The sequence below is a fragment of the Streptomyces sp. A0958 genome (genome assembly GCF_004795035.1).
GTDB lineage: Bacteria > Actinomycetota > Actinomycetes > Streptomycetales > Streptomycetaceae > Streptomyces.
This window is the reverse complement of sequence record NZ_SSBK01000002.1, coordinates 286087-387000: the sequence shown is the minus strand read 5'-3', so window position 1 is coordinate 387000 and position 100914 is coordinate 286087. Positions and strand designations below refer to the sequence as shown.

At 71.7% G+C, this 100914-nt stretch carries 73 protein-coding genes, 1 tRNA gene, 1 rRNA gene, 1 other RNA gene and 4 pseudogenes (1 of these 80 only partly in view); 51 read left to right on the top strand and 29 right to left on the bottom strand.

Annotated features, from left to right (window positions below; all coding sequences use genetic code 11):
* Positions 1 to 255 precede the first annotated feature (255 nt).
* A 5S ribosomal RNA gene (gene rrf, locus E6P78_RS03770) occupies positions 256 to 372 on the top strand.
* 100 nt (positions 373 to 472) lie between these two features.
* Here rrf and E6P78_RS03765 read toward each other — a convergent pair.
* The 5 genes and pseudogenes from E6P78_RS03765 to E6P78_RS03745 form a co-directional block, all read right to left on the bottom strand.
* Positions 473 to 1803, bottom strand: a pseudogene (locus E6P78_RS03765) (DUF58 domain-containing protein).
* Positions 1764 to 2815: pseudogene (locus E6P78_RS03760) on the bottom strand (MoxR family ATPase). The pseudogenes E6P78_RS03765 and E6P78_RS03760 overlap by 40 nt, the downstream one beginning before the upstream one ends.
* Positions 2812 to 4035, bottom strand: a pseudogene (locus E6P78_RS03755) (DUF4350 domain-containing protein). The pseudogenes E6P78_RS03760 and E6P78_RS03755 overlap by 4 nt, the downstream one beginning before the upstream one ends.
* Positions 4032 to 4661 (bottom strand): annotated as a pseudogene (locus tag E6P78_RS03750) (DUF4129 domain-containing protein). Before E6P78_RS03750 ends, E6P78_RS03755 begins: the two co-directional pseudogenes overlap by 4 nt.
* 64 nt (positions 4662 to 4725) lie before the next feature.
* Positions 4726 to 5928, bottom strand: a complete 1203-nt coding sequence (locus E6P78_RS03745) for a hypothetical protein (RefSeq protein ID WP_136202027.1) — start codon at positions 5926 to 5928, stop codon at positions 4726 to 4728.
* A gap of 140 nt (positions 5929 to 6068) precedes the next feature.
* On the opposite strand from E6P78_RS03745, the gene mtnA reads away from it, so the two are divergent.
* The 7 genes from mtnA (at position 6069) to E6P78_RS03710 (ending at position 14597) form a co-directional block, all read left to right on the top strand.
* Positions 6069 to 7214, top strand: coding sequence for an S-methyl-5-thioribose-1-phosphate isomerase (gene mtnA, locus E6P78_RS03740; RefSeq protein WP_136202026.1), 1146 nt, complete (start codon positions 6069 to 6071; stop codon positions 7212 to 7214).
* 4 nt (positions 7215 to 7218) lie between these two features.
* A complete protein-coding gene (gene mtrA, locus E6P78_RS03735; RefSeq protein ID WP_187283109.1) occupies positions 7219 to 7908 on the top strand; it encodes a two-component system response regulator MtrA in 690 nt (229 codons plus the stop codon).
* 1 nt (position 7909) lies between these two features.
* Positions 7910 to 9937: an MtrAB system histidine kinase MtrB gene (gene mtrB / locus E6P78_RS03730; RefSeq protein ID WP_206307712.1), complete on the top strand. Its 2028-nt coding sequence runs from the start codon at positions 7910 to 7912 to the stop codon at positions 9935 to 9937.
* A gap of 34 nt (positions 9938 to 9971) precedes the next feature.
* Complete coding sequence (locus tag E6P78_RS03725) at positions 9972 to 11792, top strand: LpqB family beta-propeller domain-containing protein (protein ID WP_136202065.1); 1821 nt, start codon at positions 9972 to 9974, stop codon at positions 11790 to 11792.
* Positions 11793 to 11893: 101 nt separating this feature from the next.
* Positions 11894 to 12640, top strand: coding sequence for a ComF family protein (locus E6P78_RS03720; RefSeq protein WP_136202025.1), 747 nt, complete (start codon positions 11894 to 11896; stop codon positions 12638 to 12640).
* A gap of 325 nt (positions 12641 to 12965) precedes the next feature.
* Entirely contained in the window at positions 12966 to 13655 is a 690-nt protein-coding gene (gene raiA / locus E6P78_RS03715) for a ribosome-associated translation inhibitor RaiA (protein WP_136202024.1), read from the top strand.
* A gap of 186 nt (positions 13656 to 13841) precedes the next feature.
* Positions 13842 to 14597: a response regulator transcription factor gene (locus tag E6P78_RS03710; RefSeq protein WP_136202023.1), complete on the top strand. Its 756-nt coding sequence runs from the start codon at positions 13842 to 13844 to the stop codon at positions 14595 to 14597.
* Between the two features lie 68 nt (positions 14598 to 14665).
* Here E6P78_RS03710 and E6P78_RS03705 read toward each other — a convergent pair whose 3' ends face one another.
* Together E6P78_RS03705 and E6P78_RS03700 are read right to left on the bottom strand one after the other, a co-directional pair.
* On the bottom strand, positions 14666 to 15841 hold the full coding sequence (locus E6P78_RS03705) for a crosslink repair DNA glycosylase YcaQ family protein (protein ID WP_136202022.1): 1176 nt from the start codon (positions 15839 to 15841) through the stop codon (positions 14666 to 14668).
* A gap of 10 nt (positions 15842 to 15851) precedes the next feature.
* Positions 15852 to 16442, bottom strand: coding sequence for a GNAT family protein (locus E6P78_RS03700; RefSeq protein ID WP_136202021.1), 591 nt, complete (start codon positions 16440 to 16442; stop codon positions 15852 to 15854).
* Positions 16443 to 16683: 241 nt separating this feature from the next.
* Here E6P78_RS03700 and secA point away from each other — a divergent pair, with 241 nt between their 5' ends.
* Positions 16684 to 19506: a preprotein translocase subunit SecA gene (gene secA / locus E6P78_RS03695; protein ID WP_136202020.1), complete on the top strand. Its 2823-nt coding sequence runs from the start codon at positions 16684 to 16686 to the stop codon at positions 19504 to 19506.
* A gap of 554 nt (positions 19507 to 20060) precedes the next feature.
* Here the strand turns inward: secA and E6P78_RS03685 are convergent.
* Positions 20061 to 20480 carry an Rv3235 family protein gene (locus E6P78_RS03685; protein ID WP_136202018.1) on the bottom strand — a complete coding sequence of 140 codons (420 nt, stop codon included), beginning with the start codon at positions 20478 to 20480 and terminating at the stop codon, positions 20061 to 20063.
* A 289-nt stretch (positions 20481 to 20769) separates the two neighbouring features.
* Between E6P78_RS03685 and E6P78_RS03680 the strand changes: the two genes are divergently transcribed.
* From E6P78_RS03680 to E6P78_RS03670, 3 genes are all read left to right on the top strand, one after another.
* A complete protein-coding gene (locus tag E6P78_RS03680; RefSeq protein WP_136202017.1) occupies positions 20770 to 21276 on the top strand; it encodes a hypothetical protein in 507 nt (168 codons plus the stop codon).
* A gap of 38 nt (positions 21277 to 21314) precedes the next feature.
* Positions 21315 to 21989: an HAD family hydrolase gene (locus tag E6P78_RS03675; protein ID WP_136202016.1), complete on the top strand. Its 675-nt coding sequence runs from the start codon at positions 21315 to 21317 to the stop codon at positions 21987 to 21989.
* A 446-nt stretch (positions 21990 to 22435) separates the two neighbouring features.
* Entirely contained in the window at positions 22436 to 27469 is a 5034-nt protein-coding gene (locus tag E6P78_RS03670; RefSeq protein WP_136202015.1) for an NAD-glutamate dehydrogenase, read from the top strand.
* Positions 27470 to 27712: 243 nt separating this feature from the next.
* Here E6P78_RS03670 and E6P78_RS03665 read toward each other — a convergent pair whose 3' ends face one another.
* Positions 27713 to 28504 (bottom strand): ABC transporter ATP-binding protein, encoded by a 792-nt coding sequence (locus E6P78_RS03665; protein WP_136202014.1) that lies wholly within the window; start codon positions 28502 to 28504, stop codon positions 27713 to 27715.
* Positions 28497 to 29375, bottom strand: a complete 879-nt coding sequence (locus E6P78_RS03660; protein ID WP_240799029.1) for an ABC transporter permease — start codon at positions 29373 to 29375, stop codon at positions 28497 to 28499. The genes E6P78_RS03665 and E6P78_RS03660 overlap by 8 nt, the downstream gene beginning before the upstream one ends.
* A 323-nt stretch (positions 29376 to 29698) precedes the next feature.
* Here E6P78_RS03660 and E6P78_RS03655 point away from each other — a divergent pair, with 323 nt between their 5' ends.
* The 5 genes from E6P78_RS03655 (at position 29699) to E6P78_RS03635 (ending at position 37422) form a co-directional block, all read left to right on the top strand.
* Positions 29699 to 30322, top strand: a complete 624-nt coding sequence (locus E6P78_RS03655; RefSeq protein ID WP_136202012.1) for a TetR/AcrR family transcriptional regulator — start codon at positions 29699 to 29701, stop codon at positions 30320 to 30322.
* A 241-nt stretch (positions 30323 to 30563) separates the two neighbouring features.
* Positions 30564 to 34109 carry a bifunctional glycosyltransferase family 2 protein/CDP-glycerol:glycerophosphate glycerophosphotransferase gene (locus tag E6P78_RS03650; RefSeq protein WP_136202011.1) on the top strand — a complete coding sequence of 1182 codons (3546 nt, stop codon included), beginning with the start codon at positions 30564 to 30566 and terminating at the stop codon, positions 34107 to 34109.
* Between the two features lie 145 nt (positions 34110 to 34254).
* A complete protein-coding gene (locus E6P78_RS03645; protein WP_240799026.1) occupies positions 34255 to 35466 on the top strand; it encodes a glycosyltransferase family 39 protein in 1212 nt (403 codons plus the stop codon).
* Positions 35463 to 36977, top strand: coding sequence for a bifunctional glycosyltransferase/class I SAM-dependent methyltransferase (locus E6P78_RS03640; RefSeq protein ID WP_136202010.1), 1515 nt, complete (start codon positions 35463 to 35465; stop codon positions 36975 to 36977). The genes E6P78_RS03645 and E6P78_RS03640 overlap by 4 nt, the downstream gene beginning before the upstream one ends.
* 70 nt (positions 36978 to 37047) lie before the next feature.
* Positions 37048 to 37422 (top strand): hypothetical protein, encoded by a 375-nt coding sequence (locus E6P78_RS03635; RefSeq protein ID WP_240799025.1) that lies wholly within the window; start codon positions 37048 to 37050, stop codon positions 37420 to 37422.
* A gap of 79 nt (positions 37423 to 37501) precedes the next feature.
* Here E6P78_RS03635 and E6P78_RS03630 read toward each other — a convergent pair whose 3' ends face one another.
* The 5 genes from E6P78_RS03630 to E6P78_RS03610 all read right to left on the bottom strand — a co-directional run bounded on the left by E6P78_RS03630 (position 37502) and on the right by E6P78_RS03610 (position 47443).
* Complete coding sequence (locus tag E6P78_RS03630) at positions 37502 to 39676, bottom strand: bifunctional glycosyltransferase family 2 protein/CDP-glycerol:glycerophosphate glycerophosphotransferase (RefSeq protein WP_136202009.1); 2175 nt, start codon at positions 39674 to 39676, stop codon at positions 37502 to 37504.
* 309 nt (positions 39677 to 39985) lie between these two features.
* Positions 39986 to 40909: a carbohydrate ABC transporter permease gene (locus E6P78_RS03625; protein ID WP_136202008.1), complete on the bottom strand. Its 924-nt coding sequence runs from the start codon at positions 40907 to 40909 to the stop codon at positions 39986 to 39988.
* Positions 40906 to 42330 carry a sugar ABC transporter permease gene (locus E6P78_RS03620; RefSeq protein ID WP_136202007.1) on the bottom strand — a complete coding sequence of 475 codons (1425 nt, stop codon included), beginning with the start codon at positions 42328 to 42330 and terminating at the stop codon, positions 40906 to 40908. The genes E6P78_RS03625 and E6P78_RS03620 overlap by 4 nt, the downstream gene beginning before the upstream one ends.
* A 4-nt stretch (positions 42331 to 42334) precedes the next feature.
* Positions 42335 to 43705, bottom strand: a complete 1371-nt coding sequence (locus tag E6P78_RS03615) for an ABC transporter substrate-binding protein (RefSeq protein WP_206307711.1) — start codon at positions 43703 to 43705, stop codon at positions 42335 to 42337.
* A gap of 306 nt (positions 43706 to 44011) precedes the next feature.
* Positions 44012 to 47443 (bottom strand): FHA domain-containing protein, encoded by a 3432-nt coding sequence (locus tag E6P78_RS03610; protein WP_136202006.1) that lies wholly within the window; start codon positions 47441 to 47443, stop codon positions 44012 to 44014.
* Positions 47444 to 47930: 487 nt separating this feature from the next.
* On the opposite strand from E6P78_RS03610, the gene E6P78_RS03600 reads away from it, so the two are divergent.
* From E6P78_RS03600 to E6P78_RS03585, 4 genes are all read left to right on the top strand, one after another.
* The gene (locus E6P78_RS03600) at positions 47931 to 49619 is read left to right on the top strand and encodes a serine/threonine-protein kinase (protein ID WP_136202005.1); all 1689 of its coding nucleotides are present in this window, start codon (positions 47931 to 47933) and stop codon (positions 49617 to 49619) included.
* A gap of 207 nt (positions 49620 to 49826) precedes the next feature.
* Positions 49827 to 51068 (top strand): protein kinase, encoded by a 1242-nt coding sequence (locus E6P78_RS03595; protein ID WP_136202004.1) that lies wholly within the window; start codon positions 49827 to 49829, stop codon positions 51066 to 51068.
* Between the two features lie 91 nt (positions 51069 to 51159).
* A complete protein-coding gene (gene prfB / locus E6P78_RS03590) occupies positions 51160 to 52266 on the top strand; it encodes a peptide chain release factor 2 (RefSeq protein WP_136202003.1) in 1107 nt (368 codons plus the stop codon).
* 303 nt (positions 52267 to 52569) lie between these two features.
* The gene (locus E6P78_RS03585) at positions 52570 to 53271 is read left to right on the top strand and encodes an LPXTG cell wall anchor domain-containing protein (RefSeq protein ID WP_136202002.1); all 702 of its coding nucleotides are present in this window, start codon (positions 52570 to 52572) and stop codon (positions 53269 to 53271) included.
* 96 nt (positions 53272 to 53367) lie between these two features.
* On the opposite strand, the gene E6P78_RS03580 is transcribed toward E6P78_RS03585, so the two are convergent.
* Positions 53368 to 53565 (bottom strand): hypothetical protein, encoded by a 198-nt coding sequence (locus E6P78_RS03580; protein ID WP_136202001.1) that lies wholly within the window; start codon positions 53563 to 53565, stop codon positions 53368 to 53370.
* Between the two features lie 269 nt (positions 53566 to 53834).
* Here E6P78_RS03580 and ftsE point away from each other — a divergent pair, with 269 nt between their 5' ends.
* The 9 genes from ftsE to E6P78_RS03535 all read left to right on the top strand — a co-directional run bounded on the left by ftsE (position 53835) and on the right by E6P78_RS03535 (position 63850).
* The gene (ftsE, locus tag E6P78_RS03575; RefSeq protein ID WP_026242629.1) at positions 53835 to 54524 is read left to right on the top strand and encodes a cell division ATP-binding protein FtsE; all 690 of its coding nucleotides are present in this window, start codon (positions 53835 to 53837) and stop codon (positions 54522 to 54524) included.
* A gap of 23 nt (positions 54525 to 54547) precedes the next feature.
* Positions 54548 to 55465, top strand: coding sequence for a permease-like cell division protein FtsX (gene ftsX / locus E6P78_RS03570; RefSeq protein ID WP_136202000.1), 918 nt, complete (start codon positions 54548 to 54550; stop codon positions 55463 to 55465).
* 123 nt (positions 55466 to 55588) lie between these two features.
* Positions 55589 to 56776 (top strand): S41 family peptidase, encoded by a 1188-nt coding sequence (locus tag E6P78_RS03565; RefSeq protein ID WP_136201999.1) that lies wholly within the window; start codon positions 55589 to 55591, stop codon positions 56774 to 56776.
* Positions 56777 to 56794: 18 nt separating this feature from the next.
* Positions 56795 to 57283, top strand: coding sequence for an SsrA-binding protein SmpB (gene smpB, locus E6P78_RS03560; protein ID WP_136201998.1), 489 nt, complete (start codon positions 56795 to 56797; stop codon positions 57281 to 57283).
* Between the two features lie 122 nt (positions 57284 to 57405).
* Positions 57406 to 57792, top strand: a transfer-messenger RNA (tmRNA) gene (gene ssrA, locus E6P78_RS03555).
* Between the two features lie 365 nt (positions 57793 to 58157).
* Positions 58158 to 58835, top strand: coding sequence for a hypothetical protein (locus E6P78_RS03550; protein ID WP_136201997.1), 678 nt, complete (start codon positions 58158 to 58160; stop codon positions 58833 to 58835).
* Positions 58836 to 61034, top strand: coding sequence for a glycosyltransferase (locus tag E6P78_RS03545; RefSeq protein WP_136201996.1), 2199 nt, complete (start codon positions 58836 to 58838; stop codon positions 61032 to 61034). It abuts the gene before it with no gap.
* Positions 61031 to 62449 (top strand): acyltransferase family protein, encoded by a 1419-nt coding sequence (locus E6P78_RS03540; RefSeq protein ID WP_136201995.1) that lies wholly within the window; start codon positions 61031 to 61033, stop codon positions 62447 to 62449. The genes E6P78_RS03545 and E6P78_RS03540 overlap by 4 nt, the downstream gene beginning before the upstream one ends.
* 246 nt (positions 62450 to 62695) lie before the next feature.
* A complete protein-coding gene (locus E6P78_RS03535; RefSeq protein ID WP_136202060.1) occupies positions 62696 to 63850 on the top strand; it encodes a uroporphyrinogen-III synthase in 1155 nt (384 codons plus the stop codon).
* Here the strand turns inward: E6P78_RS03535 and E6P78_RS03530 are convergent.
* Entirely contained in the window at positions 63799 to 64368 is a 570-nt protein-coding gene (locus tag E6P78_RS03530) for an anthrone oxygenase family protein (RefSeq protein WP_136201994.1), read from the bottom strand. The two genes, E6P78_RS03535 and E6P78_RS03530, sit on opposite strands and share 52 nt — an antisense overlap.
* Positions 64369 to 64468: 100 nt before the next feature.
* Between E6P78_RS03530 and E6P78_RS03525 the strand changes: the two genes are divergently transcribed.
* Positions 64469 to 65041 carry a GNAT family protein gene (locus E6P78_RS03525; protein ID WP_136201993.1) on the top strand — a complete coding sequence of 191 codons (573 nt, stop codon included), beginning with the start codon at positions 64469 to 64471 and terminating at the stop codon, positions 65039 to 65041.
* Between the two features lie 6 nt (positions 65042 to 65047).
* On the opposite strand, the gene E6P78_RS03520 is transcribed toward E6P78_RS03525, so the two are convergent.
* Positions 65048 to 65587, bottom strand: a complete 540-nt coding sequence (locus E6P78_RS03520; protein ID WP_136201992.1) for a GNAT family N-acetyltransferase — start codon at positions 65585 to 65587, stop codon at positions 65048 to 65050.
* 176 nt (positions 65588 to 65763) lie between these two features.
* On the opposite strand from E6P78_RS03520, the gene E6P78_RS03515 reads away from it, so the two are divergent.
* The 3 genes from E6P78_RS03515 (at position 65764) to E6P78_RS03505 (ending at position 70668) form a co-directional block, all read left to right on the top strand.
* Entirely contained in the window at positions 65764 to 68145 is a 2382-nt protein-coding gene (locus E6P78_RS03515; protein ID WP_136201991.1) for a UvrD-helicase domain-containing protein, read from the top strand.
* Between the two features lie 456 nt (positions 68146 to 68601).
* Positions 68602 to 70035, top strand: coding sequence for an NAD-dependent malic enzyme (locus tag E6P78_RS03510; RefSeq protein WP_136201990.1), 1434 nt, complete (start codon positions 68602 to 68604; stop codon positions 70033 to 70035).
* 351 nt (positions 70036 to 70386) lie between these two features.
* Positions 70387 to 70668 (top strand): HU family DNA-binding protein, encoded by a 282-nt coding sequence (locus tag E6P78_RS03505; RefSeq protein ID WP_003968811.1) that lies wholly within the window; start codon positions 70387 to 70389, stop codon positions 70666 to 70668.
* Positions 70669 to 70814: 146 nt separating this feature from the next.
* Here the strand turns inward: E6P78_RS03505 and murA are convergent, their stop codons facing one another.
* Positions 70815 to 72155: a UDP-N-acetylglucosamine 1-carboxyvinyltransferase gene (gene murA / locus E6P78_RS03500; RefSeq protein WP_136201989.1), complete on the bottom strand. Its 1341-nt coding sequence runs from the start codon at positions 72153 to 72155 to the stop codon at positions 70815 to 70817.
* A 275-nt stretch (positions 72156 to 72430) separates the two neighbouring features.
* On the opposite strand from murA, the gene E6P78_RS03495 reads away from it, so the two are divergent.
* From E6P78_RS03495 to E6P78_RS03455, 9 genes are all read left to right on the top strand, one after another.
* Complete coding sequence (locus E6P78_RS03495) at positions 72431 to 72991, top strand: YqgE/AlgH family protein (protein ID WP_136201988.1); 561 nt, start codon at positions 72431 to 72433, stop codon at positions 72989 to 72991.
* Between the two features lie 29 nt (positions 72992 to 73020).
* A complete protein-coding gene (locus tag E6P78_RS03490; RefSeq protein ID WP_072484142.1) occupies positions 73021 to 73314 on the top strand; it encodes a DUF3039 domain-containing protein in 294 nt (97 codons plus the stop codon).
* Between the two features lie 275 nt (positions 73315 to 73589).
* Positions 73590 to 74894: an extracellular solute-binding protein gene (locus E6P78_RS03485; RefSeq protein ID WP_136201987.1), complete on the top strand. Its 1305-nt coding sequence runs from the start codon at positions 73590 to 73592 to the stop codon at positions 74892 to 74894.
* A gap of 2 nt (positions 74895 to 74896) precedes the next feature.
* On the top strand, positions 74897 to 75865 hold the full coding sequence (locus tag E6P78_RS03480; protein ID WP_136201986.1) for a sugar ABC transporter permease: 969 nt from the start codon (positions 74897 to 74899) through the stop codon (positions 75863 to 75865).
* Positions 75862 to 76710: a carbohydrate ABC transporter permease gene (locus tag E6P78_RS03475; protein WP_136201985.1), complete on the top strand. Its 849-nt coding sequence runs from the start codon at positions 75862 to 75864 to the stop codon at positions 76708 to 76710. The genes E6P78_RS03480 and E6P78_RS03475 overlap by 4 nt, the downstream gene beginning before the upstream one ends.
* A gap of 4 nt (positions 76711 to 76714) precedes the next feature.
* Positions 76715 to 78349 (top strand): beta-N-acetylhexosaminidase, encoded by a 1635-nt coding sequence (locus tag E6P78_RS03470; protein WP_136201984.1) that lies wholly within the window; start codon positions 76715 to 76717, stop codon positions 78347 to 78349.
* 318 nt (positions 78350 to 78667) lie between these two features.
* Positions 78668 to 79564: an FAD binding domain-containing protein gene (locus E6P78_RS03465; protein WP_168712548.1), complete on the top strand. Its 897-nt coding sequence runs from the start codon at positions 78668 to 78670 to the stop codon at positions 79562 to 79564.
* Positions 79561 to 81078, top strand: a complete 1518-nt coding sequence (locus tag E6P78_RS03460) for a (2Fe-2S)-binding protein (RefSeq protein ID WP_136201983.1) — start codon at positions 79561 to 79563, stop codon at positions 81076 to 81078. Before E6P78_RS03465 ends, E6P78_RS03460 begins: the two co-directional genes overlap by 4 nt.
* Complete coding sequence (locus E6P78_RS03455) at positions 81075 to 83420, top strand: xanthine dehydrogenase family protein molybdopterin-binding subunit (protein ID WP_136201982.1); 2346 nt, start codon at positions 81075 to 81077, stop codon at positions 83418 to 83420. Before E6P78_RS03460 ends, E6P78_RS03455 begins: the two co-directional genes overlap by 4 nt.
* A 62-nt stretch (positions 83421 to 83482) precedes the next feature.
* Here E6P78_RS03455 and E6P78_RS03450 read toward each other — a convergent pair.
* Positions 83483 to 83557, bottom strand: a tRNA-Cys gene (locus tag E6P78_RS03450).
* 184 nt (positions 83558 to 83741) lie between these two features.
* Here E6P78_RS03450 and E6P78_RS03445 point away from each other — a divergent pair.
* The 4 genes from E6P78_RS03445 (at position 83742) to E6P78_RS03430 (ending at position 87777) form a co-directional block, all read left to right on the top strand.
* On the top strand, positions 83742 to 85217 hold the full coding sequence (locus E6P78_RS03445) for an MFS transporter (RefSeq protein WP_136201981.1): 1476 nt from the start codon (positions 83742 to 83744) through the stop codon (positions 85215 to 85217).
* Between the two features lie 40 nt (positions 85218 to 85257).
* A complete protein-coding gene (locus tag E6P78_RS03440) occupies positions 85258 to 85458 on the top strand; it encodes a ribbon-helix-helix protein, CopG family (RefSeq protein WP_136201980.1) in 201 nt (66 codons plus the stop codon).
* On the top strand, positions 85455 to 85844 hold the full coding sequence (locus E6P78_RS03435; RefSeq protein WP_136201979.1) for a type II toxin-antitoxin system death-on-curing family toxin: 390 nt from the start codon (positions 85455 to 85457) through the stop codon (positions 85842 to 85844). Before E6P78_RS03440 ends, E6P78_RS03435 begins: the two co-directional genes overlap by 4 nt.
* 151 nt (positions 85845 to 85995) lie before the next feature.
* Complete coding sequence (locus tag E6P78_RS03430; protein ID WP_136201978.1) at positions 85996 to 87777, top strand: DEAD/DEAH box helicase; 1782 nt, start codon at positions 85996 to 85998, stop codon at positions 87775 to 87777.
* A gap of 79 nt (positions 87778 to 87856) precedes the next feature.
* Here the strand turns inward: E6P78_RS03430 and E6P78_RS03425 are convergent, their stop codons facing one another.
* Complete coding sequence (locus E6P78_RS03425) at positions 87857 to 88414, bottom strand: hypothetical protein (RefSeq protein ID WP_240799024.1); 558 nt, start codon at positions 88412 to 88414, stop codon at positions 87857 to 87859.
* A 312-nt stretch (positions 88415 to 88726) separates the two neighbouring features.
* Here E6P78_RS03425 and E6P78_RS03420 point away from each other — a divergent pair, with 312 nt between their 5' ends.
* The 4 genes from E6P78_RS03420 to E6P78_RS03405 all read left to right on the top strand — a co-directional run bounded on the left by E6P78_RS03420 (position 88727) and on the right by E6P78_RS03405 (position 94555).
* On the top strand, positions 88727 to 90349 hold the full coding sequence (locus E6P78_RS03420; RefSeq protein WP_136201977.1) for a hypothetical protein: 1623 nt from the start codon (positions 88727 to 88729) through the stop codon (positions 90347 to 90349).
* Between the two features lie 133 nt (positions 90350 to 90482).
* Positions 90483 to 92498, top strand: a complete 2016-nt coding sequence (locus tag E6P78_RS03415; protein WP_136201976.1) for a hypothetical protein — start codon at positions 90483 to 90485, stop codon at positions 92496 to 92498.
* A gap of 335 nt (positions 92499 to 92833) precedes the next feature.
* Complete coding sequence (locus E6P78_RS03410) at positions 92834 to 93475, top strand: helix-turn-helix domain-containing protein (protein ID WP_136201975.1); 642 nt, start codon at positions 92834 to 92836, stop codon at positions 93473 to 93475.
* 288 nt (positions 93476 to 93763) lie between these two features.
* Complete coding sequence (locus E6P78_RS03405) at positions 93764 to 94555, top strand: S16 family serine protease (protein WP_136201974.1); 792 nt, start codon at positions 93764 to 93766, stop codon at positions 94553 to 94555.
* Here E6P78_RS03405 and E6P78_RS03400 read toward each other — a convergent pair.
* From E6P78_RS03400 to E6P78_RS03365, 8 genes are all read right to left on the bottom strand, one after another.
* Positions 94545 to 95891, bottom strand: a complete 1347-nt coding sequence (locus E6P78_RS03400; RefSeq protein WP_136201973.1) for an MFS transporter — start codon at positions 95889 to 95891, stop codon at positions 94545 to 94547. The genes E6P78_RS03405 and E6P78_RS03400 overlap by 11 nt on opposite strands.
* A gap of 4 nt (positions 95892 to 95895) precedes the next feature.
* Positions 95896 to 96090: a hypothetical protein gene (locus E6P78_RS03395; RefSeq protein ID WP_136201972.1), complete on the bottom strand. Its 195-nt coding sequence runs from the start codon at positions 96088 to 96090 to the stop codon at positions 95896 to 95898.
* A 13-nt stretch (positions 96091 to 96103) separates the two neighbouring features.
* Positions 96104 to 96715, bottom strand: coding sequence for a winged helix-turn-helix domain-containing protein (locus E6P78_RS03390; protein WP_136201971.1), 612 nt, complete (start codon positions 96713 to 96715; stop codon positions 96104 to 96106).
* 117 nt (positions 96716 to 96832) lie between these two features.
* Positions 96833 to 97813, bottom strand: a complete 981-nt coding sequence (locus tag E6P78_RS03385) for a glycine betaine ABC transporter substrate-binding protein (RefSeq protein WP_136201970.1) — start codon at positions 97811 to 97813, stop codon at positions 96833 to 96835.
* Positions 97810 to 98682 (bottom strand): ABC transporter permease, encoded by an 873-nt coding sequence (locus tag E6P78_RS03380; RefSeq protein WP_136201969.1) that lies wholly within the window; start codon positions 98680 to 98682, stop codon positions 97810 to 97812. Before E6P78_RS03380 ends, E6P78_RS03385 begins: the two co-directional genes overlap by 4 nt.
* Positions 98679 to 99941: a betaine/proline/choline family ABC transporter ATP-binding protein gene (locus E6P78_RS03375; protein WP_136201968.1), complete on the bottom strand. Its 1263-nt coding sequence runs from the start codon at positions 99939 to 99941 to the stop codon at positions 98679 to 98681. The genes E6P78_RS03380 and E6P78_RS03375 overlap by 4 nt, the downstream gene beginning before the upstream one ends.
* Positions 99934 to 100581: an ABC transporter permease gene (locus tag E6P78_RS03370; protein ID WP_018555907.1), complete on the bottom strand. Its 648-nt coding sequence runs from the start codon at positions 100579 to 100581 to the stop codon at positions 99934 to 99936. The genes E6P78_RS03375 and E6P78_RS03370 overlap by 8 nt, the downstream gene beginning before the upstream one ends.
* A 15-nt stretch (positions 100582 to 100596) precedes the next feature.
* On the bottom strand, positions 100597 to 100914 hold the 3' portion of the coding sequence (locus E6P78_RS03365; RefSeq protein WP_136201967.1) for an Lrp/AsnC family transcriptional regulator. Its footprint extends 156 nt past the window's final position; only the last 318 of its 474 coding nucleotides appear in the window; its start codon lies beyond the right edge, outside the window — the gene reads right to left on this strand; the stop codon is at positions 100597 to 100599.

Sequence of the window (100914 nt, the reverse complement as noted above, 5' to 3'; positions counted from 1 at the left end):
ACGTTCGGAAAGGATAACCGCTGAAAGCATCTAAGCGGGAAGCCTGCTTCGAGATGAGTATTCCCACCAACTTGATTGGTTAAGGCTCCCAGTAGACGACTGGGTTGATAGGCCAGATGTGGAAGCCCGGTAACGGGTGGAGCTGACTGGTACTAATAGGCCGAGGGCTTGTCCTCAGTTGCTCGCGTCCACTGTGTTAGTTCTGAAATAACGAACGGCCGTGTTTTGATCCGGTGTTGGTTAATTTCATAGTGTTTCGGTGGTCATTGCGTTAGGGAAACGCCCGGTTACATTCCGAACCCGGAAGCTAAGCCTTTCAGCGCCGATGGTACTGCAGGGGGGACCCTGTGGGAGAGTAGGACGCCGCCGAACTCCTTTTAGGAAGAGCCCCGTGCCCTTGTGGCACGGGGCTCTTCTGCGTTTCCGGACCGGTTTGCGCCAGCTCGGCTCCCCTTTCCCGGCAGCATGCCCGCTATGGCCGTCCCGCTGCTTTGAGAGCCAGATAGGCGTCGGCAAGGGCGGGTGCGAGATTGTCCGGTGGTGCGTCGACGACGACCACTCCGTGACGCCTGAGCTGTTCGGCGGTGCGACGGCCTCGGGCCTGGGCTTCGGCGCCGGCAGCAGCCTCGTATATTGCGTCCACTGTGCCTCGTGCCTGGGCCATTTCCTCGACGTGCCGGTCACTCACGGCAGCCAGCAGCACGGTATGGCGCTGGGTGAACTGGGACAGTACGGGCAACAGCCCCTCCTCCACAGGAACCGCGTCGAGACTGGTCAGAAGGACGACCAGCGAACGGCGAGGGGCGTCTGCCAGAGCTTCGGCAACGAGACCTCGCGCATCGGTCCCCACGAACTCCGGTTCAAGCAGCGCCAGCGCATCGACCACGGCAGGCAGGACCTCCCCGGCCGTGCGGCCCTGAACCCTCGCCCGGACACGACGGCTATAGGCGAGCAGCGCGACACGGTCGTCGGCACGGGTCGCGAAAGCGGTGAAGAGCAACGTCGCGTCCATCGCGGCGTCGAGGCGTGGGACGTCGCCGACCCGGCCCGCCGAAGTGCGACCCGTATCCAGGACCACGAGGATGCGCCGATCGCGCTCGGGGCGTCAGGTCCGGTCCGCACAGCGACTGCGGACTGGCGGGCGGTGGCCCGCCAGTCGGTCGAGCGGACATCGTCACCGGGGACGTAGGCGCGCAAGCTGTCGAACTCCGTGCCCTCGCCACGGGTGAGCAGGCTGGTGCGGCCGTCCAGCTTTCGCAGCCTGGCGAGCCGGGACGGAAGATGCCGGGACGGAAGATGCTTGCGGCTCGTGAAGGGCGGGAGGACCCGGACCGTCCACGGCACCTGGTGGCTGCCCTGGCGCGCAGCCAGTCCCAAGGGCCGGTACGAGCGGACGGTGATCTGTTCGGCTCGGCGATCACCTTGGCGTGTGGGGCGCAGGAAGGCGGTCAGGCGCCGTCGTTCGCTGGGCGGAGCGGTCAGCGTGTGGCGGGAGGCGGACGGCTCCGTGCCGGGCAGCCAGCTGCTGGGAGGCCACGCGACGCGGAGGTGTGCCCGCAGACGCCGACGGGAAGGGTTGGTTACGGTGAGTTGTACTTCTGCCCCGTCACCGAGTCGAACGGTTGTATCACCGGATCGGGTGAACTGAAGCGAACGCACTGGCGCTGCCAGGGCATAGTCGCACAGAATTGCCAGTGAGAGCGGGGCGTTGACCGCGAGCATTCCCGTCCAGCTCGGGGCCACGACGCCTACAGGGAGTGATCTTAGGGCGGCCAGCAAGGCGGCGCGTCCGGTGAGGGCCACAGTTCATCGCCCCATCGGGGTACGGGGACATGGGCGAGTACAGCGGGGATGACGGAGTCGGGGGAGACCACTTCCATCTGTGCCTCGAGGCGCAGTTGGATGCGGTGGCGGAGTGTGGGCAGGGCCAAGGCCTTCACGTCGTCCGGGGCTACATAGTCGTGGCCGGTGAGCCAGGCCCAGGCTCGGACGGTGGACAGCAGTGCGGTGGCTCCTCGGGGCGAGACACCGAGCGAGATTGAGGGGGATCACGCGTGGCACGACAGATATCCACTACGTAGCCGAAGAGTTCGGGGGAGACGGTTGTCCTGGCGACCGCGTGGCGGCTGGCTTCGAGATCGACCGGGCCGGCGACGACCGGTTGTATGCCTGCGGCCTTCAGATCCCGAGGATCGAAACTGTCGGCATGGCGGGTGAGGACGTTGATCTCGTTCTCGCGGGCGGGAAGCGGAACCGTCAGCCTCAGCAGAAACCGGCCCAGTTGGGCTTCGGGCAGCGGGCAGGTGCCCTCGTACCCGACGGGGTTCTGCGTCGCGGCAACAAGGAAGGGGTCCGGCAGGGAGCGGGGTGTTCCGTCGACGGTGACTGGCGTTCCTCCACCGCTTCCAGAAGGGATGACTGGGTTTTGGGGGCGTCCGGTAGATCTCGTCGGCGAGGAGGAGGTTGGTGAATACGGGGCCCGGCTGGAAGGGGAACTCGGCGGTGCGGGCGTCGTAGACGAGCGACCGGTGACGTCGCTGGGCATCAGGCCGGGCGTGAACTGCACGCGTTTCGTGTTGTGTTCGAGTGATACGGCAAGGGCTCGGACCAGCAAGGTCTTGGCCACGCCAGGGACGCCTACGAGCAGGACGTGCCCTCGGCAGAGGAGGGCGACGACCCGCCCGGTCACGGCAGGGTCCTGGCCGACCACGGCCATCGCGATCTGGGAGCGCAGCGCTTCCAGGGAGGTGCGGGCTGCGTCGTCACCGCTGACGGTCCTGGTTGTGCCGACGGACACGGGTGGCGGGGCGCTCATGAGGTTCGGACCTCTCTTTCGGGGGAGTCGAGTTGGTCTGCCAGAAGTACGAACGTGGCCTCCTCGGAGGGGGCCGGGCCGAAGAGCAGTTCGCTGATGGAGCCATGGGCAGGGCCGAGGTGTGCCGACAGAGCGAGGGGGGAGCACTGAGCGGGAGTGGGCGTCCCGGGGGGAGACGCCTATGAGGGGTGCCACGCGGGTGCGGGCGGCGCGGCGGAGTGATGAGGCGGCCCGGTCACAAGCGTTGGCCTTGCGGTTGAGCCGGGCCCGGCCCTCGGTGGACTCGGACGCTCGGATGGCCACCGGCAGGTGCTCGGTGACGAGGGGGCCCAGGCGCCGGGCCCACCAGATCGCGGCGAGCACTGCGGCGAGTGCGGGTTGCAGCGTGCCCCACAGCAGCCGGACGGGATCAGCTCGATGAAGCTGCTCACCCTGTCCACCGTGTCGCCGTTCGTAGTGCCGTCGTTGCCCGGGGCGCCGCCGGCGGAGGAATCAGTGAGGGAGGGGAGGTACCAGACCAGATGTGGGCGGGAACCGAGGAGTTGGAGAGCCAGGGATGCGTTCCCCTGGTGGGCCAGGCGCTCGTTGTACAGGAAGTCGGGGGAGCCGAGAAGGACGGTGTCACCGGCTGCGGGTCGGCGCAGAAGGAGCGCGGAGGGCAGGCCGGGGGCTGGGTAGCAGGCGGTGGCGTCGAGGCCGTCCGATGCGTAGCGGATGCCGCCCGTCTCGACGGCTCCGGCTCTTCGGGCCGCTGCCATGGATCAGCCGGGGGGACGTGGGGCCACGGAGGTGGAGGGCTCGGCGTGGACCCCCGGGGCCAGCGTGCCCACGGACGCGCAGCCGGCACCGAGGAGGACGGTGCGGCCGGCCGTGGCGGTGGTGGCTGCACGCAGGGTGGTCTGCTGGTGGGGCATCAGCAGGTTGGGAGCGGTGACGAGGAGCGTCGCGTCGGTTCCGGTTACGGAGGCAGCGTCCTTGAGCGTGGTCACGACGCGGACGGATACGCCGTGGTCCTTGAGGAGCTCGGCGACGGCCCTGCTGCCGTAGCGGTTCGCCGAGCGGGGGCCGAGGCGGCCGTGCTGGTCCCCGGAGCGGGCAGAGGCCAGGGCTATCGCGGCGATGACGAGCAGCCGGAAGGCCAGCGGCACCCCGCGGGCGCGGAGCCAGACCTGGGGAGGGGCGACGGAGGAGGAGGTGGGAAGGGTGGCTACCGCGGTCATTCGGCAGCCCCCTCGCGCGTGTCGGTCAGGTGGGGTTCGGCGGATTCGAGGTCGAGGTCCAGGTCGAGCAGGGCCAGGTATGACGACTGGTCGGCGATGCGGCCGCCGTACGTGACGTCGTCGAACGCACGGGCCGCCGCCCGCAGGCGGGTGTCGTGCGCGGGGAGGGCGCGCCCTGCTTCCGAGGCCGCTTCGTCGGCGGTCCGTCCGGGGCGGGAATCCAGTAGGGCTCGCTCCTCGATGGAGTGGACGATCGCGCGCATCCGTTCCTGGACGGCTTGGTTCCAGCGGCCGGCGGCGGCGTGGACCTCGGCGGCGGCGCGGTGGTCCGCGGTACTGCGGGGGCCGTCCTCGAAGAGTGAGCCGGAGGGCCGGGCGCCGCGCTGCGAGGTGTCGAGCCTCCACCGGAGTGCGGCGGCCAGGGCAATGACGGTCAGGAGGAGAACGATCAGGCCGGCCGGCCCGCCGGGGTCCACGCCACCGCCGGCCGCTGGGATGAGGTCGCCGAACCAGGTTCACACATGGTCGAGAGCGCGTTGGAGGAGGTTCGGATCGTTCTTGTGGTACGCGCCCTTGGACAGTTCGCGTCTCGCCGCTTTCCGGGCCGGGAGGCGCCCGGTGTCCACGGGGGTGCCGCCGCTGGCCCGTATCAGCAGCGGCGCTGCTGTCCCGCCCGCCCCCGACACGGTGTCAGCTCCTGTTGTCGTAGCCCGGCAGCCCCGCTGCCCTGGCAAGGTCGAGGTCGAGTGCCTCGCGGCGGATTCGCTGGTCCACGTAGAGCAGAGCCATGACGCCGGAGTAGAGGGGGTAGGCGATCGTCGCGATGATCACGTCGCCGATGGCGGAGGTGATCAGGTACGGCCAGCCGAAACCGGTGGTGCTCTTGTCGACGAAGGAGCTCAGAGTGCCGCCGTCGGCAATGATCGCGATATAGCCGAAGGGGATGCTGACCATCACGGCCACGATGAATGTCAGGGCCATGGTCAGGGCGAGGATGCCGAACGTCCGCCACCAGGCGTCGCGGACCAGCTTGGCGGAACGTCGCATGGACGCGGTGATCGACTGCCGTTCCAGCATCAGTGCCGGGGAGGCGAGGCTGAAACGGACCATCAGCCAGAGGAAGACTCCCGTTGCCGCGAGCAGGCCGAGAAACGCGAGGCCGACTCCCGCGGTGTCGCCGATCAGGAATACCGGGAGGACACCTGCTGCCATGACCGCCCCGCCGAGGACGGGAAGCAGGAGCGTCAGGCCCAGCAGGGGGAGGAGCCTGGGCCGGGCCTCGGTCCAGGCATCGGACAGGGTGACCGGGCGGCCCAGCACCGAGCGGCTGATCACCACGGTGAGTACCGCCGTGGTGAAGATCAGGGCCAGCATGGAGATGAGCATGGACGGGGCGTTGTCGAGCAGGCTGAAGCGGAGCGAGTCCGCGGTCTGGCGCAGGGCCTCCGGGCCGGTGGCGTTCCGGTCGAACGACGGGGGGTCGGGCTGCAGGTACCGCTGGACGAAGAGGATGGCGGTCTGGGCGATCACGGAGACGGTGAGCGAGACGCCGAGGACCGTGCGCCAGTGGGCACGCATGGCAGAGACGGCGCCGTCCAGGATCTCGCCGACGCCGAGTGGTCGGAGCGGGATGACGCCGGGCTTCGCCGCGTCCGGCAGTCGGCCCCAGCCCGGCCCCTGCGGGGAGGCGCCCCAGCCGGGGCGGGGAGGCGGGGTGCCGTGGCCGGTCGCGGTGTGGCTCGGCGGGGACCACTGCCCGGCGGGCGGCTGCGTGGAAGCCCAGGCTCCCGCGGGTGCGCTGCCGTCGACGGGTTCGGAAGGCCGGGGGACGCCCGTCTCCTGACCGTCGGAGGGGGCAGATCCGGGCGAGGCCCAGCCCGGAGTGTCGTTCATTCTTGCTCCTTCACGGTCCTGTCCGCGCATCGGGGCGTCAGGTTGGCAGCCATCGTGCCACGCGTTGCGCAGGTGCGGGCCTGGCCTTGTGTCTCCTCGGTCCCTTCATGTCCGGGCGAGTCACCGGGCAGACTGGGCGGATGGCTGATCAGGACACACAATCGCCGGTGGGCAGCGAGTCCGCCGGGCTATCCGTACTTCGCTGGGACGAACCTCCGGAGGGCCCCGTACTGGTGCTACTCGACCAGACGCGGTTGCCGGCCGAGGAAACGGAGCTGGTGTGCACCGACGTGCCGGCACTGGTGGGCGCGATCAGGGCGCTCGCGGTTCGGGGCGCCCCCCTGCTGGGCATCGCCGGGGCCTACGGGGTGGCTCTGGCCGCGGTGCGGGGCTATGACGTGGCGGAGGCCGCCGGGCTGCTGGAGCAGGCGCGGCCCACCGCGGTGAACCTCGGGTACGGCGTGCGGCGGGCTGCCGCGGCGTACTGGGCGGCTCTCGACAAGGGGGCCGGGCAGGAGCAGGCGGGGGCGGCCGCGCTGGCGGAGGCCAGGGCGTTGCACCGGGAGGACGCCGAGGCCAGTGGGCGCATGGCCCGGTTCGGGCTCGACCTGCTGGACGAGCTGGTTCCGGGCGGGAGTCATCGGCTGCTGACCCACTGCAATACCGGGGCGCTCGTCTCCGGGGGCGAGGGGACCGCCTTCGCGGTGGCGCTCGGCGCGCACCGGGAGGGCCGGTTGCGGCGGCTGTGGGTGGACGAGACCCGTCCGCTGCTGCAGGGCGCCCGGCTGACCGCGTACGAGGCGGCGCGCAGCGGCATGCCGTACAGCCTGCTCACGGACAATGCGGCCGGTTCGCTGTTCGCCGCGGGGGAGGTGGATGCCGTGCTGATCGGGGCGGACCGCATCGCCGCGGACGGTTCCGTGGCCAACAAGGTGGGGAGCTATCCGCTGGCGGTGCTCGCCAAGTACCACCACGTACCGTTCATAGTGGTGGCGCCGACGACGACCGTGGATCTGCTCACCGCGGACGGGGCGTCGATCACCGTGGAGCAGCGATCCGGGCGGGAAGTGACGGAGCTCACATTCTCGCCTCGCGGGGCTGGGGACGAGGAGGTGAGCGGGGTGCTCGTGGCCCCGGTGGGAACCCAGTCGTACAACCCCGCCTTCGATATCACGCCGCCGGAGCTGGTCACGGCGATCGTCACGGAGGAGGGCGTAATCTCGCCGGTCACGGGGGCCGGGCTGGCAGAGCTGTGTGCCAGATCATCGCAGGTAACGATTAGCTAATGGGATGATGTCGTTTATGAAGGGACGCGTCCTTGTCGTCGACGACGACACCGCACTGGCCGAGATGCTCGGGATTGTGCTGCGTGGTGAGGGTTTCGAGCCGTCGTTCGTAGCGGACGGCGACAAGGCACTTGCTGCATTTCGAGAGGCGAAGCCGGACCTGGTCCTGCTCGACCTCATGCTGCCCGGCAGGGACGGCATCGAGGTCTGCAGGCTGATCAGGGCCGAGTCGGGTGTGCCGATCGTCATGCTCACTGCCAAGAGCGACACGGTTGACGTGGTGGTGGGCCTGGAGTCCGGGGCCGACGACTACATCGTCAAGCCGTTCAAACCGAAGGAGTTGGTCGCCCGCATCAGGGCACGTCTGCGCAGGTCCGAAGAGCCGGCCCCGGAGCAGTTGGCCATCGGGGACCTGGTCATAGACGTCGCCGGGCACTCGGTGAAGCGGGACGGGCAGTCCATCGCCCTGACGCCGCTGGAGTTCGACCTGCTGGTCGCGCTCGCCCGCAAGCCGTGGCAGGTCTTCACCCGTGAGGTCCTCCTGGAGCAGGTGTGGGGTTACCGCCATGCCGCGGACACCCGCTTGGTCAACGTGCATGTTCAGCGGCTCCGCTCCAAGGTCGAGAAGGACCCGGAGCGGCCGGAGATCGTGGTGACCGTCCGAGGTGTCGGTTACAAGGCCGGACCGAGCTGACATGTCCCTGGGTAGCACTGCTCCGAAGCCCGGGGAGCCGGGAGTCCGTGCGGAGCGGGCTGCCGGTTCAGGGCACACGTCGTCTCCCGTCGAGCGCTTCCTGCAGGGCGGCCGGTTGTTCCAGGACCGGGCGCCCGGCGGGCCGGTGCCGCGGTTGCTGATGCGCTGGGTGCGGCGTCCGCTGCTGCCCGCCGTACGGCTGTGGCGGCGCAACCTCCAGCTGCGGGTCGTCGCCGGCACGCTGCTGATGTCACTCGGAGTGGTGCTGCTGCTCGGCCTCGTCGTGATCGGTCAGGTGCGCAACGGCCTGCTGGACGCGAAGGGCAAGGCCGCCCAGACACAGGCCGCGGGCGGGTTCGCGGCCGCCCAGGAGAAGGCCAACGCGCCTCTCACCCCCGCCGCCGGCCAGGGCGACGACGCCGTGGACGGCACGACGGCCAACAACTCATGGCGCACCGAGCTCGTCGACCAGCTCGCCAGTGGCGGGAAGAACGCCTTCAACGTGGTGGCGCTCAGCGCCGACGAGGGCTCCCGTGCGCCACGCGGCTCAGGAAGCGTCGAGGCCGCGAGCATTCCGCAGAGCCTGCGCGATTCGGTGAACAAGGGCCCCGGAGCCTTCCAGACGTACTCCCTGATCCAGTACGCGAACGGGCAGGAGTCGCAGCCCGGTCTCATCGTCGGCAAGCGCCTCTACGACATCGACCGCAATCCGTACCAGCTGTACTACGTCTTCCCGCTGACGCAGGAGGAGAAGTCCCTGACGCTGGTCAAGGGCACGCTGGCGACCGCGGGCCTGTTCGTCGTCGTGCTGCTGGGGGCCATCGCCTGGTTCGTGGTCCGCCAGGTCGTCACCCCCGTACGCATGGCCGCGGGGATCGCCGAACGGCTCTCCGCGGGCCGGCTCCAGGAACGGATGAAGGTCACCGGCGAGGACGACATCGCCCGGCTCGGTGAGGCCTTCAACAAGATGGCGCAGAACCTCCAGCTGAAGATCCAGCAGTTGGAGGAGCTCTCCCGGATGCAGCGGCGTTTCGTCTCGGACGTCTCGCACGAGCTGCGCACACCCCTGACGACGGTGCGGATGGCCGCCGACGTCATCCACGAGGCGCGCGTCGACTTCGATCCGGTCACGGCCCGGTCCGCGGAGCTGCTGGGGGACCAGCTCGACCGCTTCGAGTCGCTGCTGTCCGACCTGCTGGAGATCAGCCGCTTCGACGCCGGCGCGGCCGCGCTGGAGGCGGAGCCGATAGACCTGCGGCAGGTCGTGCGCAGGGTGATAGGCGGCGCCGAGCCGCTGGCCGAGCGCAAGGGCACCCGCATCCGGGTGGTCGGGGACGAGCAGCCGGTGATCGCCGAGGCCGACGCGCGGCGGGTCGAGCGGGTCCTGCGCAACCTGGTCGTCAACGCCGTCGAGCACGGCGAGGGACGCGATGTCGTGGTGCGGATGGGTGCGGCGGGCGGAGCGGTCGCCGTCGCCGTCCGGGACTACGGCGTGGGGCTGAAGCCCGGCGAGGCGACCCGGGTCTTCAACCGCTTCTGGCGGGCGGACCCGGCCCGTGCGCGGACGACCGGCGGCACCGGCCTCGGCCTGTCCATCGCCGTCGAGGACGCACGGCTGCACGGCGGCTGGCTGCAGGCCTGGGGCGAGCCGGGCGGCGGTTCGCAGTTCCGGCTGACGCTGCCGCGTACGGCGGACGAGCCGCTGCGGGGCTCGCCGATACCGCTGGAGCCCGAGGACTCGCGGCGCAACCGGGAGAACCGGGACCGGGCCGCGGACCCCTCGGCCACCGGCAGCGAGCGCCGGCTGCTGGCGGTGCCCTCGCAGCACGCCACCGCGGGCCGCTCGCCGCTGCCCGTTCCGTCCCGGGCCCCCATGCGGGCCAGGACCGCGCCTGCCTCGGTGCATCCGGCGGCCTTGCCGGGCAACGGGGCGCGCGTGGTGCCGCGCACCGCCGAGGGGCGGCCGGCCGGACCCAACGACTCTCCGGGGGCGATACCGGGGCGGGAGGACACGACTCGTGAGCACTGACCGTCTGCAGGGCGGCCGTGGGCGTGCGGCGGGGATGACCGTGCTGATCGGGTGCGGCGCGCTGCTGCTGTCCGCGTGCGGCTCGATGCCCGTCACCGGGGACGTCAAGGCCGTCGACGCCTCGCAGCCCGGCGACTCCCAGGTGCAGGTGTACGCGGTGGCCCCGCGGGACGGCGCGACTCCCAACGAGGTGGTCGACGGCTTCCTGGAGTCGATGACCAGCGACGACTCCGACTTCCGGACGACGCGCAAGTACCTCACCAAGGAGGCGTCGCGCCGCTGGAAGCCGAGTGCGGAGACCACCGTGCTGGCCAAGGCGCCGAACCGGAGCGACCGGCCGGTGCACGAGGGCGACCACAGCACCACCGAGGTCACCTACACCCTGACCGGGGAGAAGGTGGCGACGGTCGACGAGCAGAACGCGTACCAGCCGCTCGCCCCGTCCGACTACTCGCGCACGCTCCACCTGGTGCGGGAGAAGGGGCCGGACGGCAAGGAGTGGCGCATCGACCTCGTGCCGGACGGGCTGGTGCTCGGGCAGTCGGACTTCAAGCGGCTCTACCGCTCCGTCAACAAGTTCTACTTCGCGACCGGCCGGTCCGACGCGCAGGCCACCCTCGTCGCCGACCCCGTCTACCTCCGGAACCGGACGGACCCCGCCACCGGGACGGACACGGTGACGCAGGCGGTCCGCAGCCTTCTGCGGGGCCCGACCGACTGGCTGCGGCCGGTGGTCGAGTCGCGCTTCCCCGCCGGGACCGGGCTGAAGAAGGGCGTCGCCTCCCTGACGCCCGACGACCGCAACGTTCTGAAGGTGCCGCTCGACAAGAAGGCCGACGGGACCGGGCAGCGTTCCTGCCGGATGATGGCCTCGCAGGTCCTCTTCACCCTCCGCGACCTGACCTCCGCGCGGGTCGAACAGGTGGAGTTGCAGCGTTCGGACGGTTCGCCGCTGTGTGTGCTCGACGCGGACCAGGCCGAGGAGTACGCCCCCGACCGTTCCTCGGGCGGACCCGACAGCCAGTACTTCGTGGACGCCAAGGGGCGCGTGGAGCGCATCCCCGGCAGCACCCGGGGCAGCGGCGAGCCGGAGCCGGTGCCCGGTCCCTTCGGCAGCGGTGCGCTGCGGGTCAGCGCGGTCGGCGTGGCCCGGGACGAGCAGTCGGCGGCGGCGCTCTCCCAGCACAACGACGCGCTCTACGTCACGTCGATAGCCGTGGACGGCGAGCTGCCCGTACCCGCCGTGACGAGCAAGGCGGGCAACTCCGAGGACCGGCTGACGGCGCCCAGCTGGGACGGTCGGGGCGATCTCTGGGTCGCCGACCGCGACCCGAAGAACTCCAGGCTCCTGCGCCTGCCCCAGGGCAAGGGCAAGCCGCAGGAGGTCACCGTGCCGAGCCTCGACGGCAGCCGGATCACGGCGCTGCGGCTGTCCTCGGACGGGGTGCGCATAGCGCTGCTGCTGACCAAGGACGACCACACGACGCTGAAGATCGGCCGGATCGAGCGGCAGGGACCGCAGGACGACGCGCAGGTGTCCGTAGTGGACCTGCGGCAGGCGGCGCCGCAGCTCGCGGACGTGACGGCGATGTCCTGGTCCGGCCGCAGCCGCCTCGTCGTGGTCGGCAAGGAGCAGGGTGGCGTGCAGCAGGTCCGTTACGTGCAGGCGGACGGCTCCACGCCCTCCTCGGGGGTGCTGCCCGGGGTCAACCAGGTGCTCGCCATCGCCGCCGCGGACGACGAGCAGCTGCCGCTGATGGCGGACACGTTCGGCGACGGGATAGTGAAGCTGCTGCCGGGTGACAACTGGCAGACCGTCCTCAAGGAGGGCTCCGCGCTCGTCTACCCCGGCTGAGACCGGCTGAGACCGGCGGCCGGAGACCGGCGGAGACCGGCTGAGACCGGTGGTTGTCCACAGGGGTGGCCCGGCTGCCCCGGTGGGGGCACAGTTGAGTCATGCGCGGGTGGTGGCGGGAGATCACCGGACTCGTTCTGCCGGTCTCCTGTGGCGGCTGCGGCAGGGCACGAACGGAGCTGTGCGACGCCTGTGGCGCGCAGCTGCACGGCGGAGCGCCGCGCCGGGTGCGGCCCGCGCCCGAGCCGCCCGCCCTGCCCGCGGTGCATGCCGCCGCCGGATACGAGAACGCGGTACGGGCGGTGCTGCTGGCCCACAAGGAGCGCGGCGTGCTCGCCCTCGCGCGGCCGCTCGGCAAGGCGCTGGCGGTCGCGGTAAGGGCCGGGACGGGGCAGGTGCCGGACGGGCGACCACTGCTGCTCGTACCCGTGCCGTCCGCGCGGTCGGCGGTGGCGGCGCGCGGGCATGATCCGGGGCGGCGGATCGCGTTGGCGGCGGCCGCGCACCTGCGGCGTGCGGGTACGCCGGCGACGGTCGCCGCGGTGCTGCGGCAGCGGCGTGCGGTGGTGGACCAGGCGGGTCTCACGGCGCGGGACCGCCAGGCCAATCTGGCGGGTGCGCTGAGGGTGGTGACCGGGGGCGGACGGCTGCTCGCCACCGGTCGGGTGGTGCTGGTGGACGACCTGCTGACGACGGGGGCCACGCTGGCCGAGGCGGCACGTGCGCTCGCCTGCGCCCAGGGGCCTGCCGGCACCGGCGCGGTGGTGCGTGACGCGGCCGTCGTCGCGGCGTCCCCCGCGGCCTTCGACGCAGCATGTCCCGCTGCCCGCGAAATAAACCGGAACTGAAACTGAACTTGCATCGTTGCAGGTAGTGAGTGGGTAAATAGACCTGAACGGAGGTACGCGCGAGTAGCGGGTGCCGACATCCGTCCGAGCAGGCTATGTTCGGTTGTGAGGAATGGTGAATGCCGGGCCTCGACGAATGCACCACCAGGTTTCGGGCAGGCGACCCACCAGTAGGGAAACCGGAAATTCGGTGGGGTGGAGACCTTGCCGACGGGGGAGGAGGAGGTGGAAGTCACCGAGTCCGCGGCTCCGGTCGTCACCGGAGCCAGGTGCAAAAGGGAGATGCTCCGCCACTGAGCGGGGCGATCCGGGAACGGAGTTCTGCGTGGACATCGTCGTCAAGGGCCGCAAGACCGAGGTGCCCGAGCGGTTCCGCAAGCACGTGGCCGAGAAGCTGAAGCTGGACAAGATCCAGAAGTTCGACGGCAAGGTGATCAGCCTCGACGTGGAGGTGTCCAAGGAGCCGAACCCCCGTCAGGCAGACCGCTGCGACCGGGTGGAGATCACTCTCCGCTCGCGCGGACCGGTCATCAGGGCGGAAGCGGCCGCAGGCGACCCGTACGCAGCGCTGGACCTGGCCACCGGCAAGCTGGAGGCCCGGCTGCGCAAGCAGCACGACAAGCGCTACAGCCGCCGGGGCACGGGGCGTATCCCCGCTGCGGAGGTCGGCGAGATGGTGCCGGACGCGGCATCGTTCAACGGCGACGGCGAACTGATCATCGACGAGACGGCACAGCCCGAACCCACCACCAGGGTCGGCTCGCTGGAGGTACAGGGCGAGGGGCCGCTGGTGATGCGCGAGAAGACGCACGTCGCGGCGCCCATGTCGCTCGACCAGGCGCTCTACGAGATGGAGTTGGTCGGACACGACTTCTATCTGTTCGTCGACAACGAGACGAAGGAGCCCAGTGTCGTCTACCGGCGGCATGCCTACGACTACGGTGTCATCCACCTGAGGACCGACCCGCTGGCCGCCGATGAGGCGGGCGGCGCCGGCGGTGCGCTCGGCGGCTGACGCCACCACTGTGTGGTGCCCCTGGAGCGCCTGTGCGCCCCCAGGGGCACCCGTGTGCCACCGAGGGATCACCGCGCCGGGCGTCCCGGCATGAAATCATGGCGGCTCAAGCCAAACGGTGCTCTGTGAACTGCCGTTGGCGGACAGTTCGTGAACTTCAGGCCGTGGCCTTCAGGGGGAGGAACGATGGCGGACACCTTCGGGCCCGTGCGCGACGCGAGGGGCTCCGACGACGCGGCGGGCGTCCTGGCCGGCGAGTACCGGGACAACGGCTACCGCAAGGAGCCGATCCGGGTCCTGGTGGTCGACGACCACGCCCTCTTCCGCAGAGGCCTGGAGATCGTCCTCGCGCACGAGGAGGACATCGAGGTCGTCGGCGAGGCGGGCGACGGGGCGGAGGCGGTCGACAAGGCGGCCGACCTGCTCCCGGACATCGTGCTGATGGATGTGCGGATGCCCAGGCGGGGCGGCATCGAGGCCTGTACGTCCATCAAGGAGGTGGCCCCCAGCGCGAAGATCATCATGCTGACGATCAGCGACGAGGAGGCCGACCTCTACGACGCCATCAAGGCCGGCGCCACGGGCTATCTCCTCAAGGAGATCTCCACGGACGAGGTGTCCACCGCGATCCGCGCGGTCGCCGACGGGCAGTCCCAGATCAGCCCGTCCATGGCGTCCAAACTGCTCACCGAGTTCAAATCGATGATCCAGCGGACCGATGAACGCCGGCTGGTACCGGCGCCCCGGCTCACCGAGCGTGAACTCGAAGTCCTCAAACTGGTCGCCACCGGCATGAACAATCGCGATATCGCCAAGGAACTGTTCATTTCCGAGAACACCGTGAAGAACCACGTGCGCAATATTCTGGAGAAGCTCCAGCTGCACTCCCGCATGGAAGCGGTGGTCTATGCCATGCGGGAGAAGATCCTCGAGATCAGGTGACCGGTGCGCACGACGCGGTGACCGGCGGCGCGACCGGTCCGGTCATCCCAGGAGGCGGGCGAGCCCGGTCATGCCAGGAGGCGGGCGATTTCCGCCGTGAGCGGCCCCCGCAGCTCCGGCGCCTCCACCCGCTCCAGCCGGACGTCCGTGCAGCCGACCCAGGAGGCCGCCTCCACCAGAGCCTCCGCCATCGGCGCCACGGCCTTCGCGCCCGCCAGGGACACCTGCCGGGCGATCAGCGTGGTGCCGTCACGGGCCGGGTCGACCCGGCCCTGAAGCCTGCCGCCGGCCAGCAGCGGCATCGCGAAGTAGCCGTGCATCCGCTTCGGCTTGGGCACGTACGCCTCCAGCCGGTGCGTGAATCCGAAGATCCGCTCGGTGCGCGCACGCTCCCAGACCAGTGAGTCGAAGGGCGACAGCAGCGTCGTGCGGTGCCGCCCGCGCGGTTCGACGGCCAGCGCCGCCGGGTCCGCCCAGGCCGGCTTCGCCCAGCCCTGCACGGACACCGGCACCAGACCGGAATCCGCCACCACCGCGTCGAACTGCTCCCCCCTGAGACGGTGGTAGTCCGCGATGTCCGACCGGGTGCCCACGCCCAGCGACTGCCCCGCGAGCGCCACCAGCCGGCGCAGGCACTCCGCGTCGTCCAGATCGTCGTGCAGCACGGCGTCGGGCAGGGCGCGCTCCGCGAGGTCGTAGACCCGCTTCCAGCCGCGCCGCTCGGTGCACACCACCTCGCCGTACATCAGGGCACGCTCGACGGCCACCTTCGACGCCGACCAGTCCCACCACTCCCCGCCGTTCTTCGCGCCGCCCAGCTCCGTCGCCGTCAGCGGGCCCTCGGCGGTCAGCTGCTTGATGACGGTGTCGTACGCGCCGTCCGGCAGGTCGTGGTGCCACTGCGCCCGCGAGCGGTAGGCGCGGCGGCGGAACGCGAAGTGCGGCCACTCCTCGACGGGCAGGATGCACGCGGCGTGCGACCAGTACTCGAAGGCGCGTCCGCCCGACCAGTACGCCTCCTCGACCGTGCGCCGGCCGATCGCGCCCAGGCGCGCGTACGGGATCAGTTCGTGCGAACGCGCCAGTACCGAGATCGTGTCCAGCTGTACGGCGCCGAGGTGCCGCAGCACTCCGGGCACCCCGGCCCGGCGGTCCGGCGCGCCCAGGAAACCCTGCGCGCGCAGGGCGATCCTGCGCGCCTGGTCGGCGGAGAGTTCGACTGCGGGTGGCTGCACAGACGTCATGCTCCGCACTTTAGGGGGCGCCACTGACATCGCCCGCCGGGACGTACGCCTGGGTACCGGCCAGGCCGAGGTCGGAGGGGAGCAGCGCGCCGACCCACGTATCGCGGCGCACCCCCTTGTTGAGCAGCCCCGAGCGCTGGGCGCCCTCCAGCCGGAAGCCCGCCTTCAGCGCGACGGCCCGTGACGGGACGTTGCCGGTCTCGGCCTTCCACTCCAGCCGGTCGCAGCCGAGCGAGGCGAAGCTCCAGCGGGCGGCGCACAGGACCGCCTCGGTCATGTAGCCGCGGCCCCGGTGCTCCTTCGCGGTCCAGAAGCCGACCTCGTACGTGCCCGGGCCGGTCCGCCTGTTGATGCCGAGCGCGCCTATGAGGGCCCCGCCGGCCCGCGGCACCACGGCGAAGTTGTACATCGAGTCGTCCTGCCAGCCGCCCGGACAGAGCCGGGCGGTGAAGAACTCCGCGTCGGGGCGGCCGTAGGGCGAGGGGACCACCGTCCAGCGCTGGATGTCCGGGTCCTGGCAGGCGTCGTACACCGCGTCCGTGTCGGCCTGGACGAAGGGGCGCAACAGCAGGCGGTCGGTGGTGAGGGTGATCGGTTCCATGAAGGGATTCTTGGTGAGGCAGCGGCGGGGAAGCGAGGACTTTTCACGTTTCCCGGCACCTTCCGCACCCTTCGTCCGTTGACTCGGAAGGGCACTGCGGGGACAACGCGGTGGCAGCCCTCCCGGCGCGGCGGGGTCCTCGCTTACGATGGCCGTTGCGGTGGGGCCCACCTGCCGTGCCCGCGCCAGAGTCCATTACACGACCCAGTGCCAGGCCCGACCGGCAAGGAGACCAGCCTCAGTGTCCGTCTTCAACAAGCTCATGCGTGCAGGCGAAGGCAAGATCCTGCGCAAACTGCACCGCATCGCGGACCAGGTCAGCTCCATCGAAGAGGACTTCGTCAACCTCTCCGACGCCGAGCTGCGGGCGCTCACCGACGAGTACAAGGAACGGTACGCGGACGGCGAGAGCCTGGACGACCTGCTTCCCGAGGCGTTCGCGACCGTCCGCGAGGCGGCCAAGCGCGTCCTCGGCCAGCGCCACTACGACGTCCAGATCATGGGTGGCGCCGCGCTGCACCTGGGCTACGTGGCGGAGATGAAGACCGGTGAGGGCAAGACCCTCGTCGGCACGCTGCCCGCGTATCTCAACGCCCTGTCCGGCAAGGGCGTGCACCTGATCACGGTGAACGACTACCTCGCCTCGCGTGACTCCGAGATGATGGGCCGGGTCCACAAGTTCCTCGGCCTCGACGTCGGCTGCATCATCGCGAACATGACTCCGGCCCAGCGCCGTGAGCAGTACGCCTGCGACATCACGTACGGCACGAACAACGAGTTCGGCTTCGACTACCTCCGCGACAACATGGCGTGGTCGAAGGAGGAGCTGGTCCAGCGCGGCCACAACTTCGCGATCGTCGACGAGGTCGACTCGATCCTGGTCGACGAGGCCCGTACGCCGCTGATCATCTCCGGCCCCGCCGACCAGGCCACCAAGTGGTACGGCGACTTCGCCAAGCTGGTCACGCGCCTGTCCAAGGGCGAGGCGGGCAACCCGCTCAAGGGCATCGAGGAGACCGGCGACTACGAGGTCGACGAGAAGAAGCGGACCGTCGCGATCCACGAGCCCGGCGTCTCGAAGGTCGAGGACTGGCTCGGCATCGACAACCTCTACGAGTCGGTGAACACCCCCCTCGTCGGGTACCTCAACAACGCCATCAAGGCCAAGGAACTCTTCAAGAAGGACAAGGACTACGTCGTCATCGACGGCGAAGTCATGATCGTCGACGAGCACACCGGCCGTATCCTCGCCGGCCGCCGCTACAACGAGGGCATGCACCAGGCGATCGAGGCGAAGGAAGGGGTGGACATCAAGGACGAGAACCAGACGCTCGCCACGATCACCCTGCAGAACTTCTTCCGCCTCTACGGCAAGCTCTCCGGCATGACCGGTACGGCGATGACCGAGGCCGCCGAGTTCCACCAGATCTACAAGCTGGGCGTCGTGCCGATCCCGACGAACCGGCCGATGCAGCGCGCCGACCAGTCGGACCTCATCTACCGCACCGAGGTCGCCAAGTTCGCCGCGGTCGTGGACGACATCGCCGAGAAGCACGAGAAGGGGCAGCCGATCCTGGTCGGCACGACCTCCGTCGAGAAGTCCGAGTACCTCTCGCAGCAGCTCTCCAAGCGTGGTGTCCAGCACGAGGTGCTCAACGCCAAGCAGCACGACCGGGAGGCGACGATCGTCGCCCAGGCCGGCCGCAAGGGTGCGGTGACCGTCGCGACGAACATGGCCGGACGAGGCACCGACATCAAGCTCGGCGGCAACCCGGACGACCTCGCCGAGGCCGAGCTGCGGCAGCGGGGGCTCGACCCCGTCGAGCACGTCGAGGAGTGGGCGGCCGCCCTTCCCGCCGCGCTGGAGAAGGCCGAGGAGGCCGTGCGAGCGGAGTTCGAGGAGGTCAAGGAGCTGGGCGGGCTCTACGTCCTGGGCACCGAGCGGCACGAGTCGCGCCGTATCGACAACCAGCTGCGCGGTCGTTCCGGCCGTCAGGGCGACCCGGGCGAGTCCCGCTTCTACCTGTCGCTCGGCGACGACCTGATGCGGCTGTTCAAGGCGCAGATGGTCGAGCGCGTCATGTCGATGGCCAACGTGCCGGACGACGTGCCGATCGAGAACAAGATGGTGACACGGGCGATCGCGTCGGCGCAGTCGCAGGTCGAGCAGCAGAACTTCGAGACGCGTAAGAACGTCCTGAAGTACGACGAGGTGCTCAACCGGCAGCGTGAGGTCATCTACGGCGAGCGGCGCCGGGTCCTGGAGGGCGAGGACCTGCAGGAGCAGATCCGCCACTTCATGGACGACACGATCGACGACTACATCCGCCAGGAGACGGCGGAGGGCTTCGCCGAGGAGTGGGACCTGGACCGGCTGTGGGGCGCGTTCAAGCAGCTCTACCCGGTGAAGGTCACGGTCGCCGAGCTGGAGGACGCGGCGGGGGACCTGGCCGGGGTCACCGCGGAGTTCATCGCCGAGTCGGTCAAGGACGACATCCACGAGCAGTACGACGAGCGGGAGAAGACGCTCGGCTCCGAGATCATGCGTGAACTGGAGCGGCGCGTGGTGCTGTCGGTCCTGGACCGCAAGTGGCGCGAGCACCTCTACGAGATGGACTACCTCCAGGAGGGCATCGGCCTGCGGGCCATGGCGCAGAAGGACCCGCTGGTCGAGTACCAGCGCGAGGGCTTCGACATGTTCAACGCCATGATGGAGGGCATCAAGGAGGAGTCCGTCGGCTACCTGTTCAACCTGGAGGTCCAGGTCGAGCAGCAGGTCGAGGAGGTTCCTGTCCAGGACGCGGCGACGTCGCTGTCCAAGGAGGACGCGGTGCCGGCCGCGCGGCCGGAGATCCGCGCCAAGGGGCTGGAGGCTCCGCAGCGGCCCGACCGGCTGCACTTCTCCGCTCCCACGGTGGACGGGGAGGGCGGGGTGGTCGAGGGCGACTTCTCCAGCGGGGATGGTGCCGGTGCCGGGTCGGAGTCGGAGTCGGATGGGCTTACTCGGGCGGAGCGGCGTAAGGCGCAGAAGAGTGGGGGCGGGGGGCGGCGGCGCAAGAAGTAGCTTGCGCTGACGTTGGGGTTTGTAGCCGGGCCGGGCACCGTTCTGGGGTGTCCGGCCCGGTTGTTTTGTGTGGGGGTGGGGGCCGTGGGGGCCGTGGGAGCGGGTGCGGGTGCGGTGCGCTTGTGGTGTGCGGTGCGTGTGCGTGTGCGTGTGCGCCTGCGGCGGGCCTGTTCCCCTACCCGCCCCTTCCCGAAACCGGGGCGCTGTCCCGGGCCCCGTTCCTCAAGCGCCGGAGGGGCCGGGAGGAAAAGCGCCGGAGGGGCTGGGAGGAAAAGCGCCGGAGGGGCCGGGACTGTGGGGCTCCGCCCCGGGCCCCGCGCCTCAAATGCCGGCGAGGCTGGGAACAACGCCGGAGGGGCTTGAAGGGGTGCAATGCGCGGGGGTGCTTGGGCGGTGCGGCTCGGGGTGGGCGTTTTGAGGGGTTCTGGTGGGGCGCTGAGGGCTTGGGACGGGGTTTTGGGGCTCGGGGGCCCGGGCCCTGTCTGGGGTGGCTGTGGGGCGTGAGGGGCCCCTCCGGGGGTCTGGTGGGGCGCGGGGGTGTGGTGTTCGGCGGCTCATCGGTTTCGCATCGGGGTGTTGCCCAGTTCCACTGCCGCGCAGCGCCAGCGGAGGTCGGAGCCCTGTTCCAGGCGGAAGGCCATGGCGCGAACCTCTTCGCCTGCGGCGATGCTTGCGCAGGCTTCCACTACGCCGGGGGCCGGCTGGGCGCCTCGGCACATGCGGATGACCGGGCGGGTGCCCCGGGTTCTGAGGGGGGTGCTGGGGGCGAGTTCGGCCAGTTGGTCGTAGGCCTCGCCGATGGTGTGGCCGAGCATCCAGTGGACCGGGCGCTGGCCGCTCAGGACCGCCAGCAGGCGTTCCGCGAACCAGTGGTGGGGGCGCATGCGCCGAGGGGTCCGGTGGCGTTGGGCGGGTACGGCTTCGGGCCTGCGTGCGTCGTGCCGTCCTGCGGGCCGGGTCCTGTTCGTGGTCATCGCTGTCGCCCCCGTGCTCCAGAGGCCCGGCGGATACCGGGCGGTAACTTCTGCTGGTGATCTTTTACGGGGGTGCGGAGGCCGCCGCAAGCGTCGGTGGGGTCGCTCGGGGCGGGCCCGGAATTCACCTATCCGGGTGGTCGACCCCGTCCGGTGCGGGTGCCGGGGGCGGGCCGGGCCGGGTGAGCGGTCGTCGCCGGGTGGACGGGGCCGGGCCCGTACGCGTAACCCCAAAGGGGGACGCCGCACGTATCCTGAGGGCGTCTCCGACTACGAAAGCGGCCCAGCCATGCGCGTGTACGTCCCCCTGACCCTCGCCGGTCTCGCAGCGGCGCACCGGGCCGGCGAACTGGGCCCCGGTCCGCTCACCGCCTACGCGGTGACCCCCGCGCTGCGTGAGTGGTACGTCTCCGACGACATCGAGGAGCTGGAGTACGCGGCGCTCAACCGGGCCGCGTCCGCCTCGCTGCGGCTGATCGCCGGGGACCCGCAGGCCGCCCGGCGCCGGGTCGTCGTCGCCGTCGACGTTCCGGACGGTGCCGCGGTCGCCGACCCGGACCACGTCCTCGACGCCTCCTCGCTCGGCGAGGTCACGATCGCCGCCGCCGTGCGGCTGACCGAGGCCGCCGCGGTCCACGTCGACTCCGGCGACGCGGACAAGGACGTCACGGCGGCCGCCGCCGCGCTCGGGGCGGCGGACCTCGGGGACGACGACGCGCAGTTCACCGTCGACGGCGCCGAGGACCACGAACTGCTCTGGTTCGGGGTGCAGGAGATTCCCCACCTGATCGGGTAGCCGGCCGGTTGTCAGTGGGGGCGAGTATTTTTCTGGGCATGGGGACTGCACCGGGACACCACCGCACGCATCTGGTCTGGGACTGGAACGGCACGCTGCTCGACGACAACACCGCCGTCGTCGGCGCGACCAATGCCGCGTTCGGCGAGATCGGCCTGTCGCCGATCACCGTGGAGCAGTACCGGGAGATGTACTGCATCCCGATACCCCGTTTCTACGAGCGGCTGATGGGCCGGCTCCCCACCGACGCCGAGTGGGAGCGCATGGACGGCGTCTTCCACCGCCACTACACCCAGCAGCGGGACGCCTGCGGGCTGACCGCGGGCGCCGCCGAGCTGCTCGCCCAGTGGCAGCTGACGGGCCGCAGCCAGTCCCTCATGAGCATGTACCAGCACGAGGAGCTGGTCCCCGTCGTGCGCGGGTACGGCATCGAGCGGCACTTCGTGCGCGTCGACGGGCGCACCGGGCCGTCCGGCGGCAGCAAGGCGCAGTACATGGAGCGGCATCTCGTGGCCCTGGACGGGATATCCCCGCGGCACACGGTCGTCATAGGTGACGCGGTGGACGACGCCGTGGCCGCCGCCCATGTCGGTGCCAAGGCGGTCCTCTACACGGGCGGCTCGCACAGCCGGGCCAGTCTGGAGGCGGCCGGGGTGCCGGTCGTGGACACCCTGGCCGAAGCCACGGCACTCGCCGAGCGGCTGGTGGGGTAGGCCGTACCTCGTCCCGTGGGCCGTTCCTCGTCCCGTGGGCCGTTCCTCGTCCGGCGGGCCTCGCTCCGGTCGGTCGGGGCCGGTCGGGGCGGGGTGGGTCGGGGCGGGGCCACGGCGCCTGTCCAAAGTGTCTAAATTCGCGGCCTTCTTTTGTACACATCCGGATCGTGACGGTGACGGGCGCGGGCGAGATAGCCTGGACCCCGTGATCAGCGCGATATGTCTCGGGGGCAGCGAAGCCCCCGGCCGGCGCCCGGAGTGCCACAGTGCCCGGGCCGTCCCGACTGATCCCTCTCGCCCGGGCCGACCGCCGAAAACGGCCAATAAGGTCCCGGGGATCTCTCACCGCGGCATAGCGTCGACCCAGACCGGAAACCCCGCGTCGTGGCGTTGTGCCGACCCTTTCACCTACGTCACGCAACGGCGCGCGACAGGAGCCAGAGGACATGCAGACCAAGCTGGACGAAGCCAAGGCCGAACTGCTCGCACGGGCCGCCGAGGTAGCTGACAACAGCCCGGGCGGTGGTGCCGGCGGGCCGGGCGGTGCCCCCCGGCTGCACGTCGCGGCCACCGCGGCCGACGGCGGCACGGGGGCCGAGCAGGAGGGTTCCCGCCAGGACGTCCTGCTCTCCTATCTCCAGCGCTACTACCTCCACACCGCTCCGGAGGACATCGCGGGCCGGGACCCGATCGACGTCTTCGGCGCCGCCTCCTCGCACTACCGGCTGGCCGAGGAGCGCCCCCAGGGCAAGGCGAACGTCCGGGTGCACACCCCGACCGTCGAGGAGAACGGCTGGACCTGCAGCCACTCCGTGGTCGAGGTGGTCACCGACGACATGCCGTTCCTGGTCGACTCCGTCACCAACGAGCTCTCCCGCCAGGGGCGCGGCATCCACGTCGTGATCCACCCGCAGGTCATCGTCCGGCGCGATCTGACCGGCAAGCTGGTCGAGGTCCTCACCAAGGGCGCAGGCATCGCCACCGGCCCCCAGGCCGGCCGCGAGAACGCCAAGGGGGCCAAGGACGCCAAGGCCGGGCTGCCGCACGACGCGGTCGTCGAGTCCTGGATTCACGTCGAGATCGACCGCGAGACCGACCGCGCCGACCTCAAGCAGATCCAGAGCGACCTGCTGCGGGTCCTGTCCGACGTACGGGAGACCGTCGAGGACTGGGAGAAGATGCGGGACGCGGCGCTGCGCATCGCCGACGACCTGCCCGGCGAACCGCTGGACGACCTCGCCGACGACGAGGTCAACGAGGCCAGGGAACTGCTGCGCTGGCTCGTCGCCGACCACTTCACCTTCCTCGGCTACCGCGAGTACGAGCTGAAGGACTCCGACGCGCTGGCCGCCGTCCCCGGCACCGGCCTCGGCATCCTGCGCTCCGACCCGCACCACACCGAGGACGAGGCGCACCCGGTCAGCCCCTCCTTCGACCGGCTGCCCGCCGACGCCCGCGCCAAGGCCCGCGAGCACAAGCTCCTCGTCCTCACCAAGGCCAACAGCCGGGCGACCGTGCACCGCCCCAGCTACCTCGACTACGTCGGCGTGAAGAAGTTCGACGCCGACGGCAACGTCATCGGCGAGCGCCGCTTCCTCGGCCTGTTCTCGTCCGCCGCCTACACCGAGTCCGTGCGCCGGGTCCCCGTCATCCGCCGCAAGGTCGCCGAGGTGCTGGAGGGCGCGGGCTTCACGCCCCACAGCCACGACGGCCGCGACCTGCTCCAGATCCTGGAGACCTACCCGCGCGACGAGCTGTTCCAGACGCCCGTCGACCAGCTGCGCTCGATCGTCACCTCTGTGCTCTACCTCCAGGAGCGGCGCCGGCTGCGCCTCTACCTGCGCCAGGACGAGTACGGCCGCTACTACTCCGCGATCGTCTACCTGCCGCGCGACCGCTACACCACCGGTGTGCGCCTCCGGCTGATCGACATCCTCAAGGAGGAACTGAACGGCACCAGCGTCGACTTCACCGCCTGGAACACCGAGTCGATCCTGTCCCGGCTGCACTTCGTCGTCCGGGTCGCCCCCGGCAGCGAGCTGCCGAGCCTCACCGACGCCGAGGCCGACCGCATCGAGGCCCGCCTGGTCGAGGCCGCCCGCTCCTGGGCCGACGGCTTCCAGGAGGCGCTGAACGCCGAGTGCGGCGAGGAGCGCGCCGCCGAACTGCTGCGCAAGTACGGGCACTCGTTCCCCGAGGGCTACAAGGCCGACCACTCGGCGCGCGCCGCCGTCGCCGACCTGGTCCACCTCGAAGCCCTCAACCAGGACGAGCGGGACTTCTCCCTCAGCCTGTACGAGCCGGTCGGCGCCGCCCCCGGTGAGCGCCGCTTCAAGATCTACCGCACCGGCGAGCAGGTCTCGCTGTCCGCCGTCCTGCCTGCCCTCCAGCGGCTCGGCGTCGAGGTCGTGGACGAGCGCCCGTACGAGCTGCGCTGCGCGGACCGTACGCAGGCCTGGATCTACGACTTCGGGCTGCGGATGCCGCAGACCACCGCCAACGGCGGTTACCTGGCCGACGGGGCGCGCGAGCGGTTCCAGGACGCCTTCGCCGCGGTGTGGACCGGCGAGGCGGAGAACGACGGCTTCAACGCGCTGGTGCTGAGCGCCGGTCTCGACTGGCGGCAGGCCATGGTGCTGCGCGCCTACGCGAAGTACCTGCGCCAGGCCAGTTCGACGTTCAGCCAGGACTACATGGAGTCCACCCTCCAGAACAACGTCCACACCACCCGGCTGCTGGTCTCGCTCTTCGAGGCCCGGATGTCGCCGGACCGCCAGAGCGCGGGCACCGAGCTGATCGACGGGCTCCTCGAAGAGCTCGACGGGGCCCTCGACCAGGTCGCCTCGCTCGACGAGGACCGCATCCTGCGGTCCTTCCTCACCGTCATCAAGGCCACCCTGCGCACCAACTTCTTCCAGCACGCGGACAGCGGCGAGCCGCACGCGTACGTGTCGATGAAGTTCGACCCGCAGTCCATCCCGGACCTGCCCGCGCCCCGCCCGGCGTTCGAGATCTGGGTCTACTCGCCGCGCGTGGAGGGCGTCCACCTGCGCTTCGGCAAGGTCGCCCGCGGTGGTCTGCGCTGGTCGGACCGGCGCGAGGACTTCCGTACCGAAATCCTCGGCCTGGTCAAGGCGCAGATGGTGAAGAACACCGTCATCGTGCCGGTCGGCGCCAAGGGCGGCTTCGTCGCCAAGCAGCTTCCCGACCCCTCGGTGGACCGGGACGCCTGGATGGCAGAGGGCGTCGCCGCCTACCGCACCTTCATCTCGGCGCTCCTCGACATCACGGACAACATGGTGGCCGGCGAGGTCGTGCCGCCCAAGGACGTCGTCCGGCACGACGAGGACGACACCTACCTCGTCGTCGCCGCCGACAAGGGCACCGCGAAGTTCTCCGACATCGCCAACGAGGTCGCCGTCGCCTACGGCTTCTGGCTCGGTGACGCGTTCGCCTCCGGCGGGTCGGCGGGCTACGACCACAAGGGCATGGGCATCACCGCCCGCGGCGCCTGGGAGTCCGTCAAGCGGCACTTCCGGGAGCTCGGACACGACACCCAGACCGAGGACTTCACCGTCGTCGGTGTCGGTGACATGTCGGGCGACGTCTTCGGCAACGGGATGCTGCTCTCCGAGCACATCCGGCTCGTCGCCGCCTTCGACCACCGGCACATCTTCATCGACCCGAACCCGGACGCCGCCACCTCCTACGCCGAGCGGCGCCGCCTCTTCGACCTGCCGCGCAGCTCCTGGGCCGACTACGAGAAGGGGCTGATCTCCGCGGGCGGCGGCGTCCACCCGCGCAGCGCCAAGTCCATCCCGGTCAACGCCCACATGCGCGAGGCGCTCGGCATCGAGCCCGGGGTCGCCAAGATGACGCCCGCCGAGCTGATGCAGGCCATCCTCAAGGCCCCCGTCGACCTGGTGTGGAACGGCGGCATCGGTACGTACATCAAGTCCTCCGCCGAGTCGAACGCGGACGTCGGCGACAAGGCCAACGACGCGATCCGCGTCAACGGCGCGGACCTGCGCGCCAAGGTCGTCGGCGAGGGCGGCAACCTCGGCGCCACCCAGCTCGGCCGGATCGAGTTCGCCCGGGACGGCGGCCGGATCAACACCGACGCGATCGACAACAGCGCCGGTGTGGACACCTCCGACCACGAGGTGAACATCAAGATCCTGCTCAACAGCCTGGTCCGGGACGGCGACATGACCGTCAAGCAGCGCAACGCGCTGCTCGCCGAGATGACCGACGAGATCGGCCACCTGGTGCTGCGCAACAACTACGCGCAGAACACCGCCCTGTCCAACGCGGTCGCGCAGGCGCCCTCCCTGCTCCACGCCCACCAGCGGTTCATGCGCCGGCTGGGCCGCGACGGGCACCTCGACCGGGCGCTGGAGTTCCTGCCCAGCGACCGGCAGATCCGCGAGCTGCTGAGCGCGGGCAAGGGGCTCAGCCAGCCCGAGCTGGCCGTGCTGCTCGCGTACACGAAGATCACGGCGGCGCAGGAGCTGATCGGGACCAGCCTGCCGGACGACCCGCACCTGCAGAAGCTGCTGCACGCCTACTTCCCGCGGCAGCTGCGCGAGCACTACTCCGAGGCGGTCGACGCCCACGCGCTGCGGCGCGAGATCATCGTCACGGTCCTGGTCAACGACACGGTCAACAGCGGTGGTTCGACCTTCCTGCACCGGCTGCGGGAGGAGACCGGCGCGTCGATCGAGGAGATCGTGCGGGCGCAGTTCGCGGCCCGCGAGATCTTCGGGCTCAGCCAGGTGTGGGACGCCGTCGAGGCCCTCGACAACGCGGTCGCCGCCGATGTGCAGACCCGCATCCGGCTGCACTCGCGCCGGCTCGTCGAGCGCGGTTCGCGCTGGCTGCTCGGCAACCGGCCGCAGCCGCTGGCGATCTCGGAGACGGTCGACTTCTTCCGCGACGGCGTCGAGCAGGTCTGGGCCGAGCTGCCCAAGATGCTGAAGGGCGCCGACCAGGAGTGGTACCAGGGCATCCTGAACGAGCTCACCGAGGCGGGCGTCCCGGACGAGCTGGCGCAGCGCGTCGCCGGCTTCTCCTCCGCCTTCCCGGCGCTCGACATCGTGGCGATCGCCGACCGCACGGGCAAGGAGCCGCTGGCCGTCGCCGAGGTGTACTACGACCTCGCGGACCGGCTGGGGATCACCCAGCTGATGGACCGGATCATCGAGCTGCCGCGGGCCGACCGCTGGCAGTCCATGGCCCGTGCCTCCATCCGCGAGGACCTGTACGCGGCGCACGCGGCGCTCACCGGCGATGTGCTGAGCGTGGGCAACGGGTCCTCCTCGCCGCAGGAGCGGTTCGAGGCGTGGGAGGCGAAGAACGCGGCGATCCTGGCCCGGTCGCGCTCCACGCTGGAGGAGATCCAGGGGTCGGACGCGTTCGACCTGGCGAACCTGTCGGTGGCGATGCGGACGATGCGGACGTTGCTGCGTACGCACGTGTAGGCGTGCGGGTGGGGTGAGGGCGAGGCGGCTGCCGGGTGCGTCCCGGTGGCCGTTTCGTCCTCAAGCGCCGGACGGGCTCGAAAGGTGTCCTCAAGCGCCGGACGGGCTCGGAAGGTGTCCTCAAGCGCCGGACGGGCTGGAGGTGCCGGACGGGTTGGAGGGGGCGAAACGGTTGGAGGGGGCGGGCCGCGGGCCCCAGGGGGCGGCTGGGTCCGAGGGGGCGGCTGGGTCCGGAAGGTGTTTTCAGGCGCCGGGGCGGGTGGAGCGGGTGGACCTTTCGTAGGCTGCGACGACTTCCTCCGCCGGGCCGTCCATGCGTAGCGTGCCGGCCTCCAGCCAGAGGGCGCGGTCGCAGGTTTCGGTGATCGACTTGTTGTTGTGGCTGACCAGGAAGACCGTGCCGGCCCGGCGGCGCAGTTCGATGATCCGGTCCTTGCTGCGGCGCTGGAACCTCGCGTCGCCCGTCGACAGGGCCTCGTCGATCAGCAGGACGTCGTGGTCCTTCGCGGCGGCGATCGAGAAGCGCAGCCGGGCGCCCATGCCGGAGGAGTACGTGCGCATGGGCAGCGTGATGAAGTCGCCCTTCTCGTTGATGCCGGAGAAGTCGACGATCTCCTGGTAGCGCTCGCGGATCTCCGCTCGGGTCATGCCCATCGCGAGGCCGCCGAGCACGACGTTGCGTTCGCCGGTCAGGTCGCTCATCAGCGCCGCGTTCACCCCGAGCAGCGAGGGCTGCCCATGGGTGTGGACGCGGCCCCTGGTGGCGGGCAGCAGGCCGGCGATGGCCTTCAGCAGGGTGGACTTGCCCGAGCCGTTGGAGCCGATCAGGCCGATCGCCTCCCCCTTGTACGCGGCGAAGCTGACACCTTTCACGGCGTGCACCTCGCGCACCCCCGGGGCCTGCCGGCGCGAGGCGATCCGGCTCAGCGCCGAGGTGGCGCTGCCCCTGCCGGTGCGGGCGCCGTTGACCTTGTACGTGATGTGGACGTCGTCGACGACGACCGTCGGCACCGCGGAACCCGTGTGCTCAGCCACGTCCGTAACTCTCCTCGGCCTTCCAGAAGTAGATGAAGCCGCCCACGCCGCACACCAGCGCCCAGCCGGCGGCTACCGCCCATACGTGCGGGGGCAGTTGGTTCGCGCCGAAGCTGTCGATGAGCGCGAACCGCATGAGGTCGATGAAGACGGCCGCCGGGTTGAGCTCCAGGGCCAGCTTCACCAGGTGCGGGACGCGGTCACCCCGCAGCATCGTGTCCATGCTCCACATCACGCCCGACGCGTACATCCAGGTGCGCAGGATGAACGGGGTGAGCTGGGCGATGTCCGGGGTGCGCGCGGCGAGGCGGGCCACGACCATCGAGACGCCGGTGTTGAAGACGGCCTGGAGGGCCAGGGCCGGCACCGCGAGCAGCCAGGACGGGCGCGGGTACTGGCCGAAGGCCAGCAGGATCAGGGTCAGCGCGCCCAGCGAGAAGAGCAGCTGCTGGAGCTGTTGCAGGGCGAGCGCGATGGGCAGTGAGGCGCGCGGGAAGTGCAGTGCCCGTACGAGCCCGATGTTGCCGCTGATGGCGCGGGTGCCGGCGGTGATCGAGGAGCTGGTGAAGGTCCAGATGAAGACGCCCGTGACCAGGAACGGGACGTAGTCCGGCACGCCGTGCTTGGTCTTCATCAGGATGCCGAAGATGAAGTAGTAGACCGTCGCGTTGAGCAGCGGGGTCATGATCTGCCAGATCTGGCCGAGCTTCGCCTGGCTGTACTGGGCGGTGAGCTTGGCGGTGGCGAACGCCGTGATGAAGTGCCGCCGCCCCCACAGCTGCCGTACGTACGCCGGCAGGGACGGCCGCGCCCCGCTCACGGTCAGGCCGTGCTGTGCGGCGAGGGCCGCCAGCTCGCCCGATCCGTACACGGGCGGTCCGTAGCCGGGCGGGGAGAGGGGCGGCGGGGTGTCCGCCGGGGCCTGGGCTGTTGTCTGGCTCACCACGATCGCTTTCGACGGGAGGCGGGCAGGCGGGGAAACGAGCGCGCGGCGACGGGAAACCGACCGCGTGGCGACAGGCGCCAACCGCGCGGCGACCGGAAACCGACCGCGTGGCGACAGGGGGCCAACCGCGCGGCGACGGGAAAACGGCCGCGTGGCGACGGGACGGGTCCGTATCGTCGCTACGCCGAGAGTAGGACGCCATGACGCCGGAACGCAACCGTTTCGTCGTCGCGGACTATGATTCGGCCATGACCACCGACCCCGGAAGCCGCCGCCGCGCCCCGGCGGGAGCCGCCGTCCTGCGCGAGGACGTGACCGACGCCATCCGCAGCGCGGTGTTCGCGGAGCTGGCCGCGGTCGGCTTCGCGCGGATGTCCATCGAGGGCATCGCCCGGCGGGCGGGCGTCGGCAAGACCGCCGTCTACCGGCGCTGGAAGTCCAAGCTGCACCTGGTCCTGGACCTGGTCTCCGCCGTCGCCGCGCAGGGCATGCCCGCCCCGGCCACCGGCTCGCTGTACGGGGACGTGCGCGCCGTGCTCGAACTGGCCGCGTACGCCCTGCGCCACCCGCTGGCCTCCCAGGTCATCCCGGACCTGCTGGTCGAGGCGGCCCGGAACCCGGAGATCTCCGACACCATCAAAGCCGCCCTGCTCGACCCGCAGCAGGGCGTCGCCGCGGTGGTCGTCCGGGACGCCGTCGCACGCGGTGAGCTGCCGACGGACAGCGACCCCGACCGCGCCCTCGACCTGATCGTCGGCCCGCTCTACTGGCGGCTCGCGGTGGTCCGGGGAGAGCTGCCGCCCGGGTATCTGGACGACCTCGCCGCCTCGGCCGTGGCCGCCCTCACGCACCGGGCGGACTCCACCGGGTGACGCCTCGATCATGTGTCCAAGCGTGCTTGTAGGGGTCACCCTTCCATCGGTTAGTCTGGTGGACGGGCCGCCCACCGGGCCTTCCGGAGCACGCGTTCACCGTGCACCAGGACCGCCCGGGCGAAGCCCCGGGCAGGCGAGCACGGTGCAGGCGTAGTCACTCGTTCGGGACCGCAACCGGTGACCCCCGACCGTCCATACGGTTGAGCCCTACGGATAGCCAGGCCCTTGATGAACGGACGTGCTCAACATGCCGCCACGGCTCAGTGTCGTTGTCCCCGTCTACAACGTGGAACTCTTCCTGACGGACTGCCTGAAGTCCCTCGCGGAGCAGACCATGACCGACCTCGAGGTGGTGATGGTCGACGACGGGTCCACCGACGGCAGTGCCGCTCTGGCCGCCGAATTCGCCGCGCAGGACGACCGCTTCAAGCTGGTCAGCCAGAAGAACGGCGGACTGGGGCACGCCCGTAACACCGGTGTCCGCAACTGCGACCCGGAGAGCCGCTACCTGGCCTTCGTCGACAGCGACGACGTCATCCCGCCGAACGCGTACGAACTCCTCGTCGGCGCACTGGAGGAGACCGGCTCGGACATCGCGTCCGGCAACGTGCTGCGCCTGCGGGCCGGCGGCAGGCTCCAGCAGTCGCCGATGTTCCGCAAGCCGATGGCCACCACCCGGATGCGCACCCACATCTCGCGCGACTGGTCCCTGCTGAGCGACCGGATCGCCTGCAACAAGGTCTTCCGCCGCTCCTTCTGGGACAAGAACGAGTTCGCCTTCCCGGTCGGCACGCTGTACGAGGACGCCCCCGTCGTGCTGCCCGCCCACTTCCTGGCCGAGTCGGTCGACGTCGTCAAGGACCCCGTCTACCACTGGCGCGACCGGCCCGGCTCGATCACCGCCAGCCGGGCCGTCGTCCGCGGCGTCCGCGACCGCGTCACGCACGTGCAGGGCGTCTCGACGTTCCTGGCGGAGAACCGCCGCGCCGAGGACAAGAACCACTACGACGCGTACGCCCTGGCCAACGACCTCTGGTACTTCATGGAGGTCCTGCCGGACGGCGACGAGGACTACCGGACCGCCTTCCTCACGCACACCAACCAGTACATCGACCAGATCGACCCGTCGGTGCTCGACGGCCTTCCGCTGCGCCTGCGCGTGATGTGGTACCTGGTGCGCGAGCACCGCATGGAGGAACTGCTGGCGCTGCTCGACCAGGACAAGCGCGAGCCCGGCGCCTTCGAGGTCCGCGGCGTGCGCCGCCGCCAGGCCGACTACCCCGTCCTCACCCGGCCCGTGCCCGCCCCGGTCCTGCGCGTCGCCGACCGCGACCTGCCGCTCGCCGCCCGGCTGCGCGACGCCCAGTGGCGCGACGGCAAGCTGCACCTCAAGGGCTACGCGTACGTCCGCAACCTGCCCGTCACCTCCGGGCCCAGCGAGTTCCGGATCGGCTGGCTGCGCGCCGGGCGGCGCAACGTCGTCCCGCTGCGTCTGCGCCGGGTCGACGAGCCCGAGGCCACCGCCCGCGCCCGCCAGAGCCTGCACGACTACCACCGGTCCGGTTTCGAGACCTCCGTCGACGCCTCCAAGCTCCGCATCCAAGCCGACGGCGGCCCCAAGCAGCTCACCTGGCAGTTCGAGGTCGGCATCGCCAGGAACGGCCTGCTGCGCCGCGCCTTCCCGTCCGTCCGCGAGGCATCCGTCGCGCCGCCCGTCCACCGCCCCGACGGCGACCACCGCATCGTGCCCGCCTTCGACGGCGACAAGCTGGTGCTGCACGCCGAGCGCGTCGACGCCCGGTTCGAGACCCACGGCGCGGGCGAGGCGGCCGGTACCGTCCGGGTCACCGGCGTGGTCCGATCCCGCCTCGTCAAGGGCGAACTGACGCTGCGTCTGACGCACGGCGCCACCAAGACCACGTACGAGGTCCCCGCCACCGTGAGCGAGGGCGCCGACGCCACCGCCGCCGGCTGGCGCCGCTTCACCGCCGAACTCCCGCTCGCCGCCATCGAGGAGGCCCGCCCCACCGGGGACGAGGCGCCCAAGAACATGGCGTACAGCGTCCACCTGACCGGCCCCAAGGGCCTCAAGGCCTCGCTCGACGCCCCGGGCGCGGTGCCGCCCGGCCGCTACCCGCTCGCCGACCGCGCCGAAAACGGGCACAGCGAGCTGGCCTTCGTCGCCAGCACGCGCGGCAACCTGGTGATCAGCGACCGCCCCGTGCAGCCCGCCGTCGAGCTGGCGAGCTGGACGGAGGACGGCCGGCTGTTCCTGGAGGGCACGTTCCCCGAGGACCCGGAGCACCCGGTCGAGCTGGTGGCGCAGAACAGCAGCCACCGCGAGGAGCAGGTCTTCCCGGTCGAGTTCACCGGACCCGAGGACGCACGCCGCTTCCGCGCCGAGCTGCGGCCCGACGCCGTCGAGGGCCCGGGCGGCGCACTGCCGCTGGGCGAGGGCAACTGGTACTTCTTCTTCCGGGACAAGGGCGCCGCCGACGAGAGCGGTGACCGCGCCCTGCGCATCCCCGCCTCGGCCTTCCACACCCTGCCCGTCACCCGCCACCTCTCCGGGCGCGACTACACCCTGGAGCGCCGCTTCGGGGACCAGCTCCTCGTCGTCTCCGCCTCCGTGCTCACCGCCGCCGAGCGCGGCCCGCGCGCCAAGCGGCTGCTGAGCGAGGCGTACGCGGCACAGCGCACCGAACCGGTGCGCGCCGCCGCCCTCTACAGCACCTTCGACGGCCGCCAGTTCTCCGACTCGCCACGCGCCGTCTACGAGGAGCTGGTGCGCCGGGGCACCGAGGTGGAGCACCTGTGGGTCGTCCGCGACCAGCAGGCCATCGTCCCCGAGGGCGCCACGGCCGTCGAGCACGGCTCGGTCGCCTGGCACGAGGCGCTGGCCCGCAGCCGCTACATCGTCACCAACACGCAGCTGCCCGAGTGGTTCGTGCGGCGCGAGGACCAGACCGTCGTCCAGACCTGGCACGGCACCCCGCTCAAGCGCATCGGCCTCGAACTCGCAGGCACGGCCCAGGCGAACGCCGCCTACATCGCCACCCTCGCCGACCGGGCCAAGCAGTGGAACTTCCTGGTCTCGCCGAACACGTACTCCACCCCCGTCCTGCGCCGCGCGTTCGGCTTCGAGGGCGAGGTCCTGGAGTGCGGTTACCCGCGCAACGACATCTTCCACGCCCCCGACCGCGCCAAGGTCGCCGCGGCGGTACGGGAGAAGCTCGGCATCCCGGCCGGCAAGCGGGTCGTCCTGTACGCGCCGACGTGGCGCGAGGACCAGCGCCTGGGCGGCGGCCGCTACTCGCTGGGCCTCCAGCTCGACCTGGCCGCCGCCGAACGCGAACTCGGCGACGACACCGTCCTGCTGGTGCGCCGTCACTACATGGTCACCGACCGGCTCCCGGACAGCGGCACCGGCTTCGTCCGCGACGTCTCGCGCTACCCCGACGTCGGCGAACTCATGCTCATCAGCGACGCCCTGGTCACCGACTACTCCTCGCTGATGTTCGACTTCGCCCAGACCGGGCGGCCGATGCTCTTCCACACCTACGACCTGGAGCACTACCGCGACACGCTCCGCGGCTTCAGCTTCGACTTCGAGTCGCGGGCGCCCGGCCCCCTGATCCCGGGCTCCGACGACCTCATCGAGGCGCTGCGCGACCCGGAGCGCGCCATCGCGGGACACGCCAAGGCGTACGAGCAGTTCCGGCACGACTTCTGCGACCTCGACGACGGCCGGGCGACGGCCAGGGTGGTCGACCGCATGCTGTAGTCGACGCCCCTGGGTTCAACGCCCCTGCCCGTGCCCGGCCGGTACCGCCACCGGCCGGGCACGGGTGCGTCGGGGGCAGGGGTTTACGCGACGGTGACGGTTCGGTGCGTTGCTTAGCGTCGCCTCCTTGCTACGTTCTGCTTTCATGGGTATCCGAATGTGGGGCGAAACAGACGTGCGGCGGGCCCGAACCGCCGTGCTCGTCGCGGCGACCGTCGGCCTCCTCGTCCGCATGACCATCGCGGCCAACTCACCCGGCCCGGCCGACGTGCGCATCTTCCGGGGATTCGCCAAGGCCATCACCGTGTACGGCCCCGTCCGCATCTACGAGCACCCGCTTCCCGGCCTGCCCGTCTACAACCACCCGCCGTTGGCCGGCTGGATGCTCATGGGGCTGAACAGCCTCACCGACCTCGGGTTCTCCTTCGCCACGCTGATCAGAATCCCCGCCTCGGCCGCCGACTTCTGCTGCGCGCTCCTCGTGTTCGAGATCGTGCGCCGCCGCGCCGCCCCGCGCACGGCGATGCTCTGCGGCATCGGCGTCGCCGCCAGCCCGGTGCTCATCGCCACCTCCGGCTACCACGGCAACACCGACGCGGTCGCGATCGCCTTCGCCCTGGCCGCCGCCCATCTGCTGGCCGACCGGAAGTCGCCACTGGCGGCGGGCGTGGCCGCGGCGCTCTCGATCAGCGTCAAATTCATCCCGGTGGTGGTGATCCCCGCCCTGTTCGTGGCCGCGCTGCGCGGCGGGCGCCCGGTCCTGGTCCGCTTCGCCGCGGGCTTCGCGGGCCTGGGCGCGCTCGTGTGGGGACCGGCCCTGGTGACCGTGCCGCTGGACCTGGAACGCAACGTCCTGGAGTACGCGGGCGGCAGCTACCGGCTGTGGGGCCTCGTGCGGTTCGCGGACGCCCTCGGACTGCCCGATTCCGTCATCACCTCCATGCAGGGCGGCGGCCACTTCCTCTTCGTGCTGGTCTGCGTGGCCGCCGGCATCCGGCTCGCCTGGCTGCGCCCCGCCCAGCTGCCCGGTGTCGTCGCCTTCACCCTGGGCCTGCTGCTGCTCCTGTCCACCGCCTCCGGCCTCCAGTACCTGACCTGGGCGGCCGCCGGCATGTTCGTCCTCGGACCGGTGGAAGGGCTCGCGTACAGCGCGGTCGTCGGCCTGCTCGCCGTACTCGGCTACAGCGGGCGCTCCGCCGTGCGCTGGAGCGAACCCGTGCTGTACCTGGGCGCCGCGGGCTGGCTCGTACTGGCGGCCGGGCTCGCCACCGGCGTACGCCGGATTCTCGCGGCCCCCGGACCTGTTCATCCGTCGACTGAACCCGCACCCCGAGCACAACTGGAGAACGCCCCGTGAAGGAAAGCCCGAGTCCCAGGATCGGCATCCTGGTGGTCGCGTACAACGCGGAGACAACGCTGGAGAAGACCCTCGACCGGATTCCGGAGGACTTCCGGTCCCGGATCGACGAGGTCCTCATTCTCGACGACGCGAGTCACGACGCGACCTTCACCGCGGGCTGCCGCTGGTCGCAGGCCGAGGGAATGCCGCGGACCGTGGTGATGCGGCACACCAAGAACCTCGGCTACGGCGGCAACCAGAAGGCCGGATACGCGCTGGCCGCCGACCACGGACTGGACATCGTCGTGCTGCTGCACGGCGACGGACAGTACGCCCCCGAACTGCTCCCGGAGATGGTCGCCCCCATCGAACGCGGCGAATGCGAAGCCGTGTTCGGGTCACGCATGATGACGTCCGGCAGCGCACTCAAGGGCGGCATGCCGATGTACAAGTGGCTCGGCAACCGCATCCTCACCCGGCTGGAGAACGGCCTGCTCGGCTCCGAGCTGACCGAGTTCCACTCCGGTTACCGCGCCTACAGCGTCGACGCCCTGAAGAAGCTGCCGATCGACCGGAACACCGACGCCTTCGACTTCGACACCCAGATCATCGTCCAGCTGCTGGACGCGGGCATGCGGATCAAGGAGATCCCGGTGCCCACGTACTACGGCGACGAGATCTGCTACGTCAACGGCATGAAGTACGCCAAGGACGTCGTCAAGGACGTCCTCGAATACCGGCTGGCCGTCAAGGGGTTCGGGACCTGCCCCTGGATTCCCAAGCCCGTCGAATACGCCTTCAAGGAGGGCGACGGCTCCTCGCACGCCGTCATCCTGGAGAAGATGCGGAAGCTGCCGCCCGGCCGGGTCCTCGACCTCGGCTGCTCCGGCGGCCTGTTCGCCGAGCGCCTGGAGTCCCTGGGCCACGAGGTGACCGGCGTGGACTACGTCGAGGTGCCGGGCGTCCGCGAGAAGTGCACCCACTTCCACCTCGCCAACCTGGAGGAGGGGTTGCCCGCCGGGGTCGGCACCGGTTTCGACTACGTCGTGGCCGGTGACGTCATCGAGCACCTCTCCCGCCCCGAACGCGTCCTCGCCGAGGTCGCGGGCGTGCTGCGGCCCGGCGGCCGGGTGCTGCTGTCCGTACCCAACTTCAGCCACTGGTACTCCCGGCTGCGGGTCGCCGTCGGGGCCTTCGGCTACGACCGCCGCGGCATCCTCGACGAAACGCATCTGCGCTTCTTCACCCGCGCCAGCCTGCGCCGCACCGTGCGCGCCGCCGGGTACGACGTCCTGGACCTCGCGTCCACCGGGGCGCCGTTCTGGTCGCTGCTCGGCCGGGGCCCGCTCGCCGCGGTGCTCGGCGGGATGTCGCGGCTGCTGACCCGCATCCGGCCGACGCTGTTCGGCTATCAGCACGTCGCACTGCTCACCCCGCATGCGGCCGAGACGATCATCGCTGGAGAGCACGTCGATGTACAGGACATCCTCAACCGACAGTACGTCCCCGCCGACCGGGTCGGTGTCTGAGGCGCCCCCTCCCGGGCCCGCAGCCGCCCCGGCGCCCGAGCCCCCCGCCCCCGCAGTCAGGAGCAAGGTCTTGACCCTCCCCAGTGTGCTGCTGCTCCTGTTCGCCGTGTTCTCGTCGGCGGGCGGCCAGATCATGCTCAAGCACGGGATGAAGGGCGCCGCGGCCGCCGCCGGTCGGGACGGCGGCTCCGTCGCGCTGCGCGCCGCCGGCAGCCCCTGGGTCGTGCTCGGCCTGGTGATCTTCGCGGTGTCCGCGATCGCCTGGATGACGACGCTGGCCAAGGTGCCGCTCTCCGTCGCTTACCCCTTCAACGCGCTCGGCTACCTGCTGATCGTGCTCGCCGGGGCGACCGTGCTGCACGAGCGGACCTCGCTGTGGACGTGGGGCGGCTCGCTGCTCGTGGTGGTCGGCCTCATCACGGTCATGGCCGGCCAGCAGGGCTGAGCCGGCACAGCCTTCACAGCGCGAAGGGCCCGCCACCGGACACGTACCGGTGGCGGGCCCTTCGTCAGGTGCTAGCGGGTCAGACGGTCCCGGCGGCGGGCGGCTCCTCGCCCAGCAGGACCCGGCGCACCACGCGCTCGGCGGCGCGGCCGTCGTCGTACGGGCAGAACCGCTCCTTGAAGGCCTTCAGCAGCGCCTCGTTCTCCGGGCTGTCCCAGCTGCCGTCGGTGAAGATCGCCGCCAGCTCCTCGGTGGTCGTGGCGACGGCGCCCGGGGTCTCGCCCGGCTTGCCGGACAGCAGGTCGAAGACGACACCGCGGACGGTGCGGTACGTCTCCCAGTCCGGGGCGTGGATCACGATCGGGCGGCTCAGGTGGGCGTAGTCGAACATCACCGAGGAGTAGTCCGTGATCAGCGCGTCCGCCGCCAGGCACAGGTCCTCGATGCGGGGGTAGGTGGAGACGTCGATGATCGACGCGCTCTCGGGCAGCCCCGCCCCGCCGTAGAAGTAGTGCGCGCGCACCATGACCACGGTGTCCGGGCCGACCTCCGCGCAGAACCTGTCCAGGTCCAGGCGGCTGGTGAAGCCGGACTCGTAGTCGCGGTGGGTCGGCGCGTACAGCAGGGCCCGCTGGCCGGGGCGGATGCCGAGGTCCTCGCGGATCTCGGCGATCTGCTCCTCGGTCGCCGTCGCGAAGACGTCGTTGCGCGGGTAGCCCGTCTCCAGCGAACGCGCGGCGCTCGGGAAGGCGCGGGACCACACCTCGGTGGAGTGCGGGTTGGCGGAGACGCTCCAGTCCCAGCGGTCGACGCGCTTGAGCAGCCGGTCGAAGTTGAGTCCCTGGGCGGCCGCCGGGTAGTTCTGCTGGTCCATGCCCATGATCTTCAGCGGGGTGCCGTGATGGGTCATCACATGGATCTGGCCGGGGCGCTTGACCAGGTGGTCGGGGAAGTTGACGTTGTTGAAGAAGTACGTGGCGCGGGCCAGCACCGACCAGTAGCGGCGGGTCCCGGGCACCACGTAGTCGATGCCCTTGGGCATCGAGTCCACCTGGTTCTTCGACACCACCCACACCCCGTGGATGTCGGGGGCCAGCTCCCTCGCCTTGCGGTAGATCGCCTCGGGGTTGCAGCTGACGCCGCGGTTCCAGTAGGCGGCGTAGACGGCGAGCTTGGGGTCGAGCGGGAGCTTGCGCTGCGCCTTGTAGTAGCGCGCGGTGAACGACTTCTTCGCCTTGGCCCGGGCCGTGGTGGGCGCGGAGCGCAGGCTGCGGCGGGTGGCGAGCGCGGTGTCCAGGGCGCCGAGCGCGGCGTACTTGCCGCCGCCCATCAGCTGCGGGCGCAGGCCCTTGGCGCCGCCGGGGAACTTGAAGCCGTCCGGGCGGTGGGCGCCGTGGAAGGCGGCGACCGCGCTGACGTACTGCCGGCGGCGCTTGGTCACCGTCGGGTAGGCGGACAGCAGCTCCTGCACGGCCCGGTCGAAGAGGAGGCCGCGCACCCCCTTCAGGGCCGGGCGCGCCTCCACGAAGGTCATCAGGGCGTCGTACGCGTCGACGAGCTCCAGCGGCGTCGAGCCGCCCGACGGCTCGGCGTCGTCCACGAGGCCGGGCAGGTGGCGCTGCGTGCGGTGCTCGACGCAGGCCGTGTCCAGGGTGGCGACGGAAGCGGCGACGGCGACGACCTCCAGCGCGTACATCCGCTCGCCGTGCGGGCCGGGGCCGAAGGCCAGGCTCTCGCGCTCGGCGAGGGTGCGGCGGACCGCCCGGTTCCAGGACACCGGGGCGATGTCCAGGAGATCGGGGCGCTCGGCGAGGGTGAGCGGTCCTGCGGGCATCGCGCTCAGCTTCTCCAGCGAGCGGGTCGTCCGGGTCTTGCCGCGGAACGGGCGCTTGCGGTGGCCGAACAGCAGCACGTCCGGGTCGCCGGTGGACTCCAGCCGGTCGGCGACGGCCTGCAGCGCGCCGGGCAGGTGGATGTAGTGGCCCTCCAGGAAGAGGAGGTAGTCCCCGGTCGCCCGCTCGGCGCCGGCGTTGCGCCGTCCGTGCGCGCCGACGCCCGGCGCCAGGTGCACGGCCTGTACGCGGCTGTCGCGCGCGGCGAACTCGTCCAGGACCAGGCCCGAGCCGTCCGGGGCACCGTCGTCGACCCCGATGACCTCGATGTCCGTGAACGACTGGGAGAGCACCGACTCCAGGCACTCGCGCAGACTGCCTCGGGCGCGGCGGACGGGGATGATGACACTCAGCCGGGGCATACGGACTCTTTCTCGGACTGTGCGTACTGGAAGGCACACAGCGTACTGGGGGTGCACTCCGCAGGACGGTCAGGGGGCGGGCAGACGTACGAGGGTCGAAGAGACGGGCGCGTCGGGCCCGGATGACTGGTCGACCGCGCGGCTGATAAAGGCCCCACTTATCATACTACCTGGGACAGTAAGTGGACCTTGGGCAATTAGGGGCGCACGGGTAGATGCCGGGCGCCCCGGCCCGTGCGCAGCGGTGCGGGGCGGCCCGCGCCTGCCGGACCGCCCCGCCCTGTCACGTATCCACGCGCATCCGGCCGGCTATTTGACCGCCCCCGCCATCACGCCCGAGACGAACTGGCGCTGGAAGGCGAAGAAGACCGCCAGCGGAATCACCATCGAGATGAAGGCGCCGGGCGCCAGCACGTCGATGTTGTTGCCGAACTGCCGCACCTGCTGCTGGAGCGCCACCGTGATCGGCGGCGACCCGGAGTCCGCGAAGATCAGCGCGACCAGCATGTCGTTCCAGACCCAGAGGAACTGGAAGATTCCGAGCGAGGCGATCGCCGGCCCGCCCAGCGGCATCACGACCCGGGTGAAGAGACGGATCTCGCCCGCCCCGTCCAGCCGTGCCGCCTCCAGCAGCTCCCGGGGGATCTCCGCGAAGAAGTTGCGCAGCAGGAAGATCGCGAAGGGCAGGCCGAAGGCCGTGTGGAAGAGGATCACCCCGAGCGTCGTCTCGAAGATCCCGATCTCGCCGAAGAGCTTCGAGACGGGGATCAGCGCGACCTGCACCGGGACCACCAGCAGCCCCACGACCAGCAGGAACCACCAGTCCCGGCCGGGGAAGTCCATCCAGGCGAACGCGTACCCGGCGAGCGAGCCGATCACCACGACCAGGGCCGTGGAGGGAACGGTGATCAGGATGGTGCTGAACAGCGAGTGGGTGAACGTCGAATTGTCCAGCAGCCGGGAGTAGTTGTCGAAGGTCAGCTCGGACGGGGCGGTGAAGATCTTCCACCAGCCGGTCGACGCGATCCGTTCCGGGCTGCGCAGCGAGGACAGCAGCAGCCCGATGGTCGGCATCAGCCAGAACAGGCCCACCAGGATCAGGAAGACCCGCATCACGCCGCCGCCCGCACGCGCCGCGACCCGTGCGCCCAGCGACCGCCGGGCCTTCACCGCGCCGGTGTCCGGGGCGCCGCCCGGCCCGGCGGGGGCGGTGGTGGCCGAGGGAGTCGTCATCGGCGCCCCTCCTTCCGTATCCGCCTGATGTTGAAGAGCATCACCGGGATCACCAGCAGCAGCAGGAGTACGGCGATGGCGCTGCCGACCCCCAGGTCCGCGTCCGTGCCGAACGAGGACCGGTAGAGCTGGAGCGCCAGCACGTTCGCGTCGTCCTGGGACGAGCCCGGCGCGATGATGAACACCAGGTCGAAGATCTTGAGCACGTTGATCATCAGCGTGACCAGCACCACCGCGAGGACCGGGGCGAGCATCGGCACGGTGATCCGGCGGAACACCTGCCACTCGTTGGCCCCGTCCACCCGGGCCGCTTCGAGGAGTTCACGCGGCAGACCGGCGAGGCCCGCCGCGATCAGCACCATGGCGAAGCCCGCCCACATCCAGACGTAGCTCCCGATGATGCCGGGCGTCACGAGGGTCGGGCCGAGCCAGTCCACGCCGTTGTACGGCTCCTTGAAGTTGGACGCCGGGAGGCGGAGTTCGGCGCCGTCCGCGGAGGCGGGCAGCGTGAACGTACCGTCGTCGCCGGCGGTGGCCGACGCGACCACCTCGCCGTCCTTGACCGCCTCCACCTTGATGCCGGCGAGCCCCAGCTCCTTGGCGTCGATGACGTTGGGCTTGCCCCCGCCGCCCTTGGTGAAGTCCAGCCACGCGGTGCCGGTGATCTCTCCGTCGGTCCCCGGCCCGGGGGCCCCGGCCGGCTTCGCGTCACTCGGCATCTTCGTGGGAACCACGCCGACCAGGGGCAGTTGGACCGGCTGCCCGGCCCGTACCGGCGTCTTCGTCACGAAGGCCCCGCCGCCCGCCGCCTTCAGCGGGTGGACGGGCAGCGGGTGCGCCTTGGGGAAGCCCGCCGACTCGGCGAACGTGTCGTGCACGCCCACCCACACGGCGTTGGCCACCCCGCGCTCCGGCGCCTGGTCGTACACCAGCCGGAAGATGATGCCCGCGGCGAGCATCGAGATCGCCATCGGCATGAAGACGACCAGCTTGAACGCCGTGCCCCAGCGGATGCGCTCGGTCAGCACCGCGAAGATCAGCCCGAGCGCGGTGGCGACCGTCGGCGCGAACACGACCCAGATCGCGTTGTTCTTGACCGCCGTACGGATGGTGTCGTCCGTGAACAGCGCCTTGTAGTTGTCGATGCCGGCGAAGCCCGTACCCGCCTGGTCGAAGAACGACCGGTAGACGGAGTACACGATCGGGTACACCACCAGCGCCCCGAGCAGCACCAGCGCGGGCAGCAGGAAGAGCGCCGCGATCACCCTGCGGGTGCCGGTCACGCTCCGCCGGCCGCGCACGCCGGGGGAGCCGGAGGGCGCGGGCCCGCCCTTCCTGGGGGCGGGTACCGAAGTCCCGCCGGGGGGTTGCCTGTCGGCGGGGCGCGCCTCGTCGGCGCCCCCCGCTGCCGCTGTCGTCATCCCGTCAGCTCTTGTACGCCTTGGCCGCCGCGGACTCCAGCTCGGCTTGAGTCCCCGCGATGTCCTTCGGGTTCTTCAGGAAGTCCTGGAGGATCTTCCACTCGCCCTTGCCGGGCGTCCCGCCGAACGACTGCGGGGCCTGGTCGGACATGTCGAACCGGACGGCGTCACCGGCCGCGATCAGCGCCTTCGCCATCGTGCGCTGCACCTCGTTGGGGTACGCGCCCGGGTCCAGCTCCTTGTTCGGCGAGATGAACCCGCCCTGCTCGGCGGCGATCTTCGCCGCGTCGGTGGAGGCCAGCCAGGTCAGCAGCGCCTGGGCACCCTTGCCGTCCTTCAGCGCCACCGCCGCGTCGCCCCCGGTCACCACGGGCGACTCGGCGCCGACCGCGGGGAACGGGAAGACCTTCGCGTCCGTACCGATCTTCGCCTTGGTCTGGGCGATGTTGACGCCGACGAAGTCGCCCTCGTAGACCATGGCGGCCTTGGGCTGGTCGCCGCCGGTAAAGGTCTGGGTGACCGACGCCGGGAACTCGGTCTGCAGCGCGCCGTCGGCACCACCCGCGATCAGGGACGGCTTGCCGAACAGCTGGGCCAGCGTGGTCAGCGCGTCCTTGACGGACGGGTCCGTCCACTTGATCTTGTGCTGGGCCAGCTGGTCGTACTTCTCCGGGCCCGCCTGGGAGAGGTAGACGTTCTCGAACCAGTCGGTGAGCGTCCAGCCGTCCGCGCCGCCGACCGAGACCGGGGTGATGCCCGACGCCGACACCGTCTCGGCCGTCGCCAGGAAGTCCTTCCAGGTCTTCGGCTCGGACGCGCCGGCGTCCTCGAACACCTGGGTGTTGTACCAGACCAGCGACTTGTTGGCGGCCTTGTAGTAGACGCCGTACTGGGTGCCGTCCACCGCGCCGAGGTCCTGCCAGACCTGGGCGTAGTTCTTGGTGAGCTGGGCCTTCGCCTCGTCACCGACCGGCTTCGCCCACTTCTTCGCCACGGCCTGCTGGATCGCCCCGACCTGCGGGATCACCGCGACGTCCGGCGGCTGCCCGCCCGCGATCTTCGTACCGAGGAAGTTGACGATCGGGTCCTGCGCCGGGACGAACGTCACCTTCGCGCCGGTGCGCTTCTCGAACTCCTTGAGGACCTTGACGAAGTTGGCCTGTTCGGGACCCGTCCAGACCGCGGCGACAGAGAGCTTCTCACCGTCCAGTTTCGGTAAAACGACGCTCGGCGTGGAGCCCTTGCCCGTCGTGGAGCCGCCTTCGTCCGTCTTCTTGTCTCCGCCGTCACCGTCGTCGCCGCAACCGGTGAGGGCCATTGCGCCGATGGCGGCGAACACCACGGCCGCCCTGCGCATCCGAAGGGTTGTGCCCATTCCTGCCCCGTCTCTCTGTGCGCGTGCGCCGAACCGGCGCCGGTCCTGAAAGCCGGTGCTGCCGGTCCCGCGTCACGTCGTCGTGTGCGCACAGTCCTACGCCCGGCTTCCGGGCGCCGCAATACCGTCTCCGGGCCCAAGTCCTTGATCGTGATGGGCTCGTGACGTCGCCTCAGTACGCGTACCCGGCCATGTGGGGGCGAGGGGCCCGCCGCGCTCCGGCGCCGCTGGGGGACGGCCGCGGCACGACTCCGGGAACACACGGGTGCCCGTAGGGGCGGCCCGTGCGCGATGTGCGGGGTTTCGTCAGACGTGCAGGGGGGTGAGCGGTTCCGCGTTCACCGAGCGGGCCGCCCTCTCCAGGGCGCTGGCGAGCAGCGCCAGGTCCGTCGGCCCGTTGCCGAGCTCGCGGACCGGGCGGCGGGTCGGCGGGTCGCCCATCCGCTCCCACTCCAGCGGGACGACCGTCGGCCGCAGCGTCGCCGTACGCGGGATGCGGCCCGTCACCCGGCCGCCCTGGAACGGCGTCACCCGCCCGTCCGGATGCCCGAGCCGGCCCCGGCCCGGCGCCGGTTCGTCCGGCGAGGGCGGGACCGCCGGCGGGTCGAGCACGATGCGCAGCCGCGCCCCACGGGCCAGCTCGGTGTCCTCCGTACGGTCGGGGCGGGCCGAGGCAGCGACCAGGTGGATGCCCAGCCGGCCGCCGTCCCTGGCCACCGCCTCCAGCGCCCGCACCACCGAACCGGCGGCGGGCCGGCCCGGGCTGCCGAGCGCCGGGGCTATGAGCGCGTCGAAGTCGTCCACGAGCACGACCAGCCGGGGCAGCGGCGAGGGCCCCGGGTCCACGGTCCGGCCGGCGGCCGGGCGCAGCCGCAGGGTGCCGCTCAGCGGCGCCTCGATGTCGCCCCGCTGCTCGGACGCACTGGGAGAGCGCTGCCCGACCAGCCGCTGGGCCGCCTCGGGGGCCGGGGCCGTCTGCTGCGCCGGGATCGGCGCCGCAGCCTGCCCCGCCTCGTGCCGGCTGTGCCACTCGGCGAAGTCCAGCCCGCCCAGGAGCTCGGCGCGCCGCTTCACCTCGCCGCCCAGCGCCTGGGCGAACTCCCGCATCCTGACCGGGTCGGAGGCCACCAGGTGCGTGAACGCGTGCGGCAGCTCGGTGCAGGGACGCAGGCTCTCGCCGCGCTCCCCGCCCGCCCCGTCGACCAGCACGATGCCCAGGCGGTCCGGCCGGGCCGCCGCAGCCAGTGACGCGGCGACGGCCCGCAGCAGCTCGGTACGCCCGCTGCCGCCGGGCCCCTCGATGAGCAGGTGCGGCCCCTCGTCGGCGAGATCCACACTCACCGGTCCCCGGGGCCCGGCCCCGAGCACGACGACCGGACGCCCGGCGTAGACGGCGGGGCGCGGCACGGGGGTGGCGGTGCGGGTCTCGGTGCCGGTGCGGGCGGTGCCGGTGCGGGCGGTGCCGCTGTGCGTCTCGGTGCCGGTACGGGCGGCGCTCGGATACGGGGTGCGGCCGGAGCCGCCGGTGGTGGGGCCCGGGTACCGGGAACGCCCCGACCCGGGGGAGTCCAGGGCCTCCGCCGACGTCCGCTGCGCGCCCACGCGCGGGGCCGCCGTACGGGCCTCGCTGCCCGCTCCCCGTACCGTCGCCCCCGGCTGGTCGTCCGCCGTCGACGCCCAGCGGGCCATCAGGGACGCCGGGGTGGCGCGGGCCAGGCCCAGCTCGTCCAAGAGGCGCGCGGACGGCGGGAGCGCCACCGGGGCCTGGCGGGCCGGCAGCGCGGCCGAGCCCTCCGCGCGCAGCGGGGCCAGCGCCCGGCCGAACCGCTGCGCCCAGTGCGCCGAGACGGCGTCCACCGCCGCGACCGTGCCGTGGCCCGCCGCGCGCCCGCCCGTCGTGCGCAGCAGCCGCAGCGCCGTCGCCACGTCGCCGCTCAGCATCCCCACCGCCCCGCACTCGCGGAAGGCGATCGACGCGTGGCACGCCGCCTCGTACGTCGCGGCGACCGGGGAGGTGGGCGTGGCGGCCGAGGTCTCCGCCAGACAGATCAGATGGATGCCCGCCGCCGCACCGGCCGCGGCCAGCCGGGCCGTGTTCTCCCGGAGCACCGCCGCGCCCGGATCGCCGTCCAGGATCACCACGGTGAACGGGCCCTCGTACTGCCGGGCCGCCTCGGCGACCGTGTCGGGGTCCACGCTCGCCCAGCCGGGGCCCAGCGGCCCGTCGTCCAGCCGGCGCACCAGCTCCGCCGTCCTGGCGAGCGCCTGGTCGCGGTCGTACGCCAGCAGCAGCCGGCAGTCCTGGCCGTGCATCGGCCGCAGGTGGGGCAGCCAGCCCAGCCACGCCCACTCGCGGCGCCGCTCCTCCGTGGTCCGGGCCCGGTCCGTGCTGATCAGCACGATCTCCAGATCGGTGGGGGAGTGCAGCGCGGCCAGCTGCGCCACGGCGGACCGGGCGAGTCCGGACAGCCGCTCCCGGGGCCCGGCGAGCCCCAGCGAACCGGCCTCCCGCAGCCCGACGGTCACCGGCACGGCGGGCAGGTCGGCCCGGTCGGTCGTGCCCAGCCGGACCACCAGCGCCTCCGGGTGCGCGGGCTCGCGCTCCCACAGCCGGGGGCCCGGGCCGAGGGCGGTCAGCAGGACGGACGCCGGATCGGGCCAGGTGCCCTCCGGGGCGGTGGGCAGCGGGGTGAACGTGGCGGCGGGGGCGGGCGGGGCGGCCGCCTCGGGGGCGCTCGTGGGCACGGGCTCGGTCCTGCCGCCCTTGAGGCGGCGGGCCCAGGCGCCTATGCCGCCGCGCCGGGGCGCCTCCTGCTCCGGGAAGCGGCCGGGATGCCCGGCCGAGGAGCCCGGCCGGAACCCGGTGTCGGCGTCGGGTGCGGGACGGTCGTGGCCGGATGCCGGGCGGTCGTGGTCGGGCCGGTGGCCTCCTGCGGGGCCGGGGCCGGGGCCGGGGCCGGGGCCAGTGCCGAGGCCGGCGTAGGCGGCGGGGGCGTCCGGGCCGTCGTACGCGGGGTCGGAGCCGTCCCCGTCCCCGTCCCCGTCCCCGGCCCCGTCGCCGTGGCCGAGGTCGGGGGCGGGGACGCCCGGGGCCTTGGCCACGCGCAGGTGGCCCTCGCCGTCCGGGGCCGTCCGCAGCGTCGGCGTACGCGCGCCGGAGGTGAGCTTCAGCGTCGATTCGCCGAGCCGCAGCAGCGCGCCGGGCTTGAGCAGGACCGGGCGGTCGCGGACCTCCGCCCCGTCCAGCGAGGTGCCGTTGGTGGAGCCCAGGTCGGCCACCGTGACCCGGCCGTCGTCGGAGACCGTGACCTCGCAGTGCAGCCGGGACACATCGGGGTCGTCCAGCGGGACATCGGCCTCGGCCGAGCGGCCGATCCGGATCGTGCCGCCGTGCAGCAGATGGACCCCGCCCGCGTCCGGACCGGCGACCACCCGCAGCTGGGCGGGGACGGCGTCGTCCGCCGTCTCGTCCTCGCCCGGCGCCTGGAGCGAGAGCACCGCCCCGTCCACCAGGGGCGGCTCACCGAGCGCGCACCGCTGTGCGTCCAGCCGCTCCCGCCCGGCGAAGAGCACCACCGCGCCGCTGCCGAGGGAGCCGTCGGGACCGGCGACGGCCATGGCCAGGCCGGACGCGACGGCGGCCAGCGCCGTCCCCGCGGGGGCGGTGACCAGCACATCGCAGGCGCGCGCCGGGGTCTGGCCGCTGGGCGGCGCGAGGACGGTCAGCCGGATCTGCATCGCCGTCAGCGGTCCCTTCTGCGCGCGGTGCCCGGCAGGGGGAACGCCCTGTGATTCCCCCCACCCGGCACGGACGCGTCGTCCGGTACAGGTTCGTCACGGACCGCGGGGCTCCCGACCCCACAGTCGTGCTGGAGGCATCCTCGCACCTGCCACTGACAACACGCCCGAGGGTGACCAGTAAGTGATCTTGAAAGGTCTGCTGTGGCCCCAAAAGTGCCGCATGACCGGTTCGCCCGGCGCCCGCGTCCGGCCCCGCCCGGCGCCCGCGTCCGGCCCCGCCCGGCAACCATCCGGTCCGCGCCGACGTCTTCCCCCGCGACCGGTGCGCGCGGGGGAGCGGATACCGCACATCAGGAGATAGCAGACAAACGGGTAACCTTCCCGACCCGGCCGACCTCAGTGCGACAGCCTCTAGAGTGGGCCGGAAACTCCGGAGGGACATCCGGGGACCGCAAAGCACCACGATCAGCAGGGAGCGCATGACGTGCGGCCGGTAGGCAGCAAGTACCTGCTCGAGGAGCCGCTGGGACGCGGCGCCACGGGCACCGTCTGGCGCGCCCGCCAGCGCGAGGAGGCGGGCGCCGAGGCGGCCGTGGCCGGCCGGCCGGGCGAGGCCGTGGCGATCAAGGTCCTCAAGGAGGAGCTGGCCAACGACGCGGACGTCGTGATGCGGTTCCTGCGGGAACGCTCCGTCCTGTTGCGGCTGACCCACCCCAACATCGTGCGCACCCGCGACCTCGTCGTCGAGGGCGACCTCCTAGCCCTCGTGATGGACCTGATCGACGGCCCCGACCTGCACCGCTACCTCCGCGACAACGGCCCGCTCACTCCGGTCGCCGCCGCCCTGCTCACCGCGCAGATCGCCGACGCGCTCGCCGCCAGCCACGCCGACGGCGTCGTCCACCGCGACCTGAAGCCCGCCAACGTGCTGCTGTCCGAGCCCGACGGCGAGATGCGCCCGATGCTCACCGACTTCGGCATCGCCCGCCTCGCCGACTCCCCGGGCCTGACCAGGACCCACGAGTTCGTCGGCACCCCGGCGTACGTGGCGCCGGAGTCGGCCGAGGGCCGCCCGCAGACCTCCGCCGTCGACATCTACGGCGCCGGCATCCTGCTGTACGAGCTGCTCACCGGCCGTCCGCCGTTCGCCGGCGGCACCGCGCTCGAAGTCCTGCACCGGCACCTCAGCGAGGAGCCCCGCCGCCCCGGCACCGTCCCGGCGCCGCTGTGGACGGTCGTCGAGTGCTGCCTGAGCAAGGACCCGGACCGCCGGCCGAGCGCCGAGAGCCTGGCCCGTGCCCTGCGTACCGTCGCCGCCGGCATCGGCGTCCACGCGAACGCCGAGCAGATCGCGGCCGCCGACGGCGTCGGGGCCCTCCTCGCGCCCGACCCGGCGCCCACCGCCGTCCCGGAGGTCCCCGGAGCGGCCGACCCGACCCAGGTGCTGCCGAGCAACGCGGGCGCGTACGACCCGAACGCGGCCACCGGCATCCTGCCGCCCAGCGGCGGACCGGGCGACGGCCCCCAGGCCGATCCGACCGCAGTCCTGCCGCCCGTGCCGCCGGGCCCCGACAGCGCCCCGCGCCCCGACGAGCCGCACCCCTGGCAGTCCCAGCTCCAGGCCGCCCGCGACCGCAACGAGCAGACGCAGGTCCAGTACCTCGACCCGAGTCAGGACCCGCTGCGCCGCCGTCCGCAGCGCCAGCAGCCCCAGCCGCAAGAGCCGCAGCGCCGCCAGCAGCAGTACCCCCCGCAGCAACAGCCGCAGCAGTACCCGCAGCGCCAGCAACGGCAGCAGCAGTACCAACCGCAGCCGCAACAGCAGTACCCCCCGCAGCAACAGCAGTACCAACCGCAGCCGCAACAGCGGTACCAGCCCCAGCCCCAGCCGTACGCGCCGCCGCAGCAGCCCCAGCAGCCCCAGCAGCCCGCGCAGCGTCCGCCCCGGGAGCCGAGGCAGCGCAGCGCCAACCCGATGAAGATCCCCGGGCTCGGCTGCCTCAAGGGCTGCCTGTTCACGCTCGTCCTGCTCTTCGTGGCGAGCTGGCTGATCTGGGAACTGACCCCGCTCAAGGACTGGATCGGCGAGGGCCAGAGCTACTGGCACGCGATCACCGACGCCGTCTCCACGGTGAAGGACTGGATCTCCGAGCTGGGCGGCAGCGGAGCCTGACCGGGGCGCCACCGGGCGGCCGGAAAACCCTGGCCGGCCGCACAACTCTGTAGCTATATCGACTTCCGCGGACCAATTCCGCGGCAATTCGCCCGCAGAAGTGAAGGTTGGCGCCAACCACGGCGCACAGGCCCCCGATCGCCGCGTAACTTTGTCGACCGGGGGTTGTTGAGCGAGGGTCCATCGCCAGCCGCTGAGGGAGCAGTCTTGGCACGGAAAATCGGCAGCCGGTACACCGCCCACCAGATACTGGGGCGCGGCAGCGCCGGCACGGTGTGGCTCGGGGACGGCCCCGAGGGGCCCGTGGCCATCAAACTGCTCCGCGAGGACCTGGCGTCCGACCAGGAGCTCGTCGGCCGCTTCGTCCAGGAGCGCACCGCGCTGCTCGGCCTCGACCATCCGCACGTCGTCGCCGTCCGCGACCTCGTGGTCGACGGCAACGACCTGGCCCTCGTCATGGACCTGGTCCGGGGCACCGACCTGCGCACCCGGCTCGACCGCGAACGCCGGCTGGCCCCCGAGGCCGCCGTCGCCATCGTCGCGGACGTCGCCGACGGCCTCGCCGCCGCGCACGCCGCCGGGATCGTCCACCGCGACGTCAAGCCCGAGAACATCCTGCTCGACATGGAGGGGCCGCTCGGCCCCGGCAACGCGCACCCCGCACTGCTCACCGACTTCGGCGTCGCCAAGCTCATCGACACCCCGCGCCGCACCAAGACCACCAAGATCATCGGCACCCCGGACTACCTGGCCCCCGAGATCGTCGAGGGCCTGCCGCCGCGCGCCGCCGTCGACATCTACGCGCTGGCCACCGTGTTGTACGAGCTCCTCGCGGGCTTCACGCCGTTCGGCGGCGGCCACCCCGGCGCGGTCCTGCGCCGCCATGTCACCGAGACCGTCGTCCCGCTCCCCGGCATCCCCGACGAGCTGTGGCAGCTGCTCGTCCAGTGCCTCGCCAAGGCCCCGGCCTCCCGGCTGCGCGCCTCCGAGCTGGCCGCCCGCCTCCGCGAGCAGCTGCCCCACCTGGCCGGCATACCGCCCCTGGACGTGGACGAGCCGGACGACGAGCCGGAGGAACCCCAGGGCTACGACGAGCAGCAGTACACCCCGGGCGGCGACGAGCCCCGCAGGCGCGGCGCCGTACCGCTGGTCCCGGGCTCGTCCCCGGACTCCAACCGGGACACCCACACGAGCATGCGCGTCCCGGCTCCCGACGAGCTGTCCGGCGGCCCCCGGGGCACCGCCCGCGCCCCGCGCGCCCCCGGCCGGCCCCGCCCCGGCTCGGCCCGCAACAAGTCGGCGGCCATCCGCAAGCGCCGGCTGACGCTGGGCGCGGCCGCGCTCGTGCTGGTGGCCGGGATCGGCGTGGGCGGCTGGTTCGCGCTGAGTGGCGACGACGCCGGCGACGGCCCGCAGGACACCGGGAACTCGGCCCCGGCGGTTCCCTGAGGCCCCCTGGACCCCGTGTCCCGGGCGGGCCGGCGGGCGGTGATCGGGCGGCCCGAGGAACGTACGCGTCGACAGCCGTTACGCTGGACCCGTGGCAGTCGTCGATATTTCCGAAGAGCTGAAGTCCCTCTCCTCGACCATGGGGTCGATCGAGGCCGTCCTGGACCTGGATGCGCTGAGGGGGGACATCGCCGTGCTCGAGGAGCAGGCGGCCGCCCCGTCCCTGTGGGACGACCCGGAGGCGGCGCAGAAGATCACCAGCAAGCTTTCGCACCTCCAGGCCGAGGTCCGCAAGGCCGAGGCCCTGCGCGGCCGGATCAACGACCTCGAAGTCCTCTTCGAGCTCGCCGAGGACGAGGGCGACGCCGACGCGCAGGCCGAGGCCGAGACCGAGCTGGAGGCCGTCCGCAAGGCGCTGGACGAGATGGAGGTCCGCACACTCCTGTCCGGCGAGTACGACGCGCGCGAGGCCCTGGTCACCATCCGGGCCGAGGCCGGCGGTGTCGACGCCGCGGACTTCGCCGAGCGGCTCCAGCGGATGTACCTGCGCTGGGCCGAGCGGCACAACTACAAGACCGAGGTCTACGAGACGGCGTACGCCGAGGAGGCCGGCATCAAGTCGACCACCTTCGCCGTCGAGGTGCCGTACGCCTACGGCACGCTCTCCGTCGAGCAGGGCACCCACCGCCTCGTCCGCGTCTCCCCGTTCGACAACCAGGGCCGCCGCCAGACCTCCTTCGCGGGTGTCGAGGTGCTGCCCGTGGTCGAGCAGACGGACCACGTCGAGATCGACGAGTCCGACCTGCGCGTCGACGTCTACCGCTCCTCCGGCCCCGGCGGCCAGGGCGTCAACACCACGGACTCCGCGGTGCGCCTGACCCACCTGCCGACCGGCATCGTCGTCTCCTGCCAGAACGAGCGCTCGCAGATCCAGAACAAGGCGTCCGCGATGAACGTCCTCCAGGCGAAGCTCCTCGAGCGCCGCCGCCAGGAGGAGCAGGCGAAGATGAACGCCCTCAAGGGCGACGGCGGCAACTCCTGGGGCAACCAGATGCGTTCCTACGTCCTGCACCCGTACCAGATGGTCAAGGACCTGCGTACGGAGTTCGAGATGGGCAACCCGGAAGCGGTCTTCAACGGCGAGATCGACGGCTTCATCGAGGCCGGTATCCGCTGGCGCAAGCAGAGCGAGAAGTAACCGGCAGGCTGCTTCCCGCGGGCCGGATTGCGGAGAAGGTGTGGCGGGTGCGTCACAGTACTGGCCCTGAAAGGCCGTCAACTCCCCATGAAACCGGGCATACAGCCCCGGAACGGCCTTGACGTTCTCCTTAACTCTGGAAAGGGTGCTGGGGCAGCGTGTGTATGTCTGGACGGTTGTGAGCGGGGGCGGGCGGCATGGCCACGGCACCACGTGGGCCGGCGCTCGGAGCGAACCCCGCCGGACGACCACCCCGTACACCGCTGCTCCACTGACGAGAACGGCTACTGGGGGTAGCAGTACATGACGAAGAAGACGCGCGTACGCGTCGCGCGGATAGCGGCCTGCGCGGTCATCGCCGCGGGTGCCTCGCTGACCGCCGCGGGTGCGGCGCAGGCGGCCGGCATCGGCGTCAAGGTCGCGGGCGTGGAGATCGGCGTCCAGTCGTCGGCCGACGACCCGGGCGACGACGGCGACCCGTGCAGCCCGCTCGACCCGCGATGCGAGCCGACGGACCCGCCGACCGATCCGACCGACCCGAGTGACCCGCCGACCGACCCGACGGACCCCTCGGACCCGCCTACGGACCCGACGGACCCCTCGGACCCGCCGACCGATCCGACCGACCCGCCTACGGACCCGACCGACCCCACCACGGACCCGACCGACCCGACGGACCCCACCACGGACCCGACGGACCCGACGGACCCGACAACGGACCCGACGACGGACCCGACCGGATCGACCGACCCGACCACGGACCCGACGACCCCCGGTGACGGCAGCGCCACCGCCGGTCAGACCGGCACGTCCGGCGGCGGCGGCAACACCGACACTGACTCGGTCGGCAACCAGCCGGTCGAGCAGGGCAAGGGCAAGGACGAGCTCGCCGAGACCGGTGCGGCCGAGACCACGTTCCTGCTGGTCGGCGCCGCGACGATGATCGCCGGAGGCATCGGCTTCCGCTTCCTGCCGCGCCTGGTGAACAGCCGCACGGCCGCCTGAGGCCGCTGACGCGGAGCTACGAGAGGGGCCCGGACCGCCATCGGCGCGCCATCGGCGGTCCGGGCCCCTCCCGCGTGGGCCGGTGGCAGGTGTCGGTTACACGGTCTGGTGGGCCAGCAGGGCCAGGGCGCCCAGGAACACCACCAGCAGGGCGGCCAGCATCACGGGGCTGAGCCCGGCGAACGGGCCCTGTCCCTGCTCCCGCATCCGCTCGCGGCTCGCCCGGCACACGGGGCAGCGGCCCTCGGTCACGGGCGCCGCGCAGTTCGCGCACACCAGTCGGTCATAGGTCATGCGCTTTCCTCCTCCCGCGCGGCGGAGCCGCACAAGCAATCTCTCCGCACAACGCTCACGGAAACGCAACCGTTCCCCTACCACTGTGCCAGCTCGCGGGCGTTTCGGCCCGTCCCGCCGGGCACGCCCCGGCCGGCTTCCCCGCCGCACCGCCCCGGAATCGGGGCCGTTTCACCGTAAAACACCCATCCCGGTACGCGTGCCTGCACGCGTCAGCCCGGTTCGCGTATGGTCACGCTCACCTACTCCCGGCCGACCGTGGTGCATCCGTGATCCGATTCGACAACGTCTCCAAGACCTACCCGAAGCAGAGCCGTCCCGCTCTCCGGGATGTGTCTCTCGATATCGAGAAGGGCGAGTTCGTCTTCCTGGTGGGCTCATCCGGCTCCGGCAAGTCCACCTTCATGCGACTCATCCTGCGCGAGGAACGCGCCAGTACGGGGGCGGTCCACGTCCTGGGCAAGGACCTCGCGCGCATGTCCAACTGGAAGGTGCCGCACATGCGCCGCCAGCTGGGCACCGTCTTCCAGGACTTCCGGCTGCTGCCGAACAAGACCGTCGCCCAGAACGTGGCGTTCGCCCAGGAAGTGATCGGCAAGCCGCGCGGCGAGATCCGCAAGGCCGTGCCGCAGGTCCTCGACCTCGTCGGACTCGGCGGCAAGGAGGACCGGATGCCCGGCGAGCTCTCCGGTGGTGAGCAGCAGCGCGTGGCGATCGCGCGGGCCTTCGTCAACCGGCCCATGCTGCTGATCGCGGACGAGCCGACCGGCAACCTCGACCCGCAGACCTCGGTCGGCATCATGAAGCTGCTGGACCGGATCAACCGGACCGGCACCACCGTGATCATGGCGACCCACGACCAGAACATCGTCGACCAGATGCGCAAACGCGTCATCGAGCTCGAAAAGGGCCGTCTCGTACGCGACCAGGCGCGCGGCGTCTACGGCTACCAGCACTGAGCACCCAGCACTGAAAGGACGCCATGCGCGCCCAGTTCGTCCTGTCGGAGATCGGCGTCGGCCTCCGTCGCAACCTCACGATGACCTTCGCCGTCGTCGTCTCCGTCGCCCTCTCGCTCGCCCTGTTCGGTGGCGCGCTGCTCATGCGCGAGCAGGTCAGCACGATGAAGGACTACTGGTACGACAAGGTCAACGTCTCCATCTACCTCTGCGGCAAGGGCGACGCGGAGACGGTGGTCCAGTGCGCCAAGGGTGCGGTCACCAAGCAGCAGAAGAACGAGATCGAAGCCGATCTCAAGAAGATGGACGTCGTCGAGAAGGTGCTCTACGAGTCCTCCGACGAGGCGTACAAGCACTACCAGGAGGAGTTCGGCGACTCCCCGATGGCGGGCAACATCACGCCGGACCAGATGCCGGAGTCCTTCCGCGTCAAGCTGCACGACCCGACCAAGTACAAGGTGGTCGCCACCGCCTTCGCCGGGCGGGACGGGGTGCAGTCGGTCCAGGACCAGAGAAGCATCCTGGACAACCTCTTCGGCCTGATGAACGGCATGAACGTCGCCGCGCTGTTCGTGATGGCGCTGATGCTCGTCATCGCGCTGATGCTGATCGTCAACACCGTCCGCGTCTCCGCGTTCAGCCGGCGCCGGGAGACCGGCATCATGCGGCTCGTCGGCGCCTCCGGCTTCTACATCCAGGCGCCGTTCATCATGGAGGCCGCGTTCGCCGGGCTGATCGGCGGCGTGCTGGCGTGCGTCATGCTGCTGGCCGGGCGTTACTTCCTGATCGACGGCGGACTCGCCCTCCAGGACAAGCTGAATCTGATCGACTTCATCGGCTGGGACGCGGTCCTCACCAAGCTGCCGCTGGTGCTGGCGATCGGCCTTCTGATGCCCGCAGTCGCCGCTCTCTTCGCGCTGCGCAAGTACCTGAAGGTGTGACGTGCGCCCCCTGAGGCGCGCACCCAACACGCCATGCGCCCCCAGGACGTTGTCCCAGGGGTGTCCCGTCGATCAGGGCCGGGTCCGCCCCTGATCGACGGGACACCCCCTAGAATCAGCGCCATGTCGGACCCCGGTTGTCGCGTCGGGCCCCGCGGTCTGCGCCGCGGGGCGGCCCTGACGTTGGTCTTCGCGAGCGTCCTCGCCGCTGGGGCCGCGACCGGTGCGCTGCCCTACGGGGAGAAACAGGAACCCCCGGTGCACACCCGGTCCGTCGCCGCCACCGCCGACCGCGACGCGGTGGCCGAGGCCGCCGCCGAGGCGGTCGCCGACGGCAAGTCCGGTACGGAGGCGGCCGAGGAGGCCGTCAGCCGCAGCGGCGACCGCTGGGGTGCGGTGTACGACGAGCGGGAGTACCAGGAGTTCGAGCAGGCCCTCGACGGCACGTACACCGGCGTCGGGCTCGCCGCCAGGCGCTCCGCCGACGGGCAGGTCTCCGTCTCCCGCGTCCAGCCGGGCAGCCCGGCCGAGCGGGCGGACATCCGCTCCGGCGACCTGCTCCGCACGGTCGACGGCCGTCGCGTCGACCGCCTGCCGGTCTCCGACGTGGTGGCGCTGCTGCGCGGCGACGCCACCGGCGCCAAGGCGGGGAGCACGGTCAGCCTGGGCGTCCGGCGCGGGACCGTCACCCGGACCGAGACGCTGCGCCGGGCCCGGCTCGCCGTCGAGGCGGTGACCGTGCGGCGGATCGGGGCGGAGGGCTCCGGGGCGTCCGGGGCCGTGCTGATCGAGGTCGGCTCGTTCACCAAGGGCTCGGGTACGGCGGTGCGCGACGCGGTCCGGGAGGCGCCGGCGGGCGTCGGCGTGCTGCTGGACCTGCGCGGCAACCCGGGCGGGCTCGTCACCGAGGCGGTCACCGCGGCCTCCGCCTTCCTGGACGGCGGCCTGGTCGCCACGTACGACGTGCACGGTGAGCAGCACGCCCTGTACGCGCGGGCGGGCGGCGACACCGAGCGCCCCGTCGTCGTCCTCGTCGACGGCGGCACCATGAGCGCGGCCGAGCTGGTGACGGGCGCCCTCCAGGACCGGGGCCGCGCGGTCACGGTCGGCTCGCGCACCTTCGGCAAGGGCTCCGTCCAGATGCCGAGCAAGCTGGCCGGCGGTTCGGTGGCCGAGCTGACCGTGGGCCACTACCGCACGCCGGCCGGGCGCGGGGTCGACGGCAAGGGCATCACACCGGACCTCGCGGTCAGCTCGCGGGCCCAGGAGCGGGCCGAGACGGTATTGAGTGGCCTCGGGGGCGGGTCGTAGTGCGAAAATGGGCGCACTATGGCTAAGGAAAAGGACACCGGGCGCAAGCTCATCGCGCAGAACAAGAAGGCGCGCCACGACTACACCATCCTCGACACCTACGAGTGCGGCCTCGTGCTCATGGGCACCGAGGTCAAATCGCTGCGCATGGGCCGGGCGTCCCTGGTCGACGGCTTCGTCCAGATCGACGGCGGCGAGGCGTGGCTGCACAACATCCACGTGCCGGAGTACGTCCAGGGCACCTGGACCAACCACTCCGCCAAGCGCAAGCGCAAGCTGCTGATGCACCGGGCCGAGATCGACAAGTTGGAGTCGAAGTCGCAGGAGACCGGGCACACGATCGTGCCGCTCGCCCTGTACTTCCTCAACGGCCGGGTCAAGGTCGAGATCGCGCTCGCGAAGGGCAAGAAGGAGTACGACAAGCGCCAGACTCTGCGCGAGAAGCAGGACACCAGGGAGACGAACCGCGCGATCGCGGCGGCCCGCCGCCGCCAGCGGAGCGCCTGAGCGGGCCCCGGCACCGGCCGCCGGCCGGTCCGGCAGGAATAGGCTGGCATCGTCGTGCGTTGGTCACGTACGATGGGAGCGCACCCCACGGAGGGTGTGTACCACCTTTGAAAAAACAACATGGGGATGATCGGTTTCGACAGCGGATGTCGAAGCAGGGGAAGCGAGTCGAGGAAGCGGCAATGATCTCGTAAACCATATGTCGCAACCAATAATCGCCAATTCCAAGCGCGATTCCTCCGCCTTCGCCCTTGCTGCCTAATTAGCAGCTAGCGAAGACTCTGCGGAGTGTCAGCCCGGGGGTGGTCCCGACCCGGACCCTGGCATCAACAAGGGATCTAAACTTCTGAGTCCGGTCACGGGACTCAGAAGGAAATCAAACAGTGACTGGGCCTGTCGGAGGCTTGTCCGCGTGACCTCCGAGGCCGAGAAAAGCGTAGCGGACTGCACTCGGAGAAGCCCTGGTTCCGCACCGTTGGACGCGGGTTCGATTCCCGCCATCTCCACAATTCCCATGTGAACGAGGACCCCGTTGCCACCGGCAGCGGGGTCCTCGCGTCGTGTGCCCGCGGTCGCCGGGAGCCGACCCGGCGCGAAGGGCGTGCACGCCCGGCGTGCGCGCCCGTTCCGCGCTCCCGCCGCCCACCCGCGGGGGGCGGCGGGCGCAGCACGGTTCGAAAACAGATGTATCTCTCATGACGAACAACGACGAACAACACCGGTCAGCGGGTTCGGACTGTCCCCGGCGTGCGCTACATTCATGGACCGGGTGCACGTGGTATGGGGCTCGTGGCCAGGGTGGGGGCCTGGTCCGGAGACACACGACCGGTCAGTTGTGCGCACCCGATCCTGAGTGGGGGAAGTGCGTACAACAGTGGAAAATTGGCGCGAAGGTGCCCATGCGGGGCACACACACGAGCCGAACGAAGTCACCATCCAACTGGACGGCCTGGGACGGCAGCTCTCCGAGCTCCTCCCGGAACCCAGTGCTCCGGATGGCTCCGACGGCCCCGTCTTCGTCGACGAGAGCGGTCGGCGCGGCAAGACGCTGCGCCGGCTCGGCTGGGTCCTGGCCGCGGTCTTCGTCTGTTACGCGGTGACCCTGGTGATCGCCGTGCTCGGCGGCAACTCCAGCGCCCCCTCCCTCCCGATCTCCGGCCACGAGGATCACCAGAAGACGGAAGAGGTGCAGGCGCCCGCCTCGCCCGACGCGAGCCCCAGCACCGGCGCCTCCGCCGGTGCGAGCACCAGCGCCCCCCCGTCCGTCCCGCAGCCGCAGGGCAGCGCGGCCCTGCCCGGCGGCACCGGCACCGAACGCTCCACGGCCCCGGGGACCAGCTCCTCCGTCTCGACCCGCGTCACCCCGAAGGGCGACACGGGCACGGCCGGGAGCAGCGGCGGCAGCACACCGTCCGGGGAGACGACGGCCTCCGGGCGGCCCGCCGACGCCGGAACCCCGGTCGCCGATCCGGACCCGCCGGTCTCCGACACCACGCTTCCCACCGCCGAGCCCCCGGACCCGCCCGCGGAAGAACGAGAAGGCGCCAACTAGATGCCCACCCCTGCCACCCGGGGCAGGCGCAACAACCACAGGAAGAAGCAGACCCGTCGGCGCAGACTTCCCATGCGCTACATGCTGCCCCTCCTGTTTCTCGTTGCCCTGCTCGCCATGTTGATGCTGCGTGGCTACGTGCACAGCGAAATCCTCGCCGACCACCGCATCCGGCCGCCGGTCGCCACGGACCGGGTGCCCGATCAGGTGCTGGAGGGCGGGCCGGTCATCGACGCCCGGAGCACCACCGAGCCCGCGAAGACCCTGCGCATACCGGACCACCGGATCGTGCTGACCTTCGACGACGGCCCGGACCCGGTGTGGACGCCGAAGGTGCTGGACGAGCTGAAGAAGTACGACGCGCACGGCGTCTTCTTCGTCACCGGCACCATGGCCTCGCGCTACCCGGACCTGGTCGAACGCATGGTCAAGGAGGGCCACGAGGTCGGGCTGCACACCTTCAACCACCCCGACCTCTCCTACCAGTCCACCGGCCGCATCGACTGGGAGCTGTCCCAGAACCAGCTGGTGCTGGCGGGCGCGGCCGGCATCCGCACCTCGCTGTTCCGGCCGCCCTACTCCTCGTACGCCGACGCCATGGACAACAAGTCCTGGCCGGTCACCCAGTACATCGGCAGCCGCGGCTACCTCACCGTCGTCAACAACACCGACAGCGAGGACTGGAAGCGGCCGGGCGTCAGGGCGATCATCGAGCGGGCCACGCCCAAGCACGGCAAGGGCGCGATCATCCTGATGCACGACTCCGGAGGCGACCGGTCCCAGACCGTCACCGCCCTGGGGAAGTTCCTGCCGAAGATGCAGAAGCAGGGCTACACGTTCACCAACCTCACCGACGCCCTCGGCGCCCCCAGCGCGCACACCCCGGTCACCGGGTTCGACCTGTGGAAGGGCAAGGCGTTCGTCTACGCCGTGGACGTCTCGGAGCACATCACCGGTGTGATGGTGGTCGGCCTCGCCGTCATCGGTGTGCTGGTCTTCGCCCGCTTCGGGCTGATGCTGCTGCTGTCCTTCGCGCACGCCCGCCGGGTCCGCAGACGTGGCTTCCGCTGGGGTGAACCGCTCACCCGCCCGGTGACCGTCCTGGTGCCCGCGTACAACGAGAGCAAGTGCATCGCGAACACGGTGCGCTCGCTCCTGGCAAGTGACTATCCGGTCGAAGTCATCGTGATCGACGACGGTTCCACGGACGACACCGCGGACATCGTCCAGCGGATGCGCCTGCCGAACGTCCGGGTGGTGCGCCAGCGCAACGCGGGCAAGCCCGCCGCCCTGAACAACGGCATCGCGCACGCCCGCAACGACATCATCGTGATGATGGACGGCGACACGGTCTTCGAGCCGTCCACCGTCCGCGAGCTGGTCCAGCCCTTCGCCGACCCGCGCGTCGGGGCCGTAGCGGGCAACGCCAAGGTCGGCAACCGCGACTCGCTCATCGGCGCCTGGCAGCACATCGAGTACGTGATGGGCTTCAACCTCGACCGCCGCATGTACGACCTGCTGCGCTGCATGCCCACCATCCCAGGTGCGGTCGGGGCGTTCCGCCGGGACGCGCTGGACCGGATCGGCGGCATGAGCGAGGACACCCTCGCCGAGGACACCGACGTCACCATGGCCCTGCACCGGGACGGCTGGCGCGTCGTGTACGCGGAGAACGCCCGCGCCTGGACCGAGGCGCCGGAGACCGTCCAGCAGCTCTGGTCGCAGCGCTACCGCTGGTCGTACGGCACCATGCAGGCGATCTGGAAGCACCGCCGCGCGGTCGTCGAGCGCGGTGCCTCGGGCCGTTTCGGACGCGTCGGACTGCCCTTCGTCGCCCTGTTCATGGTCGTCGCCCCGCTGCTCGCCCCCCTCATCGACGTCTTCCTGCTGTACGGGATCGTCTTCGGCCCCACCGAGAAGACCGTCATCGCGTGGTTCGGCGTCCTCGCGGTGCAGTTCGTCTGCGCCGCGTACGCCTTCCGGCTCGACCGGGAGCGCATGACCCATCTGATCTCGCTGCCCCTCCAGCAGATCCTCTACCGGCAGCTCATGTACGTGGTGCTGCTCCAGTCCTGGATCACCGCTCTCACCGGCGGCCGGCTGCGCTGGCAGAAGCTGCGCCGTACGGGGGTCGTCGAGGCGCCCGGTTCGATGCCGGCCCAGAGCAGGCGCAGCAACGACCGGAGGCCCGTCGCATGACCTACCCGAACCACTCCTCCGGGTACCCGCAGCAGCCGCACGGGGAGCCGCACACCGTGCCGTTCCCGGCGCAGCAGCCGCAGGAGCGGGCGCAGCCGGCCGACCCGGCGCCGTGGGTCCAGCAGCCCGAGCCGTGGGCCCGGCAGCCGGAGCCCTTTGTCCAGCAGCCGGAGCCTTGGGTCCAGCAGCCGGAGCCGTGGGTTCAGGAGCCGGAGCCCTGGGTCCAGGAGCCCGCGCACACGGCGACTCTCGCGCCCGCCCCCGAGCCGGCGCCCGCGCAGGCGCCGGCCAAGGGGGGCCGGGACCGCTATCTCGACCTGCTGCGGTCCGTCGCCCTGGTCCGTGTCGTGGTCTTCCACCTCTTCGGCTGGGCGTGGCTGACCATCGTCTTCCCGTCCATGGGCGTCATGTTCGCGCTGGCCGGCTCGCTGATGGCCCGGTCGCTGTCGCGGCCCGCGTGGAGCGTCATCCGCAGCCGGGTGCGCAGGCTGCTGCCGCCGATGTGGGCGTTCGTCGCCGTCGTCGTACCGGTGGTCTTCCTGCTCGGCTGGAAGCCTGTGCGGGAGGAGGGCATCTGGTGGTTCCTCAAGCTGGCCTGCTACGTGTTCCCGATCGGCACCCCGCCCTTCCCCTGGGAGAACGGCTCCGAGAGCGGCCTCCTGGAGTCCTCCTGGGCCGAGCAGGCGATCGGGCCGCTCTGGTACATCCGCGCCTACCTGTGGTTCGTGCTGGCCTCCCCGCTGCTGCTGAAGGCGTTCCGGAAGCTGCCCTGGGTGACGCTGCTCGCCCCGATCGGGCTCACCGCCGTCATCGGCACCGGCCTGGTCACCGTGCCGGGCACGGCCGGTGAGGGGCTGGTCGACTTCGCGGTGTTCGGCTCCTGCTGGATTCTCGGCTTCGCGCACAACGACGGGCTGCTGAAGACCGTCCCGCGCTACCTCGCGGTCTCGCTCGCCGCGATCCTCATGGCCTTCGCCCTGTGGTGGGCCTCCGGCCACCTCACCGAGGAGGGCTGGAACCTGGACGAGATCCCGCTCGCCCAGGCCACCTGGTCGCTGGGCTTCTGCGTGATCCTGCTCCAGTACGCGCCCTCCTGGCGGGAGCTGCCGGGCCGGCTGGCCGGCTGGGACAGCCTGGTCACGCTCGCCAACAACCGGGCGGTGACCATCTACCTCTGGCACAACCTGCTGCTGATGGCCGCCTTCCCGATCATCGACCTGCTGTGGGACGTGCCGTGGGTCGGTGACCACCTCGGCACGTACATAGACGCCTCGTACAACACCCTGGCGCTCATCCTCATCTGGCCGCTGATCGGGCTGATGATCGTCTCCGTCGGCTGGGTCGAGGACGTCGCCGCGAAGCGCCGCCCGAGGCTCTGGCCCAACGGGGCCGCCAAGCCCCGCGCCCGGCACTGACCCCGCCAACGCCTGTCCGGCCGATCGAGCACCGGACCCGGGCTCACCTGGGCGGTATACGTCCGCCCTGCCGCGGCCGTCCCGGTGGAGCCCCGGCTCAGCCGTGCCGAGGTGTGATGATGGACGGGCGGTGCCGGGTGGCGTAACGAGCGGGAAACACGGCTGAACCGGGTCTGTCACGCGGCGTTGGCAGGCTCGGTCCGCCGCACCATCGAGCAGCAGCGGGACGAGAGCCGGGTACACCTCATGCACGACGGACAGCACGACGACGAACAGCACGGGCCCCTTTCGGGCTTCACGGTCGGCGTCACCGCCGCGCGCCGGGCGGAGGAGCTGGGCACACTCCTGCGGCGCCGGGGCGCCACCGTGGTGCACGCCCCCGCCCTGCGGATCGTGCCGCTCGCCGACGACAGCGAACTGCTCGCCGCCACCGAGGAACTGATCGCCCACACCCCCGACGTGGTCGTCACGACCACCGCGATCGGCTTCCGGGGCTGGATCGAGGCCGCCGACGGCTGGGGCATCGGGGACCGGCTCCTGGAGACCCTGCGCGGCGCCGAACTCCTGGCGCGCGGCCCCAAGGTGAAGGGCGCGGTCCGGGCCGCCGGGCTGACCGAGGCCTGGTCACCGGCGTCCGAGTCCATGGCGGAGGTGCTGGAACGGCTCCTCGCGGAGGGCGTCGAGGGCCGCCGCGTCGCCCTCCAGCTGCACGGCGAACCCCTCCCCGGCTTCGTGGAGTCGCTGCGGGCGGCCGGCGGCGAGGTCGTCGGCGTCCCCGTCTACCGCTGGATGCCGCCGGAGGACATCGCGCCCCTCGACCGGCTCCTGGACCTCACCGTCGCGCGCGGCCTGGACGCGCTGACCTTCACCAGCGCCCCGGCCGCCGCCTCGCTGCTGGGCCGGGCCGAGGAGCGCGGGCTGCTGGCCGAGGTCGTGACCGCTTTGCGCTGCGACGTCGTACCGGCCTGCGTCGGCCCGGTCACCGCCGTGCCGTTGCAGGAGCGCGGCATCGACACCGTCCAGCCGGAACGCTTCCGGCTCGGCCCGCTCGTCCAGCTCGTCTGCCGCGAACTGCCCGCCCGCGCCCGTACGCTGCCCGTCGCCGGCCACCGCGTCGAGATCCGCGGCCACGCCGTCCTGGTCGACGACGAGCCGCGCGCGGTGCCGCCCGCCGGGATGGCCCTGCTGCACGCCCTGGCCCGCAGGCCGGGCTGGGTGGTCCCCCGCGCCGACCTGCTGCGCGCCCTGCCCGGCAGCGGTACGGACGAGCACGCCGTGGAGACCGCGATGGCCAGGCTGCGCACCGCGCTGGGGACGCCCCTGCTGATCCAGACCGTGGTCAAACGCGGCTACCGCCTGGCCTTGGACCCGGCCGCCGACGCCGAGTACGCCGGCTCCTGAGCAGGGCGGCGCGCACCGGCGTACGGGGCGCGCAGCAGGAGCGCGAGCGCGGCGGTGCACAGGAGGGCGCGCACGGTGTTCCAGGCGCTCCAGGCGTCCTCGAACCGGTCCCGTACGGCGGCCGGGTCGGCCAGGCGCGCGGGGTCCCCGGCGTCCGCGAGGGCGTTGTTGAGGGGCACGCTGACGCCCGAGGTGAGCAGGAACGCCACGGTGTACACCGCGAGCGCGGCCAGCAGCCACCGGCGCGGGCCCGGGGCGCGGCGGTGCTGCCAGGCGGCGACGGCGGTCAGCACCGGGGCGCCGAAGAACCCGGCGAAGAAGACCGGGTTCTCCATGACGTCGTTGATGTTCCTCATGACCTCGATGAAGGTCCGGTCGTCGCTGCGCCCGAGCGCGGGCATCACCGCACAGGAGAAGACGTAGAAGGTGCCCGCCATCAGACCGGTGGTGACGGCGGCGGCGCCGAGGACGAGGCGGTGGAGCGCGGGGGTCGGCCGGTCGGCCCGGTTGGTGGTCACGGGTCCAGTGAAGCGGCCGGCGGGGGCCCGCTCCATGGCCGGGACGCTCAGCCGCCTACGCGAGCGTCCACGGCATCGGCGGCCCGGATAGCGTGCGGTCATGATCGATGACGTCCACCCGCTCGACGCCGAGACCGGGCTGCGCCCCGCCTCGGTGGCCGACGCCGCCTGTCTCGCCGCCTCGCTGACCCGCAGCCGTGCGTACATGAAGCCCTGGGAGCCCGTGCGGCCCGACTCCTTCTACACGCCGGAGGGCCAGCGCGAGCGGCTGGCCGGGCTGCTGGCGGACCGGGCGGCGGGGAGGTCGATGCCCTGGGTGCTCTGCGACGCCGGGGACCGGGCGGTCGGCGCGTTCACGCTCAACGCCATCGCGTTCGGCGCCTTCCGCAGCGCCGTCCTCGGTTACTGGGTCGACGTGGACCTCGCGGGCCGGGGCCTGGCCACCGCGGCGGTGCGCAGGATCTGCGAGCTGGCCCGGGACGAGCTGCGGCTGCACCGGATCGAGGCGGGCACGGTACTGGACAACACGGCGTCCCAGCGGGTCCTCGCCAAGTGCGGGTTCGAGGAGTTCGGCATGGCGCCGAGCTTCCTCCACATCGACGGCGCGTGGCGCGACCACCGGCTCTTCCAGCGCATCCTGCACGACGGCCCGGTGACCGGCGCGGAGGGCTGAGAGCGGTTATGCGAGGCGCGTGTGGAGGTGGCCCTCGCCCGGCCACGGCGGGCACGGGGGCAGCAGCTCCGTGAAGCCGTACCCGGCCTTCTCCGCCACCCGGCACGACGCCCCGTTCTCCACCTGGTGCAGCAGCTCAAGACGTACGAGCCCGTCCCCGGCGAACTCCGTGAGCGCCCAGCCGGAGAGCGCTTCGAGGGCCCGCGGGGCGAGGCCCCGGCCGCGCGCGGGCGCCGCCGTCCAGTACCCCACCTCGGCCGAGGGCGAGCCGGGCGCCGGCAAGGAGAGGGCGACGTTCCCCACCGGGCCGTCCCCGAGCGCCGGGTCCACCACCGCGAAGCTGTACCGGAGGCCCGAGGCCCGGCCCTCGTCCTGGGCCCGCAGCCACTGGGCGGCCGCCGCCTCGTCCGCCAGGGGCGCGCGCGAGCCGGCCCGGATCGCCGGATCGCGGTAGGCGTCGAGCAGCACCCCGAGGTCGCCCGGCAGCCAGGGGCGGAGCACCGGGGAACCGGCCAGGAGCCGGGCATCGCGCGAGTGGGCGTTCATCCGGTCATCGTATGAGGGGAGTTGACGCGGCCGTCCCGGCACCGCCGGCGCGCCCCGGGGCCCCGTCACGCAATCGATATCCGGACGCGCCCCGCGCGGGCGGGGCGGCAGGTGCGCGAAGGGCCTCCGTCGCATAGGCTTGACGGCTGCCCAATGCACGTCAGAAGGGGGCCTCGGTGGCCGCGCAGGATGCCGCTGTCGATTCGCTGCGGGACCGGGAGATCGGTGTCGAGCAGGAACATCTCGACCGTGTGTACCACCGCCTTGAGGAGAAGATCCACGAGGCGGAATTTCTCATGAACGACGCCGTCCAACGCGGCCAGGTCGGGACGCCGGGGGCGCTCGCCGAGCGCGATGCCCAGGTGTTCCGCGCCGGAATCCACCTCAACCGGCTGAACAGCGAGTTCGAGGACTTCCTCTTCGGCAGGATCGACCTGCTGCTCGGCAAGGACGGAGAGCGCGGCCCGGACGGCGCGTTCACCTCCGTCGAACCCGCCGACGACGTGGTGCGCGAGGACGGCACCGCCGACATCGTCGAGACGCTGCACATCGGCCGCATCGGGGTCCTCGACTCCGACTACGCCCCGCTCGTCATCGACTGGCGCGCGCCGGCCGCCGCGCCGTTCTACCGCTCCACGCCCAAGGAGCCCGGCCGGGTGGTCCGCCGCCGCGTCATCCGCTCCAAGGGCCGCCGGGTCCTCGGCGTCGAGGACGACCTGATGCGCCCCGAGCTGACCGCGTACCTGGGCGGCGACAAGCTCCCGGTCGTCGGCGACGGCGCCCTGATGGCGGCGCTCGGACAGGCCCGCAGCCACACCATGCGGGACATCGTCTCCTCCATCCAGGCCGAGCAGGACCTCGTGATCCGGGCGCCCGCCGCCTCCGTCACCGAGGTCTCCGGCGGCCCCGGCACCGGCAAGACCGCGGTCGCCCTGCACCGGGCCGCGTACCTGCTCTACCAGGACCGGCGCCGGTACGCGGGCGGCATCCTCGTCGTCTCGCCCACGCCGCTGCTGGTCTCGTACACCGAAGGCGTACTGCCCTCGCTCGGCGAGGAGGGCCAGGTCGCCATCCGTGCCGTCGGCTCGCTCTCCGACGAGGCGGCGGGGCCGGACGGTGCCACCACCTACGACGAGCCGGCCGTCGCCCGGATCAAGGGTTCCTCGCGGATGCTCCCGGTGCTGCGCAAGGCGGCGCGCGGCGCGCTGGAGCAGCCGGCGCCCCGGCCGGCCGCGCCCCAGGACGGGCAGCTGGAGTTCGGCGGGGTGGAGGAGGCCCCGCAGCGGACGGGCACGCCCACCCGGCTGCGCGTGGTGGCCTTCGGCGCCCGCGTCGAGCTGCTGGAGGACGAGCTGCGGCGCATCCGCAACAACGTGCTCAGCGGCACCGCACCGGTCAACCTGCTGCGTCCGCGCGCCCGCCGGCTGCTGCTCGACGCGCTGTGGAACCGTTCCTCCGGCCGGGGCCGCTACACCGACCCGGAGCTGGCGGCCGAGCTGCGCTCGTCGTTCGACGAGGACGTGTCCACCGAGACGCCGTTCATCGAATTCCTGGACGCCTGGTGGCCCGAGCTCACCCCGCGCGGGGTGCTCGCGGCGATGGCCGACGAGAAGCGGCTCGCCCGGTGGGCGCGGCGCACCCTCAACCAGGGCGAGGTGCGCCGGCTCGCGCGCTCCCTCAAGCGCCTGGACGCCGCGGGGCAGGGGCCGCTCTCGGTCCACGACGTGGCGATCCTGGACGAGCTCCAGACGCTGCTGGGCACCCCCAGCCGCCCCAAACGCAAGCGCGAGGCGGACCCGCTGGACCAGCTCACCGGCCTGGAGGAGCTGATGCCGAGGCGCGAGGAGACCCAGTGGGAGCGGGCCGAACGGCTCGCGGCGGAGCGCACGGAGTACGCGCACGTCATCGTGGACGAGGCGCAGGACCTCACGCCCATGCAGTGGCGGATGGTCGGCCGGCGCGGCCGGCACGCCACCTGGACGATCGTCGGGGACCCGGCGCAGTCCTCCTGGTCCGACCCGGACGAGGCGTCGGCCGCCCGTGACGAGGCGCTGGGCAACCGTCCGCGCCGGCACTTCACGCTGACGGTCAACTACCGCAACCCGGCGGAGATCGCCGAGCTGGCCGCGAAGGTGCTGGCGCTCGCGATGCCGGGCATGGAGTCACCGGCGGCGGTCCGCTCCACGGGCGTGGTCCCGCGCTTCGAGACCGTACGCGGTGGCGACCTGGCCGGCACCGTGCGCGAGGAGGCGCGGCGGCTGCTCGGCGAGGTGGACGGCACGGTCGGCGTCGTCGTGGCGATGAACCGGCGCGCGCAGGCCCGCGAGTGGCTCGCGGAGCTGGGCGAGCGGGTGGTGGCGCTGGGCAGCCTGGAGGCGAAGGGCCTGGAGTACGACGCCACGGTGGTCGTCTCGCCGGCGGAGATCGCGGACGAGTCCCCGGCGGGGCTGCGGGTGCTGTACGTGGCGCTGACCCGGGCGACGCAGCAGCTCACGGTGGTCTCGGGGGAGCGGGACCTGCCGGACGAGGACGGGGTTCCGGACCTGCTCAGGGACTGAGGCCGCGGGGCTTCCGGCGAACCTTTTCGGTCAACCTGCGCCGCGGGAATCACTTCTCCGGGGGGTTTGTTAGCCTGGAAAGCGGCACCGGCTCGATCCAAGCCCCCGGGCCCAACCTTAGTCGCTTCGAGCGACCACTTGCCGCGAGGCGAGCATGGCGGGTCGGTGCCGTTCAACTGAAGAAGAGGCCCCCGTCACCTTCCGGTGACGCGGGCCTCTTCGCGTTCGGGCCCTCTTCACGCTCGGCCCCTTCGCGCTCGGCCCCTTCGCGTTCACGGGCAGGGGTTCCGCTGCGCCCGCTCTTTCTCGTATGGTGGAAAAAAGTTTCCGCGCTGCGACAGTCATTAACGGCTACTCGTCGGTAGGTGCGAATATCGGAAGGCGTGTCCGGTAACGGGCCTGCTCGGGCTTCGGACACGCATAGCAATGAAGCTAAGGAAAGCGAAGGACTCGGCCATGGCAACGGCGCCCAGCGTCTCTTACTCGATGACGGTAAGGCTGGAGGTGCCCGCGAGCGGCACAGCGGTCTCCCAGCTCACCACGGCCGTGGAGTCCTCCGGCGGTTCGGTCACCGGCCTCGACGTGACCGCTTCCGGCCACGAGAAGCTTCGGATCGACGTCACGATCGCGGCCTCCTCCACGGCGCACGCGGACGAGATCGTCGTCGGCCTGCGCGCCATCGAGGGCGTCGTCCTCGGCAAGGTCTCCGACCGTACGTTCCTCATGCACCTCGGCGGCAAGATCGAGATGGCGTCCAAGCACCCCATCCGCAACCGCGACGACCTCTCGATGATCTACACCCCCGGGGTGGCCCGCGTCTGCATGGCGATCGCCGAGAACCCCGAGGACGCCCGCCGCCTCACCATCAAGCGCAACTCCGTCGCAGTCGTGACGGACGGCTCCGCGGTGCTCGGCCTCGGCAACATCGGCCCCAAGGCCGCGCTGCCCGTGATGGAGGGCAAGGCGGCCCTCTTCAAGCGCTTCGCCGGCATCGACGCCTGGCCGATCTGCCTGGACACCCAGGACACCGACACCATCGTCGAGGTCGTCAAGGCCATCGCGCCCGGCTTCGCGGGCATCAACCTGGAGGACATCTCCGCGCCCCGCTGCTTCGAGATCGAGGCCCGGCTGCGCGAGGCGCTGGACATCCCCGTCTTCCACGACGACCAGCACGGCACCGCCATCGTCGTCCTGGCCTCGCTGACCAACGCGCTGCGCGTGGTGGGCAAGTCGATCGGGGACGTGCGGGTCGTCATGTCCGGTGCCGGCGCGGCCGGCACGGCGATCCTCAAGCTCCTCATCGCCGCCGGCGTCAAGCACGCCGTGGTCGCCGACATCCATGGCGTGGTGCACTCGGGCCGCGAGGACCTGCGGTCCGCCGACCCCGACTCGCCGCTGTGCTGGATCGCCGACAACACCAACCCCGAGGGCGTCACCGGCACCCTCAAGCAGGCCGTCGTCGGCGCCGACGTCTTCATCGGCGTCTCCGCCCCCAACGTGCTGGACGGGGACGACGTGGCGGCCATGGCGGACGGCGCGATCGTGTTCGCGCTCGCGAATCCGGACCCGGAGGTCGACCCGGCGATCGCCCGCCGCACCGCGGCAGTTGTCGCCACCGGCCGTTCGGACTTCCCCAACCAGATCAACAACGTGCTGGTCTTCCCCGGGGTGTTCCGCGGACTGCTGGACGCCCAGTCCCGCACCGTCAACACGGAGATGATGCTCGCCGCCGCCCGCGCCCTGGCCGACGTGGTCGCCGAGGACGAGGTCAACGCGAACTACATCATCCCGTCGGTCTTCAACGACAAGGTCGCCGGAGCGGTCGCCGGGGCCGTCCGGGACGCCGCCAAGGCGGCCGGAGTCGCTGTGACGGGGCCCACGTCCGTCTGACGTACGGCGCGTCGCGGGTCGCGGTGCCCCAAACGCCCCTTTAGGGTGGGCGGGCGACGCGTCCCGCAGAGCCCCGCACCCGCTGCGGACCGCTTTGGGGGAGTCGACGAGACGTCACCACGACGAGGCAGTGGTGCTTTTCGTACGACTCCCGGAGGGTGCCGGATTGGCTTTCCCGCCGCAGGTGGGGGCAGGATGCTTCCTCAAGGACTACGTCCAGGGGAGACCCCACAGGGCGCGAGGTCTGGGACATCCGAAGGACGGACCCGGGTACGGGGACTGTCCGAGGGTCCTGGCAGCATCGGCTTCGATCTCACGCCTCACAGGCAAGAAGAACACGGGAGTAACAACATGAACCGCAGTGAGCTGGTGGCCGCCCTGGCCGACCGTGCCGAGGTGACCCGCAAGGACGCCGACGCCGTGCTGGCCGCGCTCGCCGAGACCGTCGGTGAGATCGTCGCCAAGGGCGACGAGAAGGTCACCATCCCCGGTTTCCTGACCTTCGAGCGCACCCACCGTGCCGCTCGCACCGCTCGTAACCCGCAGACCGGCGACCCGATCAACATCCCGGCCGGCTACAGCGTGAAGGTCTCCGCGGGCTCCAAGCTCAAGGAAGCCGCCAAGGGCAAGTAAGACCCCCTGGGCACGACGGAGGGCGGCCACCCCGACCAGGGTGGCCGCCCTTCGGCATTCGGCCCGCCAGGGCCCTCAGCAGGCCGTGTGGCGGGCATCGGCGGTGTCCCGGGGGCCCGGGGCCGGGGCCCCCGGAACGGCGCCGCTCAGACCAGTGAGCCGCCCGGCAGCTCCACCTTCGCGCCGAGCTTCTCCAGCTTGTCCATGAAGTTCTCGTAACCCCGGTTGATCAGGTCGATCCCGTGCACCCGGGACGTGCCCTGGGCCGCCAGCGCGGCGATCAGGTACGAGAAGCCGCCGCGCAGGTCCGGGATGACGAGGTCCGCGCCCTGGAGCTTCGTCGGGCCCGAGACGACCGCGGAGTGCAGGAAGTTGCGCTGGCCGAAGCGGCAGTCCGAGCCGCCCAGGCACTCGCGGTAGAGCTGGATGTGCGCGCCCATCTGGTTCAGCGCGGAGGTGAAGCCGAGCCGGGACTCGTACACCGTCTCGTGCACGATCGACAGGCCCGCGGCCTGCGTCAGCGCGACGACCAGCGGCTGCTGCCAGTCGGTCTGGAAGCCGGGGTGCACGTCCGTCTCCAGCGCGATGGCGCTCAGAGCCCCGCCCGGGTGCCAGAAGCGGATGCCCTCGTCGTCGATCTCGAAGGCGCCGCCGACCTTGCGGTAGGTGTTCAGGAACGTCATCATCGAGCGCTGCTGGGCGCCGCGGACGTAGATGTCGCCCTCGGTCGCCAGCGCGGCGGACGCCCAGGAGGCGGCCTCCAGGCGGTCCGGGATGGCCCGGTGCGTATAGCCGTCGAGGCGGTCCACACCGGTGATCCGGATGGTCCGGTCGGTGTCCATCGAGATGATCGCGCCCATTTTCTGCAGGACGCAGATCAGGTCCTCGATCTCGGGCTCCACGGCCGCGTTGGACAGCTCCGTGACGCCCTCGGCGAGCACCGCCGTCAGCAGCACCTGCTCGGTGGAGCCCACCGACGGGTACGGCAGCCGGATCTTGGTGCCGCGCAGCCGCTGCGGGGCCTCCAGGTACTGCCCGTCCGCCCGCTTCTCGATCGTCGCGCCGAACTGGCGCAGCACGTCGAAGTGGAAGTCGATCGGCCGGCCGCCGATGTCGCAGCCGCCGAGCCCGGGGATGAACGCGTGGCCCAGACGGTGCAGCAGCGGCCCGCAGAACAGGATCGGGATGCGCGACGAGCCGGCGTGGGCATCGATGTCGGCGACGTTGGCGCTCTCGACGTGGGTGGGGTCGAGGATCAGCTCGCCCGGTTCGTCACCGGGGCGGACCGTCACCCCGTGCAGCTGGAGCAGTCCGCGCACGACCCGCACGTCACGGATGTCGGGCACGTTGCGCAGCCGGCTGGGCCCGCTGCCGAGCAGCGCGGCGACCATCGCCTTGGGCACCAGGTTCTTGGCGCCTCGGACGCGGATCTCGCCCTCCAGCGGGGTTCCACCGTGGACAAGCAGGACATCGTCTGTGCCGGTCATGAATCTCGCGTTCCGGAGTGGTCGGGCAGGGGGCCAAACGAAAGGGTAATGGGCCCGCACCCCCCTTCCGTAAGGGAACGGGCGGTGTACGAACGTCAAGGAACCGCCACAACACGCTCTGCTGTGCGGCTCTCGCGGAGGGTCACCGTCCGGATGGGCGGCCCGGCCGTGCGCTCCTCATGCACCCGTGCGCCCTGAGCTGCGCTCGGGCACCCAGCGCGACGAGCGGGTCACTTGGCCCCCGCGAGGTCCGAAGATGCGGGATCATTTCTGCCATGACCGAGGTGTCCTCGCTCACAGGGCGGCTGCTCGTGGCCGCACCCGCCCTGGCGGACCCGAACTTCGACCGCGCGGTCGTGCTGCTCCTCGACCACGACGAGGAGGGCTCCCTCGGCGTGGTCCTCAACCGCCCGACCCCGGTGGGCGTCGCGGACATCCTGGCGGCCTGGGCCGGCCTGACCGGCGAGCCGGAGGTCGTCTTCCAGGGCGGCCCCGTCTCGCTTGACTCGGCGCTCGGCGTGGCGGTGATCCCGGGCGGTGAAGGGCCTCTGGGCTGGCGCCGGGTGCACGGGGCGATCGGCCTGGTGGACCTGGAGGCGCCGCCCGAACTGCTGGCCGCGGCGGTCGGATCGCTGCGGATCTTCGCGGGGTACGCGGGCTGGGGGCCGGGCCAGCTGGAGGCGGAGCTGGCCGAGGGCGCCTGGTACGTCGTCGAGTCGGAACCCGGAGACGTCTCCTCGCCGCGCCCGGAGGGCCTGTGGCGTGCGGTCCTGCGCCGTCAGCGCAGCGAACTGGCCATGATCGCCACGTATCCGGACGACCCTTCGCTGAACTGATGTCCCGTCTTTCAGTACGCTTGGCGGTTATGAGCACTCTTGAGCCCGAGCGCGGGGCAGGTACCGGAACCCTCGTGGAGCCGACGCCGCAGGTGTCGAACGGCGACGGCGACCACGAGCGCTACGCCCATTACGTCCAGAAGGACAAGATCATGGCGAGCGCCCTTGAGGGCACCCCCGTGGTCGCACTGTGCGGCAAGGTCTGGGTACCGGGGCGCGACCCCAAGAAGTACCCGGTGTGCCCGATGTGCAAGGAGATCTACGAGTCCATGGGCGCCGGCGGCGACAAGGACAAGGGCAAGGGCGGCAAGGACAAGAAGTAGCGACAGCCGGTACCGGCAAGAGCTGAACGACCCGGGAGAGCCCCCGGGGCACGCACCCACGTGCCCCGGGGGCTCTCCGTCGTGCCCGGAGCTCTCCGTCGTGCCCGGGGTTCTCCGCCGTCCCGGGCCGTCCGCGTTGCACGGGCTGCTCCGCCGGGTCACAGAGTGGTGGAGACCACTTGTCGCCGTCCGGGTCCGCACCTACTCTCCTGCCAGTTGTGCAGAACGAAACGCGCGTTGCGCATGTTGCAACGCCTAGCGGTAGGGGTTCCCGGATGAAGCTTTCTGCCCGAATCGCCGCCCCGGCCGCGGCGCTCGTCCTGGCGGGCCTCACGGCCACCGCCTGCGCGCCGCAGACCTCCGACACCGGCGCCAAGGGGGACGAGAAGACCGGCACGCTGCGCGTCTGGCTGTTCCAGGAGGTCGGCAACAAGCCCAAGGAGAAGGTCGTCGACACCGCGGTCGCCGCCTTCAAGAAGGCGCACGAGGACGCGAAGGTCGAGATCGAGTACATCCCGGTCGAGACCCGTGCCCAGCGCGTCAAGGCCGCCTTCAACGACCCCAAGAGCGCCCCCGACCTCATCGAGTACGGCAACACCGACACCGCCGGCTACGTCAAGGACGGCGGACTCGCCGACATCACCGGCGAGTTCGGCGACTGGGCGGACGCCAAGGACACCGACCCGGCCGCCAAGCAGTCCGTCACGGTCGACGGCAAGGTCTACGGGGCCCCGCTCTTCGTCGGCGTACGCGCGCTGTACTACCGCACCGACGTCTTCGCGGACCTGGGGATCGAGGCGCCCAAGTCCCAGGCCGAACTGATCTCAACCGCCAGGAAGATCCACCGGAAGAAGCCCGGCATGTACGGGCTCGCGGTCGGCGGCGCCTACACCTACGGCGCGATGCCGTTCATCTGGGCCAACGGCGGCGAACTGGCCGACCAGGACGGCTCCTCGTACAAGGCGGCCATCAACAGCGCGAAGGCCCGCAAGGGCATCGAGGCCTACACCTCGCTGTTCGGCGACACCAACTGCCCGCCCGCCAAGTGCGCGGCCATGGGCGGCAACGCGACCATCACCGCCTTCGCCTCCGGCAAGGCCGCCATGGCCATCGGCGGCGACTTCAGCCACGCCGCCGTCGAGGCCGGCGGCGTCAAGGGCAAGTACGCGGTGGTGCCGCTGCCCGGCGTGGCCGAGGGGTCCGTCGCACCGGCGTTCGCGGGCGGCAACAACATCGGCGTGCTCAAGAGCAGCGAGCACCGCACCCTGGCCGTCGACCTGATGAAGGAGCTGACCGGCAAGGAGACCCAGGCGCGGATGTTCGACGCGATGGGCTTCCTGCCGACCTACACAGACGTACGGGCCGCCGCCGCGGAGCGCGAGCCGTTCGTCGAACCGTTCGTCAAGACGCTGGGCGCCGGCGCCAAGTTCGTCCCCGCCTCCCCGGCCTGGGGGCAGATCGACTCCTCGCTGATCCTGCCCACGATGTTCCAGGAGATCGTCAGCGGCCGTAAGGACGTGGCGAAGGCCTCGGACGACGCCGCGAAGAAGATGGACGCGGCGTTCGCCGACGCGGGCTGACGATGACCGCGAACAGCACGGCGTACCAAGCGCCCCCCGCACCCGCGCCGGGCCGCCCCGCGCGCGGCCCGCGCCGCCGCCCGGCCTCACCGGCCCGGCGGCCGGGCTGGACCCCCTGGCTCTACCTGCTGCCCGCCCTCGTCCTGCTCGGCGGGCTGCTGGTCTACCCGATCTACCAGCTCGGCCTGATCTCCTTCCTGGAGTACACCCAGGCCCAGGTCAGCGGCGGCGAACCGGCCACCTTCCAGGGCCTGGGCAACTACACGACGCTCTTCGGCGACAGCCAGTTCTGGCAGGTGCTCGCGGCCACCGTGGTCTTCGCCGCCGCCTGCGTCCTGGCCACCCTCTTCGTCGGCTGCGCCCTGGCCGTCCTGCTGACCCGGATACGGGCCGTGCCCCGGCTCGCGCTCATGATGGCCGCGCTCGGCGCCTGGGCGACGCCCGCGATCACCGGGTCCACCGTCTGGGTCTTCCTCTTCGACGCCGACTTCGGCCCCGTCAACCGGGTCCTCGGCCTCGGCGACCACTCGTGGACGTACGGGCGCTACAGCGCGTTCACCCTGGTGCTCCTCGAAGTCCTGTGGTGCTCGTTCCCGTTCGTGATGGTGACCGTGTACGCGGGCATCCGGGCGATCCCCACCGAGGTGCTGGAGGCGGCCGCGCTGGACGGCGCCTCGCAGTGGCGGATCTGGCGGTCGGTCATGGCCCCGATGCTGCGGCCGATCCTGACCGTCGTCACCATCCAGTCGGTCATCTGGGACTTCAAGGTGTTCACGCAGATCTACGTCATGACCAACGGCGGCGGCATCGCCGGGCAGAACCTGGTGCTCAACGTGTACGCGTACCAGAAGGCGTTCGCGTCCTCGCAGTACGGCCTCGGCTCGGCGATCGGGGTCGTGATGCTGCTGATCCTGCTGGCCGTCACGCTCGTGTATCTGCGCCTCGTACGGCGCCAGGGGGAGGAACTGTGAGCCTGCCGGCCCTGTTGCGCGTCCGCCGGCCCGGCCGGCTCGCCGCCGAGGCGGCGGCCCTGCTGATCGCCGCCGCCGTCGCCTTCCCGCTGTACTGGATGGTGCTCTCCGCCCTCAAACCGGCGGGCGAGGTCCAGTCCACGCACCCCAGGCCCTGGACCCTGTCGCCGTCCCTGGACTCCTTCCGGCGGGTCTTCCAGCAGCAGGACTTCGGGCGCTACTTCCTCAACAGCCTGCTCGTCGCCGGCACGGTCGTCGTCGCCTCCGCGCTCATCGCGTTCCTGGCGGCCACCGCGGTCACCCGGTTCAGGTTCCGCTTCCGCACCACGCTGCTCATCATGTTCCTGGTCGCGCAGATGGTGCCGGTCGAGGCGCTGACCATCCCGCTGTTCTTCCTGATGCGGGACTTCGGGCAGCTGAACACGCTCGGCTCGCTGATCCTGCCGCACCTGGCCTTCTCGCTGCCGTTCGCGATCTGGATGCTGCGCGGCTTCGTCCGGGCCGTCCCCGAGGCCCTGGAGGAGGCCGCGTACATCGACGGGGCGAGCCGGACCCGCTTCCTGTGGCAGATCCTCTTCCCGCTGGTCTTCCCCGGCCTCGTGGCGACCAGCGTCTTCTCGTTCATCTCGACCTGGAACGACTTCCTGTTCGCGAAGTCCTTCATCATCAGCGACACCTCCCAGTCGACGCTCCCGATGGCGCTGCTGGTCTTCTTCAAACCCGACGAGAACGACTGGGGCGGGATCATGGCAGCCTCGACGGTGATGACCGTGCCCGTGCTGGTCTTCTTCGTACTCGTACAGCGACGCCTGGTCTCCGGACTCGGCGGAGCGGTTAAGGACTGACGTCATGGACATGGAACTGATCCCGGCGCCCCTGCGCGCCGACGACCGGGGGCGGTGCGGATTCGTCCTCGATCCGTCCACCACCATCGCGGCGGCCCCCGGCACCGCGACCACCGAACGCTGGCTGCGCACCACCCTGGGCGCCGCCTTCGGCCTGCCCCTGGCCCCCGGCCCCGACACCACCCCGCGCGCGATCGTGCTGCGCACCGACGAGACCCTGGCGCCCGAGGGCTACCGGCTGACCACCCGGCCCGACGAGAGCGTCGTCATCACCGGCGGCGGCCCCGCCGGGGTCTTCTGGGGCGCCCAGACACTGCGCCAGCTGCTGGGCCCCGAGGCCTTCCGCCGGGCCCCCGTGAGCGGCGCCACCACGGCCGGCTTCGGGTTCACCGACATCGAGGACGCGCCCCGCTTCGGCTGGCGCGGCCTGATGCTCGACGTGGCACGGCACTTCATGCCCAAGGACGACGTCCTGCGCTACCTCGACCTGCTCGCCGCCCACAAGCTGAACGTCTTCCACTTCCACCTCAGCGACGACCAGGGCTGGCGCGTCGAGATCAAGCGCTACCCGCGCCTGACCGAGGTGGGCGCCTGGCGCGCGCGTACGAAGTACGGCCACCGCGCCTCCGAGCTCTGGGACGAGACGCCGCACGGCGGTTACTACACCCAGGACGACATCCGCGAGATCGTCGCCTACGCCGCCGCCCGGCACATCCGGGTCGTCCCCGAGATCGACATCCCGGGCCACTCGCAGGCCGCCATCAGCGCCTACCCGGAGCTCGGCAACACCGACGTCGTCGACACCGCCGCCCTCACCGTCTGGGACAACTGGGGAGTCACACCGAACGTCCTGGCCCCCACCGACCACGTCCTGCGGTTCTACGAGGGCGTCTTCGAGGAACTTCTCGGCCTCTTCCCGCCGGAGACCTCGCCGTTCGTCCACATCGGCGGCGACGAGTGCCCCAAGGACCAGTGGAAGCAGTCGCCGACCGCGCAGGCCCGCATCAAGGAACTCGGCCTGGCCGACGAGGACGAGCTGCAGTCCTGGTTCATCCGCCACTTCGACTCCTGGCTCACCGCGCGCGGCCGCCGCCTGATCGGCTGGGACGAGATCCTGGAGGGCGGCCTCGCCCCCGGCGCCGCCGTCTCCTCCTGGCGCGGGTACGCGGGCGGCATCGCGGCCGCCGAGGCCGGGCACGACGTGGTGATGTGCCCCGAGCAGCAGGTGTACCTGGACCACCGTCAACACGGCGGCCCCGACGAGCCGATGCCCATCGGGTACGTCCGCACGCTGGAGGACGTCTACCGCTTCGAACCCGTGCCGCCGGCCCTGAGCGAGGAGGCGGCCCGGCACGTCCTCGGCACCCAGGCCAACGTCTGGTCCGAGGTCATGCAGAACCGCTCCCGCGTCGACTACCAGGTCTTCCCCCGCCTCGCCGCCTTCGCCGAGGTCGCCTGGTCGGCCCTGCCCGCCCCCGCCGAACGGGACTTCGCCGGCTTCGAGCGCCGCATGGACGCGCACTACGCCCGGCTCGACGCGCTCGGCGTCGGCTACCGGCCGCCGGCCGGCCCGCTGCCCTGGCAGCGGCGCCCCGGCATCCTCGGACGCCCGATCGAGGGAGCACCCCCGAACGTGTGAGTCCGGCCGCAACCCCCTCTCCCGCCACCACGGTCCCTGGGACCGTGGTGGCAGCGCCGTTCCACGGGGCGCCGTTCCAGGACAGGGCCTCGGAGCGGAGAAAGCCGTACGGGCATGCGGAAGACCGGCAAAGGGCACTCACCGCCGAACAGCCGTGAAAACGGGACCATTACCCTGACAGCGGACGGATGCTCCCTTCGCGGACCTGCGCGTCGGGCCGGTCCGAAGATGTGCCAGAGTTGCCACGTCCGGGCTTCGAGCACGTACCGTACGGCGAAACAGGCGGGAGCGCCGGGACACCGGGAAGGGGCAGCTGGGTTGACCATGCACGCACCGCAGGCGACGCAGTCCGTCACGCTGCCTGCCTCGCTGGACGAGGCCGTGGCGGCACTCGGCGCCATGCCGGCCGCCGTCCCCGTGGCAGGCGGCACGGACCTGATGTCGGCCGTCAACAAGGGGCTCCTGCGCCCCTCCGGTCTGGTCGGTCTCGGCCGGATCAGCGAGCTGCGCGGCTGGCACTACCAGGACGGTCACGCCCTGCTGGGCGCCGGCCTGACCCATGCCCGCATGGGACGGCCCGACTTCGCTGCCCTCATCCCCGCGCTCGCCGCCTCCGCGCGCGCCGCGGGCCCCCCGCAGATCCGCAACGCCGGCACGCTCGGCGGCAACATCGCGACCGCCGCCCCGACCGGCGACGCGCTGCCGGTGCTCGCCGCGCTGGAGGCCGAACTCGTCATCGCGGGCCCCGGCGGCGCCCGCCGCGAGATCCCGGTCTCGCACCTGCTGGCCGGCCGGGAGATGCTGGAGCCCGCCGAGTTGATCGGCTTCGTCCGCGTACCGCTGCTGCACGCCCCGCAGGTCTTCCTCAAGGCCACCGGCCGCACCGGCCCCGGCCGCGCCACCGCCTCCGTCGCGATCGTCCTCGACCCGGCCAGGCGCGGGGTGCGCTGCGCGGTCGGTGCCATCGCGCCGATGCCGCTGCGCCCGCTGGAGGCCGAGCGCTGGATCGGCTCGCTGATCGACTGGGACGGGGCGCGCGGCCTCGCGCCCGACGCGCTGGCCGCCTTCGGCGAGTACGTCGCGGCCGCCTGCATCCCGGACCAGGAACCACCCGCCGACGGGGGCCAGGCACCACCGCTGTCCCCCGCCGTACTGCACCTGCGGCGCACCGTCGCCGCGCTGGCCCGACGCGCGCTGGGGAGGGCACTGTCGTGAGCAAGGAGAACCCCGCCGAGCGGCACGGCGGCTGGGAGCCGACCCCGCAGGGCGGCGAGTACGACGGCGAGGCGACCGCCTTCGTCCACCTGCCGCCGGAGGACCTGGCGGACATCCCGCTGGCCGCGCCCGGCCACGGGTACGTGCCGCCGATGATCCTGCCGCTGACCCCCGCCGCCGGGCTCGACCCGGCCGCCACCGGCAACTGGGTCGTCCAGAACCCGGAGCCGCAGGCGCAGGCCGGTCAGCACGAGCACGGCACGCAGCCGGAGCAGCGGCCCGCGCCGGACGCGGTGCACTGGCCCGACCCGAACCAGCAGTCCGGCTACGGCTACCCGCACCCCGAGGCACAGCAGCACCGGAGCCCCTACCAGGACCCGTACGCCGGAGACCCGGCCGCCACCGGCCAGTGGTCCGTCGACGCCGCACCCTGGCCGGCCCCGGCCGCCGAACTCTCCGACGACTCCGGCGAGCTCTACACCGCCCCGCCGCCCGCCGACTGGTACGCGGACCGCCCGGCCACCCTGCCGGGCGGCGCGACCGCGCCGTGGGCGACGCAGGAACCGGCGGCGGAGACACCGGTCGTGGAGACGCCGACGGCGGAGTCCCCGGCAGTGCGCGCGGAAGCGGAAGCAGAACAGCCTCCCGAGGCCGGTCCGGAAGCCGGTCCCGAGGCCGGGCCCGACGCTGTTGCGGACGTGCCTGCGGACGTGCCCGAGGGCGCCCCCGAGGCGCAGCCGTCCGCCGACGAGCAGCCCGACGCCGAGCAGGCGGCACCCGAGCCGACACCCGGGCCGGCGGACGAGGACGCGCTCCCGGACGCCGAACCGGAACCCGTCGCGGAACCCGTCGCGGAGGCGTCCGACCCTCCGCCCGCCGCCGCGTCCGCGCTGCCCAGCGAGCACCCCGCCGCCTCCTACACGCTGCACGTCAACGGCGTGGACCGGCCCGTCACCGACGCCTGGATCGGCGAGTCGCTGCTCTACGTGCTGCGCGAGCGCCTCGGCCTCGCCGGTGCCAAGGACGGCTGCTCGCAGGGCGAGTGCGGGGCGTGCAACGTCCAGGTGGACGGCCGTCTCGTCGCCTCCTGCCTGGTCCCGGCCGCCACGACGGCGGGCAGCGAGGTCCGTACGGTGGAGGGCCTGGCCGTCGACGGGGAACCGTCCGACGTCCAGCGGGCGCTGGCCGACTGCGGCGCCGTCCAGTGCGGCTTCTGCATCCCCGGCATGGCGATGACCGTCCACGACCTCCTGGAGGGCAACCACGCCCCCAGCGAGCTGGAGACCCGCCGGGCGCTGTGCGGCAACCTCTGCCGCTGCTCCGGCTACCGGGGCGTCCTGGACGCCGTCAACGAGGTCATCGCGGGTCGCGAGGCCGCCGCCGAAGCGGCAGCCGAGGCCGCCGTGCCGCCCGCGCAGGAATCCGCGGAACCGGACGGGGCCCGCATCCCGCACCAGGCGGCCCCGGGCGCGGGTAGTGTGCAGGCCCACCAGCAGGACGGAGGCATGGCGTGAGCAACGACGCGGCCACCGCGGCCGGCGCCACCCACACGGCGATCAGCATCCCGTCCCTGGACGGCCCGGGCGGCCCCGAGGCCGAGCGGCCGCTCCTGGGCCTGGGCGCCTCGCTGCCGCCGGCCGACGCCCGCCCCAAGACCGAGGGCACCTTCCCGTACGCCGCCGACCTGTGGGCCGAGGGCCTGCTCTGGGCGGCCGTCCTGCGCTCCCCGCACGCGCACGCCCGCATCCTGTCCATCGACACCTCGGCCGCCACCGAGATGCCCGGCGTCCGTGCGGTCGTCACCCACGAGGACGTCCCCGGCGAGGCCATGTACGGCCGCAAGGTCGTCGACCGCCCCGTCTTCGCCTCCGACCTGGTCCGCCACCACGGCGAGCCGATCGCCGCCGTCGCCGCCGACCACCCGGACACCGCCCGGCTGGCCGCCGCCGCCATCGCCGTCGAGTACGAGGTGCTGGAAGCGGTCACCGACCCGGAGAAGGCCTTCGCCGCCGAGCCGCTGCACCCCGACGGCAACCTGATCCGTCACATCCCGCTGCGCTACGGCGACCCGGAGGCCGTCGGCGAGGTCGTCGTGGAGGGCCTGTACCGCATCGGCCGCCAGGACCCGGCCCCGATCGGCGCCGAGGCCGGGCTCGCCGTCCCCCGGCCCGACGGGGGCGTGGAGCTCTACACCGCCTCCACCGACCCGCACACCGACCGCGACCTGGCCGCCGCCTGCTTCGGCCTCGAACCGGACCGGGTGAAGGTCGTCGTCACCGGGGTGCCCGGCGCGACCGGCGACCGCGAGGACCCCGCCTTCCAACTGCCGCTCGGCCTGCTCGCCCTGCGCACCGGCTGCCCGGTCAAACTGGCCGCCACCCGCGAGGAGTCCTTCCTCGGCCACGCCCACCGCCACCCGACCCTGCTGCGCTACCGCCACCACGCGGACGCCGAGGGCCGCCTGGTCAAGGTCGAGGCGCAGATCCTGCTGGACGCGGGTGCCTACGCGGACGCCTCCTCGGAGTCGCTGGCCGCCGCGGTCGCCTTCGCCTGCGGCCCGTACGTCGTCCCGCACGCCTTCATCGAGGGCTGGGCCGTCCGTACGAACAACCCGCCCTCCGGCCATGTCCGGGGCGAGGGCGCGATGCAGGTCTGCGCCGCCTACGAGGGCCAGATGGACAAGCTGGCCGCCAAGCTGTCCGTCGACCCGGCCGAGCTGCGGCTGCGCAACGCCCTGTCCACCGGCGACATCCTGCCCACCGGGCAGACGGTGACCTGCCCCGCCCCCGTCGCCGAACTCCTGGGCGCGGTACGGGACTTCCCGCTGCCCTCGCTGCCCAAGGACGCCCCGGAGGACGACTGGCTGCTGCCGGGCGGACCCGAGGGCGCGGGCGAACCGGGCGCGGTGCGGCGCGGTGTCGGGTACGCGCTCGGCATGGTGCACATGCTCGGCGCGGAGGGCGCCGACGAGGTGTCCACGGCCACGGTCCGGGTCCACGACTCGGTCGCCACCGTCATCTGCGCGGCAGTCGAGACGGGCCAGGGCTTCTCCACGCTGGCCCGGCAGGTCGTCCAGGAGACCCTGGGCGTCGAGGAGGTGCACGTCGCCTCCGTCGACACCGACCAGCCCCCCGCGGGAGCGGCCACCCACGGACGCCACACCTGGGTCTCCGCCGGCGCCGTCGAACGCGCCGCGAAGATGGTCCGCACCCAGCTCCTCCAGCCGCTGGCCCACAAGTTCGGCATGTCCACGGAACTGCTCCAGATCGCCGACGGCAAGATCACCTCGTACGACGGGGTGCTCTCCACGACCGTCGCGGAGGCGCTGGACGGCAAGGAGCTCTGGGCCACCGCCCAGTGCCGCCCCCACCCCACCGAACCGCTGGACGAGTCCGGCCAGGGCGACGCCTTCGTCGGCCTGGCGTTCTGCGCGGTCCGCGCGGTGGTGGACGTCGACATCGAGCTCGGCTCGGTCCGGGTGGTCGAGATGGCGGTCGCCCAGGACGTCGGCCGCGTCCTCAACCCCTCCCAGCTGGCGACCCGTATCGAGGCGGGCGTCACCCAGGGCATCGGCGCCGCCCTGACGGAGAACCTGCGCACCGCCCGCGGCCTGGTCCGCCACCCCGACCTCACCGGGTACGCCCTGCCGACCTCGCTGGACACCCCGGAGATCCGCATCGTCAAACTGATCGAGGAGCGCGACGTGGTGGCCCCCTTCGGCGCCAAGCCCGCCTCCGCGGTTCCCGTCGTGACCTCCCCGGCCGCCGTGGCCGCCGCGGTCCGCTCGGCAACGGGCCGCCCGGTCAACCGCCTCCCGATCCGGCCCCAGGCGGCGGTGGCTGCCCCCAAGGCGTGAGGGCGCGGACACGGACATGGCACACCGCCCGCCCCTCGGCGCGAGGGGCGGGCGGTGGTGTGTGGAGACCGTGACCGGATTCGAACCGGTGTAACTCGAGTTGCAGTCGAGCCCCTGAGCCTCTCGGGCACACGGTCCTGCGTGGTGTCGCTGAAAAGACCGTACGGCCGGGCGGACGGGCCGCTCAAGGCTTCGGGGCGGTGTGCAACGCGACTGCCACACGGCGTTCACGATCCGCGCGGCGGGCCTACGACCAACGGCGGAGTGCGGGGGCGACTCCCGACAGGGTTCACGGCGCATTTCGCCCCTTACTCTTGGCTCATGACCGCCCTGGAACCGCGTGACACCGATGTCTCGCGTGACACCGATGTCCTGCCCGCCCCGCTCCCCACCGAGGACACCGGCTCCGAAGGGGTTCTGGGACGGACCTACCGGGCGCTCAGCATCGGCATCGTCTCCGTCGTCTTCCTGATCGCCTTCGAGGCGACCGCCGTGGGGACCGCGATGCCGGTCGCCGCCCGGGAGCTGCACGGCATCCCGCTGTACGCGTTCGCGTTCTCGGCGTACTTCACCACCAGCCTCTTCGCCATGGTGCTGTCCGGGCAGTGGGCCGACCGGCGCGGCCCGCTGGCCCCGCTGGCCACCGGGATCAGCGCCTTCGGGGCGGGGCTGCTGCTGTCCGGGACCGCGGGCACCATGTGGATGTTCGTCGCGGGCCGGGCCGTGCAGGGGCTCGGCGGCGGGCTGGTGATCGTCGCGCTGTACGTGGTGATCAGCCGGGCCTACCCGGAGAAGCTGCGCCCCGCGATCATGGCCGCGTTCGCCGCGAGCTGGGTGATCCCGTCCGTCGTGGGGCCGCTGGCCGCCGGGAGCGTCACCGAGCACCTGGGCTGGCGCTGGGTCTTCATCGGCATCCCGGTCCTGGTGGTCTTCCCGCTGGCACTCGCGCTGCCCGCGATCCGGCGGATGGCGTCGGGGCCCGCGGACCCGGCGGCGCCCGTGGAGCCGTACGACCGCCGGCGCATCGTGCTCGCGCTGGGGATCTCGGTGGGCGCGGGTCTGCTCCAGTACGCCGGGCAGGAGCGGAACTGGTTCTCGCTGCTGCCGGCCGCCGCCGGGGTGGCCCTGCTCGTCCCCGCCGTACGCGGCCTGCTGCCCCCGGGCACCGGCCGTGCGGCCCGCGGGCTGCCCTCGGTGGTGCTGCTGCGCGGGGTGGCGGCCGGGTCGTTCATCGCCGCCGAGTCGTTCGTCCCGCTGATGCTGGTCACCCAGCGCGGACTGTCCCCGACGATGGCCGGGCTCTCCCTCGCCGCCGGCGGCGGGACCTGGGCGCTGGGTTCGTACGTGCAGTCGCGGCCCCGCCTGGAGGCGCACCGCGAGCCGCTGATGGTGGGCGGCATGGTGCTGGTCGCCGCGGCGATCGCGGCGGCACCGGCGGTGCTGATCGACTCGGTGCCGGTCTGGACCGTGGCGGTGGCCTGGGCCTTCGGCTGCTTCGGCATGGGCATGGTGATCGCCTCGACCAGTGTGCTGCTGCTGAAGCTGTCCGCCCCCCACGAGGCCGGCGCCAACTCGGCCGCCCTCCAGATCTCCGACGGCCTCTCCAACGTCCTGCTGCTGGCCGCGGGCGGCGCGGCGTTCGCCGCACTCGGCGGGGGAGCGGTGGGCGCGGCCCACGAGGCGGTGGAGCAGGGCGCCTCCGCCTCGCACCCGGGCGCGTTCGCGGTGGTGTTCCTGCCGATGGCGGGTGTGGCGCTGGTGGGGGCCTGGGTGGCGGGGCGGGTGCGGACGTCGTAGCTGGTACCAGTTTGGCCCCACCCGGTGGTACCGTTTTGGTATGGCTATGAACCTGCGTCTCCGTGACGACCAGACCGAAGCCCTCAAGCAGCGCGCCGAGCAGGAGGGCACGAGCATGCACGCCATACTGCTCCAGGCCGTGGACGACTACCTGGCCCGGACCGCTCAGCAGGCCATCGTCCGCCGGACCGCCAAGGAGCAGGCCGCCAAGTGGGGCGAGCTCATGGAGCGGCTCAAGTGAGCTGTGTCTACCTGAGCTCCGAGGACATCCTCGTCATCGCCGAGCACGCCTGCCCGGACATGCGGATCGTGGTCCGCGACGCCGGCCTCCTGGAGTCGGCGGCCCACCGGCCGTCGGCGTCCATGTTCGGCCAGGAGGCATATACGGACGTCATCGACAAGGCGGCCGCACTCCTGCAGTCCCTGGCGATCAACCACCCGCTCTTCGACGGCAACAAACGCACCGCCTGGCTGTCCTGCGTCACCTTCCTCGCCATGAACGGGGCCGATCTCCGCCCCGATATCGACGCGGCGGAACGCCTGGTCATCGCGGTCGCGACGGGGGAGACGGACGAGGTGAAGACCATCTCCGAGGGTCTCCGCAACCTGATGACCGACCCCGTGTGAGAGCCGTCGCAATTCCGTGCGGGGCGGTGCGGTACGCGGCGGGGCGGGGCGCCGGCCCCGGTAGGGTGGCCCGGTTGTCGTATCGCGTGCGGGGCCGGCCCGGCCCGTGCGGACAGCGCCACACGTACCCGAGAGACCCGAACCGGAGACCGTGACTACTACCGCCTCCCACCACCTCTCACCCGCCTTCCCCGGCCGCGCCCCCTGGGGCACCGCCGGCAAGCTGCGAGCCTGGCAGCAGGGCGCCATGGAGAAGTACATCCAGGAGCAGCCGCGCGACTTCCTCGCGGTCGCCACCCCCGGCGCGGGGAAGACCACCTTCGCGCTGACCCTCGCGTCCTGGCTGCTGCACCACCACGTCGTGCAGCAGGTCACCGTCGTCGCTCCCACCGAGCACCTGAAGAAGCAGTGGGCGGAGGCGGCCGCCCGGATAGGGATCAAGCTCGACCCGGACTACAGCGCAGGCCCGCTGAGCAAGGAGTACCACGGGGTCGCCGTCACGTACGCGGGCGTCGGGGTGCGCCCGATGCTGCACCGCAACCGGTGCGAGCAGCGCAAGACCCTGGTGATCCTGGACGAGATCCACCACGCCGGTGACTCGAAGTCCTGGGGCGAGGCCTGCCAGGAGGCGTTCGACCCGGCGACCCGGCGGCTCGCGCTCACCGGTACGCCGTTCCGGTCGGACACCAACCCGATCCCGTTCGTCGTGTACGAGGAGGGCAACGACGGCATCCGCCGCTCCTCGGCCGACTACACCTACGGCTACGGCAACGCCCTGGCCGACGGCGTCGTGCGCCCGGTGATCTTCCTCAGCTACAGCGGCAACATGCGCTGGCGCACCAAGGCCGGGGACGAGATCGCCGCCCGGCTCGGCGAACCGATGACCAAGGACGCCATCGGGCAGGCCTGGCGCACCGCCCTGTCGCCCACCGGTGACTGGATTCCCAACGTGCTCAGCGCCGCCGACAAGCGGCTCACCGAGGTCCGCAAGGGCATCCCGGACGCGGGCGGGCTCGTCATCGCGACGGACCAGGAGTCGGCACGCGCGTACGCCAAGATCCTGAAGAAGGTCACCGGCGAGTCGGCCACCGTCGTCCTCTCCGACGAGAAGGCCGCGTCGAAGAAGATCGACAAGTTCAGCGAGGACGAATCGCGCTGGATGGTCGCGGTACGCATGGTGTCGGAAGGTGTCGACGTGCCGCGCCTGGCCGTCGGCGTGTACGCCACCACCATCTCGACCCCGCTGTTCTTCGCGCAGGCCGTCGGCCGCTTCGTGCGCTCCCGCAGGCGCGGCGAGACCGCGTCCGTCTTCGTGCCCACCATCCCGATGCTCCTCGACTTCGCCAACGAGATGGAGGTCGAACGGGACCACGTCCTCGACAAGCCCAAGAAGGGCAGCGACGAGGAGAACCCGTTCGCCGAGGAGGACAAGCTCCTCGCCGACGCCGAGAAACTGGAGGACGAGGAGACCGAGGAGCAGCTGCCCTTCGAGGCGCTGGAGTCCGACGCGGTCTTCGACCGGGTGCTGTACGACGGCGCCGAGTTCGGCATGCAGGCGCACCCCGGTAGCGAGGAGGAGCAGGACTACCTCGGGATTCCCGGGCTCCTCGAACCCGACCAGGTTCAGCTGCTGCTCCAGAAGCGGCAGTCCCGGCAGATCGCGCACAGCCGGCAGAAGCCCGCGTCGGAGGCCGACCTGCTGGAGAAGCCGGCCGAGGACCGGCCGGTCGTCACGCACAAGCAGCTGCTGGGCCTGCGCAAGCAGCTGAACACCATGGTGTCGGCCTACACCCACCAGAGCGGCAAGCCGCACGGCGTCATCCACACCGAGCTGCGCCGGGTGTGCGGCGGGCCGCCCAGCGCGGAGGCCACGGCCGGCCAGATCGAGCAGCGGATCAAGAAGGTCCAGGAGTGGGCCACCCGGATGAGGTGAGCCCCGTACGGCACGGGCACGCACCGGCCCGGGGCGGGGACGGACGTCCCCGCCCCGGGCCGGCGTCATGCGGGGCCCGCTACCAGACGAACGGCGCGGACAGGGCGGACGTCGCCACGCACGGCACGGTGGCGGACGTCGGGGACGAGGCCACGATCTGCAGTGACCAGTTGGAGGCGCCCGGGGGAGTGGGCAGCACCACGGAACCGGTGCTGTCCCCGGCCGCGAGCGTGCCGGAGGTGAGCTTCAGCGGTCCGAGCGTGATCGGATTGCCGCCGCTCAGACCGGGGTTGGTCTTCGCGGAGAACTGCACCTGACTGGTGACGCCGCCCGAGGTCTTGGTGAGCCTGAGCGTCGTCGTGATGCTGTTCGGGTCGGCACTCGTGCCGGCCGGCATCCTGATCGCCGTGGACGTGACCTTGACGGTCTTGCCGGAGGCGCCGTCGGCCGCGGTCAGAGTGGCGAGACCGCTGCCCCAGGAGCCGCAGTCGTAGGTGGCCGTCGCGGTGAGCGGGGTCACCGCCGAGGCTGTCGGGGCGGACAGGGCGAGCAGTGCTCCGGTCGAACACGCCGCCGCCAGGATCAGCGGTAAGCGTCTTCGGCCCGGCGCTCTCGAAGCGCGTGAAGAGATCGACATGACGGGTGGAACTCCTTCCGGTTGAATTCCGCGGATTCGCCGTACGCGCCGTGTGCGATGCCTTGCTCGTACGTACGGATCTGCGTGCCGGGCCCGGCATGTCGGGTGCAGTGAAACGGTGATCTTCGAAGAAGTCAACAGGTAAGCGGGAGGCGGTGCGTAAACCCGTCCGGAATTCCTTTCCGGGGCGGGCGGCACGGGTTCGAAAGGATCAATTCGGTGTCTCTTGACTTCTCTGGGCGCGGCCTCCTCAATGTGCGCAATCAATGGTCCAGGAAAGGGTGTCAGGTGATCCGACGACGAAGACCCGGAGTGACCGGACTGCTCGCTGCCTGCTTCGTGCTGTCGCTGGGCTGCGCCGGTGCCTCCGCATCCCCGCGCCCCGCCCCCGCCCCCGCCTCGGCGGCCGGGACGGTCACCCCGACCGTCCACTGCACCCTGCCGGCCGGACAGGGCGAGGCGACCGGGCCGCAGCAGATGGACGTGGAGCTGTCGCCCGCCGTCGTCGAACCCGGCGGCAAGGTCCACGCGAAGGTGACCCTGGGCCCGTCCCCGGCCACCAGCGCACTCGCCCTTGCCGACGTGCCGACGATCCCCAGCCTCGACCTCGCGATGACGGGCGGCGCCACGGGCACGGTCACCGTGCGCGGCCCCGAGATCATCCTGGACATCCCGGCCGGGGTGCCCATCGAGACCCCGGCGTACGAGGGCGACTTCCTGCTCCCGGCGGACGCGTCGGGAGACATCTCGTTCGCGGTGGTCCGCACGCTGACGCAGACCAAGGTGCTCGGCTCCGTCTTCGAGACGCCCTGCGACATCGTCGGCGGCGAGGCCGGGGTCGGCACCGTCACGGCGGAGGGCTCCACATCCGATCCCGCCACCCTCACCGCCCCCGCGGGCCCGGTACGCCCGCACACCGCGGTGAAGCTGAGCGGTTCCGGCTGGACCCCGGGCGCCTCACCCGTGCCGTCGCTCTGTGCGGCCGGCGGAGGCGGCTGCGACCCGCTGAAGTTCACCTCGCACACCCTGCGGATCGACGCCTACGGAACGCTCTCCGGCACCGCGACCCTCGGCGAGGCCGGGGCGGTCCCGAACGGCTCGTACCTCGTGAAGGTCGGCGACGGTACGAGGGAGGCCACCGCCCCCCTCACCGTCGAGGCCGTCGCGGCCGGCAACCGGGAGATCACGCTGACCCCCGACCGCGGCCCGGTCGGCAGCGTCGTCACCGTCAGCGGCCGCAACTACAACCCGGACCGCTGGATCAACGTCATCGGCCTCGACGCCTCGGGCGCCGCGCTCGACGACAGCGCGGTCTACGTCAAGAGCGGCACGGACGGCACCTTCGCCGTGGACTTCACCGTCATCTCGGACGACGTGGTGGCCGTCCAGGCCGACGAGGGCAACGACCCGGCGACCGTACGCACCGCCCCGTTCACCGTCACCACCGAGGGCGGCGGCGACGGCGGCGGCACGGCGGAGCAGCGCCTGACCACCGAGATCAGGGCCGGGACGCTGTCCATGACCCAGGACGGCGACTCCGTCGACTTCGGTACGACGGTGCTCGGCGCCGACGGCGGGGTGCAGCGCGCCCGGCTCAACCGGGTGGAGGTGGAGGACGCCCGGGGCGTCAACAGCGGCTGGTCCCTGACCGGCACCCTGACCGCCTTCACCAGCGCGGGCGGGGACACCATCCCGGCCCGAGCCGTGCGCTGGGCGCCGGCCTGCACCCCGCAGGACGGCAGCGTGGGGACACCGGTGGCCGGATCGCCCACCACGCTCGGGAGCGAGGCGGCGAGCCTGTGCCGGATGAATCCGGACGGATCACGTCCGTTCACCGGCGGGAAGTTCGACACCGACGCGGGACTCACGCTCACCGTTCCCGAATTCACCCGCCCCGGAGATTACAGTGCGGTGCTCACCCTGACCCTGCTGTAAAAGGGGCCGGGAAAGTCCAGCCGACGCCCGCCTGTTCCGTCGCCCGTTCCGTACGGCAATGGAGCAGGCGGGCGCCCGTCATTTCGCCTCGCATTCGGGGCGTTCGCATTCCATTTCCTTTCGGAGGAGCCGTATGTTCGCGCACCGCAGACCCACCGGCGGCCCGGGCCGCCGCCCGGCCTTACGCCGCGCCGTCGCCCTGGGCGCCGGAGCCGTCCTCGCATGGACCGGCGGCACCGTCGCCCTCGCCCCCCTCGCCCACGCTGGCACCATCACCCCCATCGTCCACTGCTCCCTGCCCGCCGGTCAGGGCGAGGCGGACGGGCCGCAGCAGTTCGGCGTGGAGCTGACCCCCGACGTGGTCGACCCCGGCGGCAAGGTCCACGCCAAGGTGACGCTCGGCCCGTCCCCCGCCACCAGCGGGCTCAGCCTCAGCGACGTGCCGACCACCCCGAGCCTCGACCTGGCGATGTCCGGCGGCGCCACCGGCACGGTCACCGTCACCGGGCCGCAGACCAACCTCGACGTACCGTCCGGGAAGCCGATCGAAATCCCGCCCTACGAGGGGGACTTCCTCATCCCGGCCGACGCGGGCGGGCCCATCACTTTCACCCCGCTGCGCAACCTGACCCGCACCAAGGTCCTCGGCTCCACCTACGAGACCGTCTGCACCGTCACCTCCGGCGGCGGGCCCGTCGGCACCGTGACGGCGGAGGGCAGCGCCGGGAAACCACCCACCCTGATCGCCCCCACCACGCCGGTCCGGCCGTCCACGGCCGTCACCCTGGCGGGCAGCCGGTGGACCGCGGGGGCCACCCCCGTGCCCTCGCTCTGCGCGGCGGACGGCGGCGGCTGCGACGCCGCGAAGTTCGCCGACTCCACCCTCGCCATCGACGGCTCGGGACAGCTCACCGGCAACGCGGTCCTCGCGGCGGCCGGTTCGGTGCCGGACGGCGCGTACCTCGTGAAGGTCGGCGACGGTACGAAGGAGATGACCGCACCCCTGACCGTCCGGGCCTTCGTCCCCGCCGGGCCCCGCACGATCGCGCTGTCCCGGAGCAGTGGACCCGTCGGCAGCGTCATCACCGTCACCGGCAGCGACTACTACCAGGACCGGTGGATCAACACGGTCGGCCTCGACGCCACCGGGGCGACGCTGGACGACACCGCCGTCTACGTGAAGAGCCGCCCCGACGGCACGTTCTCGGCCGACTTCACGGTCTCCGACCCGGCCGTCGCCGCCGTCCAGGTGGACGAGGGCAACGACCCGGAGACCGTCCTGACCACCCCGTTCACCGTGACCGAGGCCACCGCGACGCTCTCGGCAGGCGCCGCCAAGGTGAAGCCCGGCTCCACGATCGCCGTGTCCGGTGACGACTGGCCCTCCGGCGTCACCCCCTCCGCCGCCCTGTGCGCGACCGACGGCAGCGGCTGCGACGCGGCCGGGATCAGCGGCTCCACCCTGCGGATCACCGCCGACGGCACCCTCGCCGGCACGGTCACCCCGGCCGGTTCCACCCCGCGCGGTGTCTACGCCCTCCGCGTCACCGCCGGCGTCTCCGAGGCCCTGACCCAGCTGACCGTCTCCCCGACGTTCGTCGTCCTCACCCCGGCGGCCGGGCCGAAGGGCACCGCGGTCACCGTCCTCGGCCAGGGCTTCGCGAAGGTGGCCACCGTGTCGATCACCGGGCTGCGCGCGGACGGCTCCAAGACCTCCGACCCGGTGCGGACCAAGGTCGTCGGGCTCGACGGGGCGTTCTCGCAGACGTTCACCGTGGGCGCGGCCGACACCGTGGCGATCCAGGTCCGCGAGGTCCTCGTCAACCCCCGTACCGAGACCGCCGCGTTCACCGTCCAGGACGGCACCGCCCCGGCCGGCGCGTCCTTCGCGCTCTCGCCGCCCGAGGGGCCGCCCGGCACGGTCGTCCAGGTGACCGGCAAGGGCTTCGCCCCCGTCGCCACGGTCTCCGTGACCGGCCGCACCGCTTCCGGGGGCCGGACCTCCGACTCGTACGTCACCCGGGTCATCGGTCTCGACGGCACCTTCGCCCTCAACTTCACCGTGCGGGACCCCGCGACGCGGTCGATCAGGGCCTGCGAGGTCCTCGTCAACGGAAAAATCGTCCAGAAAATGTTCACGGTGAGTTAACGCCGGTTCACATCCCGTCTACGGAGCGTCGCGGGGGAGTCGGCCGACATGGACGCGCGTAGATGCGCCGTGGTCGGTCGGCGCCCCGCTGACCGGCACTTATGCTCGTGCGGCACAACCGCGTTTTTGGGAGCGACCGGATTCTGGACGAGGTCTTCCGCTGAGCGGACTCGCTCGCTACTGTCCAAAAAATGTGAACGCCCCGTGGCAATGTCGCCGCGGAGCAGCCGGTGCCTTGGCCAGGCCGGCGGCCTCTCCGTGCGTCGCCGATGGGACCGGTGGCGCACAATCCACGGGAACCAGCCGCCGCCGCTCACCACAGAGGAGAGGGCGTCGTGACCGCGGAGACCTCCCAGACGCTCGACCGAGGACTGCGTGTCCTCAAACTGCTCGCCGACACCGATCACGGCCTGACGGTCACCGAGTTGTCCAACAAACTCGGCGTCAACCGCACCGTGGTCTACCGTCTGCTCGCCACCCTGGAACAACACACCCTGATCCGCCGCGACTTGGGCGGCCGGGCACGGGTCGGCCTCGGCGTCCTGCGCCTCGGCCGCCAGGTGCATCCGCTCGTACGCGAGGCGGCGCTGCCCGCGCTGCGCTCGTTGGCCGAGGACATCGGGGCCACCGCCCATCTCACGCTGGTCGACGGCTCCGACGCGTTGGCCGTCGCGGTCGTCGAACCCACCTGGACCGACTACCACGTGGCCTACCGGGCGGGCTTCCGCCACCCCCTCGACCGGGGCGCGGCAGGCCGGGCGATCCTCGCCGCCCGCCAGAAGCCGGTGGGCGAGACGGCCTTCACGCTTACCCACGGCGAACTCGAAGCGGGCGCGAGCGGGGCGGCGGCCGCGCTGATGGGCGTCACGGGGGTGGAGGGCAGCGTCGGCGTCGTCATGCTCGCGGACTCCGTCCCGGAACGGGTGGGGCCCCGCGTGGTCGACGCGGCGCGCGAGGTCGCGGACGCGCTTCGCTAGCGCGGGCGGGGGGGTGGGGGCCCTGCGGTGCGGGTGTTCCCGGGCTCTGGGTGCGGGCCCGCCCTGGGGGTGCCGGTCGCCGGCCGGGCCGGGTGTTCCCGGGCTCCTGCGGTGCGGGCCCGCCCTGGGGTGCCGGTCTTCGGCCGGGCCGGGTGTTCCCTGGCTCCTGCGGTGCGGGCCCGCCCTGGGGTGCCGGTCTTCGGCGGGCTGGTTCCGCCCTCAATCGCCGGGCGGGCTGAAGGTGCCGCCCGGGCGGGCCGGAAATGCCGCCCGGGTTAGATTGGGCCGGTGTCCACACCCCGCACCCGCCCCCGCACCCTCGCCCTCTGCGCGCTCCCCGTTCTCGCCCTCCTCGGTGTCGCCGCCTTCGCGCCGTTGCCGTTCACGCTGGCGCAGCCGGGGACGACCGCGAATGTGCTGGGGGACGATCACGGCACCCCGGTGATCAGCATCGAGGGCACCACCCCCACCCGGCCCACCAAGGGCGAGCTGCGGATGACGACGATCGTGGCGACGGGCCCCAAGGCCGACGTCGGTATCCGGGACGTCGTCGACAGCTGGTTCCGTACGGACCGGGCCGTGCTGCCCCGCGACTCCGTGTATCCGACCGGCGGGTCCGAGAAGGAGATCGAGAAGCACAATCTGGACGACATGGTGAAGTCCCAGGACTCCGCCGTCGACGCCGCGCTCAACTACCTCGGCCGGAAGCCCGGTTCGGTGGACGTCACCCTGCACCTGGCCGACGTGGGCGGCCCCAGCGCCGGCCTCTTCTTCGCGCTCGGCATCGTCGACAAGCTCGACGGCGACGGCTCGGGCGGCGACCTGACCGGCGGCCGCGCCATCGCGGGCACCGGCACCATCGACGCGGACGGCGAAGTCGGCGCGGTGGGCGGCGTCTCGCTCAAGACGCAGGCGGCCCGGCGGGACGGGGCGACCGTCTTCCTCGTACCGAAGGCGGAGTGCACGGAGGCGAAGTCCGAGCTGCCGAAGGGCCTGCGGCTGATCCCGGTCACGACACTGAAGGGCGCGGTGAACTCGCTCCGGGCCCTGGACCACGGGGGGAAGATCCCTAGCTGCTGACCGGGGCCGCCCCCGGCGCACCGACGCCGGGCGCCTCGCGCTCCCCGGGCGCCTCGCGCTCCCCGGACACCCCGGGCGCCCCGCGCCCCCCGGGCGCCACGCCGTCCATCGTTCGCCAGGCCGGGAAGACCAGCGGGCTCAGCGTGGCGAGCAGGTACACCGCGCCCATGGCGAGCAGCGCCCCGTCGGCGCCCGCGCTCTCCACCAGCAGGCCGGCCGCCAGACCGCCCACCGGCATGGCCAGCTCGCATCCGGCGGTGATCGCCCCCGAGACCCGGCTGCGCAGCGCGTCGGGCACGCTCCCGTAGATCACCGTCGTCAGGATCGGGTTGAGGACGCCGCCCGCGACCCCGCTCAGCACCATCGTCACGGCGAGGGGGAGCGTCGTGCCGGTCAGCGCGGCGACCAGGAACCTGGGTGCCCCGCACAGCACCACGCACACGCTGAACACGGCCCGCGGCGAGTAGCGGTGCCCCACCGCCCCGTACACCAGGGCACCGGTCAGCCCGCCCGCCCCGAACAGCGCGGTCAGCAGTCCGAGGTCGCGCGCCCCGCCGAGTTCCGCCGAGGTGTGCACCGGGAGCAGGACGGCGTTCCAGCCCTGGTCGGTGCCGTTCATGAACAGGACCATCACCACGACGCCCAGCAGCAGCCGGTTGCCGAACAAGTAGGCGTATCCCTCGCGCAGTTCGCGGCGGTAGGCGCGCAGCGACACCGGCGCGGCGGCCGCGACCGGCTGCGCCGCGGGCACGCCCCGCAGGCCCGCCGCGACCAGCGCCGCCGAGGCGAGGAAGGTCGCCGCGTCCAGCAGGAGTACGGTCTCGGCGCCGACCAGGGCGATCAGCACCCCGGCCAGCGCGGCCCCGACCATCCGGGCCCCGCGCGAGACCGCGTCGAAGAGGCTGGCGGCGCGGGCGAGCGTGGTGCCCGCGTGTTCGGCGAGGTCGGGCACGAGGACGTAGCGGGCGGTGTTGCCGGGGGTGTGGACGAGTCCGTTGAGCGCCATCAGGGCGCAGAGCATCCAGAAGGCGAGCGCGTCGGCGAAGTACAGCAACGGCACGGCGGCGACGGCGAGTCCGCACACCGTGTCGGAGGCGATCGCGACCCGGCGGCGGCCGATCCGGTCGATGACGGGTCCGCCGATCAGCGCGGAGACGACGATCGGGAGCGTCGCGCAGAAGGCGACCAGTCCGGCCCTTCCCGCGCTGCCGGTCGTCTCCAGGACGAACCACGGGACACCGATCAGGGTGAGCGAAGTTCCCGCCGTCGAGACCGAGTTGGCGGCCAGTACCGTGACGAGCGGCACCCGGCCGGACGTGTTCTTCCCCCCGTCCACGGCGTTACGCCGTTCGAGGGGCGCGGGCGGGGCCGGCCGGTATCAGGCGCAGGCCCATCTCGACCATGGTCCAGCCCAGCCGGGCCCGTAGTGCCGGGCGCTGGGGGCGGCGGTGGGTGAGCAGCCGGAACCGGTCGGCTCGGGCGTGCAGTTCGGCGGAGCGGATGCGGTGCAGGGCGAGGTGCGTGTCGGGGTGCATGGTCGTGGTCCCTTCAGTCGGTGGGGCGCGGGAAGACGTGCAGGTGGGTGCGGACGACGGCCGATCCCTCGGTGCCTTCGGGGACGCGGCCTCGGTAGCTGTTGATCAACTCGTGGACCTTGTCGGCCAGTTCGCGGGACAGCTCGGGGGTGAGCCGGACCTTGAAGTCGCTGAGGTCCGAGCCCTCGTACCACTCCCGCGACCACTCGTGCATGGTGGTGAGCCAGGTGCTCAGCTCCTGTGCGTGCACCGTCGCGACCTCGTGCAGGACGACGCCCATGGCGTCGCGGACCTCGGGGTCGGCGTCGTACAGGAACTCGGGGCCGAAGGAGGCGCCGGCGTGCGCGGCCCGCCACCAGCGTTCGCGGCCCTTGCCGCGCGTCGGGTCGTCCTCGACGAAGCCGAACGAGGCCAGCTGGCGCAGGTGGTAGCTGGTGGCGCCGCTGGACTCGCCGAGGCGGGCGGCGAGGCCGGAAGCGGTGGCGGGGCCGTACTCCCGCAGGGCGGAGAGCAGGCGCAGGCGCAGCGGGTGGGCGAGCCCCCGCAGGGCGCGGGTGTCGATGCTGAGGACATCGGGCTCGGGCGCCGTCGCGCTGTGGTCGTCCTTCGGTTCCGTGGGTGGCATGTCTCAAGAGTAGGGTTGCAAAGGAAGTTTTGCAACGGGTCTTTGCAAAGGTTCTTTGCGACCTCCCGAGGCAGGCCGCGAAGAATCTTCGCGACCGGCCTCGGGCCTGGCCCCGCCTCACCCCTCCTTGATCAACCCCTCCTTGATCAGCCATTCCTTCGCCACCTCGTGCGGGTCCTCGCCGTCCACGTCCACCTTGGCGTTCAGCACCTGCGCGACCTCCGTCGTCAGCCGCTTGCTCAGCGGGTCGAGGAGGTCGGCGATCTCGGGGTACTCCTTCAGGGTCGCGGAGTGCACGACGGGCGCAGCGTTGTAGTTGGGGAAGAAGTGCTTGTTGTCCTCCAGGACGTCCAGGTGCATCGCCTTGATGCGGCCGTCCGTGGTGAACACCTCGCCCAGCAGGCAGGAGTTGGACTTCGACACCTGGGTGTAGACGATCCCGGCGTCCATCTTGCGGATGTTGGCGGCCGGCAGGGACATCCCGTACGCCTTCTCCATGCCGGGCAGCCCGTCGTCGCGCGAGGCGAACTCGTTCTCCACGCAGACCGTCACCGCCGACGGGTTCTTCTTCGCCAGGGCCGCGACGTCGGAGAGCGTCCTGAGGTGGTACTTCGCGTTGTTCTTCTGGCTGATGGCGAGCGCGTACGTGTTGTTGAGGGTGGAAGGCCGCAGCCAGGTCACCCCGTTCTTGAGGTCCGCGTCGCGCACCGCGCGCCACTGTTCCATCGGGTCGGCGATCGGCTTCGCGTGCCCGAGGTACGTGATCCAGCCGGTGCCCGTGTACTCGTACTCCGCGTCCGCGTCGCCCTGGAGGACCGCCTCGCGCGCGCTGATCGAGCTGGGCAGGTTCGTCCGGTCCAGGACCTCCGCCCCGGCGGCCTTGAAGACGAGGCCGATCATCTGGCCCAGGATGATGTTCTCGCTGAAGTTCTTCGAGGTGACGGTCAGCGACGCGCCGTCCAGCGGCTGCCCCTGTCCGACCGACCCGGGCACCACGTCGTCCACCATCGGGGAACCGCTTTTCAGGCCGCACCCGGCCAGCACCAGGGCGAGGGCCGCCCCACCCGCCAGGGCCGTACGCGTCCGCCGCGTCCTCATCGCCCCACCTCCAGTCCGCGCGGGGTCAGCGCCACCTCGGCCAGCGAGGCCAGCCAGTCCACCAGGAGCGCCAGCACCACCGTCAGGACGGAGCCGAGCACCAGGACCGGCATGCGCTGGGTCTGGATGCCCGAGGTGATCAGGTCCCCGAGCCCGCCGCCGCCCCCGAACGTCGCCAGCGTCGCCGTGCCGACGTTCAGCACCAGCGCGGTGCGCACCCCGGCCAGGATCAGCGGGACGGCGAGGGGGAGTTCGACCTTGGTGAGCGTGCCCGTCGCCGACATGCCGATGCCGCGCGAGGCCTCCACCAGGCTCGGCTCGATCGCCTTGAGGCCGGCGACCGTGTTGGAGAGCACCGGCAGCACCGCGTAGATCACCATGCCGGTGATGGCCGTGGACGGGCCGATGCCGAGCCAGATCACCAGCAGGGCCAGCAGACCGATCGCCGGGGTCGCCTGCCCGATGTTGGCGATCGCCGTGACCACGGGCGCCGCCCTGCTCAGGCCGCGCCGGGTCAGCGCGATGCCCAGCGGGATGGCGATGATCAGCACCCAGAACGTCGAGATCGCGGTCAGCCTCACGTGCTGCCACCAGCGCAGCTGGACCGTGTCACCGGCCAGCGAGTTCCGCGCGATCGAGTCCAGGTGGACGTGGTTGATCCAGACGTACGTGAGGACCAGCACCACCGCGAGCGCCGCCGGGAGCATCACCAGCTTGCGCCAGGTGATCCGGCGCGGCGGGCGCGACGGCGGCGGGGCGGGCTCGTCCTCCTCCTCGTCACGGAAGGCATGGCCCTTCACGTCGTGCTCGCCCGGCGGCCGGTCCCGGCCGGGTGCGCGCGAGGAGCCGGAGGGGGAGTCGGGGGTCATGCGCCCGCACCGCCCTCCTGCTCCTGGGCGGTCTGCTGGACCCGCAGCTCCTCCAGGTCGTGCTGGTGCTCGGTGGCGGTGAGCCGGTCGGCCTCCAGGAGCTCGTGGACCGAGTTCATCAGGGTGTGCATGTCGACGACCCCGGTGAACTCCCCGCGCCGGCCGGTCACCGCGACCCGCCCGCCGCTGTCGGTGAGCACCGCCTCCAGCGCGTCGTGCAGCGTCGCGTCCCTGGTCACCGTGTCGTGGACCAGCTGCCCGGCCCGCGCCAGCGAACCCCTCGCCCGCATCAGGTCGCCGCGCCGCAGCCACTTGTACGGGCGGTTCCTGCGGTCGAGCATCAGCAGCTCGTTGTGCGGACCGCTGCGCAGCTTGTTGAAGATCGACTGGAGCGGGTCGTCCACCGTCACGGTCGGGAAGTCGGCGATCTCCACCTCGCGCACCCGGGTCAGGTTGAGCCGCTTCAGCGCCGCGCCAGCGCCGACGAATCCGGAGACGAAGTCGTCCGTCGGGTTGGTGAGGATGGCCTCCGGGGTGTCGAACTGGGCGATGTGCGAGTGCTCGCGCAGCACCGCGATCCGGTCGCCCAGCTTGATCGCCTCGTCGAAGTCGTGGGTGACGAAGACGATCGTCTTGTGCAGTTCGTGCTGGAGCCGGATCAGCTCGTCCTGGAGGTGGTCGCGGGTGATCGGGTCGACCGCGCCGAACGGCTCGTCCATCAGGAGCACCGGCGGGTCGGCGGCCAGCGCCCGGGCCACGCCCACGCGTTGCTGCTGACCGCCGGAGAGCGCGCGCGGATAGCGGCCGTGGAACTCGCGCGGGTCCAGGCCGACCAGGTCGAGCATCTCCTCGACCCGGTCCCTCACCCGCGACTTGGACCAGCCCACCATCTTCGGTACGAGGGCGATGTTCTCGGCGACCGTCATGTGCGGGAAGAGCCCGGACGACTGGATCGCGTACCCGATCTTGCGGCGCAGCTTCACCGGGTCGATGTCGGTGACGTCCTCGTCGCCGATCCTGATCCGGCCGGAGGTCGGCTCGATCAGCCGGTTGATCATCTTCAGCGTGGTCGACTTCCCGCAGCCGGACGGGCCCACGAAGATCACCGTCTCGCCGGCCCTGATGTCCATCGAGACGTTGTCCACGGCCGGACTCGGGTTGCCCGGGTAGCGCTTGGACAGGTTCTCCAGCTGGATGGTGGCGCCGGACGCGGTGTCGGCGGCGGGCTGCCGCCCGGTGTCCGCTGCGGTCTCAGACACGAATCCCCCTCGGGATGGTGAGCCGCCCCAGCAGCACGTACGCGGCGTCGAAGAGCAGGGCGAGGATGACGATGCCGAGCGTGCCCGCGAGCACCTGGTTGATCGCGTTGGCGCTGCCCAGCGAGGCGATGCCGCGGAAGATCTCGTTGCCGAGGCCGGGCCCGGAGGCGTACGCGGCGATGGCGGCGATCCCCATCAGCATCTGCGTGGAGACCCGGATGCCGGTCAGGATCGGCGGCCAGGCCAGCGGCAGCTCCACCCGGCACAGCCGTGCCGTCCGCGACATCCCGATGCCCTTGGCCGCGTCCACCAGCGCGGGGTCGACGCCCCGCAGGCCCACGATGGAGTTGCGGACGACCGGCAGCAGCCCGTACAGCGTCAGGGTGATCACCGTCGGCGCCACTCCGAGGCCGACCAGCGGGATCAGCAGACCGATGGCGGCCAGGGACGGAATGGTCAGGACGGTCGCCGTCGAGGTGATCGCCACCGAGGCACCCCAGCCGCTGCGGTAGCTGACGACCCCGATCAGGACACCGAGCACGGTGGCGATGACCATGCACTGGAAGACGGCGCTCACGTGCTGGAACGCGTCGGTGAGCAACTGCTGGTGCCGGTTGGCCAGGTACTCCCAGAAGCTCACCCGTCACTCCTCGGCTCAGTCGGTGTCCTGCGCCGCCTGTTCGACGAGCGGGATGACGCGCAGCGGCACCGGGTTCTCCATGACGATGGCCGTGGAGGCCCGGACAATGCCATCAAATCCGACAACCCGGTCGATCACCCGCTGGAGATCGGCGTTGGACCGGGCCACGAGCCGGCAGAGCATGTCCCCGTGCCCGGTGGTGGTGTGCAGCTCCAGCACCTCCGGTACGCCCCTCAAGTGCGCCCGTACGTCGGCCCCTTGGCCCTGTTTGATCTCCAGCGTCGCGAACGCGGTGACCGGGTATCCGAGCGCCGCCGGATCGACGTCGGGACC

Coding starts and splice junctions, on each gene's coding strand:
- E6P78_RS03745 (WP_136202027.1), bottom strand. CDS start 5,928: ATGAACGACACTCCGGGCTGGGCCTCGCCCGGATCTGCCCCCTCCGAC.
- mtnA (WP_136202026.1), top strand. CDS start 6,069: ATGGCTGATCAGGACACACAATCGCCGGTGGGCAGCGAGTCCGCCGGG.
- mtrA (WP_187283109.1), top strand. CDS start 7,219: ATGATGTCGTTTATGAAGGGACGCGTCCTTGTCGTCGACGACGACACC.
- mtrB (WP_206307712.1), top strand. CDS start 7,910: ATGTCCCTGGGTAGCACTGCTCCGAAGCCCGGGGAGCCGGGAGTCCGT.
- E6P78_RS03725 (WP_136202065.1), top strand. CDS start 9,972: ATGACCGTGCTGATCGGGTGCGGCGCGCTGCTGCTGTCCGCGTGCGGC.
- E6P78_RS03720 (WP_136202025.1), top strand. CDS start 11,894: ATGCGCGGGTGGTGGCGGGAGATCACCGGACTCGTTCTGCCGGTCTCC.
- E6P78_RS03710 (WP_136202023.1), top strand. CDS start 13,842: ATGGCGGACACCTTCGGGCCCGTGCGCGACGCGAGGGGCTCCGACGAC.
- E6P78_RS03705 (WP_136202022.1), bottom strand. CDS start 15,841: ATGACGTCTGTGCAGCCACCCGCAGTCGAACTCTCCGCCGACCAGGCG.
- E6P78_RS03700 (WP_136202021.1), bottom strand. CDS start 16,442: ATGGAACCGATCACCCTCACCACCGACCGCCTGCTGTTGCGCCCCTTC.
- E6P78_RS03685 (WP_136202018.1), bottom strand. CDS start 20,480: ATGACCACGAACAGGACCCGGCCCGCAGGACGGCACGACGCACGCAGG.
- E6P78_RS03680 (WP_136202017.1), top strand. CDS start 20,770: ATGCGCGTGTACGTCCCCCTGACCCTCGCCGGTCTCGCAGCGGCGCAC.
- E6P78_RS03675 (WP_136202016.1), top strand. CDS start 21,315: ATGGGGACTGCACCGGGACACCACCGCACGCATCTGGTCTGGGACTGG.
- E6P78_RS03670 (WP_136202015.1), top strand. CDS start 22,436: ATGCAGACCAAGCTGGACGAAGCCAAGGCCGAACTGCTCGCACGGGCC.
- E6P78_RS03655 (WP_136202012.1), top strand. CDS start 29,699: ATGACCACCGACCCCGGAAGCCGCCGCCGCGCCCCGGCGGGAGCCGCC.
- E6P78_RS03645 (WP_240799026.1), top strand. CDS start 34,255: ATGGGTATCCGAATGTGGGGCGAAACAGACGTGCGGCGGGCCCGAACC.
- E6P78_RS03630 (WP_136202009.1), bottom strand. CDS start 39,676: ATGCCCCGGCTGAGTGTCATCATCCCCGTCCGCCGCGCCCGAGGCAGT.
- E6P78_RS03625 (WP_136202008.1), bottom strand. CDS start 40,909: ATGACGACTCCCTCGGCCACCACCGCCCCCGCCGGGCCGGGCGGCGCC.
- E6P78_RS03620 (WP_136202007.1), bottom strand. CDS start 42,330: ATGACGACAGCGGCAGCGGGGGGCGCCGACGAGGCGCGCCCCGCCGAC.
- E6P78_RS03615 (WP_206307711.1), bottom strand. CDS start 43,705: ATGGGCACAACCCTTCGGATGCGCAGGGCGGCCGTGGTGTTCGCCGCC.
- E6P78_RS03610 (WP_136202006.1), bottom strand. CDS start 47,443: ATGCAGATCCGGCTGACCGTCCTCGCGCCGCCCAGCGGCCAGACCCCG.
- E6P78_RS03585 (WP_136202002.1), top strand. CDS start 52,570: ATGACGAAGAAGACGCGCGTACGCGTCGCGCGGATAGCGGCCTGCGCG.
- E6P78_RS03580 (WP_136202001.1), bottom strand. CDS start 53,565: ATGACCTATGACCGACTGGTGTGCGCGAACTGCGCGGCGCCCGTGACC.
- ftsX (WP_136202000.1), top strand. CDS start 54,548: ATGCGCGCCCAGTTCGTCCTGTCGGAGATCGGCGTCGGCCTCCGTCGC.
- E6P78_RS03565 (WP_136201999.1), top strand. CDS start 55,589: ATGTCGGACCCCGGTTGTCGCGTCGGGCCCCGCGGTCTGCGCCGCGGG.
- smpB (WP_136201998.1), top strand. CDS start 56,795: ATGGCTAAGGAAAAGGACACCGGGCGCAAGCTCATCGCGCAGAACAAG.
- E6P78_RS03545 (WP_136201996.1), top strand. CDS start 58,836: ATGCCCACCCCTGCCACCCGGGGCAGGCGCAACAACCACAGGAAGAAG.
- E6P78_RS03540 (WP_136201995.1), top strand. CDS start 61,031: ATGACCTACCCGAACCACTCCTCCGGGTACCCGCAGCAGCCGCACGGG.
- E6P78_RS03535 (WP_136202060.1), top strand. CDS start 62,696: ATGCACGACGGACAGCACGACGACGAACAGCACGGGCCCCTTTCGGGC.
- E6P78_RS03525 (WP_136201993.1), top strand. CDS start 64,469: ATGATCGATGACGTCCACCCGCTCGACGCCGAGACCGGGCTGCGCCCC.
- E6P78_RS03520 (WP_136201992.1), bottom strand. CDS start 65,587: ATGAACGCCCACTCGCGCGATGCCCGGCTCCTGGCCGGTTCCCCGGTG.
- E6P78_RS03510 (WP_136201990.1), top strand. CDS start 68,602: ATGGCAACGGCGCCCAGCGTCTCTTACTCGATGACGGTAAGGCTGGAG.
- E6P78_RS03505 (WP_003968811.1), top strand. CDS start 70,387: ATGAACCGCAGTGAGCTGGTGGCCGCCCTGGCCGACCGTGCCGAGGTG.
- murA (WP_136201989.1), bottom strand. CDS start 72,155: ATGACCGGCACAGACGATGTCCTGCTTGTCCACGGTGGAACCCCGCTG.
- E6P78_RS03495 (WP_136201988.1), top strand. CDS start 72,431: ATGACCGAGGTGTCCTCGCTCACAGGGCGGCTGCTCGTGGCCGCACCC.
- E6P78_RS03490 (WP_072484142.1), top strand. CDS start 73,021: ATGAGCACTCTTGAGCCCGAGCGCGGGGCAGGTACCGGAACCCTCGTG.
- E6P78_RS03485 (WP_136201987.1), top strand. CDS start 73,590: ATGAAGCTTTCTGCCCGAATCGCCGCCCCGGCCGCGGCGCTCGTCCTG.
- E6P78_RS03480 (WP_136201986.1), top strand. CDS start 74,897: ATGACCGCGAACAGCACGGCGTACCAAGCGCCCCCCGCACCCGCGCCG.
- E6P78_RS03470 (WP_136201984.1), top strand. CDS start 76,715: ATGGACATGGAACTGATCCCGGCGCCCCTGCGCGCCGACGACCGGGGG.
- E6P78_RS03445 (WP_136201981.1), top strand. CDS start 83,742: ATGACCGCCCTGGAACCGCGTGACACCGATGTCTCGCGTGACACCGAT.
- E6P78_RS03440 (WP_136201980.1), top strand. CDS start 85,258: ATGGCTATGAACCTGCGTCTCCGTGACGACCAGACCGAAGCCCTCAAG.
- E6P78_RS03425 (WP_240799024.1), bottom strand. CDS start 88,414: ATGTCGATCTCTTCACGCGCTTCGAGAGCGCCGGGCCGAAGACGCTTA.
- E6P78_RS03415 (WP_136201976.1), top strand. CDS start 90,483: ATGTTCGCGCACCGCAGACCCACCGGCGGCCCGGGCCGCCGCCCGGCC.
- E6P78_RS03395 (WP_136201972.1), bottom strand. CDS start 96,090: ATGCACCCCGACACGCACCTCGCCCTGCACCGCATCCGCTCCGCCGAA.
- E6P78_RS03390 (WP_136201971.1), bottom strand. CDS start 96,715: ATGCCACCCACGGAACCGAAGGACGACCACAGCGCGACGGCGCCCGAG.
- E6P78_RS03385 (WP_136201970.1), bottom strand. CDS start 97,813: ATGAGGACGCGGCGGACGCGTACGGCCCTGGCGGGTGGGGCGGCCCTC.
- E6P78_RS03380 (WP_136201969.1), bottom strand. CDS start 98,682: ATGACCCCCGACTCCCCCTCCGGCTCCTCGCGCGCACCCGGCCGGGAC.